At 63.6% G+C, this 114,896-nt stretch carries 99 protein-coding genes, 1 tRNA gene and 6 pseudogenes (1 of these 106 running past the window's edge); 66 read left to right on the top strand and 40 right to left on the bottom strand.

Annotated elements, in window-relative coordinates; translation table 11 throughout:
• Positions 1–382 precede the first annotated feature (382 nt).
• Positions 383–1,045, top strand: a pseudogene (locus P5W99_RS19575) (sigma 54-interacting transcriptional regulator); the annotation flags it as partial.
• A 44-nt stretch (positions 1,046–1,089) separates the two neighbouring features.
• Here the strand turns inward: P5W99_RS19575 and P5W99_RS19580 are convergent.
• Together P5W99_RS19580 and garL are read right to left on the bottom strand one after the other, a co-directional pair.
• Positions 1,090–2,001, bottom strand: a complete 912-nt coding sequence (locus P5W99_RS19580; protein WP_421026788.1) for a 2-hydroxy-3-oxopropionate reductase — start codon at positions 1,999–2,001, stop codon at positions 1,090–1,092.
• Positions 2,002–2,012: 11 nt separating this feature from the next.
• Positions 2,013–2,813: a 2-dehydro-3-deoxyglucarate aldolase gene (garL, locus tag P5W99_RS19585; RefSeq protein WP_421026789.1), complete on the bottom strand. Its 801-nt coding sequence runs from the start codon at positions 2,811–2,813 to the stop codon at positions 2,013–2,015.
• 251 nt (positions 2,814–3,064) lie between these two features.
• Here garL and P5W99_RS19590 point away from each other — a divergent pair, with 251 nt between their 5' ends.
• The 9 genes and pseudogenes from P5W99_RS19590 to P5W99_RS19630 all read left to right on the top strand — a co-directional run bounded on the left by P5W99_RS19590 (position 3,065) and on the right by P5W99_RS19630 (position 14,068).
• Positions 3,065–4,648: an aldehyde dehydrogenase (NADP(+)) gene (locus P5W99_RS19590; protein ID WP_434664353.1), complete on the top strand. Its 1,584-nt coding sequence runs from the start codon at positions 3,065–3,067 to the stop codon at positions 4,646–4,648.
• A gap of 361 nt (positions 4,649–5,009) precedes the next feature.
• Positions 5,010–7,268 carry a T6SS effector phospholipase Tle3 domain-containing protein gene (locus P5W99_RS19595; protein ID WP_434664355.1) on the top strand — a complete coding sequence of 753 codons (2,259 nt, stop codon included), beginning with the start codon at positions 5,010–5,012 and terminating at the stop codon, positions 7,266–7,268.
• Between the two features lie 8 nt (positions 7,269–7,276).
• A pseudogene (locus tag P5W99_RS19600) lies at positions 7,277–8,368 on the top strand (virulence factor); the annotation flags it as partial.
• Positions 8,369–8,435: 67 nt separating this feature from the next.
• Positions 8,436–10,003 (top strand): IS3 family transposase gene (locus P5W99_RS19605; RefSeq protein ID WP_434664357.1). Its coding sequence is split into 2 segments (ribosomal slippage): positions 8,436–8,865 and positions 8,865–10,003, totalling 1,569 coding nucleotides; the frame shifts between segments, so codons are not numbered across the junction.
• Positions 10,004–10,035: 32 nt separating this feature from the next.
• Positions 10,036–10,404: pseudogene (locus tag P5W99_RS19610) on the top strand (hypothetical protein); the annotation flags it as partial.
• A 12-nt stretch (positions 10,405–10,416) separates the two neighbouring features.
• Entirely contained in the window at positions 10,417–11,757 is a 1,341-nt protein-coding gene (locus P5W99_RS19615; RefSeq protein WP_434664359.1) for a virulence factor, read from the top strand.
• Positions 11,758–11,769: 12 nt separating this feature from the next.
• Positions 11,770–13,110, top strand: coding sequence for a virulence factor (locus P5W99_RS19620; protein WP_434664361.1), 1,341 nt, complete (start codon positions 11,770–11,772; stop codon positions 13,108–13,110).
• Between the two features lie 10 nt (positions 13,111–13,120).
• Positions 13,121–13,378: a PAAR domain-containing protein gene (locus tag P5W99_RS19625; protein ID WP_421026792.1), complete on the top strand. Its 258-nt coding sequence runs from the start codon at positions 13,121–13,123 to the stop codon at positions 13,376–13,378.
• Positions 13,379–14,068: a hypothetical protein gene (locus P5W99_RS19630; RefSeq protein WP_421026793.1), complete on the top strand. Its 690-nt coding sequence runs from the start codon at positions 13,379–13,381 to the stop codon at positions 14,066–14,068.
• 53 nt (positions 14,069–14,121) lie between these two features.
• Here the strand turns inward: P5W99_RS19630 and P5W99_RS19635 are convergent, their stop codons facing one another.
• The 3 genes from P5W99_RS19635 to kdgD form a co-directional block, all read right to left on the bottom strand.
• Complete coding sequence (locus P5W99_RS19635) at positions 14,122–14,859, bottom strand: FadR/GntR family transcriptional regulator (protein WP_421026794.1); 738 nt, start codon at positions 14,857–14,859, stop codon at positions 14,122–14,124.
• 69 nt (positions 14,860–14,928) lie between these two features.
• Positions 14,929–16,278 (bottom strand): MFS transporter, encoded by a 1,350-nt coding sequence (locus tag P5W99_RS19640; RefSeq protein ID WP_421026795.1) that lies wholly within the window; start codon positions 16,276–16,278, stop codon positions 14,929–14,931.
• A 149-nt stretch (positions 16,279–16,427) separates the two neighbouring features.
• Entirely contained in the window at positions 16,428–17,345 is a 918-nt protein-coding gene (gene kdgD, locus P5W99_RS19645) for a 5-dehydro-4-deoxyglucarate dehydratase (protein ID WP_421026796.1), read from the bottom strand.
• Positions 17,346–17,615: 270 nt separating this feature from the next.
• Here kdgD and garD point away from each other — a divergent pair, with 270 nt between their 5' ends.
• The 7 genes from garD (at position 17,616) to P5W99_RS19680 (ending at position 26,050) form a co-directional block, all read left to right on the top strand.
• Entirely contained in the window at positions 17,616–19,205 is a 1,590-nt protein-coding gene (gene garD, locus P5W99_RS19650) for a galactarate dehydratase (protein ID WP_434664365.1), read from the top strand.
• 81 nt (positions 19,206–19,286) lie between these two features.
• On the top strand, positions 19,287–20,162 hold the full coding sequence (locus tag P5W99_RS19655; RefSeq protein ID WP_421026798.1) for an NAD-dependent epimerase/dehydratase family protein: 876 nt from the start codon (positions 19,287–19,289) through the stop codon (positions 20,160–20,162).
• Entirely contained in the window at positions 20,159–21,106 is a 948-nt protein-coding gene (locus tag P5W99_RS19660; protein WP_434664367.1) for an SMP-30/gluconolactonase/LRE family protein, read from the top strand. The genes P5W99_RS19655 and P5W99_RS19660 overlap by 4 nt, the downstream gene beginning before the upstream one ends.
• A 607-nt stretch (positions 21,107–21,713) precedes the next feature.
• On the top strand, positions 21,714–22,706 hold the full coding sequence (locus tag P5W99_RS19665) for a TRAP transporter substrate-binding protein (protein ID WP_421026800.1): 993 nt from the start codon (positions 21,714–21,716) through the stop codon (positions 22,704–22,706).
• 217 nt (positions 22,707–22,923) lie between these two features.
• The gene (locus P5W99_RS19670; protein ID WP_434664370.1) at positions 22,924–23,403 is read left to right on the top strand and encodes a TRAP transporter small permease; all 480 of its coding nucleotides are present in this window, start codon (positions 22,924–22,926) and stop codon (positions 23,401–23,403) included.
• 7 nt (positions 23,404–23,410) lie between these two features.
• On the top strand, positions 23,411–24,763 hold the full coding sequence (locus tag P5W99_RS19675; RefSeq protein WP_421026802.1) for a TRAP transporter large permease: 1,353 nt from the start codon (positions 23,411–23,413) through the stop codon (positions 24,761–24,763).
• An 87-nt stretch (positions 24,764–24,850) separates the two neighbouring features.
• On the top strand, positions 24,851–26,050 hold the full coding sequence (locus P5W99_RS19680; RefSeq protein ID WP_434664372.1) for a porin: 1,200 nt from the start codon (positions 24,851–24,853) through the stop codon (positions 26,048–26,050).
• 171 nt (positions 26,051–26,221) lie between these two features.
• On the opposite strand, the gene P5W99_RS19685 is transcribed toward P5W99_RS19680, so the two are convergent.
• Positions 26,222–26,971, bottom strand: a complete 750-nt coding sequence (locus tag P5W99_RS19685; protein WP_421027089.1) for an SDR family oxidoreductase — start codon at positions 26,969–26,971, stop codon at positions 26,222–26,224.
• A 124-nt stretch (positions 26,972–27,095) separates the two neighbouring features.
• Here P5W99_RS19685 and P5W99_RS19690 point away from each other — a divergent pair, with 124 nt between their 5' ends.
• The gene (locus P5W99_RS19690) at positions 27,096–28,013 is read left to right on the top strand and encodes a LysR family transcriptional regulator (RefSeq protein WP_434664375.1); all 918 of its coding nucleotides are present in this window, start codon (positions 27,096–27,098) and stop codon (positions 28,011–28,013) included.
• Here the strand turns inward: P5W99_RS19690 and P5W99_RS19695 are convergent.
• The 6 genes from P5W99_RS19695 to P5W99_RS19720 form a co-directional block, all read right to left on the bottom strand.
• Positions 28,010–29,005: a 2-hydroxyacid dehydrogenase gene (locus tag P5W99_RS19695; protein ID WP_434664377.1), complete on the bottom strand. Its 996-nt coding sequence runs from the start codon at positions 29,003–29,005 to the stop codon at positions 28,010–28,012. The genes P5W99_RS19690 and P5W99_RS19695 overlap by 4 nt on opposite strands.
• A gap of 172 nt (positions 29,006–29,177) precedes the next feature.
• Positions 29,178–29,681 (bottom strand): DoxX family protein, encoded by a 504-nt coding sequence (locus P5W99_RS19700; RefSeq protein ID WP_421027090.1) that lies wholly within the window; start codon positions 29,679–29,681, stop codon positions 29,178–29,180.
• Complete coding sequence (gene bufB / locus P5W99_RS19705) at positions 29,681–30,607, bottom strand: MNIO family bufferin maturase (protein ID WP_421026806.1); 927 nt, start codon at positions 30,605–30,607, stop codon at positions 29,681–29,683. Before bufB ends, P5W99_RS19700 begins: the two co-directional genes overlap by 1 nt.
• Before the next feature lie 29 nt (positions 30,608–30,636).
• Entirely contained in the window at positions 30,637–30,948 is a 312-nt protein-coding gene (locus P5W99_RS19710) for a BufA1 family periplasmic bufferin-type metallophore (protein ID WP_035529754.1), read from the bottom strand.
• A gap of 107 nt (positions 30,949–31,055) precedes the next feature.
• Positions 31,056–31,697: a DUF1109 domain-containing protein gene (locus tag P5W99_RS19715; protein ID WP_421026807.1), complete on the bottom strand. Its 642-nt coding sequence runs from the start codon at positions 31,695–31,697 to the stop codon at positions 31,056–31,058.
• Positions 31,698–31,732: 35 nt separating this feature from the next.
• Entirely contained in the window at positions 31,733–32,521 is a 789-nt protein-coding gene (locus P5W99_RS19720; protein WP_421026808.1) for an HvfC/BufC family peptide modification chaperone, read from the bottom strand.
• Between the two features lie 102 nt (positions 32,522–32,623).
• Here P5W99_RS19720 and P5W99_RS19725 point away from each other — a divergent pair.
• A pseudogene (locus P5W99_RS19725) lies at positions 32,624–32,801 on the top strand (amidase family protein); the annotation flags it as partial.
• A gap of 125 nt (positions 32,802–32,926) precedes the next feature.
• On the opposite strand, the gene P5W99_RS19730 reads toward P5W99_RS19725, so the two are convergent.
• Genes P5W99_RS19730 through P5W99_RS19740 form a run of 3 tightly spaced genes read right to left on the bottom strand, consistent with a single transcriptional unit; the run spans position 32,927 to position 37,107 of the window.
• A complete protein-coding gene (locus tag P5W99_RS19730; protein ID WP_421026809.1) occupies positions 32,927–34,303 on the bottom strand; it encodes a nucleobase:cation symporter-2 family protein in 1,377 nt (458 codons plus the stop codon).
• Positions 34,304–34,351: 48 nt separating this feature from the next.
• Positions 34,352–36,637: a molybdopterin cofactor-binding domain-containing protein gene (locus P5W99_RS19735; RefSeq protein WP_434664381.1), complete on the bottom strand. Its 2,286-nt coding sequence runs from the start codon at positions 36,635–36,637 to the stop codon at positions 34,352–34,354.
• A complete protein-coding gene (locus tag P5W99_RS19740; protein WP_421026811.1) occupies positions 36,634–37,107 on the bottom strand; it encodes a (2Fe-2S)-binding protein in 474 nt (157 codons plus the stop codon). The genes P5W99_RS19735 and P5W99_RS19740 overlap by 4 nt, the downstream gene beginning before the upstream one ends.
• 159 nt (positions 37,108–37,266) lie before the next feature.
• Here P5W99_RS19740 and P5W99_RS19745 point away from each other — a divergent pair, with 159 nt between their 5' ends.
• The 7 genes from P5W99_RS19745 to P5W99_RS19775 all read left to right on the top strand — a co-directional run bounded on the left by P5W99_RS19745 (position 37,267) and on the right by P5W99_RS19775 (position 44,476).
• Positions 37,267–38,184, top strand: coding sequence for a LysR substrate-binding domain-containing protein (locus P5W99_RS19745; protein WP_434664384.1), 918 nt, complete (start codon positions 37,267–37,269; stop codon positions 38,182–38,184).
• 340 nt (positions 38,185–38,524) lie between these two features.
• Positions 38,525–39,427, top strand: a complete 903-nt coding sequence (locus P5W99_RS19750) for an amidohydrolase family protein (RefSeq protein WP_421026813.1) — start codon at positions 38,525–38,527, stop codon at positions 39,425–39,427.
• 31 nt (positions 39,428–39,458) lie between these two features.
• On the top strand, positions 39,459–40,385 hold the full coding sequence (locus P5W99_RS19755) for an amidohydrolase family protein (protein ID WP_413188868.1): 927 nt from the start codon (positions 39,459–39,461) through the stop codon (positions 40,383–40,385).
• A gap of 141 nt (positions 40,386–40,526) precedes the next feature.
• Positions 40,527–41,951, top strand: a complete 1,425-nt coding sequence (locus tag P5W99_RS19760) for a UbiD family decarboxylase (protein WP_421026814.1) — start codon at positions 40,527–40,529, stop codon at positions 41,949–41,951.
• The gene (locus tag P5W99_RS19765; RefSeq protein WP_421026815.1) at positions 41,948–42,535 is read left to right on the top strand and encodes a UbiX family flavin prenyltransferase; all 588 of its coding nucleotides are present in this window, start codon (positions 41,948–41,950) and stop codon (positions 42,533–42,535) included. The genes P5W99_RS19760 and P5W99_RS19765 overlap by 4 nt, the downstream gene beginning before the upstream one ends.
• Before the next feature lie 31 nt (positions 42,536–42,566).
• Positions 42,567–43,673 carry a CobW family GTP-binding protein gene (locus P5W99_RS19770; protein ID WP_421026816.1) on the top strand — a complete coding sequence of 369 codons (1,107 nt, stop codon included), beginning with the start codon at positions 42,567–42,569 and terminating at the stop codon, positions 43,671–43,673.
• A 74-nt stretch (positions 43,674–43,747) separates the two neighbouring features.
• Positions 43,748–44,476, top strand: coding sequence for a maleate cis-trans isomerase family protein (locus P5W99_RS19775; RefSeq protein ID WP_421026817.1), 729 nt, complete (start codon positions 43,748–43,750; stop codon positions 44,474–44,476).
• A 49-nt stretch (positions 44,477–44,525) separates the two neighbouring features.
• On the opposite strand, the gene P5W99_RS19780 is transcribed toward P5W99_RS19775, so the two are convergent.
• Positions 44,526–45,755: an MFS transporter gene (locus P5W99_RS19780; RefSeq protein WP_421026818.1), complete on the bottom strand. Its 1,230-nt coding sequence runs from the start codon at positions 45,753–45,755 to the stop codon at positions 44,526–44,528.
• 229 nt (positions 45,756–45,984) lie between these two features.
• Here P5W99_RS19780 and P5W99_RS19785 point away from each other — a divergent pair, with 229 nt between their 5' ends.
• The 7 genes from P5W99_RS19785 (at position 45,985) to P5W99_RS19815 (ending at position 54,341) form a co-directional block, all read left to right on the top strand.
• Entirely contained in the window at positions 45,985–47,001 is a 1,017-nt protein-coding gene (locus tag P5W99_RS19785) for an SH3 domain-containing protein (RefSeq protein ID WP_434664388.1), read from the top strand.
• Between the two features lie 709 nt (positions 47,002–47,710).
• Complete coding sequence (locus tag P5W99_RS19790; protein WP_421026820.1) at positions 47,711–48,139, top strand: hypothetical protein; 429 nt, start codon at positions 47,711–47,713, stop codon at positions 48,137–48,139.
• A 291-nt stretch (positions 48,140–48,430) separates the two neighbouring features.
• Positions 48,431–49,129 carry a response regulator transcription factor gene (locus tag P5W99_RS19795; protein WP_175197993.1) on the top strand — a complete coding sequence of 233 codons (699 nt, stop codon included), beginning with the start codon at positions 48,431–48,433 and terminating at the stop codon, positions 49,127–49,129.
• Positions 49,130–49,179: 50 nt separating this feature from the next.
• The gene (locus tag P5W99_RS19800) at positions 49,180–50,649 is read left to right on the top strand and encodes a FecR domain-containing protein (protein ID WP_434664442.1); all 1,470 of its coding nucleotides are present in this window, start codon (positions 49,180–49,182) and stop codon (positions 50,647–50,649) included.
• 11 nt (positions 50,650–50,660) lie between these two features.
• The gene (locus tag P5W99_RS19805) at positions 50,661–53,093 is read left to right on the top strand and encodes a CHASE2 domain-containing protein (protein ID WP_421026821.1); all 2,433 of its coding nucleotides are present in this window, start codon (positions 50,661–50,663) and stop codon (positions 53,091–53,093) included.
• 96 nt (positions 53,094–53,189) lie between these two features.
• Positions 53,190–53,828 (top strand): DUF4136 domain-containing protein, encoded by a 639-nt coding sequence (locus P5W99_RS19810; protein WP_421026822.1) that lies wholly within the window; start codon positions 53,190–53,192, stop codon positions 53,826–53,828.
• 138 nt (positions 53,829–53,966) lie between these two features.
• Positions 53,967–54,341, top strand: a complete 375-nt coding sequence (locus P5W99_RS19815) for a VOC family protein (protein WP_421045825.1) — start codon at positions 53,967–53,969, stop codon at positions 54,339–54,341.
• 26 nt (positions 54,342–54,367) lie between these two features.
• Here the strand turns inward: P5W99_RS19815 and bluB are convergent, their stop codons facing one another.
• The 4 genes from bluB to P5W99_RS19835 all read right to left on the bottom strand — a co-directional run bounded on the left by bluB (position 54,368) and on the right by P5W99_RS19835 (position 57,994).
• Entirely contained in the window at positions 54,368–55,060 is a 693-nt protein-coding gene (bluB, locus tag P5W99_RS19820; protein ID WP_421026824.1) for a 5,6-dimethylbenzimidazole synthase, read from the bottom strand.
• A 160-nt stretch (positions 55,061–55,220) separates the two neighbouring features.
• Positions 55,221–56,117, bottom strand: coding sequence for a flagellar brake protein (locus P5W99_RS19825; protein ID WP_421026825.1), 897 nt, complete (start codon positions 56,115–56,117; stop codon positions 55,221–55,223).
• A gap of 189 nt (positions 56,118–56,306) precedes the next feature.
• On the bottom strand, positions 56,307–57,782 hold the full coding sequence (locus tag P5W99_RS19830; RefSeq protein WP_421026826.1) for a sodium:solute symporter family protein: 1,476 nt from the start codon (positions 57,780–57,782) through the stop codon (positions 56,307–56,309).
• Complete coding sequence (locus P5W99_RS19835) at positions 57,779–57,994, bottom strand: DUF3311 domain-containing protein (protein WP_035529726.1); 216 nt, start codon at positions 57,992–57,994, stop codon at positions 57,779–57,781. Before P5W99_RS19835 ends, P5W99_RS19830 begins: the two co-directional genes overlap by 4 nt.
• 285 nt (positions 57,995–58,279) lie before the next feature.
• On the opposite strand from P5W99_RS19835, the gene P5W99_RS19840 reads away from it, so the two are divergent.
• From P5W99_RS19840 to P5W99_RS19850, 3 genes are all read left to right on the top strand, one after another.
• Positions 58,280–58,957 (top strand): MarC family protein, encoded by a 678-nt coding sequence (locus tag P5W99_RS19840; RefSeq protein WP_421026827.1) that lies wholly within the window; start codon positions 58,280–58,282, stop codon positions 58,955–58,957.
• Between the two features lie 71 nt (positions 58,958–59,028).
• The gene (locus P5W99_RS19845) at positions 59,029–59,862 is read left to right on the top strand and encodes a class II glutamine amidotransferase (RefSeq protein ID WP_421026828.1); all 834 of its coding nucleotides are present in this window, start codon (positions 59,029–59,031) and stop codon (positions 59,860–59,862) included.
• Between the two features lie 124 nt (positions 59,863–59,986).
• Positions 59,987–60,238, top strand: a complete 252-nt coding sequence (locus tag P5W99_RS19850) for a hypothetical protein (RefSeq protein ID WP_434664395.1) — start codon at positions 59,987–59,989, stop codon at positions 60,236–60,238.
• 9 nt (positions 60,239–60,247) lie between these two features.
• Here P5W99_RS19850 and P5W99_RS19855 read toward each other — a convergent pair whose 3' ends face one another.
• Positions 60,248–61,261 carry a glycosyltransferase family 2 protein gene (locus P5W99_RS19855; protein WP_434664397.1) on the bottom strand — a complete coding sequence of 338 codons (1,014 nt, stop codon included), beginning with the start codon at positions 61,259–61,261 and terminating at the stop codon, positions 60,248–60,250.
• A gap of 262 nt (positions 61,262–61,523) precedes the next feature.
• Between P5W99_RS19855 and P5W99_RS19860 the strand changes: the two genes are divergently transcribed.
• A complete protein-coding gene (locus tag P5W99_RS19860) occupies positions 61,524–62,744 on the top strand; it encodes a 4-hydroxybenzoate 3-monooxygenase (protein WP_421026831.1) in 1,221 nt (406 codons plus the stop codon).
• Between the two features lie 9 nt (positions 62,745–62,753).
• Here the strand turns inward: P5W99_RS19860 and P5W99_RS19865 are convergent, their stop codons facing one another.
• The 3 genes from P5W99_RS19865 to P5W99_RS19875 form a co-directional block, all read right to left on the bottom strand.
• A complete protein-coding gene (locus P5W99_RS19865; protein ID WP_421026832.1) occupies positions 62,754–64,250 on the bottom strand; it encodes a DASS family sodium-coupled anion symporter in 1,497 nt (498 codons plus the stop codon).
• 186 nt (positions 64,251–64,436) lie between these two features.
• On the bottom strand, positions 64,437–64,778 hold the full coding sequence (locus tag P5W99_RS19870; RefSeq protein WP_421026833.1) for a DUF4148 domain-containing protein: 342 nt from the start codon (positions 64,776–64,778) through the stop codon (positions 64,437–64,439).
• 212 nt (positions 64,779–64,990) lie between these two features.
• Entirely contained in the window at positions 64,991–65,683 is a 693-nt protein-coding gene (locus P5W99_RS19875; RefSeq protein ID WP_434664399.1) for a DJ-1/PfpI family protein, read from the bottom strand.
• Positions 65,684–66,144: 461 nt separating this feature from the next.
• Here P5W99_RS19875 and P5W99_RS19880 point away from each other — a divergent pair, with 461 nt between their 5' ends.
• Together P5W99_RS19880 and P5W99_RS19885 are read left to right on the top strand one after the other, a co-directional pair.
• A complete protein-coding gene (locus tag P5W99_RS19880) occupies positions 66,145–66,591 on the top strand; it encodes an HU family DNA-binding protein (protein WP_035529715.1) in 447 nt (148 codons plus the stop codon).
• A 261-nt stretch (positions 66,592–66,852) separates the two neighbouring features.
• Positions 66,853–67,752 (top strand): LysR substrate-binding domain-containing protein, encoded by a 900-nt coding sequence (locus P5W99_RS19885; RefSeq protein WP_421026835.1) that lies wholly within the window; start codon positions 66,853–66,855, stop codon positions 67,750–67,752.
• A 254-nt stretch (positions 67,753–68,006) separates the two neighbouring features.
• Here the strand turns inward: P5W99_RS19885 and P5W99_RS19890 are convergent, their stop codons facing one another.
• Together P5W99_RS19890 and P5W99_RS19895 are read right to left on the bottom strand one after the other, a co-directional pair.
• Entirely contained in the window at positions 68,007–69,200 is a 1,194-nt protein-coding gene (locus P5W99_RS19890; protein ID WP_421026836.1) for a porin, read from the bottom strand.
• A gap of 366 nt (positions 69,201–69,566) precedes the next feature.
• Positions 69,567–70,943, bottom strand: coding sequence for a YihY/virulence factor BrkB family protein (locus P5W99_RS19895; protein ID WP_421026837.1), 1,377 nt, complete (start codon positions 70,941–70,943; stop codon positions 69,567–69,569).
• Positions 70,944–71,164: 221 nt separating this feature from the next.
• Between P5W99_RS19895 and fdnG the strand changes: the two genes are divergently transcribed.
• The 7 genes from fdnG to P5W99_RS19930 all read left to right on the top strand — a co-directional run bounded on the left by fdnG (position 71,165) and on the right by P5W99_RS19930 (position 80,329).
• Positions 71,165–74,236, top strand: a complete 3,072-nt coding sequence (gene fdnG, locus P5W99_RS19900) for a formate dehydrogenase-N subunit alpha (RefSeq protein WP_421026838.1) — start codon at positions 71,165–71,167, stop codon at positions 74,234–74,236.
• A 9-nt stretch (positions 74,237–74,245) separates the two neighbouring features.
• Positions 74,246–75,175, top strand: a complete 930-nt coding sequence (fdxH, locus tag P5W99_RS19905; RefSeq protein WP_421026839.1) for a formate dehydrogenase subunit beta — start codon at positions 74,246–74,248, stop codon at positions 75,173–75,175.
• Positions 75,168–75,794, top strand: a complete 627-nt coding sequence (locus P5W99_RS19910) for a formate dehydrogenase subunit gamma (RefSeq protein WP_421026840.1) — start codon at positions 75,168–75,170, stop codon at positions 75,792–75,794. Before fdxH ends, P5W99_RS19910 begins: the two co-directional genes overlap by 8 nt.
• Positions 75,795–75,875: 81 nt before the next feature.
• Positions 75,876–76,817, top strand: a complete 942-nt coding sequence (gene fdhE, locus P5W99_RS19915; RefSeq protein ID WP_434664403.1) for a formate dehydrogenase accessory protein FdhE — start codon at positions 75,876–75,878, stop codon at positions 76,815–76,817.
• Complete coding sequence (selA, locus tag P5W99_RS19920) at positions 76,814–78,271, top strand: L-seryl-tRNA(Sec) selenium transferase (protein WP_421026842.1); 1,458 nt, start codon at positions 76,814–76,816, stop codon at positions 78,269–78,271. Before fdhE ends, selA begins: the two co-directional genes overlap by 4 nt.
• Positions 78,268–80,190, top strand: a complete 1,923-nt coding sequence (gene selB / locus P5W99_RS19925; protein ID WP_434664406.1) for a selenocysteine-specific translation elongation factor — start codon at positions 78,268–78,270, stop codon at positions 80,188–80,190. The genes selA and selB overlap by 4 nt, the downstream gene beginning before the upstream one ends.
• Before the next feature lie 43 nt (positions 80,191–80,233).
• Positions 80,234–80,329: transfer RNA gene (locus tag P5W99_RS19930), tRNA-Sec, on the top strand.
• Between the two features lie 204 nt (positions 80,330–80,533).
• Here the strand turns inward: P5W99_RS19930 and P5W99_RS19935 are convergent.
• From P5W99_RS19935 to P5W99_RS19950, 4 genes are all read right to left on the bottom strand, one after another.
• A complete protein-coding gene (locus P5W99_RS19935; protein WP_434664407.1) occupies positions 80,534–81,883 on the bottom strand; it encodes an MFS transporter in 1,350 nt (449 codons plus the stop codon).
• Positions 81,884–81,953: 70 nt separating this feature from the next.
• Positions 81,954–82,904, bottom strand: coding sequence for a PDR/VanB family oxidoreductase (locus P5W99_RS19940; RefSeq protein ID WP_434664409.1), 951 nt, complete (start codon positions 82,902–82,904; stop codon positions 81,954–81,956).
• Between the two features lie 43 nt (positions 82,905–82,947).
• On the bottom strand, positions 82,948–84,057 hold the full coding sequence (locus P5W99_RS19945; RefSeq protein WP_421026846.1) for a porin: 1,110 nt from the start codon (positions 84,055–84,057) through the stop codon (positions 82,948–82,950).
• Positions 84,058–84,202: 145 nt separating this feature from the next.
• The gene (locus P5W99_RS19950) at positions 84,203–85,255 is read right to left on the bottom strand and encodes a Rieske 2Fe-2S domain-containing protein (protein ID WP_421026847.1); all 1,053 of its coding nucleotides are present in this window, start codon (positions 85,253–85,255) and stop codon (positions 84,203–84,205) included.
• Between the two features lie 289 nt (positions 85,256–85,544).
• On the opposite strand from P5W99_RS19950, the gene P5W99_RS19955 reads away from it, so the two are divergent.
• The 7 genes from P5W99_RS19955 to P5W99_RS19985 all read left to right on the top strand — a co-directional run bounded on the left by P5W99_RS19955 (position 85,545) and on the right by P5W99_RS19985 (position 92,724).
• Entirely contained in the window at positions 85,545–86,267 is a 723-nt protein-coding gene (locus P5W99_RS19955) for a TetR/AcrR family transcriptional regulator (RefSeq protein WP_421026848.1), read from the top strand.
• Positions 86,268–86,393: 126 nt separating this feature from the next.
• Positions 86,394–87,662 carry an alpha/beta hydrolase gene (locus tag P5W99_RS19960; RefSeq protein ID WP_434664410.1) on the top strand — a complete coding sequence of 423 codons (1,269 nt, stop codon included), beginning with the start codon at positions 86,394–86,396 and terminating at the stop codon, positions 87,660–87,662.
• A gap of 33 nt (positions 87,663–87,695) precedes the next feature.
• Positions 87,696–88,586 carry a VOC family protein gene (locus P5W99_RS19965; RefSeq protein WP_421026850.1) on the top strand — a complete coding sequence of 297 codons (891 nt, stop codon included), beginning with the start codon at positions 87,696–87,698 and terminating at the stop codon, positions 88,584–88,586.
• Positions 88,587–88,615: 29 nt separating this feature from the next.
• Positions 88,616–90,286 (top strand): AMP-binding protein, encoded by a 1,671-nt coding sequence (locus P5W99_RS19970; RefSeq protein WP_434664412.1) that lies wholly within the window; start codon positions 88,616–88,618, stop codon positions 90,284–90,286.
• Positions 90,283–90,747, top strand: coding sequence for an acyl-CoA thioesterase (locus P5W99_RS19975; protein ID WP_421026852.1), 465 nt, complete (start codon positions 90,283–90,285; stop codon positions 90,745–90,747). Before P5W99_RS19970 ends, P5W99_RS19975 begins: the two co-directional genes overlap by 4 nt.
• 21 nt (positions 90,748–90,768) lie before the next feature.
• Positions 90,769–91,923 carry an FAD-dependent monooxygenase gene (locus tag P5W99_RS19980; protein WP_434664414.1) on the top strand — a complete coding sequence of 385 codons (1,155 nt, stop codon included), beginning with the start codon at positions 90,769–90,771 and terminating at the stop codon, positions 91,921–91,923.
• Between the two features lie 45 nt (positions 91,924–91,968).
• Entirely contained in the window at positions 91,969–92,724 is a 756-nt protein-coding gene (locus P5W99_RS19985; RefSeq protein ID WP_421026854.1) for a maleate cis-trans isomerase family protein, read from the top strand.
• Between the two features lie 447 nt (positions 92,725–93,171).
• On the opposite strand, the gene P5W99_RS19990 is transcribed toward P5W99_RS19985, so the two are convergent.
• The 3 genes from P5W99_RS19990 to P5W99_RS20000 form a co-directional block, all read right to left on the bottom strand.
• Positions 93,172–93,957, bottom strand: a complete 786-nt coding sequence (locus P5W99_RS19990) for an alpha/beta fold hydrolase (protein ID WP_434664416.1) — start codon at positions 93,955–93,957, stop codon at positions 93,172–93,174.
• Positions 93,958–94,004: 47 nt separating this feature from the next.
• A complete protein-coding gene (locus tag P5W99_RS19995; RefSeq protein ID WP_421027092.1) occupies positions 94,005–95,087 on the bottom strand; it encodes a porin in 1,083 nt (360 codons plus the stop codon).
• A gap of 116 nt (positions 95,088–95,203) precedes the next feature.
• On the bottom strand, positions 95,204–96,187 hold the full coding sequence (locus P5W99_RS20000; RefSeq protein WP_421027093.1) for an MFS transporter: 984 nt from the start codon (positions 96,185–96,187) through the stop codon (positions 95,204–95,206).
• A 146-nt stretch (positions 96,188–96,333) separates the two neighbouring features.
• Between P5W99_RS20000 and P5W99_RS20005 the strand changes: the two genes are divergently transcribed.
• A complete protein-coding gene (locus P5W99_RS20005) occupies positions 96,334–96,705 on the top strand; it encodes a LysR substrate-binding domain-containing protein (protein ID WP_421026856.1) in 372 nt (123 codons plus the stop codon).
• The gene (locus P5W99_RS20010) at positions 96,603–97,049 is read left to right on the top strand and encodes a hypothetical protein (RefSeq protein ID WP_421026857.1); all 447 of its coding nucleotides are present in this window, start codon (positions 96,603–96,605) and stop codon (positions 97,047–97,049) included. Before P5W99_RS20005 ends, P5W99_RS20010 begins: the two co-directional genes overlap by 103 nt.
• A 486-nt stretch (positions 97,050–97,535) precedes the next feature.
• Here the strand turns inward: P5W99_RS20010 and P5W99_RS20015 are convergent, their stop codons facing one another.
• On the bottom strand, positions 97,536–97,700 hold the full coding sequence (locus P5W99_RS20015; protein WP_421026858.1) for a hypothetical protein: 165 nt from the start codon (positions 97,698–97,700) through the stop codon (positions 97,536–97,538).
• Between the two features lie 937 nt (positions 97,701–98,637).
• Positions 98,638–98,745 (bottom strand): LrgB family protein, encoded by a 108-nt coding sequence (locus P5W99_RS20020; protein ID WP_421027094.1) that lies wholly within the window; start codon positions 98,743–98,745, stop codon positions 98,638–98,640.
• A 107-nt stretch (positions 98,746–98,852) separates the two neighbouring features.
• On the opposite strand from P5W99_RS20020, the gene P5W99_RS20025 reads away from it, so the two are divergent.
• On the top strand, positions 98,853–99,602 hold the full coding sequence (locus P5W99_RS20025) for an H-NS family nucleoid-associated regulatory protein (RefSeq protein WP_434664419.1): 750 nt from the start codon (positions 98,853–98,855) through the stop codon (positions 99,600–99,602).
• Between the two features lie 389 nt (positions 99,603–99,991).
• Here P5W99_RS20025 and P5W99_RS20030 read toward each other — a convergent pair whose 3' ends face one another.
• Positions 99,992–100,522 carry an isochorismatase family protein gene (locus P5W99_RS20030; protein ID WP_421026860.1) on the bottom strand — a complete coding sequence of 177 codons (531 nt, stop codon included), beginning with the start codon at positions 100,520–100,522 and terminating at the stop codon, positions 99,992–99,994.
• A gap of 221 nt (positions 100,523–100,743) precedes the next feature.
• Here P5W99_RS20030 and ligD point away from each other — a divergent pair, with 221 nt between their 5' ends.
• From ligD to P5W99_RS20045, 3 genes are all read left to right on the top strand, one after another.
• Positions 100,744–103,254 (top strand): DNA ligase D, encoded by a 2,511-nt coding sequence (gene ligD, locus P5W99_RS20035; protein WP_421026861.1) that lies wholly within the window; start codon positions 100,744–100,746, stop codon positions 103,252–103,254.
• A 76-nt stretch (positions 103,255–103,330) separates the two neighbouring features.
• Complete coding sequence (locus tag P5W99_RS20040; protein ID WP_421027095.1) at positions 103,331–104,254, top strand: Ku protein; 924 nt, start codon at positions 103,331–103,333, stop codon at positions 104,252–104,254.
• Between the two features lie 29 nt (positions 104,255–104,283).
• Positions 104,284–105,099, top strand: coding sequence for a tetratricopeptide repeat protein (locus tag P5W99_RS20045; RefSeq protein ID WP_421026862.1), 816 nt, complete (start codon positions 104,284–104,286; stop codon positions 105,097–105,099).
• Between the two features lie 94 nt (positions 105,100–105,193).
• On the opposite strand, the gene P5W99_RS20050 is transcribed toward P5W99_RS20045, so the two are convergent.
• From P5W99_RS20050 to P5W99_RS20065, 4 genes are all read right to left on the bottom strand, one after another.
• On the bottom strand, positions 105,194–105,535 hold the full coding sequence (locus tag P5W99_RS20050) for an H-NS family nucleoid-associated regulatory protein (protein ID WP_421026863.1): 342 nt from the start codon (positions 105,533–105,535) through the stop codon (positions 105,194–105,196).
• A 106-nt stretch (positions 105,536–105,641) separates the two neighbouring features.
• Entirely contained in the window at positions 105,642–105,860 is a 219-nt protein-coding gene (locus P5W99_RS20055) for a hypothetical protein (protein ID WP_434664421.1), read from the bottom strand.
• A 135-nt stretch (positions 105,861–105,995) separates the two neighbouring features.
• Positions 105,996–106,247 (bottom strand): hypothetical protein, encoded by a 252-nt coding sequence (locus P5W99_RS20060; RefSeq protein WP_421026865.1) that lies wholly within the window; start codon positions 106,245–106,247, stop codon positions 105,996–105,998.
• A gap of 36 nt (positions 106,248–106,283) precedes the next feature.
• Complete coding sequence (locus tag P5W99_RS20065; protein WP_421026866.1) at positions 106,284–106,589, bottom strand: hypothetical protein; 306 nt, start codon at positions 106,587–106,589, stop codon at positions 106,284–106,286.
• A 323-nt stretch (positions 106,590–106,912) separates the two neighbouring features.
• On the opposite strand from P5W99_RS20065, the gene P5W99_RS20070 reads away from it, so the two are divergent.
• From P5W99_RS20070 to P5W99_RS20100, 7 genes and pseudogenes are all read left to right on the top strand, one after another.
• Entirely contained in the window at positions 106,913–108,652 is a 1,740-nt protein-coding gene (locus P5W99_RS20070; protein ID WP_434664422.1) for a LuxR C-terminal-related transcriptional regulator, read from the top strand.
• A gap of 414 nt (positions 108,653–109,066) precedes the next feature.
• A pseudogene (locus P5W99_RS20075) lies at positions 109,067–109,171 on the top strand (ESPR domain-containing protein); the annotation flags it as partial.
• A gap of 519 nt (positions 109,172–109,690) precedes the next feature.
• Positions 109,691–111,742, top strand: a pseudogene (locus P5W99_RS20080) (YadA family autotransporter adhesin); the annotation flags it as partial.
• Between the two features lie 127 nt (positions 111,743–111,869).
• Positions 111,870–112,169, top strand: a complete 300-nt coding sequence (locus P5W99_RS20085; RefSeq protein ID WP_421026868.1) for a hypothetical protein — start codon at positions 111,870–111,872, stop codon at positions 112,167–112,169.
• Positions 112,170–112,245: 76 nt separating this feature from the next.
• Positions 112,246–112,545 carry a hypothetical protein gene (locus P5W99_RS20090; protein ID WP_421026869.1) on the top strand — a complete coding sequence of 100 codons (300 nt, stop codon included), beginning with the start codon at positions 112,246–112,248 and terminating at the stop codon, positions 112,543–112,545.
• A 108-nt stretch (positions 112,546–112,653) separates the two neighbouring features.
• Positions 112,654–112,818: a hypothetical protein gene (locus tag P5W99_RS20095; RefSeq protein WP_421042694.1), complete on the top strand. Its 165-nt coding sequence runs from the start codon at positions 112,654–112,656 to the stop codon at positions 112,816–112,818.
• A gap of 1,099 nt (positions 112,819–113,917) precedes the next feature.
• A protein-coding gene (locus P5W99_RS20100) for a porin (RefSeq protein ID WP_421026870.1) crosses the window boundary here: on the top strand, positions 113,918–114,896 show its 5' portion. The gene runs 164 nt beyond the window's last position; 979 of the gene's 1,143 nt are visible here — the first part of the coding sequence; the start codon lies at positions 113,918–113,920; the stop codon falls past the right edge of the window.

The raw sequence follows: 114,896 nt of genomic DNA on the forward strand, positions 1-114,896 counted from the left end.
CGAGAAGACGCTCAGGCTTGATGGGGCCGCGGCATCATCGGAGCCTGGGGCTGTTCACATTCATAGCGGGCTTGCGAACGTGCCTTGCCGGCCGCAGTGCAAGGAGCGCGGCGCGCCGTTTGGCCGAGCCAAACAAGCGACGCGCGACGCCGCAATGCGGCCGGCAAGGCACGTTCCCCAAACTCTACAATTTAATCTCGGGGCTGGCCGCCAGAAGGGCCGTTATGAATCTGAACAGCCCCCTGGAACAAGCGGGTTGCCGATTCCAGCAAAGATTTCATGCGGGTTTCACTGCGCGATCCATCCGCCGTCGACCTTGATCTCCGCGCCGCGTATTTCGTTCGCGGACTCGGAGCAGAGAAAGGCCGCCACGCCGCCAATCCAGGAATTCGAGCCGCTCGGCTCGAACCGCATCGTGCGCACCGATGTGCGCACCGATGTGCGCATCATCGCGGCGACCTCGGCGGATCTGCCCGCACTGGTGGCGCAGGGCGGATTTCGCGCGGATCTCCACTATCGCATCAACGTGCTGACGATCCGCGTGCCGCCGCTGCGCGAGCGACTGGCCGACATCGAGGCGATGGCGTATGCGATCCTCGACAAGCTGTCGGTGGAAAGCGGCGCCGTGCGCCTCGAACTCGACCGCGATGCGCTCGCGGTGCTGTGCGCGTATCGCTGGCCGGGCAACGTGCGCGAGTTGCGCAATATGCTCGAACGCGCGGTGCTGCTGTCGGAGAACGAGCGGATCGATGCGCGTTCGCTGGCGCGCTTCATCGGTGACGGGCGCGGCCAGATCGAGGCCGAAGACGACGCGCGCGGCGCAGCGGGCGATCAGCGCGACGAGCCGAAGGGCGCACCGATTGCCGCCGTGCCCGATCGCGCCGGCGCGCAGCAGTACGACGAAGCGATGCAGGATTTCGAGCGCCGCTTCCTGACCAATGCGCTGCGCGCGGCGCACGGCCATGTGGCGAATGCCGCCGCGCGCATCGGCATGGCGCGCGCGACGCCATACCGGCGCATCGTCGCGCTGGGTATCGAGGTTTGAATCGCGGTTTGAATCGAGGTTTGAACCATGCCTGCGCGGCGAAATCACGCCACCTGTTGCCCGATTTCGTGATTCGCGAGCAGTTCTAGCGCGCGCACCATCGCCGAGTGGTCCCACGCCTTGCCGCCGTGCGCGACGCACGCGTTAAAGAGCGCCTGGCAGGTGGCGGTATTCGGCAGCGATACGCCGAGCGCCTGCGCCGTCGAGAGCGCGAGGTTCAAATCCTTCTGGTGCAGCTCGATGCGGAAGCCCGGATCGAAGGCGCGTTTCGTCATGCGCTCGCCGTGCACTTCGAGAATGCGCGACGACGCGAAGCCGCCCATCAGCGCCTCGCGCACGCGCGCCGGATCGACGCCGGCCTTCGAGGCGAGCAGCAGCGCTTCGCCCACCGCCTCGATGGTCGCCGCGACGATCACCTGGTTCGCGACCTTGCACACCTGGCCCGCGCCCACCGCGCCGATCAGCGTGACGTTCTTGCCCATCATGTCGAACAGCGGCTTCACGGTGTCGAAGGTCGCTTGCTCGCCGCCCACCATGATGGTCAGCGAGCCGGCTTTCGCGCCTACCTCGCCGCCCGAGACCGGGGCGTCGAGATAGTCGGCGCCGCGCTCGCGCACCCGCGCCGCGAAATCGCGCGTCGCCATCGGCGAAATCGAGCTCATGTCGACGACGATCTGGCCCGCGTGCAGTCCGCTCGCGAGCCCCTGTTCGCCGAATAGCACGCGCTCGACGTCCGGCGTGTCCGGCACCATCACGAAGATCACGTCGGCGTGGGCGGCCACCGCGGCCGGGCTGTCGCACGCCACGGCGCCGGCCCGGGTCAACTCGTCGGGCACGCCGCTGCGCGTGAACGCGGCAAGCGCAACGCCGTGCTTCAGAAGATTGGCGGCCATGGGCTTGCCCATGATGCCGAGTCCAATAAAACCTGCTTTTTTCATCGAATGCTCCTGAGTCATGCGGGCGGCGCTCAAGCTTCGCCCGCCCGCTTCTGCATGAAATGTTTCTGAACCGCTTGCGCGGCGCCCTTGAGCAGCCCGAGATCCGCGCACACCGCGACCACGCGCGCGCCCATCGACAGATAATGCTCCGCGTCCGCCTGCACGGTCGCGAGCGTGCCGCTCGCTTTGCCCGCTGCCTGCGCGCGATCGAATACGTGCGCGATGGCCTGCTGCACGTCGGGGTGATTCGCGTTGCCGAGATGGCCGTACGACGCCGCGAGATCGGAGGGGCCGACGAAGACCGCGTCGATGCCTTCCACCGCGAGAATCCTGTCGATCGCCTCGACCGCCTTGCGGCTTTCGATCTGCGCAATCACGCAGACGTTGTCGTTTGCGAGTGCGAAGTAATCGGCGAGCGTGCCGTAGCGGTTGCCGCGATGGCCGACCGACACGCCGCGGATGCCCTGCGGCGGATAGCGCGTCGAGGCGACGGCGCGGGCGGCGTCGTCGGCGCTGTCGACGAACGGCACGAGGAAGTTCGAGAAGCCGCTGTCGAGAAAGCGCTTGATGACGACGCTGTCGTTGGCCGGCGGCCGCACGACCGGCGCGCTGCCGCTGTCCTTGAGCGCCATCAGCTGGGGGATCAGCGTGAGCACGTCGTTGGGCGCGTGCTCGGCGTCCAGCAGGATCCAGTCGAAGCCGACCGTGCCCAGCAGCTCGGTGACGATCGGGCTGCCCAGCGACGCCCAGCAGCCGATCTGGGTTGCACCGCCGCGCACCGCCTGGCGGAAGCGGTTGGGCAGGGACTGGTAAGGCGTGACGGTGGACATCGGATGTCTCCTGAATGGCGATGGATCTGAAAACCGGCAACGATGACGGCAAACCCGCTGCAAAAAAACGCAGTCTATTGTGATGTTATAGGTCATCGTATGTCTAGTGGCAGGGTAACACGATGGCTTCGCTTGTAATGGGTACGTAAACCCGGAATCCCCAGCCAGATAGGCGTGCTCCCGGTTGCGTGCAAGTTCCTACATGTTGTAGGATGACATATATCTAAAGACGCCATTCGAGGAAAGCCCAAATGCCTGTTACCGGAGAGATGCTGGTCGGCCGCCAAGCCGTGCGCGGCGAAGAACAAGCGCTGCGCGCCTTCAATCCCGCGACGGGTGCCGAGATTGCCGAGCCGGTGTTCGGCAGCGGCACCGTCGCCAATGTCGATGAGGCGTGCGAGCTGGCGCGCGCAGCTTTCGACACTTATCGCCAACTGCCGCTCGCGGTGCGCGCGGAGTTCCTCGAGCGCATCGCCGACGGCATCACCGCGCTAGGCGACGAACTGATCGAGCGCGCCCAGGCCGAATCGGGCCTGCCGAAGGCGCGCCTGGAAGGCGAGCGTGGCCGCACCACCGGTCAGCTCAAGCTGTTCGCGCAGGTCGTGCGCGCGGGCCAGTGGCTCGGCGCCACGCTCGACTCGCCGCTGCCCGAGCGCAAGCCGCTGCCGCGTTCGGACCTGCGCATGCAGAAGATCGCGCTCGGCCCGGTTGCCGTGTTTGGCGCGAGCAATTTTCCGCTCGCGTTTTCGGTGGCGGGCGGCGATACCGCCGCGGCGCTCGCGGCGGGCTGCCCGGTTGTCGTGAAGGCGCATCGTGCGCACCTTGGCACTTCGGAACTGGTCGGTCGGGTGATCCAGCGCGTCGCGCAGGAGATGGATCTGCCCGAAGGCGTGTTCTCGATGATTGTCGGCGCGGGCAACTCGGTCGGCGAGGCGCTTGTTGCGCACCCGGCTATCAAGGCGGTTGGCTTCACGGGCTCGCGTGCGGGCGGCACCTCACTCATGCGTGTGGCGGCGGCGCGTCCCGAGCCGATTCCGGTCTATGCGGAAATGAGCAGCATCAATCCCGTGTTCCTGATGTCCAATGCGCTTGCAGCGCGCGGCGAGAGCATCGCGCGTGGTTTCGTCGACTCGCTCGTGCTGGGAGCGGGGCAGTTCTGCACGAACCCGGGGCTTGCGATTGCGATTGAAGGCGATGCGTTGGAGCGCTTTGTCGCTGCGGCTTCCGAGGCGCTGGTTGTGAAGCCGGCGCAGACGATGCTGACTTCGGGCATTCATGCCGCGTATGAGGATGGCGAGGGCAAGCTCGCTGCGACGAAGGGCGTCGAGGCTGTGGCGCGTGGCGTGGCCGCGACTGGTCCGACCCAGGCGCGCGCGGCGCTGTTCGTGACCGACGCGCAGACGTTCTTGTCGACCCCGGCGCTGGAAGACGAAGTGTTCGGCCCGGTGTCGACGGTTATTCGCTGCAAGGACGAGCAGGAGTTGCTGAAGGTGGCCGAGCACTTTGCCGGTCAACTGACCGCGACGCTGCAGATGGATAGCGCCGATGTGGCGAGCGCGAAAAAGCTGGTGACGATACTCGAACGCAAGGCGGGGCGGATTCTGGTCAACGGTTTCCCGACTGGCGTCGAGGTGTGTCACGCGATGGTCCACGGCGGTCCGTTCCCGGCGACTTCGGATGCACGCGCGACTTCGGTTGGGACGACGTCGATCGATCGCTTCCTGCGTCCGGTGTGCTATCAGGATTTCCCGGCTGAACTGCTGCCGCAAGCGCTGGCTGATGAGAATCCGCTTGATTTGTGGCGTCGCCGCGATGGGGAGATCGTGCGGGGTTAAATTGAAGGTATGACAGCGAAAAAATGGCCGGATGGTTCACAGACCTCCGGCAATTTTTTTGCCCGCGATACGAATCAGTGCAGGTTCAGGCATTCTGATGTTTCATGACCAACCTCTCATTCATATTGGGAAGATTGTGCCGGGACGCTAATACTGATTGCCGCCCGGAATAGCTACAGTAGATCCAAAACATCCGCCGATTTTGATTGCAGGCACAACATATTCGCGGCCCTCGTCTTGTTTCGACATGGGCAAACGACGCGGAAAATTGTTGCCTGTCAACAGCAAGTCGTTTGAATCATTCGTGAATTAGTTCGTCGAGCAGAATACCTGGTTTCCATTCTGAAGAGTTTGCTCGAGCATGACCGACTCTTTCCCGAATCCAGATACGGCGTCATCCATTCCACCCGCAGCACCTGCCACCGAGCCGCCGCGCATCGTGATCGGACAGGGGCAGGGGCCTTTGGTCTTCGATTTAACTAGCGAACTGATCTGCGTAAAACAGCAGCCGCTGCCCGGTGTCGTTATCTTTGTGCATGGCGTGAACTCCGAAGGCGAGTGGTTCGAACCCGCCGAGGCAGGGCTGTGCAAGGGGCTGAACCGGCGGCTCGCGCGTCTGGATGACCAGATGGCGTACAGGGGCGTGGTCGGCGGGCAGATGTGTCCGGCACACTACACCGAGAGCTTGACGCCCGATGGGTTTCTCAATCCTGACCTGTGGGCCGGCAACTACATCAAACCCGATGCGTCGTTCTCGCCCGTGATTCATTTCCGCTGGGGCTACAAGGCGAACAAGGACGAACTGAAGGAGTACGGCGACAAGATCTTCCTGAACGAACAGGGTTACTGGGGCGGCGGTCCATTCGCCAACGGCTGCTCGAGTCTGCCGGACCTGTGGCAGGAGGGCATCGACGACCGCATCTTCGGCTTCATCACCGTCCAGGGCCTCAACCCGACGCAGCGCCCGCTGTACCGGACGCCACCACGCGCCTACGGCGTGCTGGCCGCACTGCGGCTAGCGAAGCTGATCCAGTCGATCCGGCAGACGCAGGCCAATGTCCCAATCACGATCGTTTGCCACAGCCAGGGAAACATGGTGGGCCTCACGGCCGCATTTTTCGGCGATCAGTTGCCGGAAGTCACCGACCCATGGGGCAACGTCGGCCGCTGCGTGGCCGATGCCTACGTGCTCGCGAATCCGCCGTACAGCGTCTCGAACACGGGCACGGTGATGGAGAACTGGTCGCAGCGCAAGATTCGCGATGCGGGCGACAACCGGGGGCGTGAAACTTACGAGGCGCGCACGAAGACGCTGCGGGAGTTCTTCAATATCATCCGTGCCCGACGGGCATTCGAAATGCCCGTCGACAAGGTCGATGAAGACATGGCTAACGAGCGCATATCGCCGACCAGCGGGAAGCGCTACAAGGCAGCGGAAGATCGTGGGGCGCACGGCGTCAACAACAGCACGTACGGTCGCGTCACGCTGTACTGCTGCCCGCACGACCAGGTGATCTCGGCCACGACGGTGCAGGGCATCGGCTGGCGCGGACTTGCGGGCCGGGAGCTTGCCGATACGGGGGCGCAGGGTGTGCTGACGCAGCGCGTGTTCGCGACGCACTTCCCGGTGGGGCTGTATAGCCTGAAGAACACGCCGCTGGAATATCGCTATTGGGAAGACGACTGGCGGCACGGAAAAGGAAAGACCAGCGGCTTCTGGTATCCGCCGTCGCCGCCCGCGAAATATGGATTGACAGATGCGTGGAGCGGCAATGAGAACCCTGTCGGATGGTTTGCCACGACCATGACGGCTCCGCTGCTGTCCATCGTGACGCTGGTGACGTCGTCGCTCGACGCGATGCGCGTGAACGCGGACCCGCCGACCGGCTGGAAAGTCGTGGCCGATGCGCCCAGGCTGGACGAGCCGTTCACGCCGAAAGCGTTGCGATACGGTAAGGAATGCGAAATCGAAGACGGTCCGAATGCGCACAGCGACTTCAACGAAAGCCATGACCCGCCCGCTGCGGCGCGTGACGCGGCGAAGACCGATGCGAAACCCGACGATCCGTACGACAACTACGAGAAAGGGGCGAAGGCCATCGGCGACAAAGGCAGCGAAGCGGCACAGCGTTATGAGGATCACGCCATTCTGCGCATGCGCGCGCTGCGCCAACGTAATCCGGATTGGATCGACGGGAACGGCAACGTGATTGGCGAGGACGGCAAGAGCACGGCCCCGGAGGGATACACGCAATGGCGCAATGCGCAGGTCGTCAGCATTCTGAACAAGGGCGCGAACAACAATCCGACCAATCACTCGACCATCATGACGAATCCGATGCATGCGGAGAAGGCGCTTGCGTATGACGTTGCGATCGGGTTGTGTTACCTGTCGCCGGAGCAGATGAAGGCCCTTCGTCTTGAAGCTGATTGGCGGCTTGGCATAGGAATGGGCGACGACAATCCGAACAAGAAATACTCGAAGTACTTCGAAAATGGCCTTCTCGGAGGCGTGTCACTGGATATATGGGCGAAAACGGATGACGAAGCAAAAATGCCTGCAAAGATTGCGGATGAACGAGAAGGCAGCTTCTATCTGAATATCGGGGGAGTTGCGTGAGCGCCCTGATTGCAACCTGGCCGCGCCGCGTGGCGCTTGCATTCTGCGCGTTGTTCCTGTCAGCGGTTGTCATGCTGGTTTGGATGGCGCATGACAACCTGGAACCGCTCGATACTGGAGAATTCATGAAACGACTGCTCCTGCTGCCGGGTCTTGTCGCCTGGGCAACGTTCGTGCTGAGCACGGTGCTGATGCCAGTGACGGCGCAGACCGCCACGCCATCGGCAGAAGCCGCGGCCGCGACCAGCGAGTCTTCCCGGCCTTTCCGTGCACAGGTCGTTGGAGTCCAATGGCTCAATCCCTTGCAACGGCGCGACTATCCGACCGAATGGCAATTGTTGTGGATGTTGGGTCTGGTGAAGCCGAACAAGAACGACGACATGGTACGGACGAACCCGCAAAAATACTCGACGCTCCAGTACGTTGCTGGAATTGCCTATGGAAACGATGGCACAGAGACTTTCAAGGGCTTTTATCACAAGTATGTTGACTCATTGTTACCTCTGTTCGGAACCCGTTACGTAATGAATTCTGGATACTTCTATACGGTCAAGCCTGAAAACAAAAAAGACTGGCGAGAACTGGCCGGCATCCATGTCGAGTTCGCTATTCCCACGCGGCTCGATCCGGTTGAAGCCCAAACCTATCTGCAAAAGCAGATCATCAGCGAATTCAACATCGGAAACAAATATTTCCCCAAACTCTGGAGCGACAGCACGCCGCCTGAGGTTCGGGTAACCCCCGGCGGCCCAAACGCAGGCTTCACCTCGCTGAACGCCGCACTCGATTACCTCCAGACCAACCCGGACAAAAGCGTATGGGTCATGAACTGGGACGCACCGAGCTTCCCGCCGAAGGACGGCCAGCTTAACGAAAACATGGTGCTGCTGATTCTGACTGGCCCCGACTTCAAAACGGAGCGCGAACCGCTCGCCTGGATCGGACGCGCTGCAACCGGCAACGCGAGCGATTTCGACTCGAAGGCCGGAACGACTCGCACGGTGCAGGCGTGGAAGGCAACGATTGAAGCCGCCGCGCACAACACAGGCGTCACCGTTCCCGACATTCACTACGTCATACACGATGCCGGCCGGGCCAGCCCCCGGAGTCAGAATGGTTGTCGCCTCGTTAGAATCTGAAACCGTGGGGCGATAACGGAAAGATGAAGTGGCAAGATACGGACAGGTATTCAAGGACAAGGCTGTAGCGCGGCTGTTGCCGCCCGAGAGCGCGTCGGTGGAAGAGGTGGCGCACGAGTTGAGCATCTCGACTTCGACGCTTGAGCGGTGGCGTGCGGATGCGCTGTCCAGGCCCGCTCGCGAGCGGGCCTGGACAGCGGCGGCCCGGTTCGAGGCGGTGCTGGCGACCGCCTCGATGGATGAGACCAGCAAGAGCGCCTGGTGTCGCGAGAACGGCGTGTATCCCCATGAATTGGAGCAGTGGCGCGCTGCGGCCACGCAGGCGTTGGCCGAGCCTGAGGATGCGCGCGCTACCCATCGCGAGACGAAGGCTGACCGGCGGCGCATCAAGGAGCTCGAGCGCGAGCTGCGCCGCAAGGAGAAGGCTCTCGCCGAGGCTGCTGCGCTGCTGGTGCTCTCAAAAAAGCTCGAAGCGATCTTCCCGAAGGACAAGGACGAGGACGCATGATCGGCCTGGAAGATCGCCATACGATGGTCCGCCATGTCGAGTCCGCTCATGCAGCCGGGGCGCGCCTGCGTCTGGCCTGCGAGGTGGCGGGCATTACTGTTCGTACGCTGCAACGCTGGAAAGCGCGCGAAGGCCTGGTCATCGGTGACCGCCGGCCGTGTGCTGAACGGCCGACTCCTTCGCACGCGCTGAGCGAGCAGGAGCGTGAACGTATTCTGGCCGTTGCCAACGAGCCGCGTTTCGCCGCGCTGCCACCAGCGCGGATCGTGCCGATGCTGGCCGACGAGAATGTCTATATCGCGAGCGAATCGAGTTTCCAGCGAGTTCTGCGCGCCCATGGCCAGAACCGGCATCGCGGTCGCAGTCGTGCGCCTGCGCCATCGCGGGCACCGACCACACACGTCGCCACGGCGCCAGGCCAGGTCTGGTGCTGGGATATGACCTATTTACCGGCCCAGGTGCAGGGTCGCTGGTTCTACCTCTACCTGATCCTCGATCTGTACAGCCGCAAGATCGTCGGCTGGGAGATCCATGACAGGGACGATGCCGAACACGCCGTCCATCTCGTGAAGCGCACCGCGCTCGCCGAGGGTATTCATGCGCGCTTCAGCAAGCCGGTCCTGCACGGCGATAACGGCAGTACACTCAAGGCCACCACCGTGCTGGCCATGCTGCACTGGCTGGGCGTGAAACCGTCGTACTCGCGCCCGCGCGTCTCGGACGACAACGCCTTCGTGGAATCGTTGTTCAAGACGGCCAAGTACCGCCCAGAATTCCCGGCGAGCGGCTTTGCCGACCTTGATGACGCCCGCGCCTGGGGCCACGACTTCGTACACTGGTACAACTTCGAGCATCGCCACAGCGGCATTCGCTATATCACACCCGCGCAGCGTCATGCTGGTGAGGATCTGGCAATCCTGCAAGCGCGTCATCAGACATACCTCCAGGCGCGTGAACGCCATCCGGCACGTTGGTCAGGTCGCACTCGAGACTGGTCGCCGATCGCCGCCGTCACACTCAATCCAGAGCGCGAAGCTGTCATTGGCGACCACCTTCGTGCCCGAGATAAAACGCAGTTGGTTGCATGAATCAGGCGACAACCACCTTGACTCGCTCCGCCAGCGACGAGGCATCGGCGCGCGTGGGTCCGTTGGCGCGCACGCTTACCGAGACGTTGCCCGATTTCGACTACGGCAAACAAATGTTCAATACGCCCGCGTTGCTCGGCGAAATGGGCGCGGGCACCGCATTGACGGACGTTGCGCTCGCCATTGGCCGAGCGAATCATCTGGGCGGCAATGTGCTGGTCGCGGGCACCACGGACGCGAACCGTCCCGTTGCGGTCGTGATCGTGCCGCCGTCGAAACTCAACCCCATCGACGCCGATTCCGACTGGTTCCGCGCACGCGGCGGGAACAATGCCTATCTGCCGTGGTGGGGGCACCGCTTCGATGAGGACAAGGGGTTAAAGCAGGGCTATTCAGAGTAGGCCGGGGAATTCATGAAACGACTGCTTCTGCTGCCGGGTCTTGTCGCCTGGGCAACGTTCGTGCTGAGCACGGTGCTGATGCCAGCGACGGCGCAGACCGCCACGCCATCGGCAGAAGCCGCGGCCGCGACCAGCGAGTCTTCCCGGCCTTTCCTTGCACAGGTCGTTGGAGTCCAATGGCTCAATCCCTTGCAACGGCGCGACTATCCGACCGAATGGCAATTGCTGTGGGCATTGAGTCTGGTGAAGCCCAACAAGAACGACGACATGGTGCGGACGCAACCGCAAAAATTCTCGACGCTCCAGTACGTTGCCGGAATCGCTTATGGAAACGATGGTACGGAAACATTTGATGGATTCTATAAAAAATACATTAGAAAATTACTGAATTTATTCGGAACCCGTTACGTAATGAATTCCAGATACTTTTATACGGTCAAACCGGAAAACAAAAAGGACTGGCGAGAACTCGCCGGCATCCATGTCGAGTTCGCTATTCCCACGCGGCTCGATCCGGTTGAAGCCCAAACCTATCTGCAAAAGCAGATCATCAGCGAATTCAACATCGGAAACAAATATTTCCCCAAACTCTGGAGCGACAGCACCCCGCCTGAGGTTCGCGTAACGCCCGGCGGCCCAAACGCAGGCTTCACCTCGCTGAACGCCGCACTCGATTACCTCCAGACCAACCCGGACAAAAGCGTATGGGTCATGAACTGGGACGCACCGAGCTTCCCGCCGAAGGACGGCCAGCTTAACGAAAACATGGTGCTGCTGATACTGACTGGCCCCGACTTCAAAACGGAGCGCGAACCGCTCGCCTGGATCGGACGCGCGGCAACCGGCAACGCGAGCGATTTCGACTCGAAGGCCGGAACGACTCGCACGGTGCAGGCGTGGAAGGCAACGATTGAAGCCGCCGCGCACAACACAGGCGTCACCGTTCCCGACATTCACTACGTCATACACGATGCCGGTCGGGCCAGCGACGAGGCATCGGCGCGCGTGGGTCCGTTGTCGCGCACGCTTACCGAGACGTTGCCCGATTTCGACTACGGCAAACAAATGTTCAATACGCCCGCGTTGCTCGGCGAAATGGGCGCGGGCACCGCATTGACGGACGTTGCGCTCGCCATTGGCCGAGCGAATCATCTGGGCGGCAATGTGCTGGTCGCGGGCACCACGGACGCGAACCGTCCCGTTGCGGTCGTGATCGTGCCGCCGTCGAAACTCAACCCCATCGACGCCGATTCCGACTGGTTCCGCGCACGCGGCGGGAACAATGCCTATCTGCCGTGGTGGGGGCACCGCTTCGATGAGGACAAGGGGTTAAAGCAGGGCTATTCAGAGTAGGCCGGGGAATTCATGAAACGACTGCTTCTGCTGCCGGGTCTTGTCGCCTGGGCAACGTTCGTGCTGAGCACGGTGCTGATGCCAGCGACGGCGCAGACCGCCACGCCATCGGCAGAAGCCGCGGCCGCGACCAGCGAGTCTTCCCGGCCTTTCCTTGCACAGGTCGTTGGAGTCCAATGGCTCAATCCCTTGCAACGGCGCGACTATCCGACCGAATGGCAATTGCTGTGGGCATTGAGTCTGGTGAAGCCCAACAAGAACGACGACATGGTGCGGACGCAACCGCAAAAATTCTCGACGCTCCAGTACGTTGCCGGAATCGCTTATGGAAACGATGGCACAGAATCATTTGATGGATTCTATGAACAATACGTTAGAACATTACTAAATCTGTTCGGAACCCGTTACGTAATGAATTCCGGATATTTCTACACGGTCAAACCAGCAAACAAGAGAGACTGGCGAGAACTGGCCGGCATCCATGTCGAGTTCGCCATTCCCACGCGGCTCGATCCGGTTGAAGCCCAAACCTATCTGCAAAAGCAGATCATCAGCGAATTCAACATCGGAAACAAATATTTCCCCAAACTCTGGAGCGACAGCACCCCGCCTGAGGTTCGGGTAACCCCCGGCGGCCCAAACGCAGGCTTCACCTCGCTGAACGCCGCACTCGATTACCTCCAGACCAACCCGGACAAAAGCGTATGGGTCATGAACTGGGACGCACCGAGCTTCCCGCCGAAGGACGGCCAGCTTAACGAAAACATGGTGCTGCTGATTCTGACTGGCCCCGACTTCAAAACGGAGCGCGAACCGCTCGCCTGGATCGGACGCGCGGCAACCGGCAACGCGAGCGATTTCGACTCGAAGGCCGGAACGACTCGCACGGTGCAGGCGTGGAAGGCAACGATTGAAGCCGCCGCGCACAACACAGGCGTCACCGTTCCCGACATTCACTACGTCATACACGATGCCGGTCGGGCCAGCGACGAGGCATCGGCGCGCGTGGGTCCGTTGTCGCGCACGCTTACCGAGACGTTGCCCGATTTCGACTACGGCAAACAAATGTTCAATACGCCCGCGTTGCTCGGCGAAATGGGCGCGGGCACCGCATTGACGGACGTTGCGCTCGCCATTGGCCGAGCGAATCATCTGGGCGGCAATGTGCTGGTCGCGGGCACCACGGACGCGAACCGTCCCGTTGCGGTCGTGATCGTGCCGCCGTCGAAACTCAACCCCATCGACGCCGATTCCGACTGGTTCCGCGCACGCGGCGGGAACAATGCCTATCTGCCGTGGTGGGGGCACCGCTTCGATGAGGACAAGGGGTTAAAGCAGGGTTATTCAGAGTAAAGGAGAGGTTATGCGAGGCATCATCCGGGTCGGCGACCTTCTCAGTCACGGCGGACATGTGGAGGCTGGGGCGCCCAATTACACGGTCATGGGGCGCTCGGTTGCGCGCAAGGGCGATGCTTGCCTCTGCGCGTTGCATGGCGAGGTCGTAATTGCCGACGGCGATGACAGCTTCGAAGTCGATGGCGCCGCCGCGGCATTCGAAGGTCACAAGGCCTCGTGCGGGGCTGAATTGATTTCGAGTATGCCGTCATCGGGGCGCAACTAGATGTTCGGCTGGAATCGCATGCGTCGTCGCGCCTCGGACGAAAACATCAAGGCCGGCGAAATAATCGACCCTTATATGTTGATCCGCCTGGCAGCGGATGGCGTTGCGGTGCAGGTGCAAGGGAGTCGTCTTCCGGAAGGCGAGGCCCCGAACTTCTATCTGTCGATGTTCAATGCGCTGATTTCAGGCGAGTACCAGGCGAGGCGCAATGGCGGGAGCTTCCAGTTAGCGCGCGTTTCCGGGGTTAAACCGAACATCTTTTGCCCGGATGCGAAGCAGATGCAGGTTTCCCTTCACATCGCCTGGGCGGCGCATGACGGACGCGTGCTCGAGCGCCCCGATGGTTCGCTATGGACGGTGGTCTGCGTGCAAGGTTCGCGAACGCGCTCCACGTCGTCTGGCATCGAAGTGGACGCGGATGCGCTTGTGCATATCGACTACCTGCACGAACAGGGGGGCCTGTTTGCCTGGCGGGAAACTGCGGAACTGGTCAGGCTCTGGGAGCGGCCGCGCACGCAGCGGGTACTAGATCGGGCGCTCGACACGATGCCGCTCGTGACCACCTCGACACCCGAAGCAGGCAACCAGTATGCGGTGTACGACCCGGAGTTCGGGCAATGGCATTTCGTTGCGCGGGAATTCGCCTTTCAGCCGTTGCAGCCGGGCGCTGGTGGGTTTCGATTGTTCTGACGATGCCCGGGCGCGCCGCGGCTCCGAACTCCGCGATATCAGCAGAAACCCGCTCAGCTATTCGCGTCGCTCACCTCATTCGCCCGCCGCAACCGCTCCCGGCTATTGGAAAGATGCATCCGCATCGCCGCCCGTGCGCCTTCGGCATCATGCCGCGAAATCGCTTCAAAAATGCTCTCATGTTCGAGATTAACGAGCGACAGATACGCATCCGGATCGGCGCGCGCAATGCCGGCTGAGTCGAGCCGCTTGCGCGGAATCAGCGCGCTGCCCATCTGCGAGAGGATGTCGACGAAATAGCGATTGCCCGTGGCGCGCGCCACCGAAACGTGAAACTGCAAATCGGCGTCCACACTGTCTTGCCCGTTGTGGCGCGAGGTTTCAATCGCGTCGAGCGCCGCACGAATGCGCGCGAGGTCGTCCGGTTTTGCGCGTTGCGCCGCGAGGCCCGCGCATTCCGTTTCCAGGCTGATGCGCAGTTCGAGAATCGACAGCACGTCGCGCAACGTAGTGGCGGGCACGACGGCGATGCCGAGTTTTTCGCGCGGCGGTTCGAGCACGAAGCTGCCGATACCGTGCCGCGTCTCGATGATCTTGCCCGCTTGCAGGCGCGAAATGGCTTCGCGAATCACGGTGCGGCTCACGCTGAGCGTGTGCATCAACTGCGATTCGGTCGGGAGTTTGTCGCCGGGGTTCAGTGCCTTGGCGGCAATTTGCTCGGTGACATAGTTGACGACGAGTTCGGCAAGATTGCGTGCGCGTCGTGGCGGAGGCGCGACTGGTGTGGCCATCGAAAACGCCCCTTGATCGGAAATTGGCAGAGGTCTCTGCATGGGATTATATCGTTGTCCGATCGCCGTTCAGGCCGCGCGCAGTTCGACTCGCCGGATGTCCTTCACGATCACGAGGTAGCTGAACACGGTCAGCAGCGCGTTCGCGCCGACGAACACGAGCGCGCCATTGAACGAGCCCGTGCGTGCGACCAGATAGCCAATCACGATAGGCGTGACGATGCCGGCCACGTTGCCGAACATGTTGAAAATCGCGCCCGACAGGCCCAGGGCTTCCTTCGGCGAGGTATCGGCCACCACGGCCCAGCCGAGCGCGCCGATCCCCTTGCCGAAGAACGCGAGCGACATCAGCGCGACGACGATCCAGTCGGTCGAGACATAGTTGCAGCCGATGATGCACGTCGACAGCAGCATGCCGCCCACGATCGGCACCTTGCGCGCGAGCGTGAGCGATGCGCCGCGCCGGATCAGTCCGTCCGAGATCAGGCCGCCGAGCACGCCGCCGGAAAAGCCGCAGATCGCCGGCAGCGAAGCGACGAGGCCGGCCTGCAGGATCGTCATGCCGCGCGCCTGCACGAGGTAGATCGGAAACCAGGTGAGGAAGAAGTAGGTCAGCACGTTGATGCAGTACTGCGCGAGATAGACGCCGAGCAGCATGCGGTTGCTGAGCAGCTGGCGCATGAGCGCCCAGCCGCCGGATTTTTCGGCGTCGTCAGAGCGAATCTTGCGCGCGCCGCTCACGAGGCCGCCGCCTTGCTCGATGTAGTCGAGTTCGGCGCGCGAAACGCGCGGGTGGTCGGTGGGATTTTTCATGAACATCAGCCACGTGAGCGCGAGCAGCAGCCCGAGCACGCCCATCACCACGTAGACCGTCTGCCAGCCGAATGCGTGGGTGAGCCATGCCATCAGCGGCGTGAACACGACGGCGGCGAAGTACTGCGCGGCGTTGAAAATGGCCGATGCGGTGCCGCGCTCGTTGGTCGGGAACCAGCTCGCGACGACCTTCGCGTTGGCCGGGAACGCGGGCGATTCCGCCGCGCCCATCGCGAAGCGCAGCACGAACAACGCGGCCACCGCGGCGCCCGCGCTGCCCAGCAGGCCGATCGAGCTTTGCAGCAGCGTGAACAGCGACCACGAAAAAATGCTGGCCGCATACACGCGCCGCGCGCCGAAGCGGTCGAGCAGCCAGCCGGCCGGCAGCTGCGAGAGCACGTAGGCCCAGCTGAAGGCGGAGAAGATGTAGCCCATGCGGATCGCGTCGAGGCTGAACGCGGCGCGCATCGCGGAGCCCGTGACCGAGAGGGTCGCGCGGTCAGCGTAGTTGAGGGTGGTGATCAGAAAGATCAGCGCCAGGATCGCGTAGCGAACCCGGGTGCGCGCGACCGCGCTGGCGGAACTGGCCGTGCGGCTCATGTTCATGGTTGTCTCCTGAGTTATCCGGCAGGGGCCGTTATGAGCGCCCGGCGGCGTGGCCGCGCCGGGCGTTCGTGACGGGACCGTCTGCGCGGTCCTCGTCGATCTGGCTGGTGGCGTGCGCGCGGGTGTGCACGTGGCGCGCCGCCGCGGCTTTACTGCGCACCGAGCTTGCGGATCAGCGCGTCGAGCTGTTCCATTTCTTCGCCGGTCAGGTCGGTGAGCGGCGCGCGCACCGGACCCGCGCTGTGGCCCGCGAGCTTCGCGCCCGCCTTGACGATGCTGACCGCGTAGCCCGCGCGGCGGTTGCGGATCTTCAGGTACGGCAGGAAGAATTCGTCGATCAGCTTGCCGGTGGTGGCGTGGTCGTCGGCTGCGATGGCGCGGTAGAAGTCCATCGCGGTCTTCGGAATGAAGTTGAAAACCGCCGACGAGTACACCGGCACGCCAAGCGCCTTGTACGCGGCGGCATAGACTTCGGCGGTCGGCAGGCCGCCAAGGTACGAGAAGCGCTCGCCCAGGCGGCGGCGGATCGTCACCATGTTTTCGATCTCGCCCACGCCGTCCTTGAAGCCGATCAGGTTCGGGCAGCGCTCGGCCAGGATCTCCAGCATGTCGGCGTTGAGCTTCGAATTGGCGCGGTTGTAGATGATGACGCCCAGGTTCGGCACTGCCTTGCAGACCTGTTCCGCGTGCGCGGCGATGCCTTCCTGGCTGGCTTCGGTCAGGTAGTGCGGCATCAGCAGAATGCCTTGCGCGCCCTGGCGCTCCGCTTCCTTCGCGTAGGCAATCGCGGTGCGGGTCGGGCCGCCCGCGCCGGCGAGAATCGGCACCTTGCCCTTGCAGACTTCGGTGGCGGTGCGCACGACCTTCGAGTAGTCGTCGTGCGTGAGCGAGAAGAATTCGCCCGTGCCGCCGGCCACGAACAGGGCGGAAGCGCCGTACGGCGCCAGCCATTCGAGGCGCTCGGCGTAGGTGTCGGCGCGGAAATCGCCTTGTGCGTCGAAGTCGGTGACGGGGAAGGACAGGAGGCCTTCCGAAACGATCTGCTTGAGTTCCTGCGGTGTCGTCATGTGAATATCCAGAAGCGGTATGTTTCGGTGGGTCGGCTGGGCCCGGTTTGATCGACTCGCAGGGCCGAAGGTCCGACAAGTAGGGATTCGCTAAATAAATCTCGAACACTTATACGTCATCGTACAACAAGGAATCCGGGAATTCAACGGGGATTCGCGGCGTATCGCGCACGGTAGGGTAAATACGGAACGTTGCGGTTAACGCCTATGTTGTATGATGACGTATAAATAATGGCGCGGCAAGCCGGCCGCGCCGTGAGGATCGATGCAATGGAACACACTCCGCTCTACATACGCGTTCACCCCAACGACAACGTCGCAATCGTCGTCAACGACGGCGGCTTGGGCGAGGGCGCGGTATTTGCCGACGGCCTCAGGCTGCGCGAGCGCGTGCCGCAGGGGCACAAGGTTGCGCTCGCCGACCTGGCCGAGGGCGACGAGATCATCCGCTACAACGTGGTGATCGGCTACGCGTTGAAGGCGCTGCCGAGAGGCAGCTGGATCAACGAGCACGTGATCCGCATGCCCAGCCCGCCCGGGCTCGAAGATCTGCCCATCGCCACCATCAAGGCGCCGGAGATGGCGCCGCTCGACGGCTACACGTTCGAGGGTTATCGCAACGCGGACGGCTCGGTCGGCACGCGCAACATCCTCGCGATCACGACCACCGTGCAGTGCGTGGCCGACGTGGTTCAGCACGCGGTCACGCGCATCAAGGCGGAGCTGCTGCCGAAGTACCCGAACGTCGACGACGTCGTGAGTCTCGGCCACACCTACGGCTGCGGCGTCGCCATCGACGCGCCCGACGCGATGGTGCCGATCCGCACCGTGCGCAACATCGCGCTGAATCCCAACTTCGGCGGCGAGGTGATGATGGTGAGCCTCGGCTGCGAGAAGCTGCAGCCCGAGCGCCTGATGCCGCCGGGCACGATCCCGATCGCGGCGGCCGCGAACGCGGACGACATCGCCGATATCGGCGATGTCGCGGCGGACCATAACGGCGACGTCGTGGTGTTGCAGGACGAAGCGCACGTGGGCTTCCAGTCGATGATCGAGTCGATCATGCGCATGGCCGAGGGTCATCTCAAGCGTCTGAACAACCGCCGCCGCGAAACCTGTCCGGCCTCCGATCTCGTGGTCGGGGTGCAGTGCGGCGGCAGCGATGCGTTCTCCGGGCTGACCGCGAACCCGGCCGTCGGCTTCGCCACCGACCTGCTCGTGCGCGCGGGGGCGACCGTGATGTTCTCGGAAGTCACCGAAGTGCGCGACGGCGTCGACCAGCTCACGGCGCGCGCGGCCAATGCGGAGGTGGCCGCGGCGATCATCCGCGAAATGCAGTGGTACGACGATTATCTGAAGCGCGGCGGCGCCGACCGCAGCGCGAACACGACGCCCGGCAACAAGAAGGGCGGCCTGTCGAACATCGTCGAAAAGGCGATGGGCTCGATCATCAAGTCGGGCAACTCGGCGATCTCGGGCGTGCTGTCGCCGGGCGACAAGGTGCGGCAGAAGGGCCTGATTTATGCGGCGACACCGGCCAGCGACTTCATCTGCGGCACGCTGCAACTGGCTTCGGGCATCACGCTGCACGTGTTCACGACGGGCCGCGGCACGCCGTACAGCCTCGCCGAAGTGCCCGTCATCAAGGTCGCGACGCGCTCGGATCTCGCGCGCCGCTGGCGCGATCTGATGGACATCGACGCCGGCACCATCGCGACCGGCGAGTCCTGCATCGAGGACGTGGGCTGGGAACTGTTCCGGCTGATGCTCGACGTCGCGAGTGGGCGCAAGGAGACCTGCGCCGAGAAGCTCAAGCTCCATAACGCGCTGGTGCTGTTCAACCCGGCGCCGGTGACCTGAGCGCCGTTTCGCTTTCTCGCGCGTCGATCCGGCGAACCGATCCAACCTCACCCACAGAAGCACTCACAGAAGCATAAGGACATGACCGATTCGAACGATTCGAACGTTAACCGCTCCGCGGCAAGCAAGCCGTTCCGCCGCCTGCTTCTCACCGGCGCGGCGGGCAATCTCGGCAAGCAGTTGCGCGGCGCGCTCGCCGACTGGGCCGACATCGTGCGCGTGTCCGATATCGCGCCGCTCGGCGAAGTGGCCGCGCACGAAGAGGCCGCTATCGTCGATCTCGCCGATGCGGCGGCTGTGCACGCGTTGCTCGAAGGCGTGGACGCCGTGGTGCATCTCGGCGGCATTTCCGTCGAGGCGCCGTTCGAGGATCTGCTCGAAGCGAATATCCGCGGCCTCTACAACCTGTACTCGTCCGCATACAAGCAGGGCGTGAAGCGCATCGTCTACGCGAGCTCGAATCATGCGGTGGGCTTTCATCCGGTGACCTCGGTGCTCGATGCCGACGCGCCGCTGCGCCCCGATGGCCTGTATGGCGTCACGAAGTGCTTCGGCGAATCGCTGTCGCGCTACTACTTCGACCGCTTCGGGCTCGAGACCGTGTGTCTGCGGATCGGCTCGTCGTTCGAGCAGCCGAAGTCGGCGCGCATGCTCGTCACGTATCTGAGCTATCGCGACTTCATCGAACTCGTGCGCTGCTCGCTGTTCACCAATCGCGTCGGCCATGCAATCGTCTACGGCGTCTCGAACAATCGCATTTCGTGGGTGGACAACACCAAGGCCGCGTTCCTCGGCTTCCGTCCGAAGGACAGCTCCGAGCCGTTCGAGCATCTGTTTCCGGCGGGCGCGCCCGACCCGCGTTTCGACGATCCGACCCAGCTGTACCAGGGCGGCCCGTTCGTGCTCGCCGGACCGATGGAGCCGAAGCACGGCAACGCGACGGGTGAATCCAGATGACGGGCGCAACGGCTAACCCGAAGGTGGAGCGGCTCGAAGCCGCCGGGCCGCTGCCCGCGGCGACGGGCGAAAGCCCGGTCTGGCGTGCGGCGGAGCAGGCGCTGTACTGGGTGGACATTCCGGCGCAGAAGATCGTGCGCGCCCAGATCGAAACGGGCCGGCGCACCGAATGGCGGCTGCCGGAGCAGGTTGCCTGCATCGCCTTCAATCGTGACGGCACGGTGCTCGCGGGCTGCGAAACGGGGCTGTTCGCGGTCACGCTCGATGAGGCGTCGGATGCGTCGGGTGCTGACGGAGGCGAGCCGCTGACGGCTGCCGTCCGCAAGCTCGGGGCGCCTGTGTTCCCGCGCGCCGGCATGCGCTTCAACGACGGCCGCTGCGACCGGCAAGGACGCTTCTGGGCCGGCACGATGGTCATGGACATGGCCGCGGCCATTCCGGACGGCGCACTGTACCGCTACGACGCAAGCGGCGTGCTGTCCGCGCCGGTCGTCGATGCGCTCATTACGCAGAACGGCCTCGGCTGGTCGCCGGACGGCGCGACGATGTATCTGACCGACTCGCATCCGCTGCGCCGCCTGATCTGGGCCTTCGACTACGACATCGAATCGGGCGCGCCGCGCAACCGGCGCGTGTTCGCCGATCTGCATCACTACGCGGGCCGCCCCGACGGCGCGGCGGTGGACGCCGATGGCTGCTACTGGATCTGCGCGAACGACGCGGGACGGCTACTGCGCTTCACGCCGCAAGGCAAGCTCGACCGCGAGATCGCCGTGCCGGCCGTGAAGCCGGCCATGTGCGCGTTCGGCGGCCGCGATCTCGATACGCTGTTTGTCACGTCGATCCGTCCGGGAACGGGCGCGAGCGAGCACGACGGCCACGTGTTCGCGCTGCGGCCCGGCGTGAGCGGACTTCCCGAGCCCGAATTTGCAGGGCAACTGTAATCAGGCTTGCGCGAAGCGTGCGCCGGGAGGACGTCTTTCTCCCGGCGTTTTTCGTTTACGGCGCCTTTTCTGCAGCCGATTATCATCACTCGTCGTACAACAAGATGCGCAGAAGCTACCGTGTTCTGAGTTCATGCTTCAAAACAACAACATCTTGCGAGGCGCTTCGAACACTGTTGCAGGATCCTTCAAAACAAGCGTCAGCCGTGGCAGCGTGCCGCTTCGCTCATGGCTGCCGGGAGGGTTTTTCTGCGGGTAAATACTGTCTGTACAAGCGAAAAGTGCTTTTATAGACTTCGTCTGTCGTCGTACAACATAAGCAGGTCCAACAAATCGCTTTCACCTGAAAGTCGAGTCGCAGTACAAAGCTGGCGGCTTTCAAATGGGCATCGCGTTTCTCCATGCGTACCCGAAAGTTTGTCGGCCTGGTCCAAGCAGGGCAGTCGAATAATCGACAGGAGTGCTGGATAACCTGTGCCGGGGTTGTTGCACAACCAGCACGGCGAGCGCCGCGTCCTGCGAAGGGACGATGCGCGCAGCCGCAGACGCATCAAAACCATGTCGCATCCGCAATCGATGGGATGGTCAATTTCCAAGGAATGTCACGATGAACAAGAGGTTTGCATCTTCCCGTGTTTCGATGATCGTTGCCGCCGCAGCGCTGGCGTTCGGCACGACGTCGGCTCAAGCGCGCGTGTTCCGCGTTTCGGATGTGCATGGCGACAACTATCCGACCAACATGGCCGTGAAGTACATGGGCGAGGAAATCAGCAAGGCGACCGACGGCAAGGACAAGGTGAAGGTGTTCGGCAACAGCGCGCTCGGCTCCGAGAACGACACCATCGATCAGGTGCGCATCGGCGCGCTCGACATGGCGCGCGCGAACGGCGCGGCGTTCAACGAGATCGTGCCCGAATCGATGATCCCGTCGCTGCCGTTCCTGTTTCGCGACATCGACCATTTCCGCAAGGTGATGTACGGCCCCGAAGGCCAGAAGATTCTCGACGCCTTTACCGCGAAGGGCATGATTGCGCTGACTTTCTATGAGAGCGGCGCGCGCTCGATGTACGCGAAGAAGCCGATCAAGTCGCCGGCCGACATGAAGGGCCTGAAAGTGCGCGTGCAGCCGTCCGACCTGATGGTCGACGAAATCAAGGCCATGGGCGGCACGCCGACCCCGATGCCGTTCGCGGAGGTCTACACGGGCCTGAAAACCGGTCTCGTCGACGGCGCGGAAAACAATCTGCCATCCTACGAAGAAACCAAGCACTTCGAAGTGGCCAAGGTGTACTCGGAAACCCAGCATTCGATGACGCCGGAAGTGCTGGTGTTCTCGAAGAAGGTGTGGGACACGCTGACGCCGCAGGAGCAGCAGATCATCAAGAAGGCGGCGGCCGACTCGGTGCCGTACTACCAGAAGCTGTGGACCGCGCGCGAAGCCGAGGCGCAGAACACGGTCACGAAGGGCGGCGCCACCATCGTCACCGCTTCGCAGATCGACCGTCCCGCTTTCGTGAAAGCCATGCAGCCGATTTGGGCAAAGTACGAAAAGACGCCTGAAATGAAGCAGATCGTCGACGAGATCCAGGCAATCAAGTAAGTCCCGCGTCCCGTACGCCAACCGCATCAACACCGTTTGTGGCAGGAGCGGCGCGACTTGCCCGACAGGCGATCCTGCGGCAGGCGATCCTGCGGCAGGCGATCCTGCGGGCTTCGCGCCGTACCGTGCCGCGCCGCGCGCAACGGGTGTGTCAGGAGACGACATGCTGAACGCTCAAGATGTTCAAGACCGGTCTGTCGCAAGAAGGGCAGCGTCAATGAATTTCCTTAAACGCCCCAACGATTTTCTTTTTCGCGTGCTGGTGGTCGTCGCGGCGGTGAGCCTCGCGGCGCTGTGCGCGCTCGTGATTTATAGCGTGGTGATGCGCTACGTCTTTGCCGACGCGCCCGATTTCGTCGAGTCCGTTGCACTGCTGCTCGTCATCGTGATCGCGATGTTCGGCGCGGCGCTGCGGGTGCGCGAAGGCGGCCACATCGGGCTCGACTCGTTCGTGAAGAGACTGCCGCCGAAGGGCCAGACGGTCGTGACGGCCATTCAGCATATCTGCCTGATCGTTTTCGCGGTGGCGACTTTCGTCGGTTGCCTGGAGATGGCGGAAACCACGCGGCACGACCGGATTCCGATTCTCGGCCTGCCGGAAGGACTGCGCTACTGCATTCCCATTGTCGCCAGCGTCTGCATCGCGATGTTCTCGGCCGAGCATCTGCTCGGGCTCTTTGCCCGGAAACACAAGTAGAACCATCATGGAACTCGCCCTTCTCACCGCCAGTTTTCTCGTTTTCCTTTTTCTCGGGGTGCCGGTCTCGTTCGCGCTCGGGCTGTCCTGCGTCCTGACGTATCTTTACGAAGGACTTCCGACGGCCACCGCGATGCAGTCAATGATCTCGGGTATGAACGCGTTCTCGTTTCTCGCGGTGCCGTTCTTCATCTTCTCGGGCGAACTGATGCTCCACGGCGGCATTGCCGACCGCATCCTGCGCTTCGCGCAGGCGACCGTCGGTCATTTCCGCGGCGGCCTCGGCATGGCCAACGTCGTTGCCTGCACCATGTTCGGCGGCGTGTCGGGTTCGCCGACCGCCGATACCTCGGCGATGGGCGGCGTGGTGATCCCGCTGATGAAGCGCGAAGGCTACAGCGCGGCGTACGCGGTCAACGTGACGACGCACTCGTCGCTCGCCGGCGCGCTGATGCCGACTTCGACGAACATGATCATCTACGCGTTCGCGGCCCAGGGCGTGAGCGGCTCGCTCAACGGCGTGCAGATGAGCGGCGTGTCGATCGGCGATCTGCTGTTCTCGGGGCTCTTGCCGGTGCTGTGGGTGATGGGCCTCGTGCTGATCGCCGCTTACTGGCAGGCCGTCAAGTTTGGCTATCCGCGCCGTGCCGACGGCTCCACCGAGCTGCAGCGTTTTCCCGGCTGGATGGCGGTGCTGCGCACTTTCATCGGCGCGTTGCCGGGCCTGATGGTCATCGCGATCATTCTGTTCTGCGTGGCGCGCGGCATCGCCACCGCGACGGAAGCAGCCGCGATTGCCGTGGCGTATTCGCTGATTCTCACCATCGTGGTGTACCGCTCGATGTCGCTGGCGAAGCTCGGCCACGCGCTCGGCAAGGCGGCGAAGACGACCGGCGTGGTGCTGCTGCTGATCGGCGTGTCGAACATGCTGCGCTTCCAGATGGCCTACCTGGAGATTCCCGATTCGATCGAGCGCATGCTCGACGGTGCGACCTCGATGCCGTGGCTGATGCTCCTGTACATCAACATCATTCAGGTGTTTCTCGGCACCTTCGTCGACATGGCGGCGCACATCCTGATCACGACGCCGCTGTTTCTGCCGATGGCCATGCACAACGGCGTGGGTCCGGTGCAGTTCGGCATCATGATTTTGCTGAACTGCGCGCTCGGTCTCGTGCATCCGCCGATCGGCTCGGTGCAGTTCATCGGCTGCGCGATCGGCAATGTGTCGATTGGTGAAACCACCAAGGTCGCGTGGCCGTACTACCTCGCTATCTTTTCGGCTATCAATATCGTCACCTATGTCCCGTGGTTTTCGACCTGGTTGCCGAGCCTCATCAACGGCCACCCGGTGTATTGATTCTGGATGTTTCAACCACGTTGGCTTTCACACTCGGCGGCCTTCATTCAAGGCCGCATAAATAGCGTTTCTAGCAGAGGAGAGAAAATGAAAAAGGCGCTTTTGGCTTCGGCTCTGGGGCTGGTCGCCCTCGGCGCCCATGCGCAAAGCAGTGTGACCTTGTACGGTATTGTCGATACGGGGATCGGCTATCAAAGCAGCTCGGCGGCGCTCGGCTCGAACTCGGGCGGCCGCTCGGTGGTCAAGATGAATAACGGCATCTGGGCCGGCAGCCGTTTCGGTTTGAAGGGTTCGGAAGATCTGGGCGGCGGCACGAAGGCGATCTTCCAGCTGGAAGAGGGCTTCAACAGCGCGAACGGCGCGCAAGCCGTGTCGGGTCTGATGTTCAATCGTCAGGCGTGGGTGGGCATGACGGACAAGCGCTTCGGCACGTTGACGGCGGGCCGCCAGTACACCTCGTACTACACGCTGCTTTCACCGTACAGCCCGACTACCTGGCTGACCGGCGCATATGGCGCGCACCCGGGCGATATTGACTCGCTGGATACGCTGTACCGCGTGAACAACTCGCTCGTCTATACGTCGCCGACCATCGCCGGCCTCACCGTCAGCGGCTCGTACGCGCTGGGCGGCACGCCGGGCAGCACGGGCGCCGGCCAGACCTGGAGCGTGGCGGCGCAGTACCTGAACGGCCCGGTCGGCATCGCGGCGGGTATCCAGCGCATCGACAACGGCAACACGAGCGGCGGCGCATGGGGTGCGAACTCCACCGCGTCGAACAACGGCTCGCAGCCGGGTGTTTCGGGCATCAACAATGGTTTCCAGTCGGCAGCCAAGCAGCAGCGCGTGGCGGTGACGGGCGGCTATGCGTTCAATTCGCAGTGGGACGTGTCGCTCTCGTATTCGAACGTGCAATACGCGGCGGGCACGGCTTCGCTGTTCCACGGCACGCAGATCTGGAACACGGCCGGCGCCGTGCTGCACTGGAAGCCGACCACGGCGCTGGACCTGGCCGCTGGCTATAGCTACACCGCCGCGACGCAATCGAACGGCATCACCAGCGCGGCGAGCTACAACCAGTTCAACCTCTCGCAGTACTACTCGCTGTCCAAGCGCACGGGCCTGTATGCGCTGGAAGCGTATCAGCGCGCGAACGGCCAGACGCTGGGCACGAACGGCAAGACCATCATCAACGCCACGGCGGACATCGGCGACGGCCAGAACGGCTCGCCTTCGTCGTCGCGCAGCATGGTTGCGGTGGGCGTGGGCATCATCCACCGCTTCTGATGGCTTGAGCGGATGTGGCGGCGAAGTTTGCCGCCACCCCCGCATCGCTGCCAACCCGCGATGGCTTTGCGCCTCGCGGGTTTTTCTTTGGCAGGCGCGAAGCAGGGCGACTCCCGTCGCGCCTGCCGCTGCGAGCGCTCCCAGCAACAACTCAGGCCCTCCCCTGAAGGCTCAAAGCTGGCTCATGCCGCCATCGGCGATGATTTCGGTGCCGACGATAAAAGCCGATTCCGGCGCGCAAAGATGCAGCACGGTCGAGGCGATCTCCGCCGGCAGGCCGAAGCGGCCCAGCGGAACCTGGTTCTGGATTTGCGCAACGGTGGCCGACAGCGTGTCGGCATCCATGCCTAGCTTGCCGTGCAGCGGCGTCGTCACCGGTCCGGGGCTGACCACGTTCACGCGAATGCCCGAACCGATCAGCTCGCCCGACAGCGTCTTGGCCAGCGAGATCAGCGCGGCCTTGCTGGCGGCGTACACGGAAGACATCGGCATGCCGATACGTGCGTTGATCGAGCCGTTCAGCACGATCGAGGTGCCCGGGTTCAGCAGCGGCAGCAGCGCCTGAATCTGGAAGTACGCGCCTTTTACGTTGGCGTTGAAGGTGGCATCCCAGAGCGCCTCGTTCACATCGGGCAGCGCCGCAAATTTGGCGACGCCGGCGTTGATGAAAACGGCGTCCAGACGGATGCCGTGTTCGGACAATTGGCGGGCCAGGTCGCGCGCGTCATGCACTGTGCCGGTTTCGTTGCGGATGGCGAGAGCCTTGCTGCCCAGCGTGGCGCGGGCGGTTTCCAGCGTTGCCGCGTCGCGGCCGGTGATGACCACGCGTGCGCCTTCCCTCGCGAATGCCTGTGCGGCCGCCAGACCAATGCCGCTGTTGCCGCCAGTGACCAGAACGGTTTTGCCTTCGAAGCGATTCATGATGTTCTCCAGTGGAAAAAGTGGAACTTGGGTGGAACTTCGTCGATTGCGTGAGTGCAGTATGGACGCGGCATAGCGGTTTGCCATACGATCGTATCGATGAACACGTTCGAAGGAATTGCACATGTTGTCGGAAGACGAATTGGCCCTGCTGGAGGCCATCCGCGACGCAGGCAGCTTGTCGCGCGCGGCGGCGCGGCTGGGCAAGGCGCCCTCGACCGTGTCGCACGCCGCGCGGCAACTCGAGCAGCGCTTCGACGCGCTGCTGTTCGACCGTCGCCGCTACCGCTTGCAGTTGACGCGCGCGGGCGAGGTGCTCACCGAAGAAGCCGCGCGGCTCGCGCAGGACGTCTCGCGCGTCACGCAGCGCGTGCGGCAAGTGGCAAACGGCTGGGAGGACCAGCTGTGGATCGTGACCGACGAGTTGATGGAGTTCGAAACGCTCATGCCGGTCATGCATGCATTCGACAAGCTCGAATCCGGGGTGGCCCTGCGCGTCACCCATGAAGTCCTCGCCGGCACCTGGGAAGCGCTGCGCGACGGCAGGGCCGATCTGGTCGTCGGCGCGACCAACGAGCCGCCGGCGATTCCCAATCTCGGGTGGTTCGAGCTGGGCGTGGTCGAGTGGGTGTTCGCGATCTCGCCCCGGCATCCGCTCGCGGCGGCCCGCGAACCGCTGACGCGTGAGGACATCGCCCGCCACCGCGCGGTGGTGGTGGCCGACTCGTCGCGTTCCACGGCGGGCCGCGCGTACGGCACGGTGGGCGGGCAGCGTTCGCTGGCCGCGCCTTCCATGCGCGCCAAGACGCAGGCACAGCGCGCTGGGCTCGGGATCGGCTGGCTGCCCCGGCATCGCGTGGCGTCGCTGCTCAAGCGCGGCGAACTGGTGGAAAAGCGCACCGCGATTCCGCGCGAGCCAAACGTGCTGTATGTCGGCTGGCGCAACGAGCATGAGGGCCGCGCGCTGCAATGGTGGCTGGAGCAGTTGAGGGAGCCGCGGCTGGCCCGGCGGCTCGTGCGCGGAGTCGACGCGTATGCCTAGCGGGCTTTCACCTCGTTCTTCAATTCCAGCTGTTTCTCAAACTTCGTAATGCTTTCAACCGTGGTTTCGCAGATGGTCGTCAATGCCTCGCGTGTGAGGTAGGCCTGATGCCCGGTGACGATCACATTGGGAAACGACACGAGGCGCTGAAAGACGTCGTCGGTGATGATCTCGCTGGAGAGATCGCGGAAGAACAGATCCGCCTCCTGCTCATAAACGTCGATCCCCAGGCCGCCTAGCTGGCTGCTCTTCAACGCCTCGATGGCGGCTTCCGTGTCGATCAGGCCGCCCCGGCTCGTATTGATCAGGATGGCGCCGGGCTTCGCGCACTCGAGCGTCTGCGAATTGATGATGTGATACGTCTCGGGCGTCAGCGGACAGTGCAGCGAAATCACGTCGGCTTGTTCGGCAAATTTGCCTGCTGTTGCGTAGCCAAGGCCAAGCGCTTCGAATTGAGGCGATGGATAGGGATCGAAACCGATCACCTTGCAGCCGAAGCCGACCATGATTTTCGCAAACACGCAGCCGATCTGACCCGTTCCCACCACCACAACCGTCTTGCCGTGCAGGTCGAAGCCGGTCAGGCCATCGAGCGAGAAATTCGAATCGCGCGTGCGGTTATAGGCGCGGTGCACTTTGCGGTTGATCGCGAGCAGCAGCGCCACCGCGTGCTCGGCCACCGAGTACGGCGAGTATGTGACTACACGCACGACTTTCATGCCGAGCCGCGCGGCAGCTTCCAGATCGACGTTATTGAAGCCCGTGCAGCGCAACGCGAGCAGGCGGGTGCCGCCCTCGTGCAGCGCTTCGAGTACCTGTGCGTCGGCACGGTCGTTGACGAAGATGCACACCGCGCCGTAGCCGGCCGCAAGACCGACGCTGTCCATATCGAGCAGGACGTCGAAGTAGTGCAGATCGTGTTGCGCGGCCCGGTTGGCCTCGTCGAGAAACCGGCGCTCGTAGCGCGTCGAACTGAAAACCGCTACATCCATGGTGTGCTCCGCTGAATCGGCAACTCGAGACCTTTCATGCATGACGCGCTTGCGTCTGGCTGGCGGCAATCTCCTTGACTGCCTCCATGCCGCCCCCTCTAGATGAATAAAGCAACATGCAGGGCTTGAATATTACTCGCTTGCCGGTAAGTCAGCGGGCAACGTGGCACGCTCATGTCCGGTGGTTGCGGTCGCCCAGCAGATAATCGATCGAGATCAAGCCGGGGCCCCAGGCGGCAACGCCGAGCGCCATGGCGGCCCACGTAATGTGGACCGGCCAGCCATCCGGCACCGTCAATTCGATCATGCAGGTCATTAGCAACAGACCCAGCGCAGCGAAACGCGTGCCGATGCCGAGCACGAGCAGCACCGGGAATGCGATCTCGCCGCATGCCGAAAGAAACGCGAAGACAGCCGGCGCAGGAAACGGATAAGGCCCGCCTGGCAGGTGCAGCCGAAATTCTTCGGTGAACAGATCGATGGCCGTGTCGTTGAGCTGGAGGAAGCCGTGCCATTTGAGTATCCCCGACCGCCAGAAAGGCACGGCAAGCGCAATGCGCAGCAGCAATTGCACGAACCACGGTTGCGCGAGCTTTTCGACCAGGCGCCGCGCACGAACGATTGCTATCGTGACGATGCCGAAAAGGGATGGCTTGAGAACTTGCTGGATCGACATCATGATTGCTCTCCATTCAAAACGGAAGTGAGCGTAGCGGCAGCGATCCGCCGTGCCGTATTTGCATGCGCACGCAATTCGGCCCACGCCGGCAGATTGCTGTCCCATTCGATCAGTGTCGGCACGGGGCCGAGGTGTTCGATGACGAGCCCGTAGAGTTCCCAGACGGGTTCTGCAATGGCACGGTCGTGACTGTCGATGAGCAGCGGCGCATTCTCGTCGTCGCGCTGCTCGCTGTGTCCCGCGAGATGAATCTCGCCAACGTATTCGGACGGAAATTCCGCAAGATACGCTCGAGCCGGATAGCCGTGATTGACTGCCGAAACAAAAACGTTATTCACATCGAGCAGCAATCCGCAGCCCGTGCGTTGCGCGACGGCGCGGATAAACTCGGGCTCGCTCATGGTCGAAGACGCGAACGCAACATAGGTGGAAGGATTTTCGAGCAGAATAGGGCGCTTGATGGCTTCCTGAACCTGATCGATGTGCGCGCAAACCCTGTCGAGCGTGGCCTTCGTATAAGGCAGCGGCAACAGGTCGTTAAGGAAGGTTCCGGCATGCGAGGACCACGCCAGATGCTCGGAGACGAGCAGCGGTTCGTAGCGCTGCACCAGTGCGCGAAAGCGGGCGAGGTGCTGGGCGTCGAGCGCATCCGGGCCGCCGATCGACATGCACACGCCATGCAGCGAGAGCGGCCAGGATTCGCGGATCGTGCCGAGCATGCGATGCGGCGGGCCGCCCGCGCCCATGTAGTTCTCGGCGTGGACTTCGAAGAAACCGTTTTCCAGCCCATCGTCGAGAATGGCGGCGAAGTGCTCATGTTTGAAGCTGGTGCCGGTCAGCACGGGCTTCGCGCGTGCGGCTTCGACTGCGCGAAGAGGACGGCCGGGCGCATGTGCCGTCACGCTGCCAGTGGAAGGGTACATGGCCGTCCGTCTCCTCTCATCATGCGCGATCAGGACTTCATGGGAGTGAGCGAGCCGTGGCCGCCGCCCGGCACGACGATGCTCGCACATGTACCGCCCTGAACGAACTTCCACGAGTTGCCCTGGAAATCCATCGTCGACGTGCCCTGGCAGGTCGTTCCCGGACCAGCGGCGCAATCGTTTTGCCCCTTCAGCGCGACGCCATAGCACTTTTCCTTATGCGCGGCCATTGCCGCGCTGACTTCCGCCTTGGTGAGCGGCGCGGCATGGGCCGTGGCCGCTAGAAGGCTGGCAACGGCGCCGGCAAGCAGCGCGGAACTGACATTGATCTTGGTGGACATGAGCGATCTCCAGTAGAAGGAAAGAGTGGTATCCGCAGCGGATACACCAGCTAATTCGGGAATGGCAATGTGCCGGTTACAGCGGCCGAATATTTAATTCGATAAACTCACCAGCGCAAAAAACGCGGTGCGATCGCCGCGCCGATGGCCGTCGTGATGACGATCGCGAGCACGTACCAGACGCCCCAGAACGGCACAGCCATCTCCGGGCAATACAGCGAGTAGACGAGCAGGCCCTGCGCGCCCGCGAGCAGGCCCGCGCCGGTTCCGGCCAGTGCGAGACGGGTTGGCGCAAGCTGCTTCATCGCATGCAGCATCGCGGCGAGCGAAGGCAGCGACAGCAGCACGATGTTCGCAGTCGTCGTGCGCCACGTCATGCCGAGCATTAACTGGAGCCGGTAACCCGGCGGCGTCGCCAGCACGATGCCGCCGGCGGCGAGCAGCATTGCGGCGATGGGCAGCGCCGCCGCGCACCACGCGAGCTTCAACGGCGCGCCGGGACGGCCGAGCCGCTCCGCGAGCTTCATGGCGGTGGCAATGATCGCGAGCGGGAACGCAAGGCGCACCCAGAACATGGCGGTGAGGATCAACTCGGGCATGTCGCTGCGCACGCCGTATAGCGCGGCCAGCAGCACGGCGCTGCCGCCGAGGCCAGTCATGAGCGCGCGATTGAGCAACCGCGCAACGGCGTTGTGCTCGACGGGCGACACGCCGCTTGCGAGGCGATCGACGAGATCTCGCGTTTTCATGGCCGGCCTCCGGGCTTGTCGAATCGACAGGCCAACTACTGCGCCGTTTGAACCGCGGCGAATACACCGGCTGAAATCATCGCGGCGAGATTGGCTGGCAGATCGAAATCGGCGGATTCCTCGAAGGCCGTCTCCGCAGCCGCACCGAGCGTGGCGCCTTCGACGAGTGCAACGAGAAAGGCCGCGCCGCCCACAGGCAGGCGCGAGACCATCACGTCGGCGTCGGGCCGCGTGACGAGCGCATCCTCCGCATCGCCCGAATGCAGCGGCGTGACAGGCGTGCTCGCGCGATTCATCGCGAAGATCGCGACAGCCGGGTAGCGCGAGCGCACGATGCGTGCGGCGGGGTGCGGAACGAAGCGCACCTGCGCGAGCGCGGACGGATCGATGCAGGCGAGCGCATCGGCGGTGAGCGGCGACGCATCGGCGGCGTGATAGGCATCGAGCCAGGCGCGTTCGATGCGTGCAGTATCCGCGAGCCAGGGCATCTCGCGTGCGTACTCGAAGGTTTCGATGAAGGATGGAAATTCGCGCCCGTACTCGAACAGCAGAGGAGAAACCGGCGGCTTGGCGCGCACGTGAAAGCGGGCCATCGCGCGGAAAAACTCGACGCCGGTGATGCGCTGCACGGCGGGATAGATCGCCGCGAGCGCATCGATCAGACTGACCGTGACGTTGTTCCGATAGATGTTGTAGCGCTTGACGACACCCTTGCCGAGCGCGACCGGACCGGCCACGACCCCCTCGGGCGTGGCCGCATCGGGGTTCGTCAGGCCGGGCACGAAAGCTGCCGCGAAGTCGGCGGGGCGATGTTCAGGCTGCATGGCGGGCTCTTGCTGCGCGTGGAGCGCTATGGGCGGATACGCTGGTTAATTCGGTGAGTTTCGATGTCCGGTTACAGGCGCTGAATTTTTCTGGAGGGGGGCATCATCGGCCGCACCAATGCGCCCGCGTTTTAGTACCGCCGGCTCACCGACAACGATCTGTACGCCAGGACGCTGAATCCGTGGGCCGCCGGCCTCATGCCGGGCGGTTCCAGCGGCGGCGCGTCGGCTGCGGTGGCGGCCGGCATCGGGGCGATCGCGCATGGCAGCGGTCTCGGCAGCCGCAAGCGCCCGAATAAAAAACGGCCCTCGCGAAACGAGAGCCGAACAGTGCGTTCACAGGAGGCGTGGGCACTGGAGACGACCGTCCGTAGGGCCGCTTTGAGGCAGCCGCGCGGGGTTAGCTTAGTGCTTGGCCAGACACAGCGAAGGATCCTGCTCGGCGTGGCCATGCGGGTCGCCCGTCGGGATGCCGTTGAACAGCAGGTTCAGCCCGACCGAGGTCACGCAGGCGAGCAGGATGCTGCTGTGCAGGATCGGCTGGATCGCGCCGGGCAGCCTGGCGAACAAAGCGGGTGCAAAGGTCGGCAGCAGCGAAACCGCGAGCGTGGCCGAGACGATATAGACGTTGCGCCGGCTGGTTTCGAAGTCGACGCGCGACAGCGTCTTCACGCCGGTCGAGGTCACCACGCCGAACATGAACAGCGCCGCGCCGCCGAGCGCGGGCAACGGCACTGAAGCAACGATGGTCGCGAGTTTCGGCAGCAGTCCGAGCAGGCACAGGATCGCGCCTGCGGCCACCGCCACCCAGCGGCTCTTTACGCCGGTCACGACGAGCAGGCCGATGTTCTGACTGTAGATCGTGTACGGGAAGCCATTGAAGATCCCGCCGATGATGCTCGCGAGGCCGTTCGCGCGCAGCCCGCTCGTCATGTCGGCCGAGGTGAGCTTCTTGTCGACCACGTCGCCGGTCGCGATGAAGAGCCCCATCGACTCGATCATGACGATCACCATCACCACGACGATGGTGCTCACCGCAATCGGATCGAAAATTGGCATGCCGAAGTAAAACGGCTGGATCATGTCGACCAGCGGCGCTTCGGCCACGCCGTGGAAGTTGACCATGCCGAATGGGATTGCGACGATCATGCCGATCGCAAGCGCCAGCAGCACCGAAACGTTCGACCAGAAGCCCTTGAGCCAGCGATTGATGGCGAGGATCATCACGAACACGAAAGCCGCGAGTGCGAGATTTTGCGGTGCGCCGAACTCGGGCGAGCCCTTGCCGCCGCCGATCCAGTTCACCCCCACCGGGAACAGCGACAAGCCGACCACCATCACGATCGAGCCGCCCACGATGGGCGGAAAGAACTTCACGAGTCGGCCGAACACCGGCGAGAGCAGCATCGTGATCACGCCGCCCGCCATCACCGCGCCGATCACGGCGGTCAGCCCGAGCCCCGGCGCGGTCGCGATTACGAGAATCGGCGGCACCGCGCTGAACGCAACGCCTTGCATGACCGGCATGCGCACGCCGAAACGCCAGATGCCGCCCGACTGCAGGATGGTCGCGATTCCGCAGGTGAACAGGTCCGCATTGATGAGCACAGCGATCGATTCCTTCGGCAGCTTGAGCGCGCTCGCGATGATCATCGGCACCGCCACCGCGCCGATATACATCACGAGCACGTGCTGCAGGCCGAGCATTACGAGCAGCGGCGCTTTGGGCACGCTGTCGACGGGAGCGATTTCGCGTCGTACCGAATCGAGTTCTGCGGACATCGGGTTGTCTCCTTGCGGTGTAATAGGTTCTGGCGGATTCAGGCAAATTCACGCGAGCGCGAACGGTGTCGCGCGCAACCGTCGCCCGGTCGCGGCGAAGATCGCGTTGCCGATGGCCGGCACGACGGGCGGATTCGAGAGCTCGCCGATGCCGCCTGGCTTGCGGTCTGTCGGCGGCATCAGCTCGATCTGCACGACCGGGGCTTCGTGGATGCGCAGCACCGGATAGTCGTGGAAATTGCTTTCGCGGACCTGGCCGTTCTCGATGTGCACCGCATTCATGAGCGCGGTGCTCACACCCCAGTGAATGCCGCCCGCGAGTTGCTGATGCACCGAGCCCGGGTCCACGGCGATGCCGCAATCGACCACGCAGGTGACCTTGCGCACCGCGATCGTGTTGTCCTTTACCGCGACTTCCGCGACGATGGCGATGAAGCTCTCGTAGCCGTTGTAGATCGCGACGCCCATGCCGCGCCGCGTGCCGTCCGCGTCGTGAATCGTGTGGGGCGTCCATTGCGCGAGCGTCGCCGCGCGCCCGAGCACCGTGCGCAATTCGGGCCGGCTCGCAAGCATCGTGCTGCGATACGCGATGGGGTCCTGGCCGACCGCATGCGCGGTTTCGTCGACCGCGCTTTCGATCGCGAACACGTTGGGCACGAAGCTGACCGCGCGCCACCACCAGACCGGAAACCCGGGCTCGTGGCGTACCCACGCGAGATCGAGCGCCGGCATGTCGTAATGGAAGTCCGCGCGCATGCTTTCGGTGCAGCTCGGATCGACCGGGAATTTCGTCAGGAAGCCGGGGTCGTCCGGCTCCTTGATCGACGGCACGACCGCGCGCAGGCTGAAGCCCGTGACGTGGCCGTTCGCGTCGAGCGCGACGCGCGCCTTGTGCACGCTCGCGCTTTGATAGAACGTGCCGCGAATATCGTCCTCGCGGCTGTACAGCAACTTGACCGGCTTGCCGACGCGCTTTGACATTGCAGTGACTTCGAGCACCTGATGCAGGCCTTCGCGCGCGCCGAAGCTGCCGCCGGCTTCGGTCAGATGGAGGCGAACCTTGTCGCGCGGCACGCCTGCAATCGTCTCTGCTGCCTGCGCGCAGCGCGACGGCACTTGCAGGCCGCCCCAGTACTCGACCGAATCGGGCTTCACCCACGCAACGATGCTGAGCGGCTCCATCTGCGCGTGCGCCTTGTACGGCATCGTGTACACCGCCTCGACCACGCGCGCCGCTTGCGCGAACGCGGTCTTTGCGTCGCCTTTGCCGTTCGATTGCTTGCCGGGATCGTCGACGTGCTCGGTCATCTCGCGGATCGCGCCCTCCGAGCTGAAGTTCGCGAGATCGCTGGGTTCCCATTCGATCTTCAGCGCCTTGCGTGCGCGCTGCGCGCTCCAGAACTGATCGGCCACGATCGCGACGCCCGGCTGGCACGCGCCGTTCGCGACGCGCGAGGGCGCGTGGTCGGGCCGGAAATGCGCGATCACTTCGGGAACGTCGAGCGCGAACACGTCGTGCACGCCGGGCAGCGCTTTTACTTCAGCGGCGTTGAACGATTTCACTTTCGCGTTGACGACGGGCGGGTGAACGACGATTGCCGTGAGCATGCCCGGCAGTTGCAGATCGATCGCGTATTGCGCGCGGCCCGTGAGCTTTTCGACGACGCGATAGCTGCGGCGCGGCTTGCCGATCAACACGAACTGATCGGGGCGCTTGAGCGTGACCTGTTGCGGCACCGGGCGTGCAGCAGCGGCGGTGGCGAGCTCGCCGTAATTGAAGCGGCGCCCGCTCGCCGGGTGGATCACTTCGCTGTTCGCGGTCTGGCACGTCGACGGATCGACAGACCAGCGCTGCGCGGCTTCGGCGACCAGCATCGCGCGCGCCGTTGCGCCAGCGCGCCTGAGCGGCTCCCATTGCCACGACACGCTGGTGCTGCCGCCGGTGGCATGCATGCCCCACAGCTTCTGGATATAGACCGCCGCGAGCGGATCGTCGGGCTGGATGATCCGTACTTGCGACCAGTCGGCGTCGAGTTCATCGGCGAGCAGCATGCCGAGCGCGTTCTTCACGCCGGTGCCGCTGTCGAATTTATGGCAGACCAGAAAGATCTGGTTATCCGGCGCAATACGCACCCATGCGTTGGGCGCGAAGTTTGATGCGACTCGGCCCGCGGTGCTGTCGCCGACCGGCGTTGCCTGCACGACCTGGATGCCCGCGCCGCCGATTTCGAGCAGCAGGCCGCCGGCAAGCGCGGCGCTCGTTTGAAGAAAACGGCGGCGGCTGCCCGAAGTGGGCGCGGCCTCGCGCTCGTGTTGATGATCGTTGCGCTTCATGCGGCCGCCTTGTCGCGCAGCGCGACAGCCGCGCGGTGGATCGCGCTGCGGATGCGGTCGTAGGTGCCGCAGCGGCAGATATTGCCTGCCATCGCGGCGTCGATGTCACTGTCGCTCGGATCGTGATTCGTCGCGAGCAGCGCAGCCGCCGACATGATTTGCCCGGACTGGCAGTAGCCGCATTGCGGCACGTCCTCGTCGCGCCACGCTGCCTGCACGGCGTGTAGCGCGTCCGGCTTGCCGAGTCCTTCGATGGTTTTGATCCGCTTGCCGGCGACTGCGCCGAGCGGTAATTGGCACGAGCGCACCGCTGCGCCTTCGAGATGCACGGTGCACGCGCCGCACAGCCCCATGCCACAGCCGAATTTCGTGCCGGTCAGGTGCAGCGTATCGCGCAGCACCCACAGCAGCGGCGTATCGGGCGGGGCATCGACCGCATGGTCGGCGCCGTTCACGTTCAACTTCGTCATGTCGTCTCCTGTCGGCCGCACCTGGAGCAAAGCTCTTAGTGCGGTCCATGCATCGCTGAGCGCTGCATGGACGTGTTTCTTTTTCGTGTGGGTAAAGCCTATGTGCACAAAATCGATATGTGAAATACGATTTTGGAATCCATTCGATACGAGGTTCATATGGATTTGAGGCAGTTGCGTTATTTCATTGCGGTCGCCGAGGAGGGAAATTTCAGCCGTGCGGCCGAGCGCCTGCATATTTCGCAGCCGCCGCTGAGCCAGCAGATCATGACGCTGGAGGATTCGCTGCACGTGACCTTGTTCGTGCGGGGCCGCCACGGCGCGCGGCTTACGCGCGCGGGCGAGGCGCTGCTCGTGCGCGCGCGCAGCATCGTGAGCGATTGCGATTCGGTCGAGAAACTCGTGCGCCGCGTGGCGGACGGGCTCGAAGGCTATATCCGCATCGGCATCATCAATTCGGTGATGTACGGGCCGCTGCCGCGCACGATGCACCTGTTCCAGAAGCACAATCCCGAAGTCGAGTGGACGCTGCACGAATTGCTGCCCGAGCAGCAGCAGGAGGCACTGGTCGCCGGCAAGATCGATGTGGGCTTCGCGTGCAGCGCGGCGACGCGCGCCGAGCTGCGCTCGATCCGCGTATACCCGCAGCCGTTGCGCGTCGCGCTGCCAAGCGAGCATCCGCTCGCAAAGCGCCGCCGCATTGCGCTCAAGGCGCTCGCCGGCGACGCGTTCGTGCTGCTCAACTCGCAAAGCCCGACCATTCGCGACGTGCTCGCCGCCTGCGTGCGCGACGGCTTCCAGCCGCGCGTGCTGCACGAGTCGATCGATCCCGAGACGGTGCTAAGCCTCGTCGGCGCGGGCGTTGGCGTGAGCATCCTGCCGGAATCGCTGTCGACCACGCCGCGCGAGAACGTCGTGTTCGTGCGGCTGGACGAGCGCGGCGTCAACGCCGATCTATACGCCTCCGTGCGCCGCGACGACACGCTGCCGGCGCTGGAGCGTTTTCTGGCACTGCTGGAAGAGGTGACGCTTGCATGGCGGCGCGAAATCGGCGCAAAAAATTCGGATACCGAATGAAATAATGGTAGAGATGAAGGCGCGGCCGGAGCATCTTGATCCAGTCCGGACTAGGGTTTCGCAGTCGAAATACCGGAAATTTGATCGCACGCTTGACAAAGCCCATTCGCGGACGGCATGATCTGGCCGTGGGTAGAAGCGGTCGATTGAACAAGCAGCGGTGCAATACCGCGATCGTTCAACTGGAGATTGCTCACTGACGGAGTTTCTGTCGGTGGCGCCAATTTTCCAACCATTGCCGCTCTCACAGTGCTCCCGAAATCGAGGCAGTTCACCCGGCGCCGCACACGCGCGCCGTGAGCTGCTGCGTTCCACCTCAAGCACTGCGAGGAGAGCCCGCATGATTATCGACACTAGCTGCTATCCGACGAATCTCGTCGATCTCGCCTGGCGGCACGACGGCGACCCGTTCACCGGCGAACGCCTGATCGAAATGATGGACGGTCCGTTCCTGATCAACGGCAAGCCGCGCCGCATCGACAAGGCGTTCATCCAGCCGCCGCAAGGCAACACCATCTACACGTACACCGATGGCGTGAAGACCGGCACCGAATCGATCGACGCCTATATGGCCTACACGGTCGAAATGGTGAAGAAGTATCCGGAGCGCTTTATCGGCTGCTTCGTCTACAACCCGCGCTGCGGCGTCGAGAACGGCGTGAACGCCATCGACTACTACGTGCGCAAGCTCGGCTTCAAGATGGTGCAGTTTCAGGCCAACATGCATGCGTACCGTCCGGACCGCGCGCTCGACTGGCTGCGCCCGGCGCTCGCCAAATGCGCGGAGCTCGGCGTGCTCGTGAAGCTGCACACCGGCGACGGCCCGTACAGTATCCCCACCGAATGGGTGCCGATGATCAAGGAGTTCCCGACGGTGAACTTCATCATGGCGCATTTCGGCGTGCAGACGGGCGGCGTCTACTGCTTCGAGCCGTTCCAGCTCGCCATGGATCTGCCCAACGTGTATTGCGAATCGGGCTGGTGCCTGCAGTCGCGCATCGTCGAATTCGCAAAGGTGCTGCCCAAGCACAAGATCCTGTTCGGCTCCGACACGCCGCCGAATGAACCCGGCATGTGGCTGCGTCTGCTCGAAGTGCTTTGCTTCGATCCGCCGCAAGGCCTCAATCTCGACGAAGACACGCTCGAAGACTATCTCGGCAACAACACCGCGCGCATGATCGGCCTCGAGCCGACGCCGGTGCCGAAGTCCGTCGAAGAAGCCAGGGCGCTGCTCGCGGCATGAGCGCACCACGTCACACGAACCGGAGACAAGCATGATTATCGATACCCATCTGCACCCGACCAATCTCGTCGACGAAGCGTGGCGCCACACCGGCACGCCGTTCACGGGCGAGCGGCTGCTCGAGATGATGGACGGCCCGTACATCATCAACGGCAAGCCGCGCCGCATCGACATGGGCTTCATTCAGCCGCCGCCGGGCAACACCGGCTATCGCGACGGCAACCGCCGCGGCCGCGAAGGCATTCGTGACTACATGTCGTATATTGCCGAGCTGTGCCAGAAGTACCCGGACCGCTTCATCGGCAACTTCACGTTCAACCCGCGCTGGGGCCCGGAAGAGGGTGCGCAGGAGCTCGAATTCCACATCAAGGAATACGGCTTCAAGATGGTGAAGCTGCACGCCAACATGCACGGCTACCGTCCCGACCGGGCGCTCGACTGGCTGCGCCCCGCGATGAAGGTGTGCGCGAAGTACAACACCGTCGTGCTGATCCACACGGGCGATGGCCCGTACACGATTCCGACGATGTTCTACCCGATCATCCGCGAGTTTCCGATGGTGAACTTCATCATCGGCCACTTCGGCATCCAGACCGGCGGCAACTACTCGTTCGAAGCGTTCTGGATGGCGATGGACACGCCGAACGTGGTGTGCGAATCGGGCTGGTGCTTCCAGTCGCGCATCGTCGAGTTCGCACGCGAACTGCCGCGCAACAAGATCGTGTTCGGCACCGACTCGCCGCCGAACGAGCCGGGCATGTGGCTGCGCGAGCTCGAAATGCTGTGCGGACCCGCGCCGCAAGGCATGGATCTCGACGAGGACGGTCTCGAGGACTACATGGGCAACAACATCGCGCGCCTGTGCGGCATCAAGACCTCGCCGCCGCCGCGCAACCTGGAGGAAGCGAAGCTGCGCTTGACCGACAGCTACGCGTCGCTCGACAACGTCCCCGCCTGATCGGGGACCATGCGGTGGGCCGCTCGTGCATCGATGCATGCATCGTGCGCGGCGGCCCGCGATAGCAGCTGAGCGCAATGGCGCGGCGCCGTGCAGGACGTGCGGCCCGCGCCGTTGAAAGGCTGATGACAAGGAACCACCATGACATCGACCCGTTCGTCCGCTCTCGATCGCGCAGACGCTGATCCGCAGGACTTTCGCCATTTTCTCGCCGGCTATCGCGCCGCGCATCCCGACGACGTGCTGACGATCAGCGACCGTGTGTGCGCCGACCAGGACGCTACCGCGCTCGTCTGGCAGCTCGCCGCGCAGAACCGCCATCCGCTGCTCGCGTTCGAGCAGGTCGACGGCTTGCAGACGCCGCTCGTCACCAACGTGTTCGCGTCGAGAAGGCGCATTGCGTGGATGCTCGATACGAACCTCCAGAATCTGCACAACGAATTTCAGGCACGCAGCCGGCGCATGGTGGCGCCGCGCGTCGTGTCCGATGGCCCGGTGCTCGAATCGGTCGAGACCGAGCGCATCGATCTCACCACGATCCCGACGCTGCGCCATTTCGAAACCGACCGCGGCCCGTACATCACGAACGCGATCCTGATCGCCAACGATCCCGAGACCGGCATCGGCAACGCGAGCTATCACCGCTCGATGCTGCACTCGCGCAACGAAATTGCCACCAGCCTGCATTCGCGCGGCCATCTGTGGCGCATGCTGCAGCGCGTTCAGGCGCGCGGCTTGCCGCTGCCGGTCGCGATGGTGATCGGCGCGCATCCGCTTTTCATGCTCTCCGGTGCCGCGCGGCTGCCATATGGCGTGGATGAGCGCCACGTCGCGGGCGGGCTGCTCGGCGCGCCGCTCGACGTCGTGAAGACGCCGCGTTACGGCATCGAAGTGCCGGCCTACGCGGAGTTCGTGCTCGAAGGCGTGATCGACCCGCACGCGCGCGCCGACGAAGGACCGTTCGGCGAATTCACCGGTTATTCGTCGGATCGGTCTACTAACAATTTGTTCAAGGTGGAAAGCGTGCTGCACCGGCGCGATCCGATCCTGATCGACGTGGTGGGCGGCAACTCGGCCGAGCATCTGAATCTCGGCCGCATTCCGCGCGAGTCCGAGATGGTCGAGAAGCTCAAGGACCGCTTCCCCAGCGTGACGGCGGTTCACTATCCATCCTCGGGCACGCACTTTCACGCCTATGTCGCGCTGAAGCAGTCGCGGCCCGGCGAGGCGCGCCAGGTGATGCTGGGGCTGCTCGGGTGGGACCCGTATCTGAAGAACGTGGTGGCGGTCGATGCGGACGTCGACATCACGCGCGACGAAGAAGTGTTGTGGGCGATCGCGACGCATCTGCAGCCGCATCTCGACGTGGTGATCGTCGACGGGCTGCCAGGCAGCGCGCTCGATCCGTCCGCATCGGGCGTGGGCACGACTTCGCGCATGGGGCTCGACGCCACGCGCGGCCCGCACTTCGACGGCGTGCGCGCGCAGATCGGGGCCGACGCGATGACGCGCGCCGCGCAACTGCTCGTCGGGCTCACGCCGCGGAACCTGCGGAGTGCATCATGAAACGCCTGATCGTTGCGATCACGGGTGCGAGCGGCGCGGTGTACGGCGTGCGGCTGCTTCAGCAACTCGCGCGCTTCGAGCACTGCGAAACGCATCTCGTGATGTCGCCTTCGGGACTGCTGACCGCAGGCCACGAACTCGGCATGGTGCGGCGCGACGTTGAGGCGCTCGCCGATGTCGTGCACAACCCGCGGGACATCGGCGCGACGCTCGCGAGCGGGTCGTTCCGCTGCAACGGCATGGCGGTCGCGCCGTGCTCGATGCGCACGCTCGCGGCCATTGCCACCGGCCTCGCGGATAACCTGATCACGCGGGCCGCCGACGTCATGCTCAAGGAGCGCCGCAAGCTCGTGCTGCTCGCGCGTGAAACGCCGCTCAATCTCGTGCATCTGCGCAACATGACGACCGTGACGGAAGCAGGCGCGATCGTGCTGCCGCCGGTGCCCGCGTTTTACAACCATCCGCGCACGGTCGACGACATCGTCGACCACACGGTCGGGCGCGTGCTCGACCTGTTCGACATCGACCACGAAGGCCTCGTCGGCCGTTGGCAAGGGCTGCGCGCCGACGCAGCCGCAAGCTGATTTTTCCGGACCCGCAGAAGGAGACAACACAATGAGCCAGCTCAACACGCAAACCCAGTCGCAGCCGGTGCCGGTCACGATCCTCACGGGCTTTCTCGGCTCGGGCAAGACCACGTTGCTGAACTACATCCTGACCGAGCGCCACGGCTACCGGATCGCCGTGATCGAGAACGAGTTCGGCGAAGTGGACGTCGATTCGGAACTCGTGATGACCTCCGACGAGGAAATCTTCCAGGTCACGAATGGCTGCATCTGTTGCACGGTCGACGTGCGCACGGACCTCGTGAAGATCCTGCAGAAGCTGCTCGAGCGTCCGGAGAAGTTCGATCACATTCTGGTCGAGACGAGCGGCCTCGCGGACCCCACGCCGGTGGCCGCGACCTTCTTCATGGATCATGATGTGGCGCGCCAGGTCGCGCTCGATGGCGTCGTCACGCTGGTCGACGCGCTGCATATCGAGGGCCATCTCGACGATCCGAAGCTGACCGGGTTCGACAATCAGGCGGTCGACCAGATCGTTGCGGCGGACCGGATCATCATGAACAAGACCGATCTGGTGAGCAACGACGTGCTCACCCGGCTCGAAGCGCGGCTGCATCATTTGAACGAAGGTGCGCAGATCCTGCGCTCGAACCACGCGCAAGTCGATTTGACGAAGATTCTCGGCATTGGCGGCTTCACGCCCGGGTGCACGAGCCTCGACGATCACGACCATGATCATGACGATCATGCGCACGCTCACGATCATGACCACGTCTGCGACGCGAGCTGCGATCACGCGCACGATCATCACGACGCAGACCACGGCCATCGGCACGATCCCTCGGTGAACTCGGTGTCGCTCGTGTTCGACCGTCGGTTCGACCGCGAGCGCCTCGAATCGGGCTTGCGCGCGCTGCTTGCCGTGCAGGGCGACGACATGTTCCGCATGAAGGGCATCTTCGAGATCGCGGGCGATTCGCGCCGCCACATCGTGCAGGCGGTGCACCGCCAACTCGACTTGCATGCGGCCGAGGCGTGGGCCAACGAGGCGCGCGAAAGCAAGATCGTGTTCATCGGACGCAACCTCGATCGTAACCGGCTACGCGTGATGCTCGATCTATGCACGTGGCGCGAGCCCATCTGCGCGACCGCCTGATCGATTCCACAACCTTCATTTGCCTGGCATCGGGCGCCTTGCATGGCCGCCCGATGCATCGGAGTCCTCATTCAATGGCAAAACGTATCCTTCTCGGCATGTTGACACCGTCGTCGAACACGGTGCTCGAACCGCTCACCGGTGCAATGGTTGCCGGCCTGCCCGGCGTCAGCGCGCATTTTTCGCGTTTCCCGGTGACGGAGATTTCGCTCGGCGCGCGCGCAACCGGCCAGTTCGAGTTCGACAAGATCGTCGACGCGGCGCGTCTGCTCGCCGATGCGCGCGTCGACGTGATCGCGTGGAGCGGCACCTCGGCGGGCTGGCTCGGCTTCGACGGCGACCGCGAATTGTGCCGGCGCATCACCGAGGCTACCGGCGTGCCGGCGACCACATCGGTGCTCGCGCTAAACGAGATTCTCGAGCGTACCGGCGCGCGCCGCTTCGGCCTCGCGACGCCCTATCTCGAGGACGTGCAGCGCAAGATCGTCGACAACTATGCGCGGCACGACCTCGAATGCGTGGCCGAGCAGCATCTGGGGCTCCAGGTGAACTACAGTTTCGCCGAAGTGACCGACGAGCAGATCCGCACGGCAGTGCGCGAGGTTGCTCGCGCGAAGCCGCAGGCCATCACGACGTTCTGCACGAACCTGCGCGCCGCGCCGCTGGTCGAGGCGCTGGAGGCCGAGACCGGCATCCCCATCTACGACACAGTGGCGACGGCGGTATGGAAGTCGTTGCGGATGGTGGGCGTGGACACGCACGAAGTGCGCGGCTGGGGCCGGCTGTTTCAGGAGGTGGCTTGAGTTTTCGCGCAACGCCCGGCATGCCGGGCGTTGCTGCGTTGACAGCGGTTCATTCCCGCGCGGACGTCGATGGCCCGGCAAGTCGCGATTTGCCCACGCTTTGCGCGCCGATCCACACGAGCAGGGCCGTTGCTGCAAGCGCCCCGCCCGCCGCGCACAGGCCGAGCCAGCCCTCGGCCGCATAGGCGGCGCCCGCCACGCTCGAACCCACGGCGCCGCCCAGGAAGTAGCTCGCCAGATACGCGGTCATGATGCGGCTGCGCGCGTTGGCGTCGATTTCGAAAATCACGCTCTGGTTCGCGATGTGCAGGCCCTGCACGCCCACGTCGAGCAGCAGCGTGCCGACAATCAGCGAGAGCAGCGAGGAACCGCCGCCCGCGAGCAGCGCGAACGAGAGCAGCAGCGTCGCAGCGAACGCGCCGGTTGCCTTGTTCTCGTGGCCGTGGTCGACGAGCCGGCCGGCCGGGTGCGCGGCGAGCGCGCCGATCACACCGACGATGCCGAACAGCCCGATTTGCGCATCGTCGTATCCATAGGGCGCACGGCTTAGCACGAAGGTGAGCCCGGTCCACACCACGCTGAAGCACGCGAAAGCGAGCGCACCGTAAATCGAGCGCAGCACGAGCAGCGGCTCGCGGCGCATCAGATGCGCGAGCGACGCGAGCAGGCGCGCGTAGCGCACAGGCGTTACGGGCGTTACGGGAGTAACGGGCTGCGTGCTCTTGGGCAGCATCATGGCGAGCACCACGGCGATGGCAACGCTGGCCACCACCGCAATCGCGAAGATCGCGCGCCATCCCGCCCAGAAAGCGACATAGCCTGCCACGATGCGCGCGAGCAGCACGCCGAGCAGCAGCCCGCTCATCACGACGCCGACTGCGCGCCCGCGCGAGGTCGGGTCGGCGAGCGACGCCGCCATTGGGATCAGGATCTGCGTCGAGCACGACGTGAAGCCGACCAGCACGCAGCCAGCGGCGAATGTCATAAAGTTCGGGCTGCAAACGATAAGGCCGAGCGCGGCGATATTCACGACGAGCAGCCGCAACACCAGCGCGCGACGGTCGACCACGTCGCCGAGCGGGACGATCAGCACGAAGCCGGCGGCGTAGCCGAGCTGCGTGAGCGTGACCAGATAGCCGAGATCGGCGACCGGATGGCCGAACGCGGCTGCGATCGTCGCGAGCAGCGGCTGCGCGTAATAAACGTTGGCGACGATCACGCCACAGGCGATGGCGAACAGCGCCGCCATTCCGCGCGTGAGGCCGGAATGATTAGTCATCGAGATCACCCTGCGAAGCACAGCCGCCTCGGCGCGTTGCCGGGGCGGCGCGCGCATCGGGCGGCTCACCGCATAGTAGGGAATCGGTTTCGATATGTTAAATATGGATTTAATAGATTATTTATATGTAAAACATATGGATTGCCGGCGGCATTGTGTCGGCGCGCCCGCCAGCGAGGAACGGAATATGCTGATGCTTCCGCATAGTTACAGAAGACAAGAGGGGAGCATGACAAGCCGATACACGAAACTGCCGCGCGGGCTGGCCCTGCCGCTCGCGACGGTCTGCGTGGCTGCGGGGATGGTGTTCGCAGCGTCGGGCGTTCGCGCGCAGACCCAGGCCTATACGAACGAGCCCGTCGATCTGTTTGCCGGACCCTCCGACGCATACCCCGTAGTGAGCGAGCTCGGCCCCAACGTGCCGGTCACCGTGATGGGCTGCGTGAGCGATTACTCGTGGTGCGACGTCGCGTTGCCCGGCCTGCGTGGCTGGGTCTACGGGGGCTATCTCAGTTATCCGTATCAAGGCGCTTACGTGCCGCTGACCGGCTATGGCGCGGTCATCGGCTTGCCGATCGTCACGTTTTCCGTGGGGGCGTACTGGGGCAGCTTTTATCGCGACCGGCCCTGGTATGGCGACCGCGATCGCTGGGAGCATGCGCCGCCGCCGGGGCGCGGGCGTCCGCCGGAGCCGCAGCGGTTTCACGGCGGGCCGCCCGACGGCGGAGGGCGGCCACCGCCGCCTCCACCCGGAGGCGCGCGTGCGCCGGTCAACGGCGGTCCGCCGCCGGGCGCGGGGCGTCCTCCCGAACCGGCGCGTATGCGCCCAGGCAACGAAGCGCCACCCGTTCATGGCCGGCCGCCCGAGAGCGGCGGCCCGCCCGTTGCAGCGCCGCGTCCGCCTGCGGAAATGCAGCGCCCGCCTGGCGAGGGTGCGCGCTCGCCTGGTGAAATGCAGCGTCCACCGGTCGGGGTGGCACGGCCGCCTGTCGAGCCGCCGCGCCCTCCTGCGCAGGTGGTCAATCCATCGCGCCCGCCCATGCCGCAGCCGAGTATGGGCCGTCCGCCCGCCCCTGCGCAGGGGCCAGGACCCGCGCCCGCATTCAATCACGCGCCAGGCCAGCCGCCCGGCGGTGCGCGCCCGCCAGAGCCGCCGGCCGAGCGCGGCCGTCCCGAGGCGCCGCCGCAAGGCGGCCACCCGTCCGGGCAGGGCGGCGGCCGGGGCGACCAGCGGCAGCAGTACTGATCGCTTCCGTATGCGCAAGCAAGGACGCCTGCAATGGGCGTCCCTGTCGGCCAGCGATTTGATTTGGATTCCATATCAATGACCGCCGGCATGCCAGTTGTTGACACTGTGCAACGATAAATCGCGGGGCGAAATAGCGCCTTCGAGCGGGCAGATAGCCGTTTTTCCGTCGATTTAACAATCCCTGACAGTAGCTTTGCGCGCTTGCCGCCACAATAGCTCGTAGCGGCGTGTTCCGGTATGGATCGCGCAGGAAAGGGCGTGCGGCTCACGCACGCGAGGCCTGGAAATTCGGCTACGGGGGCCGGTGCGGTCGGGACACGGCGACGCGCCGGCAGCGAGGAAAGCAGAGCGGACCCGAGTTCGCCGGATAACGCTGGAAAACAGCGCCTGGAAGTACCGGGAGTGGCGATGGCAGCGGGAAACGCCATGGTGTGATCGGCTGCGGTCGTGGGCGGGTGTCGGGCGGTGATGCCCGCTCGTGCGTGACGCGCCGGTCCGGCGGCGCTTGCGCCGGCGGTCCGAGTCCGGGGGGGAAGGACGCCGGAGACCACGCAGTGCGCAGTTCGAGGCCGTCGCCACTCGTTTTTCATTTACGAAGTCCCGCGTTCACGCATGCGCCGTTCGCGCCGCGCGCGGGGCCGTGCTGTCGGGCGCGCGCGGAGCCCATCCGGCGGGTCTGAAGCTTGTCTGCTACTCGAGGGGTTTCATGGTTTTTCGTTCCGGCAGCATGCGGTTCCCGCCGGGTTCGCGGGTCAACGGTTCGGGCCGCAACCGCGACCTCGATCGCATCGAACTCGATCTCGCCCGCGACCGGCACGCGCGCGCGGCCATGGAAGCGTATGCGGATTCGTGCGAAGTCGATCTGCCCTGGCTGAGCGAGGCGTTGCGCCAGTCGCGCTTCGGCCGTTCAGATAAATTGACGCAGTGCTCGTCAACCGTTTTGCGCACCTTCGTGCTCGCGCAGGCGCGCGCCGCCGCGCAGTCCGATTATGCGCACGCCGCGTGGGAGCATGTGCGCGGGCAACTGGCGGCGCTGCTGTCCGAGTCGCCAATGATCGTGCCGCTGGCGCAAGACGCGCAGCAGGCCGCACGCCCAGGGAGCGCGGGAAGCCAGGCGGGCGGGGTGAACCGATGAACCCAGCCGGCGAGGTCGGCTGCCATGGACGAGCCGCGAGACGTGCCGGGCGGGTGCACACGCCGCGCGGCGTTCAATAGGGGGCGTTTTCGTCTACCATGAGCGAAAACTGGTTCCCGATCTCTTTCAGCACATGGCTGCGTGACGTGCGCCCTTTTGTTTCGAGACGCGGCGAGAGTGGCGCCCGGGCTGTGCGGCGCAAGCCGCGCGGCAGGGGGAGGGATGATGGCCGTGCCTCGCCGGGCCGGCACATCCCGGGACGATGAATAACGACACTGGGTGCAGGACATTATGAGAATCGCAGTACTTGACGACGATCCGGCACAGACCGATTTCGTCTGCCAGACGCTGAGCGCGGCTGGCCACGTCTGCCACGCGTTCGCCAAGGGAGGCGAGCTCGTCAAGCAGCTCCGGCGGCAGACATTCGACTTGCTCGTGCTCGACTGGAACGTCCCCGACATGGCCGGCGACGAGGTCCTGCACTGGGTCCGTCAAAGCCTGTCCACGCGCTTGCCCGTGCTGTTCATGACGAGCCGCAGCCGCGAAGTCGATATCGCGCTGATGCTCAACAGCGGCGCCGACGACTACGTGGTCAAGCCGGTCTCCGCGCCGGTCCTGCTGGCGCGCGTGGCGTCGCTGCTGCGCCGCGCGTATCAACTGCACGCGCCGACGCAGAAAGAAGTTTTCGGCGAATACGAATTCGATCTGAAGTCGCGCCAGGCGTCGGTCGGCGGCAAGCAGGTGGCGCTCACGCAAAAGGAATTCGAGCTTGCGCTGCTGCTGTTCCAGCATCTGAGCCGGCCGCTGTCGCGCGCACACATTCTCGACGTGATCTGGAAGCAGTCCGACGACATCCCGTCCCGCACCATGGACACGCACGTCTCCATGCTGCGCTCGAAGCTCGGCTTGCGGCCTGAGAACGGCTATCGCCTCACGCCAATTTACGGCTACGGCTACCGGCTCGAACGCATTGAGGGGGATGCGGCGTGAGGGGCGCTTATTCGGCGTTTCCCACCCTCTATTCCGCCGCGCCCAGGCGCGTGACGCTGGCCGTCGCCCTGTCCTGGCCGGATCCTGCCGGTCCGGCAGCCGCGCCGCACAGCGCAGCCCGCGCACTCGCGCGTTCGCCGCTTGCCCGCGCGGTGGCCTGTGCGCTGGCGTTGGGACTGCTGCCCGCCGCCGGCCGCGCCGAAGCCCGCAAGCCGAACCCGCAGGCGCCGGAAATGGCCGTCTACGTCACGCGGCCCGGCGATTCGCTATACGACATCGCCACGCGCTATCTGCGCAATCCCGCCGACTGGACCAAGGTCGCGCGCCTCAACCGCGTGAGCGCGCCGCGCCGCCTGCAGCCGGGCACCTCGCTGCGCGTGCCGGTCGCGCTGCTGCGCCAGGATCATCTGACGGCGCGCGTGATCGCCACTTCGGGGCCGGCGAGCCATGCATTCGGCAAGGGGCCGTTGCTGCCGCTCGTCGTCGGCGGCACGCTCGTCGAAGGCGACCGCGTCCAGACCGGCGAGAACGGTTTCGCCACGCTCGAACTCGCCGACGGTTCGCATATCGTCATTCCGCCGGGCGCCTCGCTCGATCTCGCCACGCTGCGCCAGACCGCGCTTACCGGCTCGACCGACCGCGTGGTCAACCTCCATCGCGGCCAGCTGAACACCGAGGTCACCAAGGCCACCCGCAAGGACGATCGCTTCCAGATCCGCTCGCCTTCGGTGGTGGCGGGCGTGCGCGGCACGAGCTTTCGCGTGAATTACGATGGCGATAAAGGCTCGACAGCGGTCGAAGTGATCGAGGGCGCGGTGGGCGTGGACGCGGCGTCGCGCGCCCCGGCTGCCTCGGTCGCGCCCGCGCCGGGCATGCCGCTGGCCGCGTCCACGCAGCTCGTCGCGGCGCGCCACGGCAGCCTCACGCTTGCGGGCGGCGCCGTGGGCGCGCCCGTCGCGCTGCTCGACGCGCCCGATCTGCGCAACCCCGGGAAGGTCCAGGACGACGAAACCGTCGCGTTCGATCTCGCGCCCGTTACAGCGGCGCGCAGCTATCACGTGCAGATCGGCCGCGATGCGGGCCTGCTGGACCTGATTCGCGACACGCGTTCTGACGGGCCGCACGTCGCCGTCGGCGCGCTCGAGGACGGCACCTACTTCGCGCGTTTTTCCGCCATCGACGAGCACGGCCTCGAAGGCATGCCGTCGACCTACGCGGTCCAGCGCCGGCGCCTCGCGCTGGGCGCGTCGGCGGGGCGCGTCGAAGGCACGCGCGACTACGCGTTCCGCTGGTTCGTCGACCAGCGCAGCGCCGGAAGCACGCACTTTCGCTTCGTGCTCGCTACCTCGGAGGACCTGCGCGCGCCGCTCGTGGACCGCACCGGCATCACGAACGGCGAGGCCGTCGTCAGCGACCTGCCCAAGGGCGTCTATTACTGGACCGTGATTGCCGAGCAGTTCGAAGGGGGCCGGTACTTCCAGAAGGCCAGCCCGGTACAGTCATTCCGTCTCGAGTGGTGAGGCGCTCGCGCATGAGCGTGAGCGCACCCGGTCTTTCCCGTTCCGGCCGTCCGGTCGGGCGGCGCTTTCTGTTCGAGTGGCTGGGCGTGGCGTGCGCGGGCATCGCCGTCGTGCTGCTGAGCGTGGTGGGGCACTGGACCCTCAGCGCCGATCACCTCGTGTACGACCGCTTTCTCGCGGCGCGGGAGCGGCCCGTTTCTCCGGACATCGTGATCGTCGAGATCGACAATGAGAGCGTTGCCGCGCTGGGGCGCTGGCCCTGGCCGCGCAGCCTGCATGCGCAGCTCGTCGATCGTCTTGCGAAGGCGGGCGTGGCCGCCGTGGTCTACGACGTGCTCTTCACCGAACCCTCGCCCGACGACGCGCGCCTGGGCGAGGCGCTGCGCGAGCGCCCCTCGTATCTGCCGGTGCTGCTGTCTCCCGCCAACGAGGCCGACAACGGCCGCCGCGAGGTCGTGAAGCCGGTCGAGCCGCTCGCGCAGGCCGCCGCGGGTCTCGGCCACATCAACCTCGAAGTCGACAACGACGGCATCGTGCGCAGCGTCGCGATGTTCGAGGGCGATGCACGGCAGCGCTGGCCCCAGTTGATGGTGCCGGTCTGGCGCGCCGTGCGCGACGGCACGCTCGCGCTTGCCGATCGCGCGAGCAGTGCCGCGACCGCGGCTGCGGACGCGAGGCTCACGCGCACGGGCGCGGCGGATAGCGAAGCGCGCTTTTTGCTGCCGTTCGGCGCCAATACGCACACTTACCGCAAGGTGTCGTTCTCGCAAGTGCTCGAAGGCCGCGTGCCGCCCGACGTGCTGCGCGGCCGCGTGGCGCTGGTGGGCGTGACCGCATCGGGCTTGTTCGACCGCTTTGCCACGCCGCTCTCGGGCACGCTCGGGCCGCTGCCCGGCGTCTATATCCACGCGCTCACGCTCGACACGCTGCTGTCGGGCACCGCGATCGAACCAGCCTCGCCGATTGCCGTGGTGCTCGCCTCGCTGATACCGCTTGCGCTCCTGCTGCATGCGTTTCTCGTCCATTCGCCGCTGCGCACGTTGCTCTTGCTGCCCTTGCTGGCGCTGCTTTCGCTGGCCGGCAGCGCCGCGCTGCTCTACTACGCGCGCATCTGGCTCGCGCCGGTGCCGGCGATCGTTGCGCTCGCACTCGTTTATCCGCTCTGGAGCTGGCGGCGCCTCGAAATGACGATGGCGTATCTGCGCAAGGAGCTGCGCCAGCTTGCCGACGAACCCTATCTGCTGCCCGAAGCGCCCACGCCGCCGCGCGAATTCGGCGGCGACGTGCTGGCCCAGCAGATGGCGCTGATGGCGCAGGCCGCGCAGCGGCTGCAGGACATGCGCCGCTTCGTCTGGGACAGTCTCGACTCGGTGCCGGAGCCGCTCGTCGTGGCCGACCTGCGCGGCGTGGTGCTGATCGCCAACCACGCGGCGCGCGCCTATTTCACCGACCTGAACGTGAGCGCGGCCGAGGGGCGCGGCATGCCCGAGGTATTCGGCGATCTCGCGCTCGTGAAGCCCATCGACCCGAACCCCGAGACGCTCGCGTTCGCGCATGCGCACTGGCCCGCGCCGCTCGATCCCGCGCGCGGCGAGTTCGCGCAGCTCATGGAGCGGGGCGTGGAAGTGCGCGCGCGCGACGGCAGCGACTACCTGCTGCGCTACGCGCGCTGCACCAATGCGCAGGGGCAGGCGGTGGGCTGGATCGCGGGCCTCGTCGACGTGACCGCGCTGCACGACGCCGAGCGCCAGCGCGAGCACGCGCTGCGTCTCCTGTCGCACGACATGCGCTCGCCGCAGGCGTCGATCGTGGCGCTCGTGGAGACCGAGCGCGAGCGCGGCACGCTGGCCGCCGGGCCGGTGCGCGAGGTGATGGACCGCATCGAGCGCTACGCGCGCCGCTCGCTCACGCTCGCCGACGATTTCGTGCAGCTCGCTCGCGCGGAGTCGCAGCAATACGCTCTGGAGCCCACCAGCCTGACCGAGCTCGCCATCGACGCGAGCGACGAGGTCTGGCCGCAGGCGAGCGCCAAGCACATTCAGATCGAGACGGCGTTTGACGGCGAGCAGATGGGCTGGATCAACGCCGACCGCTCGCTCATGACCCGGGCCCTGGTCAACATTCTGAACAACGCGGTGAAATACAGCCCACCCGAAACGAGGATTGTCTGTAGTATCGCTGTCGCGGACGACCGGGCCCCGCGCGTGATCTGTTCGATTCGCGACGAGGGCTACGGCATTCCGCTCGAAGATCAGGCGAAGCTGTTCCAGCCATTCCGGCGCTTTCATGCGGGCCAGCGGCCCGAGGTGAGCGGCGCCGGGCTCGGCATGGCGTTCGTGAAGACGGTGGTGACGCGTCACGGCGGCGAGATCCATGTGGACAGCGCGCCGGACCAGGGCACGACGGTGACGATGTCGTTGCCGGCGCTCGATACCGCGGCTTGACGGCGTTGTCGTGTTATTGGCCTGATCGCGCCGAATGCACACCATGGCACACCCCGGCGCCATAACCGGCTGCCAACGATTCCGATGGAGTTCTCCGTGAAAGTCCTGATGACGATCTGCACCTTGTCGATGCTGGGCGCGCTCGCCGGCTGCGCAGGCGCGAGCGCCGATGTGCGAGCAAGTGGCGACCTGAACGCAACCGACCTGGCCGCCGCCACGTATCGGCTCGCGCGCACGCCCGTGCAGGCGCAAGCCAACGAGCCGCAGCCGTACGAGGCGCTGCTGCGCGCCGGCCTCGCGCAACGCGGCTTCAAGGAAGGCACGCCCGAGGCGGCGCGCTATATCGTTTCGGCTGCATGGGCCTCGCGGCCGAGCGACGTCGGTGTGGAAACCGGCGGCTCGGGTAATGGGGGCAATTGCATTGGCGGCTGCGTGCCGTCCGAAGGGCCGTCGTTCCCGTGGTTCGGCAAGCGCTACACGCATACGCTCACGTTGCGTTTCCTCGCGCTGCCGGACGGCCGCGAAGCCTACAAGGTGAGTGCGGAGAAGCGCGACCGCAATGCCGATGCGCAACAGGCGCTGCCGTACCTGGTCGCCGGCGCGCTCGCGCGGCTGCCGTACGCGGGCGCGCCGCAATGGCGCGTGAAGCTGAAGGAGGTTGATCACGCCGCCGCTGGTCAGGCGGGCGCGCCGGCCATGCCCGACGTGATCTCCATTAAGCCGCTCGCGCAGTGAGGCATCGCCGGGCCGCGGCTCGCACACGAGAGTGTGCAATTTTCCCCAGGCCACGCGCGGGGGGAGCGCACTAAACTGGTCCTCACGTACCGCGGCACGGGCTGCCGTTGGGCAACGGGCTTTGACCAGGAGACAGACATGTTCGATCACGTGGGTCTGCGCGTGCGCGATCTCGCACGCAGCATGCGGTTTTATGAGGCGGCTTTGTCGCCGCTGGGGTGTGGCGTCAGCGTGCTGTACGGCGATCTTGCCGGCATCGGCAAACCTGGCATGCCTAAGTTATGGCTCCACGCCGTGCCGCCCAGCGACGCCGGCACGCCGCGCGGCGTGCATGTGGCGTTCGCCGCCGCGAGTCGCGCCGAGGTCGACCGCTTTTACGCCGCCGGCATCGCGGCTGGCGGAACGGACAACGGCGCGCCGGGTCTGCGGCCCGATTACAGTCCCGACTACTACGGCGCTTTCCTCATCGACCCCGATGGCAATAACGTCGAGGCCGTCACGTTCGGCGCTTGATCGGTGCCTGAGCCGCGGATGCGCGGCTACGCGCAACCCGTGCTCGCGCTTTCGGCTTTCGCCACGGCCTCGGTCTGCTCGTCCGGCCAGCGGTTTTCGTACATGCATTCGCCGAGCACCCGACGCTCGGCCCAATGCTCGATCTCCAGCATCGGCTTCGGGTAGAACTCGGCTACGTGGCCGACGCAGAGAATCGCCACCGGCTTGGCGCCGGTGGGCATCTGCAGCAGCGCGCGCACTTCGTCCACGTCGAAGATCGACACCCAGCCCATGCCGAGCCCTTCGGCGCGCGCTGCGAGCCACATGTTCTGGATCGCGCAGGCCACCGAGGCAAGGTCCATCTCCGGCAAGGTGCGGCGGCCGAAGATGTGCGCTTCGCGGCGATCCATCAGCGCGACGACGAGCAGCTCGCCGCATTCGCGCATGCCTTCCACCTTGAGCTTCATGAACTCGTCGCGGCGCTTGCCGAGCGCGTCGGCGGTGGCGAGGCGTTCGCGCTCGACGGTCTCGTGCAACTGCTCGCGCAAGGCTGCGCTGGTGATGCGCACGATGCGCCACGGCTGCATATAGCCCACGCTCGGTGCGTGATGCGCGGCGTCGAAGAGACGCGCGAGCACCGCGGGGTCGACGGGGCCGGGCGTGAAGTGCCGCATGTCGCGCCGCTCATGGATCGCGCGGTAGACCGCCGCGCGTTCGGCTTCGTCAAAGGGCTGTGCCATGGAAGAGTGCGGCCGTGGAGGCCGGTTTGGAGGATGCGCAGGTACCATAGCATACGCATTTCGGCCTTCGCGCAAGGGGCGCGCCGCACCAGGGGTAAAACCGGAGCGCCCGATTCAGCGCGTGCCTTTGCCAGGGCCTGTTATGAGCCGGAACAGGTCACTAGTAGATCACGTCGCCGTGACGGTCGAACACATAGACTTTCATCGCTATCTGCTCGGCGCTCGTGAGGCTGTCGAGTTCGAGGCCGAGCGAGCATTGCGCGCCGTCTTCCTGCTGCACGTTGCGAATGATCGCGCTGGTTTCGATGGGCGTGTCGAGATTGCCGGAGCGCAGGCTGAAGGCAATGCGCAGCCGCTCGCCCACCTGGCCGAGCGCCCATGGCGCGACGAGCGAGAGCCCCAGCGCGCTGATGCCGCGCGCGAGCGCGACGCCCTGATAGCCCTCGGCGCCGATGCCGAAGCGCACCGGAAAGCGCGCGTGCACGCGGATCGACTTGCGCTCGCGCAGCAGGCGGATATGGGCTGGTGCGGAGAGCACGAGATAGCCCAATGGCGCGTGATGGATCGCGTGCAGCGTGCAGACGAAGCGATAGACGGCCTGGCTCGCAATCGCCACGATTTCGACATTTTCGCCGGGTGTGACGGCAGTCGGGCGGCCATCGGCGTAGGGCAGCGTCGCGAAGATCGATTCGTTCGGCGCAATCCCGATCAGCTTGCACGGCTGCATCGGCGCGCCGCTGGCGCCCTGTTGCGGGCGCAGGCCCATCGACGCGCCAATGGAAAGATGCAGGTCGCGCACGGTCAGCGCGGCTTCGTGCTCTCGCGGTTTCGCGGGTGCAAATGCGTCCTCGGCCTCGAGCGCTGCGCGGTCGCCGCGCTGCGGTGCGAAGTGGCGGAACAGAAAATCGCGCTCCATCTCGCCCACGAGCGTGGCGCCGCGTTCGAGCAGCAGCGTGCCGTCGTGGTCCACGAGCGGCCATTCGAGCGGCTGCCCGGGCGGGAGGTCGGCCGGCGTGAGCGAGGCGGTGCCGGGGGCGGTTTCGAGTGTGTCGGTCATCGGCGCGCTTGACGAGTGTGCAGTGACGGGATCACTGTGTTTACGGCACGCGCGGCAAAGAATTGAATTTCGTCGGTCCAGTGCCGGCGAACTAAAAAAAAGCGGCGCAACGAATGCGCCGCCCATCATCGAAACAACCATCGCAACTGAAGCTCGCAATCGAAATCAGTGCGGATCTCGGTGCAGATCTCAGTGCGCGCCCGCGTGCTTGTGATCCGCATGCGTGCGCGGCTGCGTGAGCGCGCTCACGGCAGCGAGCACGATGATATTCACGCCGAGCGCGAGAAAGCCGATGTTGATGTCCTTGAACGTATCGGACGCGAACGGGATCAGTTGCGCGACGCTCACGTGCAGCAGCGTAGTGAGCACGACCACCAGCACGCCCGCGAAAATCCCGCAGAACGCGCCCTGCTTCGTCACGCGGTTGCGCGCCGCGAGGCTGCACACCAGCGCCGGGAACAACTGCGTGACGAAGTTGTAGCCCATCAGCAGCAGCGCCACGATGGTCTCCCCGCCCTTGAGCGTGAAGCCCACCGCGACCAGCGCGACCACCGGCACGAAGAAGCGGGCGATGCGCGCGACGCTTTCGTCGTTGGCGTTTTTACTCAGCGCGCCGCGATAGACATCGTTGGCGAGCAGCGTGGATGCCGTGGTGAGGATCATCGAACCCGGCACGAGCGCGGTGAGTACCCCCGCTGCGCCAATCACGCCCACGAACCACGGATCGAAGGTTTGCAGCGACAGGCGGAACAGCGAGAGGTCGATGTCGGTGCCCTTGAGGCCCGGCACCTTGAGCACGGCCGCGAAGCCGCAGAAGAACACGAACAGCAGGATCAGCTGATAAAGCGGCAGGATCGCGGCATTGCGGCGGAAAATGCGCTCGTTCTTCGCGGTGTAGACCGACATGAACGTATGCGGCCACATGAAGAAGCCGAGGCATGCGAGCAGCGTGGTGGACTGGAACCACGTCACGCCCTGGCCTTTCGCTGCGAAACTGAGGAAGCCGGGCTTGGCTGCGTCTATGGCGCGGAACATCTCGGCGTGCGAGCCATAGTAATGGACCGGCAGGTAGATGCCGAGGAACACGGCGATGGCGAGAATCATCGTGTCCTTGACGACCGAGTTCCACGCGCAGCCGCGCACGCCCGAGAAGATCACGTAGGCGGTGACCACCACCGCGCCGATCCAGATCGCCGCCGTGGAAGGAATCGCGCCGTACGAGGCCGTCGACACGATGATGCCGAGCCCCTTCAGTTGCAGCACGAGATACGGCACGAGCGCGGCCACACCCACGCATGCGACCAGCACGCCGAGCGCGGGGCTCTGGTACTTGGTCGCGAAGAAGTGCGGCTGCGAGACCAGCCCGTGTTCTTTCGCGTAGCGCCACACGGGCGGCAGCATCCAGTACGAGAGAATGTACGCAAGCGTCCCGTAAGTCAGGATGTAATAGACGGGTGCGCCCTTGCCATAGGCAAAGCCGCTGCCGCCGAGAAACGTGAAGGTGGTGTAGATCTCGCCCGCCATCAGCAGGAACACGAACGCGGTGCCGAAGCTGCGTCCGCCCACCGACCACTGCTCGAGACTCATGTCGTGGCCGCGGCGCGCGCGGATGCCCAGATAAAGCGCGATCACGGTGATCGCCGCGATGATGATCAGCGCGCTCATGATCGCACCCCGCCTTGTGCGTCCTGCACGTCGCGGTTGGCCGGATCGAGCTTGTAGACGAGCCCCATGATGGCCGCGGTCAGCACGACCCACATGACGATCCATGCCAGCACGAGCGGCATGCCGAGCACGAGGGGCTCGGTGCGGTTGACGAACGGCACGCCTAGCAGAATGCCGATGAAGGGTAGCGCAGCGAGCAACCTCAGTGACATGGCAACTCCTTTGGGTAAAAGGGAAACCTTGTTTCGGGTTCGGTTGGGGTTCGTTTGGGTTCGGTCGGTCCACTCTATGCCCGCGAATGCGCCCCGTAAAGCTGCCAATATTCCTGATGCGCGCGGCGAGTGCGGATGGCTCGGCTTGGTGCGCTGCGTCATGAAGCGGGTTGTTTTGCGTTGGCGGGCCGGCAGGCGGCCGGCACGGTGCGCGCCGCTCCGGTTACACTGCTCGCTGCCGGCGGCGGCGCCATTTGGGCCTGCTGCGTTCACCGGATCGCTTACATGATCGAGAGCCTGATTTCAGACATTCTGTTCGGTTTCACCGGACTGATCAGCATCATCAACCCCTTCGGCATTGCCTTTGTTTTTCTAGACCGCACGGCCTCGCTCAGCGACGAAGAACGGCGCCTGCTCGCCAAGCGCGTCGCCACCAATGCAGGCTTCGTGCTGCTGGCGGCGTTCTTCGTGGGCACGCCCATCCTGCATTTCTTCGGCATTTCGATGGAGGCGCTGCGTATCGGCGGCGGTCTCGCGGTGGCCGTGAGCGGCTGGCAGATGCTCAATGCGCCTGAACCCGAGCCGTCGGTGGCCGATCATCCGGTCAAGCCGCTCAGCGCCGCGTCGGCAACCGGCAAGGCTTTTTTCCCGCTCACGATTCCGCTGACCACGGGCCCCGGCTCGATTGCCACGGCCATCGCGCTCAACGCGAACCGCACGCACAAGCTGTCGGCATTTCTGCTCTCGGGCATTGCCTCGATAGTGATCTCGGTGCTCGTGGTGTTGGTGATCTATTACGTTTACAGCCGCGCCGCGCGCCTGGCATTTTATCTGGGCGCGGAAGGCACGCGCGTGGCCATGCGCATTTCGTCGTTCCTGCTATTGTGCATCGGCGTGCAGATTATTCTTACTGGCTTGAGCGGCTTTCTCGTGCCGCTGCTGGGCGGGCACGCGGCTATTTAAAACCGGGCGCACGGGGTCTTGCCGGCCGCCACGTCGGGTCGTTCATCGAGTCGTTGAAAGTGGAGGTCACCATGTGCCGCTGGCTTGCCTATACCGGTAACGCCGTGCCGCTCGAAACAGTGCTGTTTCATGCGCGCCATTCGCTGATCGACCAGAGCCTGCATTCGAAGCTTGGCGCGACCACCACCAATGGCGACGGCTTCGGGGTCGGCTGGTATCAGCATCCGCACGACATTCCGTATCGCTATCGCAGCGTGCAGCCCGCCTGGAACGACCGCAACTTGCGCGAAATCGCGCGAGCGGTGCACGCGCCGATGTTCATCGCGCATGTGCGTGCCGCCACCCATACACCCGTGCAGGAGACCAACTGCCACCCGTTCCGGCACCGGCGCTGGATGTTCGTGCACAACGGGCTGATCCAGAGCTTTCCGCTCGTGCGCCGCGAATTGCTGGTGGCGGTCGAGCCGGGGCGCTTCAGCGCGATCGAAGGCTCGACCGACTCCGAAGCGATGTTTTATCTGGCGATGACCTTCGGGCTCGAAGTCGATCCCGTGCCGGCGCTCGAGCGCATGGTGGGGTTTGTGGAGGCCACCGCGAAAAAGCACGGTATCGAGCCGGCGCTCAACATGACGGTTTGCGCGAGCGACGGCGAACAGCTCGTGGCCGTGCGCTATTCGAGCGAGCGCAACTCGCGCTCGCTCTTTCACACCACGTCGTTCAGGCACCTGCGCGAACTCTATCCCGACGACCCGCGCATCGCTGCCGCTGGCGAGGACGCGTACCTGCTCGTGTCCGAGCCGCTCGGCGATTTACCGGAAGTGTGGGCTGAAGTGCCCGAGTCCACCGCGATCGTGGTGCGCGGCGCGCAGGTCGAATATCGCGACTTCGTTCCGGTCATGCCTTGATCAAGAATATCGAGCGCGGCGCAAATCGGATCAGTCGCGTGCTGCAAATCGTCGGCTCCCGGATGGGCTTCGTCAACTATGGAAGAAGGAGCAACTGACGGCCCAATACACGTCTATCAAGGCGGTGGCGCGTGCGCTGACCATCGATGGCAAATTGTCGTCGGCGCAAATTCAGCGCATGGGTCTCGGCGATAAATATGGCGCGCAGAACGGCATTCAGCTGAAGGAAGACGGGGGCATCGCGACGCGGCAGTTCGACACCGCGAGCGTGGCAAAAGACCTGCAAGGCTATCGCTACCACGGCTTGACCGGCAGGGAAAACGTCCGGATCATCGCGGGCCAGGTCGTGCCGATCATCGAGGACTATCGCGGCTAGCGCAGCGATTTACCAGGCCCGCTGGCCAGACTGATCGTATTTCTCCGCCATGGCCGGAATGCCGGCGCGCACGTGGCGCTCGGCGCGCCGCACCTGGCGCGTGAGCAGCACGACGTGCGCGGGCGCAACGCGGCGCCGCCGCAATGCCCAGAACGCGCCGCGCAGCAGCGCGAAGCCGGCCGGGCCGAGCGAGTGCTGGCGCGCGAACACGATGAGCGCGCGCCCGGTGGCGGCCAGCGCGTCGCGCAGCGGCAGACGCATCCATGCCACCCACGCCGAATTGCGCGCGAGCGTGCAGTGCTGCGCGCGCGTGAACCAGCGGCATAGCGGTTCGCGATGCGCGAGCGCCGCCTCGCAGTACACGATCGCGTGACCCGCGCTCAGCACGTCGAGCGCGGCCAGTTCTTCAGCGCCGCCATGCGAGAGCCGCTCTTCGTAGCCGCCGAGCGCGCGCATCACGCTCGTGCGGAAGATGCACGCCCCTGCCATGAAGCCCGCGAGCGCCGGGCCGGGCAGACCCTCGCCGCCAGGCGAGGTGGCGTTGAGCATGAGGCACGCCGGATGGATTTCGCGCTCATCCTCGCCGACCACCCGCGCATTGAGCACCGCCACGTTCGGATGGTCGTCGAGCCGCTGCACCGCCTGCGCGAGCGCGCCGGGCGCGAACCAGGTGCTGTCGTCGCAGCACGCCACATAGTCGGTGTGCGCGAGCGCGAAGGCGCGGTTGAAGCCCGCCATGCCATGATCGCCCAGCGTCTGGACGATGCGCACCTGCGGAAACAGCGAGGCGAGCAGGCTCACGGTGGAATCGCTGGAGCCGTTGTCGGCCACGATCACATGCGGGTGCTCGGGCAAGGCGGTGAGTCGCGCCACGGTGTCGACGATCTGGCGCACGTGATTGCGCGTGAGCACGATCACGGTGACGCGCGGGCCGGGGTGGGCAACGGCTCCGGCGCCTGTATCGGCTGCGGAGACGGGCTTGGGACCGGGTTCGGAACCAGCGGGTGGGGGGGAAGCATTCATCGCGTTTCGGGCGGCGGCGAGCCGGCGGCCAGAGTGCAGATTGCTCTGCGGGCATGTGTTTGAGCATACGCCGATGCCGCCACGCGTGCACACGCACGGCTAACCCTGAATGCCCTTACGCTGCGCTGCGGCACGTCTGCATGGCCGCCTGACCAATCGATACGCTATCCGTAATCGAGATAATTCATATTCACGATATCGCGTTGCGTGATATCGCTTGCAGCCGCCAAACTTGCGCAAAATCAACACACAGGAGACTTTCATGCGCACCCAGGTTGGCATCATCGGCGCGGGGCCCGCGGGCCTGCTGCTTTCCCAACTGCTTCATCTGCGTGGCATCGACTCGGTCGTGCTCGAAAGGCGCGGCCGCGATCAGATCGAATCGACGATCCGCGCCGGCGTGCTCGAACAAGGCACCATGGATACGCTCGTCGAGGCCGGCGTGGGCGCGCGCATGCAAGCCGAAGGCGCGCTGCATCACGGCTTCGAACTGGCGTTCGAAGGCAAGCGCCGCCGCATCGATCTCACGGCGCTCACCGGCAAGTCGATCACGGTCTACGCCCAGCACGAAGTGCTCAAGGACCTCGTCGGGGCGCGCATGGCCGCTGGCGGCAAGCTGTTCTTCAACGTCTCGAACACGTCGATTCACGGCATCGAAACGGCGTCGCCCTCGATCCGCTTCGAGCACGAAGGCGCGCAGCACACGCTGCATTGCGATTACGTGATCGGCTGCGACGGCTCGCAGGGCGTCTCGCGCGCGGCCATTCCAGCGGCATTGCGCAACGATTACGAGCGTGTGTTTCCGTTCGGCTGGTTCGGCATTCTCGTGGAGGCGCCGCCTTCGTCCGGCGAGCTGATCTACGCGCGCCACGAACGCGGCTTCGCGCTGGTCAGCACGCGTTCGCCGAACGTGCAGCGCATGTATTTCCAGTGCGATCCCAACGACGCTGTCGAAAACTGGTCCGACGATCGCATCTGGGCCGAGCTGCACGCGCGCGTCGATTCGGACGAAGGCCATCACGTGGTCGAGGGCAAGATTTTTCAGAAGAATATCGTCGGCATGCGTAGCTTCGTGTCGACCACGATGCAGCACGGACGCCTCTTTCTCGCGGGCGACGCGGCGCACATCGTGCCGCCCACTGGCGCGAAGGGCCTCAACCTGGCCGTCGCCGACGTGCGCGTGCTGACTGCCGCGCTCGTGGCGTTCTACAAGGAAGGCTGCACCGATCCGCTCGATGCGTATAGCGAGACCGCGCTGCGCCGCATCTGGCGCGCCGAGCACTTCTCGTACTGGATGACGCGCATGATGCACCGTCTCGACGATGCGTCGCCGTTCGAGCAGCGCCTCCAGGTGGCGGAGCTCGAGCACGTCACCACGTCGCGCGCCGCGGCGACCGCGATGGCGGAAAACTACGTGGGCGCGGTGGCGGTCCAGGGCCCGTTATTCGTGGAAGCAGGCCCCGGCGGTTTCAGCGCGACGTGATCGGCGCTATCAGATCCAGCCGAGCCAGCGCCACCACGTGGCGGCAAACAGCAGCAACAGCAGATAGCCCACCACGGTCAGCACGATGCCAACGCGGGCGAACTGCTTCGCGGTGAAAGTCTCGGTGGCGAGGCACACCATGTTTTGCGGCGCGTTGATCGGCAGGATGAAGCCGAAGCTCACGGTGTAGCCGAGCAGCATGGTCACGCCGAGCCGGTTGAAGTCGCCCGACATCGATTGCAGCACTGCGATGAGGATCGGCAGCATGGCCGAGGTGAGCGCGGTCGCGCTCGCAAAGCCGAGGTGAATCACCACGAGGAAGGCGGCGAGCACCGCGAAGGCCATGAACGGCCCGGCGCTGTCGAGGCCCGTGTGATGCGCGACGACGTCGCCGAGCCACTGGCCCGCCCTGGTGGCCAGCAGCGCCGTGCCGAGGCTGATGCCCACGCCGAACACGATCACCGTGCCCCAGGGAATGCGGCTTTGCACCGTCTTCCAGTCCATCACGCCAAAGCGCGGCAGCAACAGCAGCACGAGGCCCACATAGGTGACCGAGGTGGTGTCGAAGGGGTGCAGCTTGCCTTCGGTGGCCCAGAAGCACAGCAGGCCGATGGAGACGCCCAGCAGGCGTTTTTGCGGGCCGGTCATGGGGCCGAGCTCGCGCAGCGACTGTTCCACGGCCTCTTTGCCGCCCGCGATGGCGTCGGTCTCGGGCGGCAGCATCTTCAGCACGAGCACGAACAGGATGGCCGACATGACGATCGCCCAAGGCGCGCCCGCGATCAGCCAGTCGAGCCAGGTCACGCGCGCGCCGAGCATCTTGTCCATGAAGCCCACGGTGAGCAGGTTTTGCGCGGCGGCCGTCTGGATGCCGACGTTCCAGATGCTGGTGGCGTGTGCGACCACGATCATGACGCCCGCTGCGATGTTCGAGCGCTTGTCCACGCCGAACGCCGAGATCACGCCGACCATGATCGGCACCACACAGGCGCTGCGCGCCGTGGCGCTCGGCACGACGAGCGAGAGCACGATGGTCACCGCAATCGCGCCGATCAGGATGCGCCGCGTGGTGGTGCCGATAAGCGAGAGCGTGACGAGCGCGATGCGCTTGTCGAGCCCGGTGACGGTCATGGCCGCCGAAATGAAGAGCGCGCCCGCGACGAGCGCGAGTGCGGAATTCGAGAAACCCGCGAGCGCCATGCTGATGGCTTTCGAGGTGCCGAAGAGCTGCGAGGGGTCGTCGAGGGTGGGCGCGGTGCCGACGAGAAACGCCATCAGCGAGGTGATGATAATGGCGCTCGCTTCGTAGGAGACGGCTTCGGTGAGCCACACGACCACGGCGAAGGCGAGAATGGCGAGCATGCGCTGACCCGCTGCGGGCAGGCTCGCGGGCAACGGCAGCAGCAACACGGCGACGAGCGCGACGGCGCCCGCGATCAAGCCGATGGGCAAGCCTGGTTTCTTGGGTGCGAATGTCGTGCCCGCTTCCGGTTTCGGTACGTTCATGACGTGGATTCCATCTCGACCAGTGACGGGCGGGATCGTCCCATATCGGGTTATGGCGTGCGCCGAAGGTGCGCTGGAACGTGTGTTGGGAGCGAGGGACGAGAAGCGAGGGGAGCGGCGGACGATGGGAGGACCAGCTGCGCGCCGGTCCCCGCATGCGAGAAAAAAGACTGGAGAGGAAGCGGTTTACTGGCTCGCGCCTGCCGCCTTGGATGCCGCGGCTTTCTTCTGCGCGTTCTGGAGATTCGTCGGATAGTTCGGGTCGTTGTTGGCGGGCTTGTAGCCTGCGTCTTCGAGTTGCTTCAGTTCGGCGTTGTTCTTCTCGCGCGCTGCTTTGCGTTCGGCCTTGTGTTGCGCGCGTGCCTGTTTGCGTTTTTCGGCTTTGGTGAGCGGCTGCGAAGCCGGCGCGGCGCTTTGCGCGGTGGCTGCGGGTGCGCTGGCGTCCTGGGCGAAAGCGGGCGCCGTGACGCCCAGCAGGAATGCGGCGGCGGCCGCGGCGAGAGTCAGCTTGCTGGTGATGGACTGCATGAACACCCCTCCTGGTTGATTTTTACCGCTGGATTCAGGGTTTGTAATGCATGGATCGCGCGACGCAGCGCGGCGGATGCCGCGCCTTCATGGGCGGGCCGGTTTGAACGGCGGCCCCGGATTGAATGTATACGATCCTTGCAAACGAGGGTAGTAAATGCGCCCCTGGCTCACGCATCGCGCAACAGATCAGCGCGCCGACGCGGGTGTGCTCACGCGCTGGCGTCCCGAAGTTTTGCCGCCACGCGCTCGACGATGCGCGCGCGCTGCTCGAGCGTTGCCGCGCTTTGCGCGCGCACGCGTTCCACCACGACGCGCGGCGCGCTTTCCGGGCGGCCCGCATCGAATGGCGGCGCTGGCGCATATTCGAGTTCAAGCTGGAGCGCCTGCGCGGCTTCCTCGCCGACCAGTTCCGCCGCGAGCGTGAGCGCGAAATCGATGCCTGCCGTGATGCCGCCGCCGGTGATGAGGTTGCCGTCGCGCACCACGCGCTCTTTCACCGCGATCGCGCCGAACGGTTCGAGCAGCGAGTGAAAAGCCCAGTGCGTGGTGGCGCGGCGCTTGTGCAAGAGACCTGCGGCGCCGAGCACGAGCGAGCCGGTGCAGACCGATGTGACGTAGCGCGCCGTGCGCGCCTGGTGGCGCAGGAATGCGAGCGTGGCATCGTCTTCGAGCAGCGCGGCTACGCCGCTGCCGCCCGGTACGCAGATTACGTCGAGCGGCGGGCAGTCGTCGAAGACGGTGTCGGGCGTGAGCAGCATGCCGGTCGCCGACATCACCGGCTCGCGCGTTTTCCAGATGAGCCGAACCTGCGTGTCCGGCATCGATGCAAGTACGTCGTAGGGTCCGCAGAGGTCGAGTGGCTGTACCTTGGGGAATAGCAGAAAGCCGATCTTGAGCGCCATGGAGAATGCCTCGAAATGAAGGAGGAGTGAGACGCGCGCCGTGCCGGCGACGGTGCGTTCATCGTTACTCTACGCGCGCATACCTGTGCAGGAGCGCCAAAAAGCACGTAAAAGCTGCCAGCGGTGACGCTCGAATGCACGCGCTTGTCCGCTGCCATACTTTGTTTTGACGTGGCGCGAAGGGGGCGTTGTTGCCCAAAACCGCCATACGTGTGGCGTTTTCGCCGCATCGCGCACGTGTCGCGATGGCGCGGGCCGCGCGTGAGCGGGTCGAGCCGGTGCACGTTCACCCCTGTAAACAAGTATCGAAATGCATTCGGCAGTCAGCGTCGCGCAACAAATTTGCATCTACGATGCAAAAGAGTCACGCAAAACGCTTGCACGCTTGTAGAATCCGCCGTTGAAGCATCTGCATTCCGCTGTGCTTCGTCGATTCACTGACCAACACTGGTAGGAGAAACATGCCGACTTCCGCAAAGAAAGTGGCCAAAAAGGCAGCTGCCCCGGCCAAGAAGGTTGCCGCAAAGAAAGCGCCCGCCACCAAGACGGCCGCAGCAAAGAAGGTCGCCGTGAAGGCGTCCGGCGCACCGTCGCCGATCAAGGACACCTTCACGAAGGCCTCGCTGGCTGCTCACGTTGCTGAGCGTGCCGGCGTCGAGCCGAAGGCCACGAAGGCCGTGCTCGCTGCGCTGGAAGACACGATCCTGGGTTCGGTCCACAAGAAGGGCGCCGGCGAGTTCACGCTGTCGGGTCTTCTGAAGATCGTCGTTCAGGCCGTTCCGGCGAAGAAGAAGCGCTTTGGCAAGGACCCGTTCACGGGTGAAGAGCGCTGGTTCCCGGCCAAGCCGGCAACCGTGCGCATCAAGGCGCGCGCGCTGAAGAAGCTGAAGGACGCAGCAGCGGCCTAAACGCTTCATGCCGTGGCCTCGCTTTGGCGTTGGCTGCGGCACGCGTGAGTACCCAGAGAATCCCCGTTGGCATTTTGTGCCCACGGGGATTTTTATTTGCGTGCGGAAACGGCATCGCAGCACGCTGTGCACAAGGCATGTCCAGATGTTATATATGAGCGTCGAGCATGATGCTGCATAAAAAACGGGATTTGCAGCAGGCCAGATTCCGGTGAGTTATGCTTGAACGACCTTTCGAAGAAGATAGCATGCCTTGATGTTATGCCAGTTTCCGAACTCAGTATTCGCCAGGTTGAAGCGTTTCGCGCCTTGATGCAGTGGCGCACAGTCACGCGCGCGGCGCGCGCGCTGGGCGTTTCGCAGCCCGCGGTAAGCCGTCTTGTCGCCGACTTTGAGGCGAGCGTAGGCTTCGCGTTGTTCGAGCGTGCACGCGGGCGGCTTTTGCCGACGGGCGAGGCGCATGCGCTGCATGCGGAAGTCGAACGTGCGTTTAGCGGACTCGAGCGCGTCGTGCAGGCCGCCGCGCAAATCCGCGAGCAGCGTCGCGGCGTGTTGTGCGTGGCCGGCGCGCCTGAACTCGGCCCCGACTTTCTGCCGCGCGTGAGCGCGGCGTTCGCGCAGGAGCATGCGGGCGTGGAGGTGACGCTGCTCACGCTCGAACCCGCGCTCGCGCTCGAACGTGTGGCGGCGGAGCGCTGCGACCTGGCGCTCGTCGGCGAGGAAGCGGCGCCGCGCGCGGTGCGGCTGGAGCGTCTTGGGCAATGGCCGATGCGCTGCATCGTGCCGCGCGGCCATCGCCTCGCACGCAAGCGCGCGGTTGGCGCCGCCGATTGCGAAGGCGAGCGCTTCGTTTCTTATGCGGCGGGAACGCATGCGCGCCTGCGCATCGACCGCCTGTTCTCGGAGCACGGCGTGATGCGTCTGACTGGCGTGGAGGCGGATCTCGCGCAGGCGCTCGTGACGCTGGTGGAGGCGGGAATGGGCATCGCGCTCGTCGATCCGCTCACGGCGGCGGGGGCGAGCGCGCGCGTGGTGGTGAAGCGCTTCGTGCCGGAACTGGAGGCGCCGCTCAATGTGGCGCGATGCGCGCACCGGGACGCGGCGCCGCTGGCGCAGGCGTTCTTGCGTCACGCGCGGGCGGCGCTTGCAAGGTTGCGCTGAGGGTGCTCCAAGGGAGCACTAACGTGCAATGAGGCTGCGCTGGCGGTGTGTTGATGGTGGTGTTGGTGGCGCGCCGCGAGAACCGCGCGTTGCGCGCGGCCGGATTTTCGGGCGCGTCGATCTTTCGTAGCAAAACGCGCCGCCAATGAAAAAGCCAGCCTTGGCTTGCGCCGAAGGCTGGCTTGTGTAGCGTGCAGCTTTTAGCTGCTGCATGGTCTCTTCGCCTGGCCGGGCCGAAGCCCGGCTCATGCCGATCAGAACTTGTGGCGGATGCCCAGGCTGACGATTTCTTGCGAGCTCGAAGCCGAATTGTAGCCGTACGAGCCGATCGAAGCGCCGGCCGTCTGGGTCGTCGTCGCGTTGACGCGCTGCGTGCCGTTGGCGTGCTGGTAAGCCGCCACTGCGTACAGGTCGGTGCGCTTCGACAGGTTGTAGTCTGCGCCGAGCGAAACCTGGTTGTACGAAGCCGACGTGTCGCCTGCACCGTGCGTGTAGACGTAGCCCAGGCCGAGCAGCAGAGCCGGGTTCACCTGGTAGCCAAGGTAGCCGCCAGCAACGTTGAAGCGCTCGGTCGACTGGAACGCCGAGTAGCCGTCCGGCTTGATCTGGACGTTGGCGTAACGTGCGCCGAACGTGAACGGACCTGCGACGTATTGGGCAGCGACCGAAGCATTGCCAACCGACTTCGCCGAAGCGTAAGCCTGCTGGATCTGGGTGCCGTCCTGGAAGAAGTTGTCCGACGTTGCGTTCGCTGCCCAGCCGCCGTTTGCGAGGCGGGCGGCCGGCGACGACGAGTTGTCCTGACGGAAGTAGCCGCCGGCAATGTTGAAGCCACCGATGCCGTACGTAGCAGCTGCGCCCCAGCTCTGGCCCGAGCCGGTCGAACCTGCAACGCCGCCCAGTGCGTACATGCCTTCGAACTGGAAGCCAGCGAACACCGGCGACACGTACTTGATGGCGCTATTCGTGCGCGAGCTGTTGTCGTTGTTGTCGACGTCACCCGGCGTAGCGAACGTGCTGCCGAAGTAGTTGTCGGCGGTCAGCGGCTGAACCATGTCAACCAGCGGGTCGTACTGGCGACCCAGCGTGACCGTACCGAATTGCTCGCTCGTCAGACCAACGTATGCCTGGCGACCGAACAGCAGGTTGTTGCCGTTGTAGTTACCCATCTTGCCGTTGTTGACGTTGAAGCCGTTTTCCAATTGGAAAATCGCCTTCAGGCCGCCACCGAGGTCTTCCGCGCCCTTCAGGCCGAAGCGGTCGCCCGACAGGTTGCCAGCGTACAGACCGACCAGGTTCTTGTTCTGGCCTTCAGCATTCTTCGTGTTGCCAACCCACTGGATCGATTCGTCGATCACGCCGTACAGGGTCACGCTGCTCTGCGCATGTGCTGCGCCCGAGACGGCCAGGACGGCCAGCGAGAGGGTCGAGAGGGCGATTCGTTTCATCCGGTTTTCTCCACGCAGATATTTAGTTGTTGCTTGAATTGATTCATGCCATTGCGGAACGGAGAATAACGCAGGGGCCTAATTCTCCAGAACTGAAAAAAAATGACTGTCGCAAAAAGCTGACACATCCGGAGAACGCGTTGTAATACCGGCTCTAACGGATTCTTCCGGATGCGGAACGAAGCGAATGCCGGTGCGGCGCTATTACCGGTTCCGAAACGGGTCGCAAATCGTGCAACCGCGGGCGAGGCATATAAGGGTAAATACCGAGCAACTGGAAGCGGGGACGGGTTGCTCCGTATTTCGAATCTGGCTGTACCGGCGCGAGCCGCCGGTTGCCGGGCCGGGGGCCGACGAGAGGCGGCGTTAATCGCCCGGGTGGGGCGAGTCCTGCCCGACGGTCGAGCGGCGGCGGCCCGCTGCCGCCGTCACGGCAAGCGCGGCGCTCGCGACGAGCGCCACCGAACGCCAGGGGTGGCGCTGGACATAGCGGTTGGTGGCGGCCACCGTGCGGCCCGCGCGCACGAGGGTGCGGGCGGCGGCCTCGGTGGCGCTTTTTTCCATGTTGACTACTGAACGGCGGATCTGCAGGCTGCCGGCGCTGTGCCGGGCGAACGCGCCGCCTTCGGCGCGCACCTGGCCGATCACTTGCAGCGGTGCATCGGCGGCCCTCGCGCCATGGACGTCCCCCCCGGCGGCATCCCGGCCGGCATGCGAGCCGGCTACGGGAGCCGTGTTTCCGATCGGAACCGCATGGACCGGCCGGCTGGCCGCGACGGTTTCGCGCATGGGGGCGATCGTGGAAGCAGCGAGCACGGAGGCGAGCTTGGCGCGGCTGCCGGGCGGCGTTTGCGCAAGGAAACCCCACGCGCCGCGTGGATCGTGCAGGCGTGCGCGGGCCGCCGAGAATTCGGCGCCGAGCAGCAAAACGGCAGCCGAGAAGTACAGCCACATCAGCAGCACGGCCAGCGAGCCCGCCGCGCCGAACGCCGTGGCCATGCCCGCATGCGCCAGATAGAGCGCGAAAAGTTTCTTGCCTACCGAAAACAGCGCTGCCGCCACCATGCCGCCCACCAGGGCATCGCGCCAGCGCACCACGGCGTCGGGCAGGAAGCGCAGCAGCGCGGCGAATGCAAAGGCGAGCACGAGCAGCCCGACTGTCAGCTGCAGCAGGTTTCCGATGATCACAAAAGGGGTTTCGCCCCAGAGCCAGCGGCCGACGAAGGTGATGACCGTATCCAGCACGACGGAGACGAACAGCAGGATGGCGACGCCGAGCACGAGGCCGAACGAGATCAGCCGCAGGCGCACGAGTGCGAGCACTGAGGAGGTGCGCGGGCCGATTGGCGGCCAGACTATATTGAGTGCCGAGTTGAGCGACGCAAAGGTTGCGGACGCCCCGACCGCGAGCATCGCGAGCGAAATCATGGCGGCGATGCTGCCGGTGCCGCCCGCACGGTGCGCGTTCTCGACGATGGTGGTGACGCCCGCGGCGGCATCGTTGCCGAGCACGTTGTGGACCTGGCGGTACAGCTCGCCGCGTGCGGCGTCGGCGCCGAAGAACCAGCCTGCCACCGCGATCACCATGACGAGCGTGGGCGCGAGCGAGAACGCCGAATAGAAGGCGATGCTCGCGGCCAGCGATGGGCAGCGGTCGGCGATGAATTGCCGGCACGCGCTCGCGACCCAGGAGGCTTCCTTGCGCGCGGCGGAGCCGAGTCGCTCCGATGGGAGAGTTGCCATATTGAACGTCCTGGATTCCGGCAAGGGTGGATTCATGTTGCCGGCATTGTGCCCGGCGCGGGGGGGAATGGCCGCGCCGGGCCTCATACGAATACGTCGGGCCTTGCGGAAATATAGCAAGCCTGGTTCCTGGATAGCGCGCCCGGACACGGCACAGGATCTATCTTTCGAAACGTCTTATACTGAAAAAACCCACAATCCCAAAGCCGAGGACGCACACCATGCTGCAAATGTCCCGGCGCCAGTTCCTCAAGGTCACGGCAACGTCGCTGGCGGGTTCCAGCCTCGCATTGATGGGTTTCGCGCCCGACAATGCGCTTGCCGAAGTTCGACAATACAAACTGGCGCGCACCACTGAAACCCGCAACACCTGCCCGTATTGCTCGGTGGGCTGCGGGATCCTCATGTACGGTCTCGGCGATGGTGCGAAGAATGCCACCGCGAGCATCATCCATATCGAGGGCGATCCCGATCACCCGGTCAATCGCGGCACGCTGTGCCCGAAGGGCGCGAGCCTGATCGACTTCATTCACAGCCCGAACCGGCTCCAGTACCCCGAGTATCGGGCGGCGGGCTCGAACGAGTGGAAGCGCATTTCGTGGGACGAGGCGCTCGACCGCATCGCGAAGCTGCTCAAGGAAGACCGCGACGCGAACTTCGTCGAGAAAACCGCGGACGGCAAGACCGTCAACCGCTGGCTGACCACCGGCATGCTGGCCGCCTCGGCGGGCAGCAACGAAGTCGGCTATCTCACGCATAAAGTGGCCCGCTCGATGGGCCTGCTCGCATTTGACAACCAGGCGCGTGTCTGACACGGCCCGACGGTGGCAGGTCTTGCCCCGACGTTTGGCCGTGGTGCGATGACGAACCATTGGGTCGACATTCGCAATGCGGACGTGATTCTGGTGATGGGCGGCAATGCGGCCGAGGCGCATCCGTGCGGCTTCAAGTGGGTCACGGAGGCCAAGGCGCATCGCAAGGCGCGGCTCATCGTGGTGGACCCGCGCTTCACGCGCACGGCTTCGGTCGCCGATTATTACGCGCCGATTCGCACCGGCACGGACATCGCGTTCCTTGGCGGCGTGATCAACTGGCTGCTCGCGAACGACAAGATCCAGCACGAGTACGTGAAGAACTACACGGACTTCACCTTCCTCGTGCGTGAGGATTTCGCGTTCAACGACGGCATTTACTCGGGTTACGATGCGCAAAAGCACGCGTACCCCGACAAGTCGTCGTGGAACTACGAGATCGGCGAAGATGGCTTCGTGAATACCGACGCCACGCTGCAGAATCCGCGCTGCGTCTATCAGTTGCTCAAGCAGCATTACTCGCGCTACACGCCCGAGATGGTGGAGAAGGTCTGCGGCACGCCGAAGGAGAAATTCCTCAAGGTATGCGAAATGTTGGCGACCACGGCCGAGCCGGGGCGTGCGGGCACCATCATGTATGCGCTCGGCTGGACGCATCACTCGATCGGCTCGCAGATGATCCGCACGGGCGCGATGGTTCAGTTGCTGCTCGGCAACATCGGCATCGCGGGCGGCGGCATGAACGCGCTGCGTGGCCACTCGAACATCCAGGGGCTCACCGACCTCGGGCTGATGTCGAATCTGCTCACGGGCTACATGACCCTGCCCAACGAGGCCGAACAGAGCTACGACGACTACATCAAGAAGCGCGCGCTGCAACCGCTGCGGCCGAACCAGCTTAGCTACTGGCAGCGCTATAACGCCTTTTTCGTGAGCTTCATGAAGTCGTGGTGGGGCGACGCGGCCACGAAGGAAAACAACTGGGGCTACGATTGGCTGCCGAAGCTCGACAAGCCCTATGACCTGATGCAGACCATCGAGCTGATGAACCAGGGCAAGGTCAACGGCTATATCTGCCAGGGATTCAACGTGATCGCGTCCGCGCCGAACAAGGCGAAAACGCTGGCCGCGCTCGGCAAGCTGAAGTGGCTCGTGATCATGGACCCGCTCGCCACCGAGACTTCGGAGTTCTGGAAGAAAGTAGGCGATTACAACAATGTCGATAGCGGCTCGATCCAGACCGAGGTGTTCCGCCTGCCCACGACCTGTTTCGCTGAAGAAAACGGCTCGCTCGTGAGTTCGAGCCGGGTGCTGCAATGGCACTGGAAGGGTGCGGAGCCGCCGGCCGAGGCGAAGAGCGATCTCGAGATCATGTCGGGACTGTTTCTGCGCATTCGCGCGGCGTACCAGAAGGACGGCGGCAAGCTGCCCGACCCGATCGTGAAGCTCGACTGGCCATATGCGGATCCGGCGAGCCCCACGCCCGAGGAGCTCGCGAAGGAATACAACGGCCGCGCGCTCGCCGACCAGACCGACCCGAAGGATGCTACCAAGGTGCTCGTGAAGAAGGGCGAGCAGCTTTCGGGCTTCGCGCAGCTCAAGGACGACGGTACCACGGCAAGCGGCTGCTGGATCTTCTGCGGGGCGTGGACCCAGGCGGGGAACCAGATGGGCCGGCGCGACAACGCCGATCCCACCGGCATCGGCCAGACGCTCAACTGGGCCTGGGCGTGGCCGGCGAACCGCCGCGTGCTGTACAACCGGGCCTCGTGCGATACGTCCGGCAAGCCGTTCGATCCCACCCGCAAGCTGATCGGCTGGAACGGCAGCGCATGGACCGGCGCGGACGTGCCCGACTACAAAATCGATGAGTCGCCCGATCTCGGCATGGGGCCGTTCATCATGAACCCCGAAGGCGTCGCGCGTTTCTTCGCGCGCGACGGCCTGAACGAAGGGCCATTTCCCGAGCACTACGAACCCTTCGAGAACCCGCTCGGCTATAACCCGTTCCACCCGAACAACGCGCAGGCTACGAGCAACCCGGCAGCGCGCGTGTTCCCGGACGACCGCAAGACGTTCTCGACGGCGCAATCGTTCCCGCACGTTGCCACCACGTACCGGCTCACCGAGCATTTCCACTTCTGGACCAAGCATGCGCGGCTGAACGCCATCATTCAGCCGCAGCAGTTCGTCGAGATCGGCGAGGAACTGGCGAAGGAGGTGGGCGTAGTCGACGGCGCTCGCGTGAAGGTGTCGAGCAATCGCGGCTACCTGATTGCCGTGGCGGTGGTCACCAAGCGCATCAAGGCACTCACCATCGACGGCAGGAAGGTGCATCACGTAGGCGTGCCGCTGCACTGGGGCTTCACGGGGCTGACCAAACCCGGCTATCTGACGAATACGCTCACGCCGCCCGTCGGCGACGGCAATTCGCAGACGCCCGAGTTCAAGTCGTTCCTCGTGAAAGTGGAAAAGGCATAGGGGGACGACATGGCATTGCAATCGCTCGATATCAAGCGCCAGTCGGCCACCACCACGCCGCCGCCCGGCGTGCGCGAGCCGTCCACGGGCGCGGTCGCGAAACTCATCGACGTCACCAAGTGCATTGGCTGCAAGGCGTGTCAGACCGCGTGCATGGAATGGAACGATCTGCGCGACGAGGTGGGCATCAACGCGGGCGTCTACGACAACCCGCGCGATCTCACCGAGCACTCGTGGACCGTGATGCGCTATACGGAATACGAGAACCCGAACGGCAACCTCGAATGGCTGATCCGCAAGGACGGCTGCATGCATTGCGAGGATCCGGGCTGCCTCAAGGCATGCCCATCGCCGGGCGCGATCGTGCAGTATACGAACGGCATCGTGGATTTTCACGAGGAAAACTGCATCGGCTGCGGCTATTGCATCACGGGCTGCCCGTTCAATATTCCGCGCCTGTCGAAGCAGGATCATCGCGTCTATAAATGCACGCTGTGCTCCGATCGCGTGGCCGTGGGGCAGGAACCCGCCTGCGTGAAGACCTGCCCGACCGGTGCGATCGTGTTCGGCACCAAGGAAGACATGAAGCAGCACGCGGCGGAGCGCATCGTCGACCTCAAGGAGCGCGGCTTCGACAAGGCCGGGCTCTACGATCCGCCGGGCGTGGGCGGCACGCACGTAATGTACGTGCTGCATCACGCGGACCAGCCCTCGCTGTATCACGGCTTGCCCGACAACCCGCGCATCAGCCCGCTCGTGCGGCTGTGGAAGGGTGTGGCCAAGCCGCTCGCGCTCGCGGGCATCGCGCTCGCGGCGGTGGCGGGCTTCTTCCACTACACGCGGGTGGGGCCGAACGATGTGAATGCCGAGGACGAGCAGGCCGCGCGCGACGAGGCGCGGCGCATGCGTGGCGAACCCGAGGAGCGCGGCGATGAATAACGATGAACCGCAACTGATTCAGCGCTATACGGCCAACGAGCGCACCAACCACTGGATCACCGCGATCACTTTCGTGCTGCTCGCACTTTCGGGTCTCGCGATGTTTCATCCGGCGATGTTCTGGCTTTCCGCGTTGTTCGGCGGCGGGCAATGGACGCGCATTTTGCATCCGTTCATCGGCGTGGTGATGTTCATCTCGTTCATGCTGCTTGCGTTGCGCTTCTGGCATCACAACTATCTGGATGCGAATGACCGGCAATGGCTCAGGCAGATGGGCGATGTGCTGAACAACCGCGAAGACAAGCTGCCCGAAGTCGGCCGCTACAATGCGGGACAGAAGCTGCTATTCTTCGTGATGGTGGTTTGTCTCGTGCTGCTGCTCGTGAGCGGCATCGTGATCTGGCGGCGCTACTTCTCGCTGTACTTTCCCGTCACGCTGATCCGCTGGGCCGCGGTCGTTCATGCGGGCGCGGCGTTCGCGCTGATCGTGGGCATCGTCGTGCACATTTATGCGGCGCTGTGGGTTAAAGGTTCGATTCGCGCCATGACGCGCGGGTACGTGACCTGGGGCTGGGCGAGAAAGCATCATCCGCGCTGGTTCCGCGAGAACATCAAGTAGCAGGCGCGCGGTCCTGCACAAGCCGCCCGCCCGCGAGGGCGCGGCGGCTTTTTGTTATGGAGAGAAGGGAGACGATTCGTCGTGACGCAACCCACGCAGCGCATTCTCGATCCCGAGCAGATTCAGGCGCAGGATCCCTCCGCGATTCCGCGCATCCGCCTGCCCGAGCGCGCAACGCATTTCAGCGAGCGCGCCGCGCGGCTGCGCAAGCTGGCAGAGCGCAATCCCATCGGCGGCTATGTGCGTCTCATGGCGGTGCTCGTCGATGCGCAGCAGCAGGCGCTCGCGCGTCTCGAAGCGCAAATGCCGCCGCACGAAGCGCTCGCCCATGCGCAGCGCCATTCGATGCCGATCCTGCCCGCGCTCGGTACTGAACGCGACCCGCAATGGCGCGCGGTGCTGCGCCGCCTGGCGGATCGCGTGGAAGCGGCAGGCGTGGTTACACCCGCGCTCGCGAAGGTGCTGGACACGCTGCGTGCGATGAGCGACGCCGAACTCGACGCGCAAGCCGACGCCTTGCTCGGGCAGCGCCATGCGGAAGTGGCACCGGCCACGGCGCCGTTCGTCATGGCCGCGCTGCAAGTGGTTTGGACCGACCTCGCTAGCCGCCTGCGCGTGCAAGAGGTGCCTTACGTGGATGCGCCAGGCGTGTGCCCCGTATGCGGCGTGCAACCGGTTGCGAGCATCGTGCGCGTGGGCGGCGCATTCCAGGGCTATCGCTACGTGCAATGCAGCTTGTGCGGCACCGAGAATCACGTCGTGCGCGTGAAGTGCACGAACTGCGATTCGACGAAAGGCATTGCGTATCACGGCATCGAAGGGGGCAATCCGGCCTTGAAAGCGGAGTCGTGCGACGAATGCCATACCTATCGCAAGATCGGCTATCAGGAGAAGGACCTCGAGTTCGAGCCGCTCGCCGACGATCTCGCGAGTCTCACGCTCGATTTGCTGATGAGCGAAGCGGGCTACCGGCGGGCGAGTGCGAACCCGCTGCTCTATCCCGAAGCGCCGGCCGAGCAATGATGGGGGCGAGCGAGAAGGTCGATAAAAGCGCGCTGAATGCATTGCTTGCGCAAATGCCGGCGGTGGAGCGCGTGATTGCCGCGCCGCACGCGCAGGCGCTGATCACGCAGCATGGACGCACCCAGGTGCTCGCGGCCATCCGCGCGACGCTGGACGGCTGGCGGCGCGAGGCGCAGGCCGGCACGCTCGTGATCGAGGCGGACTCGCAGGCGCCGTTTTCCATCGAGCGCCTGCTTGCCGATGCGCAGCGCACGCTCGCGGCGCGAGCCCAAAACAACCTGCGCACGGTATTCAATCTGACCGGCACGGTGTTGCACACGAATCTGGGCCGCGCGCTGCTGCCCGACGTTGCCGTGCGCGCCGTCGTGCAAGCGCTCACGCAGCCCGCGAACCTCGAATTCGATCTGGCCACCGGCAAGCGCGGCGACCGCGACGACCTGATCGACGAACTCATCTGCGAATTGACTGGCGCCGAAGCGGCGACCGTCGTGAACAACAACGCGGCGGCGGTGCTGCTCGCGCTTTCCGCGCTGGCCGCACGCAAGGAAGTGATCGTCTCGCGCGGCGAACTCGTGGAGATTGGCGGCGCGTTTCGCATTCCCGACATCATGAGCCGCGCGGGCGCGCGGCTGCGCGAGGTGGGCACGACCAATCGCACGCACCTGAAGGATTACGAGGCCGCTATCGGCGCGCGCACTGCGCTGCTGATGAAGGTCCATTGCAGCAACTATGCGATCAGCGGCTTTACGAAGAGCGTCGAGCTGGACGAACTCGCGCCGCTCGCTCAGCGCCATGGTTTGCCCGTTGCCGTGGATCTCGGCAGCGGCACGCTCGCCGATCTCACGCAATGGGGCCTGCCGGCCGAGCCGACTGTGCGCGCCACCGTCGAAGCGGGCGCCGACCTCGTCACCTTCAGCGGCGACAAGCTGCTGGGCGGCCCGCAGGCCGGGTTGATCGTCGGGCGCAGGGAGTTGATCGCAAAGATCAAGAAGCATCCGCTCAAGCGCGCGCTGCGCGTGGGCAAGCTCACGCTCGCGGCGCTCGAGCCCGTGCTGAAGCTTTACCAGGCGCCCGAATTCCTGCGCGAGCGCCTGACGACGCTGCGGCTGCTCACGCGTCCCGCGAGCGAGATGCACGAAGCGGCCACGCGTGCGCTGCCGGCACTGCAGCGGGCGCTCGGCGATGGCTATGCGGTGAGCGTCGAGCCGATGCTGAGCCAGATCGGCAGCGGCGCGTTGCCGGTCGATGTGCTGCCGGGCTACGGTCTGGTCGCGCGCCACAGCGGCAAGGGCGGCGGCGGCCGTGCCTTGCTCAAACTGGAGCGCGCGCTGCGCGGCTTGCCGCGTCCCGTGATTGGCCGCATTGCCGACGACGCGCTGCGGCTCGATCTGCGCTGCCTCGAACACGCAGACGAAGCCGCTTTCGTCGCGCAACTCGCGGAGCTGCGCCTGTGATCGTCGGCACGGCAGGGCATATCGATCACGGCAAGACCACGCTCGTGCGCGCGCTCACCGGCGTGGACACCGACCGGCTCAAGGAAGAAAAAGCGCGCGGTATTTCGATCGAGCTCGGCTATGCCTATACGCCGCTCGCGAACGGCGAGGTGCTCGGTTTCATCGACGTGCCGGGGCACGAAAAACTCGTGCACACCATGGCGGCCGGCGCATGCGGCATCGACTTCGCGCTGCTGGTGATTGCCGCCGACGACGGCGTGATGCCGCAAACGCGCGAGCATCTCGCGATCCTGCAATTGCTTGGCGTCAGGCACGGTGCGATCGCGCTGACCAAAACGGATCGCGTGGACCCGGCGCGCCTTGCCGAGGTGCGCGCGGACATTGCCGCGTGGCTCGCGCCAACCGCGCTGGCGGGCGCGCCGTGCTTCGAAACGCAGGCGACCCGGGCGGGCGACCCGGGCGTCGCGCAACTCGACGCCTGGTTGCGCGAGCGCGCCACGCACTGGCGCGCTCGCCGCGACGACGGTCTGTTCCGTCTTGCCGTGGATCGCGTCTTTACCTTGACGGGGCAGGGCACGGTCGTGACCGGCACGGTGTTCGCGGGGCGCGTGCGCACGGGCGAGCATGTGCTGCTTGCGCCAGCGGGCGCACCGGTGCGGGTGCGCAGCATCCATGCGCAAAATCGCGCGGCGCAGGCGGGGCAAGCGGGAGAACGGTGTGCGCTCAACCTTCATGGCGTGGAGCGGGAGCAGATCGCGCGCGGGGACTGGATCGTCGATGCACGGCTCACGCAGCCCGCGACGCGCCTCGACGTCGACCTGCAATTGCTCGACGACGCGGACATCAGGCTTGAACATTGGTCGCCGCTGCATGTGCATCTGGGCACGATGCACCGCGTGGCGAATATTGCCTTGCTCGAAGGCGATGTGCTCGCGGCGGGGGAGCAAGCCCGCGTGCAACTGGTTTTCGATGCGCCGCTGCACGCGATGCCCGGCGACCGCTTCATCGTGCGCAACGCGCAGGCGAGCCGCACCGTGGGCGGCGGGCGCGTGCTCGACCCATTCGGGCCTGCGCGGCGCAGGCGCACGCCGGAGCGCCGTGCGTGGCTCGACGCGCTATGCGCATGGCTGGATGAAGGCCGCATTGACGCGCTGATCGAACAGGCGCCATACGGGCTCGCACGTGCGACGCTCACGCAATTGACCGGATTCGACGCGGACACGCTTGCACTGCCCGACGACGCGGTCGTGATCGCTTCGCAAGGGCGGACCGCAGAATCCGTCGTGCTCGCGCGCGCGCACTGGACACGCCTCGCTGCGCGCATTGTCGAGGTGCTGGGCGAATTCCATGCGCGCATACCCGATGAGCAGGGACCGGACGCTGCGCGGCTGCGGCGCATGGTGGCGCCGCTTGCAAGCGAGGAGATCTGGCGCGCGGCCGTGGACGCGCTCATCGATGCGGGACGTATCGCGCGCAGCGGGCCGTGGCTGCATCTGCCTTCGCATGCGGTTTCGCTCGATGCCGGTGAGGAAGCGCTCGCCGCGCGACTCATGCCGTTGCTCGCACAAGGAGAATACGACCCGCCATGGGTGCGCGACCTCGCACGCGAAGTACGGGAATCCGAGGAAAAAGTGCGCGCGCTGCTGCGCAAACTGGCGCGGCTTGGCAAGCTGTATCAGGTCATGCGCGATCTGTTCTACGATCGCGACGTGATTCACGAGCTTGCGCGTCTGGTGGCGCAATTGGCCGAAACGCCGCAATCGCAAGGCGTGAGCGCGGCGGCGTTTCGCGATGCTACGGGACTCGGCCGCAAGCGCGCGATCCAGATTCTGGAGTTCTTCGATCGCGTTGGATATACTCGGTTTCAACGCGATTTACATGTGTTGAGGCCCGATAGCCGCATGCGTGATTGGGTTTGATGCGCGGTTCGCGTTTGTTGCGTGTTCATCGTCGTTTTGCAACGGAAGGCAATCGTATCGGGTGGTGCGGCTGGGCTTCAAACCCAGTTGGGGACGTCAGCCGTTCCCGGGACAGTTCGACTCTGTCTGCCTTCCGCCAAGGATTAGAGGTTCACGGCTGGTGGCGATACTACTCGTACGGACAGGGAACGCCGAGGTAGTTAGCGCCGATCGAACTTGCTCCTTACTAGCCCCTCTAGTTTCGTGATTTGCGAGGCTGGAACCATCAAGGCGCGATAAACCAGGGAGCCAGAACGTTTACCGCTTACGCCGCTGCAGGCAGCTAATGGTCCCGATGCTCGCGCTACGATTGCGTCCCGACGGAAGGGGCCGATACGGCGCAGGGGTCGTCCGAACGGGAAATGGATGAAAGCAGGGCTATCGACAGGGCAGTCACGAGCGTCGGCCCAGCCGAGGCAAGGATGATCTGGTCCGCGGTCCACGAGCGCGAGAGCAAATACCCTCCCAGAACCGGACCGAGCACCGCCCCGACACGTCCGACTCCGGATGCAAGTCCGGCACCCGTCGAGCGCCCTTTGGTCGGGTAAAAGACCACTGCGATGCCGTAGAGCCCAGACTGGCCGCCGAAGACACTAAAGCCAGCGAACATGATGCACAGGACGGCGATTTCCGGTTGATGGGTGAAGAATGCAAGTCCCGCGATAGACAGTCCGCCAAGCACGAAGTTGGCGAACATGACCCAGCCATATCCGAAGCGGTCGATCAGATAGCCCAGCAGATAGTTGCCAATGAGGCCGCCACCCCAGAACGCCATGCCGGTAAGCAGCGAGGCACCGGCCGAAAATCCGATTGCGCTCATCAGAAGCGGGATCCACGCAGCCAGAAAGTACGCGCTGAGCATGTTGCAGAAGCTCGCGAGCCAGAGCAGAACAGTGGGGCGCGTGCGTCCATGTCCGAACACCACCTTCAGCGCGCTTTCCTTGCGTGCCGACTGCTCAGTCTGGTTGAACTCGTCGTCGAGCCGGTACTTCCGGATCAGGTCGACCGTCTTGTCGTCGTTCGGACGCCGCAACAGCCGGAACTGCAACGATTCCGGAAGAAGGATCAGCATCAGCAGTGCGAGGAAGCCGGTGAGAATCGCACCGGAGTAGAAGACGCCGGTCCAGCCAAATGGTTTGATCACAAACGTAGCGATCGCTCCGCCTACGACTCCGCCGATCACATAGCCGGAAGAGACCACCATCACGAGCGTCGTGCGCAGGCGCTTCGGACTGTATTCCCCTCCCAACGCGAGCGCATTGGGAACGACGACCCCCATCCCGAGCCCCGCGATGAAGCGGATTGCCACCAGTTGTCCGAGCGTGTGAACGATGGATGTCAAAGCCATAAGGACTGCTACCCACATCAGAGAAGCTATCAATGCTGGCCGGCGGCCGATGCGGTCGGCGATACCTGCGAGCAGGACCGAGCCCACGAGCATGCCGAACAGGCCGGCGCTCAGAACCGGGCCGAGCATGGCCTTGCCGATTCCCCAGTCTTTGATCAGGGCGGGCGCCGCGTACGACATGGCCTGAACATCGAAGCCGTCAACGACCATGCACAGTGCACACAGCATCACCACCATGTACTGCGCGCCATGGATCGATTTCGCGTCCGGGAACCGGCTACGCGCTTTTGACAGTTCCATTTTCATCTTCTCCGGGTGCGCCGTTCCGAGCGTTTGGCACTCTTGCGCTTGTTGTAAAAAGGTTGTGTGGATCGAGTTAGAGATCGAGAACCAGCAGCCCCGATCTGGACCGCGAGCAGCAAGGCGTGAACTGATCGTTCGCCGCGTGCTCCACATCGGTCAAATAGACGTCGCGATGGTCCGGCTCGCCACCGAGTACCCGTGTCAGGCAGGTGCCGCATACACTCTGCTCGCAGGACACGGGAATCTCGACGCCGCACTTCGCAAGCGCCTGAACAACCGATTCATCGGGCGATACCGGGATGACCTGGCCAGAACTCGCCAGCTTCACGCTGAAGCGCTGATCCGATGAGGTGTCGGCAGCGGTGCCCGCGAAATACTCGCGATGTATCGTGGCTTCACCCCATCCCTGCGCGCGCGCGGTCTGAATGACCATGTCCATGAAGCCCTTCGGGCCGCAGACATAAAGATGGGTGCCAGGCGTTGGGCTGGCGAGCGCCGTCGATGCATCGAACTGCTGCGCCTCGTCGTCGTCGCTCAGGTGGAAGGCGACCTGAGATGAAAACGGAGATTGCTCGATCGTCGAGCGGAATGCCATGCGATCCGCCGAGCGCACGCAGTAATGCATGTCGAACGGCGCACCGATATGCGAGAGCCGGTGAGCCATGCAAAGAATCGGCGTGATACCAATGCCGCCGGCAATGAGGAGGGTTCGTTCGGCATCGCGTGCCAGGGGGAAGTGATTCTTGGGCTCCGATATGGTCAGGGCGTCGCCTTCATTCACGTCCCGATGCATGGACTCCGAGCCACCTCTGGAAGCGGACTCACGCAACACAGCGATGACGTACCGGTGCGTCTCGTGAGAGGGATTGCACAATGAATATTGCCGCACAGTGTCTGCATTGACATGGACATCAATGTGAGCGCCGGCCGAGAAAGCCGGCAAAGAGGCTCCGTCCATTCTCGCCAGCTCGTAGCGGCAGATGTCGGTCGCTTCTTGCACTTTTCGCACTACAGTAACTTTCAAGACAATCTCCTGCTGTTTGTTGCGAGATTCCGGCTGTGCACGACTAGAAGCTGTGCGTCATGCCGACGCCGAGGTACACGGAGGAACGCGCTCCCTGGGCGAGCGGAGTGCCCGTGTCGAGGGCTGCGCCGTTCGCATTGAGACGTTCGTACACGCCCACGAGCTGCATCGTCGTGCGCTTGCTCAGGAAGTAGCTGGGGACGACATAGAATTTGTTGGCGACCTCATCGGGTGCGCCGTCCTGAGTTCGCTTGCCACGGTAGTAAGCGACGTAGAGGTCGAATGCCGGTGTGATGAGCCAGTCTCCGCCGCCGGAAAGGACCTGGGTCTGCATATTCCGGTAGGGTCTGGCGGGCGTGTTCAAGCCGCTGTCGATCCGGTTCTGGGTGAACGTCGCCCGCAGCGTCAAGCCTCCCCATTTGTAGGAAGCGCCTCCTGCATAGGCGAAGAAGAGCGTTCCGATGTTGTCCTTGTATTGCATATAGGACGCCCTGAGCGTTGCCGCTCCGCCGTCGTAGCCCACCATCGCGCCAGCAGCACTGTTATTCGAAAACTGGCCCGCGATCCCGCCGAAGGCGTACATCGCCATGCCGGTGAAACCGTACTTGCGGATCTGGTACTTCACGGCGTTATCGACACGGTCAAGACTGGCGCCGGCAACCCCGGGATTGGGGCCGAAATTGCTCTGGATCGTGGTGCCCGGTCCGCCCAGGTAGCCGAGCCGAACGTTCATGTTCGTTGCCGAGTTGTTGGCGTTGAGCGGGTCCGTCACGTAAAAAAGTTCGGCGAGCGTATTGACCTGCCGTCCGAACGTAAGCGTCCCCCAGTCATTCGAGGTCAGCCCGACATAAGCGTTGCGGTCGAAAAGCTTCTGGGTGCTCGCAGCCGCCCCGGTGTTGACGATGATGGTGGACGCGAAACTGAATACCGTGCTCAGACCGCCGCCGAGATCTTCCTGTCCCCGCAGACCCCACAACGAAGGAAGCCACATATTGGCTGCCATGCCTACCGACGAACCCCCGGTCTTGCCGGTCTGGTAAACGATCCCGTCGTCCAGTCTCCCAACGAGCGATATGCTCGAAGTTGAAACCTGCGCGTATGCCGCGGATGATCCGAAAGCTAGCGTTGCGATGACTGCATGAAGCTTCTTCATTGTCGATGTCTCCAGACTTCATTTAAGTTCGTTTTGCTAATTATTATTTTGGCATTTATTTTTTTTCGCGCCCGCTCCATGGAGATTGAGTAAGGTTCTACAAGCGCATGCGGGAGGAGGCCTGCATGCGCCGAGCCAGCCTGTGTCAGGTCGTTGTGGCGACCGGCCTGTTCCGCGCCGCGACTTCGGCATCAAGCAGCTTCGCCAAAGTGCGTCGGACGCGGATCGCGCCACTGTCGGTGCCGAGCAAGACAGGGTGCAAATCCATGATGTCGACCGATCCAATGGACCGCTGCTGGGCTTCCAGCATCGGTTTGTCCTGCTCGACGAATCCAATGCGCTGCCAGTCACGCACCTTCTGATCCGCTTCTGGATCTCCGACCGCGTAATCCCGGCTGTTGCAGAAGAAGTAGTGACACGTGAACTCGGACTCGGCCGTCACGATATGCGCGCTCTGAATCTCGAAGAGCATCTTTTCGCGGTCGTCGACTTCATAGCCGCGGACCGTGAGCTTCGCGTTCGACGGCGGATCCCAACGCACCTCGTAGACGAGGTCGATCAGCTTGTCCGGGTCCGAGACGGCATTGGCGTAGAACATCGGGACCTTGCCGTTCGGGAAGGTCAGGTAGGTGTAGATCGTGTTGCCGTCCTGCTTGACCTCGTTCTTGATGCGTGGAAACGCTTCGGACCCCTGATACTCGCCGTGCACGAACTGGATGTGCGTGAGGTCGGTCAGGTTGTCGATGGCCAGTTGGTAGTTGGCCTGGGTCACCATGTAGCCCTGCACCGCGGCGCGCGCGGGATCCGTGAGGAACGCGTAGTCGGGCAGGGCGCTCTCGTCGGCCGCCTCGGGGTCGCCGAGCCACACCCAGAATCCGCCGAATCGTTCGAGTACCGGATACGCCTTCACTTTTGCCGCTTTGGGAATCGGCGCGCCGTCGACGGGGTTTTTTGCACAGTTGCCGGCCTTGTCAAAACAGAGGCCGTGATAGCCGCACTGGATCAGGTCGCCAACCTGCGTGCCCATGTGCAATGGCACAAAACGGTGTGCGCAGCGGTCCGCGATCGCTGCCGGCGTGCCATTTTGCAGACGGTAAACGAGGATCGGCTCGTTAGCGATCGTGCGATGGAGAAAGCCCTTTTCGTTAAGCTCGCTGGTCCAGCCGATCATGTGCCATGCGTTCTGGAGAAATACCATGTCTCACCCATGTATAAGTGCTCGCCCGGCGGTTCGACATCGACATTGGCGTCGCCGCTGCCCAGGCGACCGAACCAGCTCTTGACGAAGGAAGGAAGTGTGGACGCATTCTGGCTGTATTCGACACTATAGTCAAATTTATAGACGTTAGTGTCAATACCACTATCGTTTTCCCTGAAATGCCAGACGAAATTGGTGCGCTGAGCATTTCGCGCCCGGGCGCCTTACAGCGCGCGGGTAGACTTACGCGTTGTAGCGCCTTGATGCGGCACGACCAATGGACATTTACATGAGCGACAACACGACCACGACACGGGAACGAATCACCCGGAATGCCGCGCAGCGGCAGGCAATCCTCGAGGAGGCGTGCCTGCTCTTCATTTCGAAAGGTTTTGGCGGGACCAACATTCAGGACGTCGCCGATGCGGCGGGCCTGACACGAACAGCGGTGTATCACTACTTCCGCAGCAAGGAAGCCATGCTGGAGGCCCTGACGGAAGACGTCACGCAGAAGGCAAGCGAGCTGTCGGCATCGATCTCGATGCGCGACGACGTTCCGGCCGAAGAGGCGCTACAGCAACTGATCATCCAGCACGCCGGACTCATCCTTTCGCTGCCCCTGCAGTTTCGCGTAGTCGAGCGCAGCGAAAGTAGCCTTCCGGAGGCGCACCGCAAGGCGGCAGAGGATGCGCGGCGCGGGGTGCTTGCCCATTTCGTCCATGTGATCCAGCGCGGTATTCGCGAAGGGGTATTTCGTCCGATCGATGCACATGTCGCCGCGTTTTCCATCATCGGCATGTGCAACTGGTGTGCGTGGTGGTTCGATGCGGGCGGCGAAGTGCCGGCACGCGAGGTGGCGGCCACCATTGCCGAACTGGGGCTTCGTGGCCTGCTCAAGGTCAAGGCGCCGCGGGCGCGACCGGTCACGATCGCGGAGACCATGAGCCAGATGCGGGACGCAATGGCCGTCCTGGAGCGGCAGATCGGCCATCTGCCATCCGGATCGAAATAGGACGCGTTGACAGTAGCGTCAACCGGGAAGGGTTAACGATATCGTCGAAAATTTGACGGTAGTGTCTAATTCTCGTATGATCGACTCACGATCAAACGAGGGTGCCGCTTCGCCGCGGCAAGACAGATGACCACGACCCGCAACCCGGCAGCCGGCGCGACCGCCGGCTTTCTGAATACCGACTGGAACCCGCGAGACGTGCCGCAAGGCACGCGGACGACCAACGTCGTGCTGCGCACGGCAGACGGCGCCGCGACGGGCGGCTCGCTCTACGAGCCGTCGACGCCGACCGACACGGTGGTGTGTGTCATGCACCCGCGCGAGTTCATGGCCTGCCACTATCTGATCCCGGACATCGTGGGCGCGGGCTATGCGGCCTGGTCGCAGTCGCCTCGCTCGGTCGGGAACGATCTGCGTCTGGAGCATGAATTCGCGTTGCACGATGTCGCCGCGGGACTGACGTACCTGAAGTCGCGCGGGTACCGCCGCATCGTGCTGCTGGGCAATTCCGGCGGTGCGGGGCTCTACGCGTACTACGTGCAGCAGTCGGGATGTCAGCCCGAGCAGCGCACGAGCCGCACCCCAGCCGGCAAGCCGACGCGCCTGGCTGATCTGCAGATGCCCCAGGTCGATGGTGTCGTGTTCGCCGGTCCGCACCCTGGTCAGGGCGCACTGCTGATGAACTGCATCGATCCGTCCGTCGTCAGCGAATACGACCCGCTGGCAGTCGATCCCGCGCTCGATCCACTCAATCCCGGGAACGGGTTTGCCGGCGCCGGCGCAACGACTTATGACGCGAGCTTCGTCGAGCGCTATCGCGCTGCACAGCGCGAGCGCGTTGCCCGCATCGACGAACACGCGCGGCGTCTTATCGCGCTGCGCATGTCGGCCCGGAAAAGGATGGCCGAGGCGGGCAGCGCCGCTTCGGTCGAAGACCGCCGGATCGCGTCGCATACGCCGATCATCAACGTATGGCGTACCGATGCAGATCTGCGTTGCTTCGATCTGTCCATCGACCCCTCCGACCGCAAGTTCGGCTCGCTGTGGGGTAGCGATCCCTACGTATCCAATTACGGCGCAGTCGGGTTTGCGCGCCAATGCACGCCGGAAAGCTGGCTGTCGACGTGGTCGGGCCTGTCGTCCAATGCGACGCTGGAAAAGACGGCTGCGTCGATTGTTCAGCCCGTGCTTGTCGTCGAGTACACCGGGGACCAGGCCTGCTTCCCGGGCGACGTGAAGAAGATCTACGCCTCCATTGCCTCTTCGAACAAGCGCCACCTGCGCGTACGAGGCGACCATCACGGACGCGCCCTGTCGCCCGAAGAAGAACCGGGGCGGCTCGAGGCCGGCCGGCAACTGGCTTCGTGGCTCAAGGACACTTTTCCCGCTCTCTGAGCCTGCCGAGAATACTGAATCTGGAGATCCCGCATGACTGCCCACGCAAACCCGCGTCAACTCAAACTGAACGGTGTCGACCATACTGCGCGGCCGACCTGGAAACTCCGGGAAACCGTTGAGTTTTATCGTGACAAATTAGGACTACAACTGATTCACGTGATCTCCGCGCGGGGTTGGGGACCGTCGAATCATCCGGACTTTCTGCATTTTTTTTTCGATAGTGGCAAGGGGAGCACCATCGCCTTTTTCTACTATCTGGGCTCCGATCAGCCGGCCGAACTCGAAGGCCGGTCCCAGCGCGCACCGGCTCCTGAAGACCACGTGTTCGACGCGACGCACACGGCGTGGCAGGTCGAAAGCGAAGAGGAGCTTCATGCGTGGAAGGCGAAGCTGGAAGCACAGGGACTCAACGTTTCCGTCGAAACGCGTCACGAAGTCATCGAATCGATCTACGTGCGGGATCCGAACGGCTATTTCATCGAGTTCACGCGAAAGCTCCGTCCACTCGGCGAACTCGATGCCGACGATGCTGCGCTGACGCTACAGGCTGCAATGGAGGCCGAGGACATGGCTGCGGCGGAAGGCCGCCGGGTTCTGAACATCGATGAATTCTGGGCGCGAAAAGCCGCGTTGCTCAACGAGCGTGAGCACGTCAACGGCGACGGTAACGGTGTGCGGATTTACGTTCCGCAGCTCGACGAGTTTGCCGCGATCGTCAAGGACGCTGAAAAGCGGGAAGGGTGCCGTGTGGTTCGTCGAGGGGCCTACGATTGCATTGAAACGGACCAGCCGATCGCGTTCCTGAGAAAGGAACTGGCCCTGAAGCCAGCTGTCTGGTACGGCCTCTTCACCGGCGGTGTGCAAGGCCACATCAGTGAGTTTGGTCGCGATCGCGTCGTGATCGCACCGTGCGGCAAGTAATCGGCGCTTGCTGAAAAAGTGAGGAGACAATGGCTGGCATATTGAGCCCTATCGAGGGCGTTACTTATCCCACCGCTGCAAGAGCGGCCCGATCTTTTGCGAGTGGAGCCTGGGTTGATTCGACCGTAGGCGATGCATTGCGCGCAACGGCGCAACGTTTTCCCGACCGTCCGGCGTTCATCAGCGACGAGCGAACGATCACTTTTCGCGAGCTCGACGAAAAAACCGAGCGCCTGGCCGCCGCGCTCCTGGATTTGGGCCTCGAAACCGGCGACCGGGCAATCCTGCAAATCGGCACGAACGTCGAATCGATCATCGTGCTCGTGGCCTGCTTCAAGGCGGGGATCGTCCCGGTGTGTTCGCTGCCGCAGCATCGTGAAGTGGAAATTGGACAGCTTGCCGGGCAGGCGGGCGCGAGAGGCTATTTCGTTCAGGCCGACTTCAGTGCCTTCGACCTCGCGGGTTTCGCGGCGAAGATGGTCGATCGCACGCCGAGCCTGGCGTATCTGATCGTCTCGCGCGGAGCTGTGCCGGGTACGAGCGATATCGAGACGCTGGTGGCGTCCACGCCGCTCGAAGCCGCCAGGCAGCGTCTCGCGCTCGTCAAGCTCGGTAGCGAGGACGTGCTGAGCTTCCAGCTATCGGGGGGGACTACAGGTGTCCCGAAGATCATTCCGCGTTTCCATGCCGAATATATCGGGCACTCGAGCGCATGTATGAACCGCTACCGCATGACGAGCGAAGGCCGGTTCATCTATCCGTTACCGATCGTTCACAACGCGGGCCAGCTCTATGCACTGCTGCCGCCGCTGGTGCTCGGATCGACGACCGTGCTGATGCCGAAGGCCGACGTCGTGCGGATGCTCGAACTGATCGAGGCGCATCGTGTCACGCATGCCTTGTCCATTGGACCGATCGCGCCACAACTGCTTGCGTACCAGGACGTCGGGAAGCACGACTTGTCGTCGCTGCAGCTGTTCGCAACGATGAGCCGCGCGGACGCGCTCGAAGCTCACCTGGGCGTGCCGTGCTCGAACCTGTATGGCATTACCGAGGGGCTGCTGCTGGGGTCTCCTGCCGACGAACCGGTTTTCGTCAGGCATCACACCCAGGGTGCCTCCGGGTGTCCGGATGACGAGATCAGGCTTCTGGACCCCGACAGCGAGACCGAGGTCGAATCCGGAAAGATGGGTGAACTCTGCTTTCGCGGACCATCCACGCTCGGCGGTTTTTTCGACAACCCGGAGGCGAATGCCACGGCTTTCACGTCGGACGGCTTCTATCGCACGGGCGATATGGTCACCCGCCATGTCATTGACGGGAAAACTTACGTGACGTTCGAAGGCCGTCTGCGCGACAACGTGAACAGGGGTGGCGAAAAGATCGGATGTGAGGAGGTCGAAGCTTTCGTCTGCCAGCATCCCTCCGTCGTCGACGCCAAGCTCGTTGCTATGCCCGACGAAACCTACGGGGAAAAGGGTTGCATTTTCATCGTCACGCGCCCGGGCGCCGAACCGCTCGATGTCGCGACGCTCGGTGCGTTCCTTGTTGGCAAGGGCCTTGCGAAGTTCAAGTGTCCTGAGCGTGTCGAGGCGATTGAGGAATTCCCCGTGACCCGGGTGGGCAAGCTCGACAAGCCGGCATTGAAGAAGCGAATTTCCGACATCCTGACGCTCGAGAAGCCGGAGGTCAAATCGTGAGCGCGTTGCCGATCGCTACGGAGCAACTGGTGAGCCGCGTGCCGGTCGTTATTCGCCGCCGTGTCAAGTGGGGCGAATGTGACCCGGCTGGCGTGGTCTACACCGCGACCTTCTCCGACTATGTCATCTCCGCGGCAGAACTGTTTTACGGTTCGCTGTTCGATACGACACCCCAGCGGGCGAAGCGCGAACAAGGTTTCGGTACGCCGACGCGCGCACTGACTTTCGATTTCAGCCGCTCGCTTTATCCGGATGACGAATTCGACATGACGGTTTCGGTAAAGGACATCCGTAGCAGGACGTATGTGCTCGATGTCACGGCCCGCACGCCTGAAGGCGACATCGTTTTCGAGGCGAATCTCACGCCCGTATGCGTGGCCCGGGACGAACGCAGATCGATCGAGATACCGGCATCGTTTCGTGCGGCGCTGGAGCAATACCGGCAAGCCTGCGCGGACTGAATCTTGTAGGAGAGACAAAGCATGAAAATCGTTGTCATCGGTGCCGGCCCGGCGGGCCTCTATTTTTCCCTTCTGGCCAGGAAGAGCAATCCGGAACACGACATTCAGGTGTTCGAGCAGAACCCGAAGGGCGCCACCTACGGTTGGGGCGTTGTGTTCTCGGATATTGGCCTGAGTTTTCTGCAGGAGGCCGACCCCGAGTTCTTCCGAGAGTTCACGGCGAATCATGAGCGCTGCGACTACATGGAGGTCGTGCATCGGGGAACCCATGTGCAGATCCATGGCAACCACTTCTCGCGCACGTCGCGCGTCGGCATGCTGAAGACGCTTCAGGATGCGTGCGAGCGGGAAGGCATTCGTATCGAATATGGCCGACGCATCGAGGACGTCGAAAGCCTCGCTGCCCAGGTAGATTTGGTCGTTGCGGCCGATGGGGGCAATAGTGCCGTGCGCACACAGTTTGCCGATCACTTCCGGCCCAGCTTTGAAAGGCGCCGCAACAAGTTCGCGTGGTATGGAACGCACCAGCGGTTCCACCCGGTTTCGCTGATCTTCCGTCCCAACGAGCACGGTACGTTCATAGCTCATGCCTATCAATACAGCCCGCAGTTGAGCACGTTTCTGGTCGAAGTCGATCCCGACACATGGAAGCGGGCGGGGCTCGATGCGGTGAGCGAAGAAGCAAGCCGCCGCTATTGCGCCGAGGTATTCCGGCAGGATCTCGGCTCCAACGGGCTGCTGACCAACCGTTCCCTCTGGTTCGAGGCGAACATCGTGAAGAACGAACAGTGGACGTATCGCAACATCGTTCTGCTTGGGGATGCATTGCGCACGGTGCACTTCTCGCTGGGCTCGGGCACGCGTATGGCCATGCAGGATGCCATCGCGCTGCATAAAGCCATCTGCAGCCATCCGCGCGACATCCAGGCGGCGTTCGCCACGTTCGAGGCGTCACGGCGTCCCGCGTCGAACAGTTTTCAGGGCGCGGCCAGCAAGAGTCTGGACTGGTACGAGAACGTCGACACGAAGCTGCATCTCGATCCGGTGTCCTTCGCATACGACTACATGCGGCGCACGGGGCAGGTGTCGCACGACGACCTGAAAGCGCGGGATCCGCTGTTTGCTGCTGCCTATGAGGCAGTGCAGGGTGAGCTTGCCCAGACAACGAGCGCCTGAAAGGGCGCGATCCTTCACGCGCGCAACGGTTCAAGAGAGATCAAGATGCAGAAATACTATCGGATTGGACAGATCGTCCCGAGTTCGAATACCACCATGGAAACCGAGATCCCCGCGATGCTTCACGCGCGGGAAACGGTCCGTCCCGAGCGGTTCACCTTCCATTCGAGCAGAATGCGCATGCACAAGGTGACCAGGGAAGAACTGGAGGCGATGAACCGGGAAGGCTTGCGCTGTGCGGCGGAACTGGCCGATGCACGCGTCGACGTGATGAGCACCGCGTGCCTCGTTGCGATCATGGCGATGGGGCCGGGGTACCACCGCGAAACGGAGGCACAACTGGCCGAGGTGGCTCGCAACAATCAGTGCCTCGCTCCGGTGATGACGTCCGCCGGCGCGCTGATCGATGGCCTCAAGACCCTGAAGGCCCGTCGCATTTCGCTTATGGCGCCCTACATGCGTCCGCTTACCGATCTCGTGGTGAAGTACATCGAGAGCGAGGGCATCGAGGTAATCGATTCGCTCTGCTTCGAGATTCCGGATAACCTGGAAGTGGGCAGGCGCGACCCGCTTCGGCTCGTGGAGGATGTACGGGCGCTGAACACCGAAGGCGCGGATGTCGTGGTGGCTTCGGCGTGCGTCCAGATGCCTTCGCTGCCGGCCATTGAGCGCATCCAGGACATGCTGGGTATCCGGACCGTGTCCACGGCGGTGTGCACCGTCAGGCGCATGCTGGACCATCTGGAGCTGGAGCCGATCGCGCCGGGAGCGGGCGCGCTGCTCTCCGGTGCCCAGGCCTGAACTGAATGGGTGTCGTGTCGTTGCGATGTTGCCAACGGCACGATCGCTGGCGGCGCTCATTGTGGTGCTCAAGCGCGGCAGCCAGACGCGAGAGCACCGTTGGTGTGTCGGGCTTGCCAATTCAGGCAACCTAATTGTGCTTCATGATCTTCACGATTTCCACGTGCCTGTAGACCAGGCCGAGGGGCGCCGCGCCGGTGTCATAGCCCGCACCCAGTCTATCGTTCACTTGTTTGCCGCGGCGAAGCCATAGCCGTCCGAGGTGACCGCGCCCTCTGCAGTTGCGCCGGGTTGGATAGACCCTCAATCACGGTGCTGGCGGAGAAGTTCGCATGACTGTACAACGATCGAACTGGCGCCCGGACGTGAGCATGCCGAGCGGATCCGGTTGCCGCCCGGCGTAACACTGCTAGTCGACCAGGCGGTCACCGTACCTGGCGATGCGCGTCATCTCGCATACTGCTTCAGAAACTGATCGGCAACCCGATTGAACTCGTCCGGCGTCTCGAAGTACGGCGAATGGCCCGCTTGCTCGAACGTATACGTTTGTGCACCCGGGATGAGCGTTTGCACGTGCAGATGGCTGGTCGGCGTCAGGAAGTCGTCGTGCGTGCCTCCGCCGATGAACGTCGGCACCTTGTAGCCCGCGAAGTCTTCCGGATGCAGTTTCATGCAATCGTCCTGCATCGTGCGCGCATCGAAGGGACCATTGAGCTGCTTGATCTGGCTGTACAGGAAGAACAGTTCCGGACGCTCCGTCAGCGTCCTGCGGTTCCAGCCGACGCCGTCGCCGCGACCCGCGCCGCCGAGGCGGCCGCTATTGAAGGTGTCGCCGGCCGTTTTCAGAACGTGCCAGTTTTCCTCCGACCACGCGGGCGTCGGCGAGCCGGTGATGAAGAGGCACGACGCGCGATCCGGATGACGCACCGCGAGCGGGAGTCCGGCCCATGCGCCGAGCGATTGGCACACGAATGCCGCCCGGTCGATGCCCTCGGCGTCCATGATCGCCAGCATGTCATCTGGGAAATAACGGGGATGAACGAGTTCCGGCGCGCAGTGAGACTGCTTGAAGCCGCGCATATCGACGGTAATGACTTTGTAGCGGCGCTGGAAAAACGGTACTTGCTGAAACCAGCACATCGTGTTGCCGCCGCCGTGCACGAAGAAAACGGGATTCCCTTCGCCATGAACTTCGTAATACAGATTGACATCGGGGGTTTTGATAATTGGCATGACTCTCTCCTTGGTATTGTGCGGCCCGAGCTGCGGGCCGCAATTCATCAGAACTTGTGGCGCATACCCGCGGTGACGACGATTTGATGATCGTTGCTCGACGGCGCGCCGATGCCCTCGATCCATGCGTGGGCACCGGATGCCTGCTGAATTGCCGTACTCAGATAGACGTCGGTGCGTTTCGACAGGAAATAGTTGGTCCCCAGCGTGAGCTGGTGATAGTGAGCATTCGAATAGCTTGACGACGAGGCGCTCTGGTTCGTATAGATGTAGCCTGCTGCCACAAGCCAGCTGGGGGTGACTAGCCAGCGGCCGTTGATCTCGTAATTGGCGAAATGCAGACTGCCACCGGTCAGGATATCGAACTGAACGTTGGTGTAGAGCAGGGCGACCGTGGCGGGGCCGAACGTATAGGCGCCGCCGCCGCCGAATACACGATTGTTCTTCACGTTCGCGATGATCGACGTAGCGGTAGAAAAGTAGTTATCCGAAGCAATTGCCCCGGCAGGCGTGCTGCCGGGCGAATCGAGCCGCGCATACGCCGCGTCGAGCCGTAACGGTCCGTTGCTATAGTTTGCCCCGACGCTCCATGTCCGATTGGTTGCGAACCCGCCTGGCTGATTCGATAGACCGTAAAGCCCACTGACTGTCAAACCGTGGACGACGGGGCTCGTGTACTTGACCGAATTCTGGCTCCGATACGTGTTATTGAGGCCATCCGTATCGTAGACAGCGTTCGCATATAGGCCCAATGCGCCGTTCGAGCCTGCTTGCAGGTAGGTCAGAAAATCCTGAACGCTGTTGTATTGCCGCCCGAATGTCAGTGATCCGTACGCTTCATTGGTAACGCCAACCCATGATGAGCGACCGAACATTCTGCCGCTCTGCAATGCAGCGCCATTCAACGGATTGAAGCCGTTCTCGAGCGTGAAGATCACGCGCGTACCCGCACCGATGTCCTCCGAGCCCTTGAGTCCCCAACGCGAGCCGGAATAGCTCCCCTGCGTGAGTTGCAACGCATGGCTGCCCTTTTGATTGCTCGTATAGGTCAGGCCTTCGTCGACGATGCCATACAGCGTGACGGAACTCTGCGCATATGCGCGGCCGCGTAAGCGAGCGGGAGAATGCAGACAAGTTTTCGAATGTTGTTCATGAGGTAGCGTTTCTGGTCATGGAAGTACGGCAGAGGATGAACCGGACCGGATCCACGGATCGGACCGGGTTATCCGGGGAAATCGGGAGACGATCAGTTCATGCGCCGTTCGCGAACGAAAAGTACGGTAACCAGAGCGATCAGGTCGCAGGCGACCACGTACCACGCCGCGGAGAACGGTTGCCCCGTCCTCGCGATCATCGCGGTGACAATGAACTGCGCTGTGCCGCCGAACAGCGTATTGGCGAGCGCGTAGGTGGTCGAGAATGCGGTCACTCTCACGTTCGCCGGGAACAACTCCATCATCAGCAGAAGCGTGGCGACGACGCCGAAGCCGAGCAGCGCGGTAACGACCATCACGGTCGTCACCACAACGATGGAGTTGGAGTTTCGTGTCACGATCCACAGCGCCGGCAGGCACGCGGCGGCGCTCAGGATGAACGTTGGCCGCACGAGTGCCTTGCGGCTCGCGCATCGGTCAGCGACAAGACCGCCGATGAACGCGAAGATCGTGAATGCGATCGACGCACCGAGCGCTGTCGCAAAACCGGTGGATGCGGGCAGATGAACGATCCGGGTCAGATAGCTGGGCATGTAGAACACCATCACGTACATGGTCACCGTCTGTCCCGTCGTCAGCCCGATCGCGGCCAGCATGTTGCTGCGGTGGCGGGCCCAAAGCTCGCCCAGCGGGTGCCGATGTTCACCGCGTGCGCCGTCATGAGGCGAGTCGGGCAGATGCCGGCGAATATAGAAACCGATTGGCGCGATCAGCGTGCCGATCGCGAACGGTACGCGCCAGCCCCACGCTGCGAGGGCGTCGGGGGCGAGCGCATGGCTGAGCAGATAGCCGCATAGCGCCCCGACTATGGAGGAGATGCCCTGACTGACCATTTGCCACCCGACCATGAAGCCCCGTCGTTGCTGACCGCCTGACTCCATCAGATAGGTCGTAGCGGTGCCGACCTCTCCACCCGCGGCGAAACCCTGCAGGATGCGTCCGCCGACGATCAGGACCGTTGCGGCCCAGCCGATTTGCGCATACGTCGGGCACAGCGAGATAAGGCAGGTGCCGATTGCCCATCAGCAGAATGCTCAACGTCATGGCGTCGCGTCTGCCGACCCGGTCGGTGTAGCTGCCGAGCAGCAACGCGTCCGATTGGCCGCGCAAAAAAGCCGACGCCGAACGTGCCGACAGCGAGCAGCAGCGAGGAAATCGGATCGTGAGTCGGGAAAAACGCACTCGCGGCGTATTCAATGGATCCCTCACAATCGCGATTACGCCGCCCGCAGCGACGGCGGATTTCGCCGAAACCATTTCGGCTTTCTCGGACGCGCATCCAGACGTGCAGTTGCGCGTGCTCGAACTGCGTCCGCATCTGATTGCGAACGACCTGCGTGACGGCACGCTTGACGGCACGCTTGACGTCGCGCTCTTTGCTCAATACACCAGCCTGAACGCTCGGCGCAATTCGACATTACGCCGCTCTATGTGCTCGGGATCACGCTTGCGGTCAGCTCACGCTATCGAGGCCCCAGCGAAGTCGGCATCCGCGAGTTGCGGGAGATGTCATGGCTGGTACTGGATCCCGTGATCGATACCCATAGCATTGTTTCGACGTTGTTCGAGCAGCACGGGCTGGCACCCCCGGCACGGATCATTCAATGTTCGTCGCTCGCGATGTACATCGAGCTGGCCGGGCGTCTCGATGTCGTCTCTGCATGGGCGGACGCCGGAATGAACGCGCTGTGCAGGCGCGAGGAAGAGGGGGCAATGAAGCGCCTCCGGGTCACCGAGTCGATGCCGACGGCAAGAATGTGCATCGCGTATCCTGCGATTGACATGATGACCGCGACGACGCGCGAATTTGTTGTGTGGTTTCAGTCGACGTTGCGCAAGTCCGGCTCGGGGGTGCGTTTTTCGGTTGGTAGTACGTGACGGTATCCTGCGTGAAGTGATTACCGAGCGCTGACCGACGACTACGACGTACCGGAAAGCTCACGTTTGGTCGCTCGCCTACGGGGGGAATGACTTGAGCCACTGCGCCCACTGGTCTTTATCTTTCGCACATCATTCAATATAAATAATGATCAAACGTTCTTCATTGTAATAAGGGTAATAAACGTAGGTGTCAGATCGGTTGGCACACATGGTGTTTTGCGTCCGCGTTACGCGGTAAGCTCATCGGCATCGATTACTTGCGTGTAGGTAATATTCGTCACATGCGCTGAAGACCGCCTCCAGCGCACGTGGTGCAGGCGGCAATCTGTGTCGCCGGTTTGCGCGCAAAATCATCTTCGACGATCAGGGGGGAACTCGTTGCCGCCTGGACGTCCGGCCCACGCGTGCCCTCGATCTTTCGCCGGTGCGATCTCGGCAAGAATCGCGTCCCAAAGAAATCCGGGCGCGCGGGACCGTTGGCGTTCAGTGACGTGACGGGCGTTCACCAAAGCGTGCTACCTCTGATTTCGGCTCGTTCTCCGGCTGATCAGGCTGGCGCCGCGCGGCAGCCTCCCTATCGAGGCGGCTGCTATCCATCGTCGTTCGCCGCTCTTTGGTCAGCGCTCGGCGTAGCTTGGACTTGAACATACAGTTTCTCCTTGTGACTAATCTGGACGAGCTCAAGGTACAGTGGAAGAGCACCGCCGCGCAACACCTTTGATGCATGAGGCGCGCCGTGCGAGGCCAGCGGTCGAAAAGGACGACGGGCCCAGCAACCTTCCGCCCTGCTCGCTGGGGCCTGGCGGGGCGACTGGCGCTTAGTGACGAGAGTGGAAGTGGTTGGGCTTAAGGACTTTCGGGATCGCTATGGCGGGTTCATGCCCTCGACGCCTGGGGACGATCAGGGAGAACGGAAGAATCCGGTCGCACTCGAGACGATAGGCGGCGAGCGTATGCTTCGACAGCCCGCCGATCGCGCCTGCAGGAACTGGGACGAAGTCGACGTCGTTGGCGTCCTCGGCGAGACCGCGCGATTGCGGTTCGCCTGCGGCGAAGGCGGCGATGGGAGGGCGAGATCCTCGTTTGTGAAGGGTCTCAGCAGTTCGTCTCATGGGCGTCGCGCCAGCGCGCCGGCGTCATGGCGGGGCGTGCGGCGGCTCGCGGGTGCCGGTCGCCAGGATTGATCGACGCGGTGGCGGTGCGCGAACGCGTGGGCTGTGCGCAGGAAACGCCCTGCTGAGCGGGCGCGGACGCCCCGTGAAAACGCGGGTGGGCCGGGACCAGTTCTGTGATATCGGTGTCGACGGCAAAGCGCCTTGAGTCGCGGTGCCGCCGCTGCAGAACCACTGCCGTGCATGTGCTACACGCGTCCGCACCGTCGTTGCTCCAGCGCGGCCTCATCAAGCGCACGCGCCAGGGTGCGTGACGGAGTCCACTGTCCCCCTTGTTTGAGTCATCGATACGGTGGCCTTCAGGCTTGAAATCGACAAGAATTGGTTGTCTTGCCGCGACATTAATTGATGAACCCCACGGATACACAATAGCCGCGTCAATTCCTCTGAGTACGAAGGTTCAGCCGTCTGAACTAAGATTGCGGAGCCGAAGGAATACCACCGACCTCCTGCGCTACCGCCATTGCGATTGGTGTCGTTACCGCTTTCGATGCCAAATGGCGCGACGTCTCTGCCGCTATCTAGCAGCCAGACAATAGCGACACCGCTAATTCAACACATTCTGTTGCCTTCGTCGCGCGATGTGGCATAGTGCGACACAGTAACTTAACAAGGGAAAAGTAAAAGAATGGCGACGCTCGATTCCATCCAGGCAAAGATAGCAAAGCTCCAGGCCCAAGCAACCGCGCTGGCAACCACGAAGTCCACTGCTGTGCTCGAAAAGATTCGCGGTCTGATGGAAAAGCATTCGGTGACGCTCGCCGACATCGAAGCATTCGTCGGAAAACGACGTGGTCGCAAGTCTGGCGTGAGCACCGCAACGAAGCAGAACTCGTCGGTAGCAAAGTATCAGGACCCGAGGAGTGGGGCCACCTGGACAGGCCACGGTCGAGCACCGAGTTGGATTGCCAAAGCCAAAGACCGAAGCAAGTTCCTGCTTGCGGGCGCACCGACGAAGTCTGCTGCGGCTGCGAATCCCCCGAAGGCTGGCAACTACGTCCGCGGTCCGCAGCCGGCCCTTTATCGGGACGCCAAAACTGGAGCGACGTGGAGTGGCCGGGGTCGTGCACCGGCATGGCTCGCTGACGTCAAAGACCGCTCCAAATTTCTGATTGAGAAGGCTGCCGAACCTGCGGCAAAGAAGAAGGCGAAAACGGACAAGCCGGTGGCCGCGAAAAAGGTCACATCGACGAAGAAGGCTGCCGTCAATAAGGCTGCTCCGGCATCGCGAAAATCTTCAACGAAGAGTGGCGCGGTCAAACCAGTCGTCGCCCGAAAGGCGCGTGTCAGGAAGGGAACTGTGCCGTCAGTCGCGCCGGTCGAAGCTGGAGTCTCGCCGGCAGCTACCGAAGTCACGGGTGCCCCGGCCGCAGTCTAAGCCACAATCTGATATCCGCGTGTGAGCGTATTGTGAGCAGCATGCCGGTGGCGGGGATTGATGTTGGCGGACAAAAGAAAGGCTGCCATCTGGTCATCCTGCAGGGCGCGGGCATCTTGCTCAAAGTGCAGAGCCGTGCGCCTCGCGACTTGCTCGATGCGTGTCTTGAGGACAATGTGCAGGCCGCATAGACGCCCCTTGCTTGTGGTCCGAAGCGGGCGAGGGGCGACTTGCTGAAGTCGATTGACGACGTCGATGCCGCGCTGCGTGCATTGACCGCTGGATACTTGCTTGCGGCACGAACAAACGTGTACGGGGATGCGAAGAGTGGAGACATTCGATTTCTCGCACTGCCGGGCACGAATGCCTGATACGGTAAGCATCGCCTGCTATTTGATGAGGCGCAGCACGTCGCGGAATTGCGGATGCTGACTGGAGCGTAACCACTCGAATGCAACCATTTCCACGGTCGACACATCGGCCCCCGCCCGGGCGAGCCGGTCTATCGCGGTATCACGGTCTGAAGTTTTACGCGAACCAATTGCGTCTTTGACGAGCGTGACCTGCAAGCCGTGGCTCAGCAAGCCAATCACCGTTTGCAGTACGCAGACGTGCGCCTCGCAGCCAGCAACAATGATCCTCGTTCGCCCTGCAGGCAACGCGTCGACGAGTCCTTCAGCGGTCGCATCGAAATGGTCCTTGACGACCGTGTTCGAGCAGAGGTCCTTGATAGTCTCCGCATTCTCACCGAGCCTCTGGGGACTCTGTTCGGTGCCGATGATGGGCACGTCGAGCAACTGCGCGATTCTTCCCAGCCGGGCAGCCTGAGCTACCACCATCGCTCCTTCATGTATTGCGGGTATCAGTCGCCTTTGCAGGTCCACCAGAACGACCACTGATGCCTCTAGCGTATGCAGCATTGCCTATCCTTTGAAGGACGATCCTCCAGAATAGCTTCGTTTTCGCGTGTCGTGCCGAAGTTGGCCGGCGAGCGTGGGCATTGTGCTGCGGGCGGGATAGAAAGCACGCAGAAAATTAGAGCTTGATAGTCAGGCGGCCGAACATCGGATTGAGGCCACGACCAAGGTCAGGTGTCTTATTTGCGTCCCGAAAAGACGAAAGTTATTCCTGGACTAGTGTTATGGCCTCCGCACGCGACCCGACATCTCCGCCGCTGTCCCGCTATCAAAAGAAGCGGGATTTTCAGGTCACGCCCGAACCGGCCCCGGCGGCTGCCAGCCCATCTGGCGGCGGACAGCTCGGCTTCGTCGTGCAAAAGCATTGGGCTGGCAGGCTGCATTACGACTTTCGTCTCGAGCTGGATGGGGTGCTGCTGTCCTGGGCGGTTCCGAAAGGTCCCTGCTATGACCCGAAGGAAAAGCGGATGGCGATACACGTGGAGGACCATCCAGTCGAGTATGCGCACTTTGAGGGGACGATTCCTGCGAGGCAATATGGCGCCGGCAAGGTAATGGTGTGGGACCGCGGGACATGGGAGCCCGTTGGCGACCCGCAGGAAGGGATGAAGTCGGGCAAGCTCGTCTTTCGCCTTCATGGCGAGAAGCTCGCGGGACTGTGGGAACTGGTGCGAATATCGAAGCCCGACGACAAGCAAGACCCGTGGATGCTCTTCAAGAAGCGCGACGAGTGGGCGCAGCCATTGGCGGAATACGATGTCATCAAGGCGCTTCCCGACAGCGTCACCGCAAAGCCGCTCGGGCTCATCGAAGAACGGGAGCCGAGGGTGGCGCGACCCGCGCGCCGTGAGGAGTCACCGATGATTGACCTGTCGGCGGCCGTCTTGGCGCCGCTTCCCGCGAAGCTCGAACCGCAGCGCGCGACCTTCGCCCCCTCGTTGCCGACGCGGGGAGACTGGATAACCGAGGCCAAACTGGATGGATACCGCTTGCTCGCGCGTGTCGATAAGGGCCGCGCGAGGCTTTTCACGAGCGGCGGGCACGACTGGACGAAGACGCTCGCCAGTCTTGCTGCAGAGGTCGAAAAACTCCCGGTTTCGAACGCTTGGCTGGATGGCGAAATCGTCGTGCTCAAGGACGGCATCCCCAATTTCGGTGCTCTTCAGGATGCGATGGACGATGCCAGGAACCAGGGCATTGTCTTTTTCCTTTTTGACCTTCCGTACGTCGACGGAAAGGACCTCAGGAACGTCCCGCTGTGGGCGAGGCGCGCGCTGCTTGCGCAGTTGCTCGAGAGTGGCGGCGAACGGATTCGCTTCAGCCAGGACTTTGAGGCGCCGCCGGCCCAGGTGTTTGAAGCTGCCGCCGGGTTGGGCCTCGAAGGCCTCATGCTCAAACGCCGCGACGCGCGGTATGAATCGGGCAGAACGCAGACCTGGTTGAAGGCGAAGTGCCGGTTGCGGCAAGAGCTTGTCATCTGCGGCTTCACTGCGCGAGGCGGCAAGCCCGGTGAAATCGGCAGCCTGATGCTCGGGTATTACGTCGGCGACCAGCTTCACGACGCGGGCAGCGTCGGCACCGGCTGGGACGCCAGGACCGCGCGGAATCTGTGGGCGCGCCTCACGCCGCTCGAGATGGATGCGGCACCTTTTGACGTGACTGCAGCCAAGCAGCGCCGATGGTCACGGCGTGCCGCGGGCAGTGAGCGCTGGGTTCGTCCCGAGCTGGTCGCGGAAGTGGAATTCGCAGACTGGACCACCGATGGCCTGGTGCGACAGGCGTCGTTTAAGGGACTGCGCGTCGACAAGCCCGCGCGCGGTGTCGTCCGGGAAGGAGGAAAGACCCAGGCACCGAGTGCTCTGCCGCAGCTGAAAATTACCCATCCGGAACGCGTCGTCGACCCCTCGACTGGCGTCACGAAGGCCGACCTCGTTCGCTACTACGCGAGCGTCGCGGAGTGGATGCTGCCCCATCTGAAGGCACGACCCCTTGCGATGGTTCGAGCGCCTGACGGCATCGCCGGCGAACTGTTCTTTCAGAAGCATGCGGAGAGCACGAACATGCCAGGGCTGATGGTTCACGACCGGGACTTGTGGCCAAAACATCCGCCGCTGCTGACGGTTGATACGGCGGATGCCTTGCTGTCGGCAGCGCAGATGAATACGGTCGAGTTCCACACGTGGAATTCGACGGTTCGCCGACTCGAGAAGCCCGACAGGGTCATCTTCGACCTGGACCCGGGCGAAGGTGTGAAATGGGGACACGTTCAGGAGGCGGCGCTTCTTGTTCACACGCTGTTGTCGGAGCTCGGCCTCGAGGCCTGGCTGAAGACGAGCGGCGGGAAGGGATTGCATGTCGTTGTGCCGCTTGCGCCGCGGCTTGGCTACGAGGCGGTTAAGGCATTCTCGCAGGCATTCGTTCGGCACCTCGCAAAAACGATTCCACAGCGTTTTTCTGCAACCGCTGGCGCTTCGAACCGAATTGGCAAGGTCTATGTCGACTACTTGCGAAACGGCATGGGGCAAACGACCGTGTCCGCATTCTCTGCACGGACGCGGCCGGGGATGGGTGTCTCCATGCCGGTTTCCTGGGAGCAACTGACCGACCTGAAGAGTGGGGCGCAGTGGACGGTGCAGACGGCACGCGAGTACCTGAGCTTCCAGTCTCGGGACCCGTGGGCAGCGTACTGGTCGGCGAGCCAGTCGTTGGCGTCGGCCATAAAGCGCCTAAAATGAAATTTTTCATCGCTGGCGGCGGCACGCGCCTTGCGTGAGCGACGTGCTGAACGCGCCTATCCGCGAGGAGAAGTCCATGCCAGCCCGCTCAATCGCTTCCTTGTCGCTCTCTTTCGGGCTTGTTTCGATACCGGTGAAGCTCTACACCGCGACTGAGAGTTCGTCCGACGTCAGGTTTCACATGCTCGCGCCCGACGGCTCGCGTGTGAAGCAGCAGTACGTTTCCGAGAAAACGGGGGAGGTCGTCGAGCGCTCGGCCATGAACAAGGGCTACGAATTCGACAAGGACAGATTCGTGGTTTTCACCAGCGATGAGTTGAAGGCGCTGGAGGATGGCGCCAGTCACGTCGTCGAGATACTCGCTTTCATTCCAGAGAAGGCGGTCAACCCCGTTTTCTACGACAAGGCGTATTACATCGCGCCCGACAAAAGAGGCGGCAAACCGTATAGTTTGCTGCAGCAGGCGCTCGCTCAAAGCGGCCGCTGTGCGTTGGCTAAATGGGCGTTCAAAGGCAAGACGCGGATCGTGCAGGTGCGCCCCGAAGAAGACGGGCTCGTCTTCCAGCAGTTGCTTTATGCGGATGAGGTTCGCTCACTGAGTGACCTGCACGTCGAACGCATCCAGGTGTCCGATGCCGAGCTGAAGCTCGCATTGCAGATTATCGAGCAGGGCGCTGAAGACAACTACGACCCGGCAGCCTACGAGGACGAAGAGAAGAAGCGCATCCTTGCCGCCATTGACGAAAAAATCGAGGGCAAGCAGGTCGTCACTCAGGAGGCCGTGGAATCCACGCGTGGCGGTGGGCAGGTCATTGACCTGATGGACGCCTTGCGCGCCAGTCTCAAGGGTGATGCAAAAACGAAAGCCGCTCCGGCATCGAGGCGCAAGAGCCCTGAACCCGTTGCTGAGATTCCTGTAGCGCCCAAAACGCGCAAGCCGGCGGCGCGCGCGAGCAAAGCTCCTGACGAAGCACCCGCAAAGGTCCGGGCACGCAAGTGACACCACAAGTCACAGCGCGCGAGATTTCGATGCGCGAGCTGCAAGCGATGCTCGGGGTCTCCCGCAGCGTGGTTTCCGGTCTGGTTGCGGCCGGATTCGTGAACCCATCGCGCGGGCCGAGGAACGCATATCGATTCACGTTCCAGGACGTCGTCCTGTTGCGCACCGCCTTGCAGTTGCGCGCCGCGCGCATACCGCCGCGCAAAATCATCATGGCCCTTTCACGGCTGAGAGAAGCATTGCCAGATGAGTTGCCATTGACGGGAATTCGAGTATCTGCGGTCGGCAACGATGTGGTCGTGAGGACGGGCCCCTCACAGTGGGATGCGATTACAGGGCAGCAATTGCTCGACTTCGAAGTAGCTGAAATCAAGGGCGATGTCGTGTTCCTTGATACTGCACCTGTGCAAAAGAACCTGGTGCACCAGGCAGAGGAATGGTACGACCTCGGCGAGCAGCTAAGAACAACCGACGTGCATGGTGCGGAACGCGCGTATAGAAAGGCGATAGAGCTTTCGCCGCAACCCTATTATGCCGCCTACGTTGACCTGGGCGCGCTTCTGTGTGAATTTGAGGGACGTTGCCAGGATGCGCTTCATGTATTCGAGGCAGCGCTATCCCACTTCCCCGAAGACGCTGTCCTGCATTTCAACCGCGCCGTTGCATTTGAAGAAGTGGGCAGACTCGAGGATGCCGAGCGAAGTTACGAGAAGTGTCTTGAATTCGATCCGTCTTATGCGGACGCACACCACAACCTGGCTATGTTGCTCGAGACGCGTGGCGACAGGCAGGGCCTGATACGGCATCTGAGTGCGTATCGCAGACTGACTGAATCACAGAGTTAGCGGCACGAGAATGAAGCGTGCAGTCGAAGGGCGCCGTGAACCGCTCGAAAATGCCAGCGTCGAGCGATGCCGCCCGGCGAGAGAAAATGGTCGGTCAGGCGGCTCTGAGGGGTTCTGCTTTTATTGTCGCTAGTCTGGTGCCAGCAAATGGGTCATCACGCCAATCCACATGGGGGCGTTTGCCTGAGTCCGGTTCCGGCGACCTGTTGATAGCAAAATGCTCGAGCGACTGCCCGGCGCTGGTCGCTTGCACAACCCATTGAGGTGCTGAGCCTTTGCCGTCCCATGTGTGGCCAAATGCATCGCGGTATCGCGCAGCTCGCTGCCGCTCCTGGTCTGCCGCAATGGAAGCGGCAACGTCGTCCGCTTTGATCCCAAATTCTGCCATCCGTCGCCGCAGGTAGGCGACAATGCTTTCACGTTTTCTTTCGTCCATCCAGATATGCTCCGCTCGGCATGCATACCGTAAGAAGATAAATGCAAGCCGGATGCAGTCAGAATAACACATCGTCTTCCTGCGCCTTAGCCATGGGTAACCCTCATTACAGATGGGCGTCGACCCACGCGCGGGCCCAGGCAAGGCCAACCTCCTGGGCTTCCTGCTCTGTATCGAACAAGCCGAGTACGCCTGACGCTTCAATCAGCTTGTTGTCCCGGGTGATGGTGCCGCTTGCGGCATACCGTTCCGGCTCCAGGAGTTCTTCCTGTTGCGCGATGGCGTGCCCCCACAACAGGCAACCCTTGTACTTCTCTTGTTCCATTGCAGAACGACCGCCTCACATGTTGCTCAGATGAGTTCATTCTATGCGAAGAGTTAATTTACACCGGGTCCCACGGTGACGCGCCGGATGATTCATGCAGGGTGGGCGAGGGCGGAAAAAGGGCGCGGCCAGTTATCACGTGGCCAGCTTCTGCTCACGGATTGCCTGACGTTGGGCTGCACGTTCCTCCGCGTTTTTCCTGGCGACGTGATGCCCGACAATGCAGCCACCGACGGCTCCAACGACCGCATGGTGGCCCGCGTAGTGACCGGCTACACCGCCGACGACTGCGCCCTTCAGGCAGCCGGCGGCTTTGGCGGTACCGGCAAGCGCCAGTCCCAAGGCGGCAGCCGCAACGAACGTACTAACCTGGTGATTCAGTTTCATGATTGACACCTGCGTGGCATGACATGTTGAGTCGATTTAATAGCCCCAGCGGACACGTTCGTGCCACTCGCGCCCGCGCCATTCGTGCTCGCGGCGTTCGTGTTCCCGCCATTCATGTTCCCGCCACTCGCGTGCGCGCCAGCCATCATCGTCGCGATACGCTATCGCAACCGGAGCGGGTGCATAAGCAACAGGCGGAGGCGCAACATATACCGGTTGAGCTGGAGCGTAGGCTATGCCGGGAACGCCAAGCCCCAATGCGACATCCACGTGCGCGCTTGCCGCCGTCGACGCCGCCAATGCGGCCGCGCCCAATACCATCCCGAGAATCGCCTTGTTCATTTCCGCTACTCCTGCTCAGTTGCGTGCCCTGTTGGTGAGCACGGTTCGGAGTGTAGGTGGCGGACCTGGACACAGGTGAAACGGCGATGCGAGATTCGTAACAGCGAGTTATCGGTTTTGCCCTTCAAAGCGACAAGAATCGATTGTCCTCGTTGCGTACAGAACTGCTTGACGTACTCAGGCGACCGAGGCCTTTCCTGGCCAGTGCGATTCGCCATTTCGAGGGTTCCGCTAAGATCTTTTCCGATGGTTTTCAGTGCGCCCGACCTGTACGCGGGCGCTCACGCTCCCCCGGTACGCGCAGGGTCCACGGAGGAAGGAAAATGGCAAGAATCATCGTCGCGAGTGGTCGGCCGGTCGAACTCAACGCGCTTGCTGACATCGTTCGGGCGACAGGTCACGAAGTCGTCGGAGAAGCCGATACCGCGCGCGAAGCACTCTCGCTCCAGCGGTACCTGAACCCTGCTCTGATCGTCGTTTCCGCCGATTTGCCCATGTTCAACGCGCCCGATTTCGTGCGTCGCCTGGAAGCGTCCGGCCCGAGAGCGAGGACGCTGCTCTACGGCGACGAGGAAGCACAGCTGTTGGTTCGGGGGGCCTTTGACGCCGGCGTTGACGGCTTTGTCGGTCGCCACGAGAACGTTGAGGAACTGCGCCGGGCTGTGGCCGCGATTCTGAGCGGTCATCGATATTTTCCGCGCCGCGACGGCCTGGCTGGTACGAGACGCAAACCGAACGATGCGGCTGACCCTCTTGCCGTGCTAACGGAGCGCGAGAAGACAGTCATGGCCTACCTCGCACGCGGCATGAGCAATGGAGAGATTGCCAACGAGCTTGCGCTGAGCCACAAGACGGTGAGCGCGCATCGCAGCCGCCTGATCGCAAAGCTTGGCGTGCGTTCTATAATCGATCTGGCTCAAATCGCTCAACGTTTTGGCCTGGTGGGCGAAAATGCGGCCGCTGCCGTAGGCGGCCCGCAACTCCATGGCGTTTCCGAACGGGATGACGCTGTCCTGCAAAATCTGCTGGATGGCACGCCGCTCCCGCTTCATGTTCGCGATACCGAAGGGCGGCTTGTGGCGTGTAACAAGACGTTCCTGGACTTGCATCACACCACGTTCGAAGCTGCGGCGGGAACACGTTTTGGAGACCTGTCGAGTTTCGACGAGTCGACCGCCCGGGAGATGGATGAGCGTTATCAAACCTATGTCGCAGCGGGTAAGCCCATGGCGGCCGACCGGCGGTGGGGGCGCAATGGCCAGCAAACATCGATGCATGTCTGGATGACCCCGTATCGAAACGAACGCGGTGAACTGCTGGGCATGATATGCGGATCGATCGACCTGACGGGACGGGAAGAGCTTGCAAGTCTCCTCGCGCTGGAACGGGATGGCGCCGAGGCGGTCGCCGAAGGGGCCACACGCATGCTCGAAGCGCTATGTGAAGAACTCGGCACGATCGGCGCGCTGCTGAGAACGCTGCATAAGGTGATTTTCGTGGAAGGTGGCGTTGGGAATTCGGCGCTCGAGCAACAAACGGCGTTTGCCGCTGGGCGGCTGGAACGCCTCGTTCCGTCCATCACCGACCTGCTTGCGCTCGAACACGGCGCGCATAGGCTCGTATTCGGCAAGATCTCGCCACAGACCGTCGTGCGCGACGTCGTGGATGCCTTGCAGCCTGGCGCGCGTGCTCGCGGCTGCACCCTGACACTCAACGCTTACGCGGATGCCGATGTACCCGTCATGCTCGACGGCGAGCGGTTTTTCAAGGCCCGTTATCTGCTTCTCGGGCGTCAGATCGTCACGTGTATGGGCGGTGCCGTGAGGGTAGACCTCGACGTGCGGAACTGGACGTCCAGTACCTACCGCATGACGCTTGAAATCACACAGTCACCGGTCGCTGCAGCCCCTCAACATGATGAGCCGATTCGCGAGGCCGGCAGCCATCTTGCCTGGCTCCTTTGCCGCAGGTTTGTCGAGCTCATGCGCGGCTCGCTGACAACGACAGAATTCAAACAGGGCACTTCGAGCGTCACGATGCGTTTTCTCGTATCCGCTGCATGAGGAAGCAGACGCGTCCTCCCGTTCTCCGGCGAAATAGCGAACGGGGCCGCTAGCGAAGGCGCACCGGCGTCAACCGCCCATCGCCGCTCACCACGAAAGCCCTTTGAGCCGGTTCATGCACCCGCGCCCGCGCGTCGCGCAGTTCACGCTTAAGCATTATCCCGGCGCCATCACAGCGTTTGCCCAATATAAGTCCGACTTGCCAGGTGCGATCCTTTTCGCAAGCAACCGATACGGACCATTCACTCAGTGAGCGTGACGTTCGGTTGCATCGACGGACGTCCCGTGTGAACTGGCTATTGCCGCATTGACGAGCAGCTCTCCTCACCAACGACGCGTTCCGTCATCAACGTGGCATTGAACCGGAAGAGCCGAAGTTCGTTGCCACTGGCAACTTTCATCGGAGCAAGCGTCGTGAACAAGATCTATCGACTGGTATGGAACAGGAAGCGCAATGCTTATGGGGTAGCGAGCGAGTCTTCGCGCGCAATGGGAAAAGGCAGCGGCAAGCACAGTGACGTGGTGGACACGATTCGCCGTGTATCGATCAGCGGCGCAATCGCCTCGATGCTGCTAATCGCTTCACCGTTTCTTGCACAGACCGCATTTGCGGGTACTGGAATCTTCATCAATGATGGCAGCGACAACGGCTGCACGCTAATTACGGACGAAGCCTATTCGTTGCCGAATGATGCTTCGATCACCGGGACAGGTAGCGGCCGCACAGTAAGCTTCGGCGCAAATAGCAGACTTCTCAACATAACCTCGAATTCAGCCTGCCTTTCGCGCGACAAAGCTTCACAAACTAACCGTGTACTTTTTTACAGCGACCCCAAAGGCGGGCAGGATGCTTCGAGTACGTCCCTCTCGCTGGGCGGCGAACTTTTCGTCAATGGTGGAAACCTGGGTCTCGGCGGCGGCCAGACGGGCACCCCGACTGGCAGCATGCGGATCGGCAGTGCGGCCACCTTGAGCGGCACGTCCGGCACGCGGTCGCTGGCCATTGGCGGCGGCGACAGCGACAGCACAGCGACTGTCGCATCCAGCACGGATTCGATAGCGGTGGGTACCGGTGCAAGCGCGAGCGCGACATCGGCGATGGCGCTCGGCGCAGGTGCAGTTGCGAGCAACGACCAGAGCGTGGCGCTAGGTTCGGGTTCGACTACGGCTGCTGCCGCCGCAACGCCAGGCGCAACCATCGCAGGCAATGCGTACACCTTCGCCGGCAGCAATCCCCAGAGCACGGTGAGTGTAGGCGGAGCGGGCAACGAACGCACGGTCACGAACGTTGCAGCAGGGCGCTTGAGCGAGACCAGCACCGACGCCGTGAACGGTTCGCAGCTCTATGTGACCAATCAGGCACTCGATTTACTCAACGATGCGGTCTCGAAGCCACTCGTGTTCGCCGGAAATGCTGGCGCGCCGGCGTCGCGCAAGCTCGGCGAAACCATGAGCATCGCCGGCACCGCGACGACCGCGGGCGCGTATTCAGGCGGCAATCTGAAAACCGTGACCGACGGGAACGGCGATATGCAGCTGCAGATGGCCGATTCGCCGAAGTTCGGCGATATCACAATCAACAGGAACGGCAGCGGCAGGATCTCCGGCGTTGCGGACGGCACGAACAGCGATGACGCCGTGAACAAGTCTCAGCTCGATGCTGTGAGCGACGTGGCGAACGCGGGCTGGAACATTAGCGCAAGTCACGGTTCGCCCGACAAGATTGGTCCGAACGAAACACTCAATGTGGTCGACGGAAGCAACACGACCGCTAGCTATGACCCAGACACGAAGAGCCTGAAGATCGACGTGTCCGCCAATCCGGATTTCGACTCCGTGACGACTGGGGATACGGTCATCGATAGCAATGGCGTCACCATCAGCGGCGGCCCGAGCATCACGAAGCGTGGCATCGACGCCGCCAGCAGGAAGATCACGAACGTGGCTGAGGGCGACGTGAGCGAGACCAGCACCGATGCGGTGAACGGCTCCCAGCTCTACGCGATCAACGGCACGATCAACAACATCAACAACGGTGGCGGCATCAAGTATTTCCATGCGAACTCATCGCAAGCGGATTCGCAGGCAATCGGTGTGAATTCCGTTGCCGCGGGCGGCGCGGCAATCGCGAGCGGCTCGGGTGCAGTGGCGTTGGGCTCGGACTCGGCGGCGAGTGCGAGCAACTCGGTTGCGCTTGGCACGGGTTCGGTCGCGGACCGCGAGAACACGGTATCGGTCGGTGCCGCAGGCAGCGAGCGGCAGATCACCAATGTCGCGGCCGGCACAGCCGATACGGACGCGGTGAACGTTTCGCAGCTGAAGAGCGCAGGCCTCGTCAACGGCGACGGCACGACGAAGACCGCCGTGACTTACGACACGAATCCCGATGGTTCGACGGACTACAGCAACGTGACGCTGGGCGGTGGAACGGGCGGTACCCAGATCCACAATGTGGCGGCCGGCAGCGAGGGCACGGATGCGGTGAACGTCGACCAGCTGAACAACGCACTTGGCGTGATCAACAATTCGTTGGCCGGCGCAACGAATCCCCTGTTCGTGGGCGATGGTGACCGGCAGACCGAAGCGGCAAGCGCAACGGGCACGCATTCCACGGCAATGGGCGCCAATGCGGCAGCGAACGCCGACAACTCGGTCGCGCTCGGGGCGAACTCGGTGGCGGACCGTTCGAACACGGTATCGGTCGGCAGCGCCGGGGGCGAGCGGCAGGTGGCCAATGTCGCTGCCGGCACGGAAGGTACCGATGCCGTGAACGTGAACCAGTTGAAGGCATCCTCTGCCCAGTCCCAGCGGTACACGGACCAGCAGGTCGGCGGACTGCGCACGGCGATCAACGACGTTGGACGTAACGCCTATTCAGGAGTTGCGGCGGCCACTGCGCTTTCCATGATCCCCGATGTCGATCTCGGCAAGATGATCGCGGTAGGTGTTGGCGCTGCAACCTATAGGGGCTACCAGGCAACGGCGCTAGGAGCGACTGCACGCGTCACGCAGAACATCAAGTTGCGGGTTGGCGCCGGGTTGAGTTCCGGAGGTACGACGGTGGGCATTGGCGCCTCGTATCAGTGGTAGGAAAACATACGTGGCCATGTGGCGCAGTTTGCACAGCGATGCCGGACTGCGCACAGCCAGGCCGTTAAAGAACACCAGGGATGCTACGCGCTTTGTCGTGGCATCGGAAAATTCTAGCGAGAGAATCATGAACATCCGAATCCTGCTCGTCGCCGCGTGCGTGGCTTTGGCCGCGGGTTGCTCGACAGCGTCGGGCCCGACACACAATACCGACATCCTCAAATCGCAGAACGGCACGCAGTTGTTTCGTGTGCAGTGCCATGGACTATTCGAAAGCAGCAAGACGTGTGTAAAGCAGGCTGAGAAAGTCTGCGGCGACAAGGCCGTGCACGAACTGGCGTCGATCCAGCCGGCCACCGGGGATTCGAAGCCCGAAGCAGACCGGCGCGAAATTACATTCACTTGCGAGACCCCTGCAGCGAACTAACGCGCGTGTTGGCCGGCCCACGCCGGGCTGACCCTTCGCCAGCGCTGAATCCAGTCCATTTATCAAGGAGTTCGAAATGAAAATTTCCACCATTGCCGCCGCATTGCTGCTTGGCGTGTCCGTTGCCGTATCGGCTTGCGCACAGGATGCGCTTGCCACAGCGACTCAGCAGGTCGTCGCCCAGTCTCCCGCTATTCCGATTCGCAGTCAGGTCGTCGCCGTGGATCACGCATCGAACACGATGACTGTTCGCGGACCGATGGGCAACCTGGTGCAGATGCCACTCCTGGCTTCGGCAAAGGCGGGTACAGCAGCCGTGACCCCGGGCGCCATGATCGACGTTCATTACAAGGACGCTGTGGCGGTCGACGTGTAAAAGCTCGACGAACCTGTCAACGGTATTCGTAAGCGTGTCGACACCGGCGTCTTCCTGCTTCAGGCATCGGGCTATGAGGTCGCCCATCAGATCGAGGCTGAGGCGACGGTGCAGGCGGTCAACCTCAAGGACCGGACGCTGCGGATTCGCGGCGCTTACCAACCGGTGACGGTTGAAGTCGCGAAGGACGTGGATCTTGGGCATGTGCGCCCCGGCGACACGGTGCGTCTGGTCTTCGTTTCGACTTACGCGGTCAGCCAGGCTAGGGGTTGACGCTTTATCCCGCCGATGACCTGCTCCCTCACGGCGGGATTCCGGCGGTCCGTGTAAAGCCGGGTCGCCGGATCTGTTTGACGCACAGACCATCACGCACGTATCAGGTTCACATCCAGCGCGTAATGCAGACATTCGAAAACGCGCATCACAGCAGGCTTCTCATCAACCGCGACAGAGCCGCATGAAGTAGTGCCAGATAAGCGACTCGGTCCACGCACCATGTTAGTTGCGCGAACAACGAATTGCTGTTAGCCGTGGCTTGCAACCTCGATCCTCGCGCCTTGCGGCCGTTAGCGCCTTGGCCCGCGGGCGCTCGCCCGCTCCGACTTGTCCCTGGCTCTAGCCGATGCATTGATCAGACAAGTTCTCCTGGTGAAAACGAGTATGCCTTCGACGCGAGATAGTCTTGCGCCTCGAAAATTTATGCTTCAGAATCCGTAAAAAAATCCCACAAACGATCTGTGGCATACAAAAAGCGAATCGTAAGATACCTGGAACCCGCCTCGGAGACACCACAAATGAAAGAGCTGACAGCGCAGAATCTCGCAGCCCGGTTCGTCGACCGGGTCGTCATTGCCGTCGCGGATCAAGCAACGAAGGTCAATCTGAAGCTCTATTGGCTACTCGGCCTTTACCGTCACGCGGATTTTCATCGCCGCGGTCACGCTGAACATGCTGGACAGTCGGACCTTCGCCGTGGTGCACGGCATCGTCGCGCCGGATATGCGAGCCACGGAATTCACCCGCGTGTTACCGCTCGTGAGTTTCGAGGACCGGGGCTTTGCTGGCCGCAGAAAGGCAGGATTCCAGATCGATCGACCTGCCTCGCGCTTCGGGACGGAGGGACAGTTCAAGTTGGTTTGCGCGGCACTCGCGCCGCTGGGAGCGTTCACAGCGGCGTGCCATGACGCCCCGGCATACGGAATTCGCTACGCGTTGCTGGCTGTAGGCGTGGTGCGGTGTGGCCGGCCGCGCATGACTTCCGTGCCTCGCGTCACCGCGCTTGCAGCAAGTCGTTCGTAGCTGTCGGCAGCCGAAGGAAATAGACCGGCAATAAAAGCGGGCGCCAAAGCCCGCAATACACGGAGATCGTCAAGTGAAGAAGAAGGTATTGGCGGGCGCGATAGCGGCCGCAGTGGCGGGAGGCGCGCACGCGCAGAGCAGTGTGACGCTATACGGGATCGTCAGCGATGGCCTCACCTATGTGAACAACGCGGGTGGCCATTCGTTCGTGAAGCTCGATGACGGCATCAACCAGGCGTCACGCTGGGGCCTGCACGGGGTTGAGGATCTCGGCGGTGGTCTGAAGACGATCTTCACCCTGGAGAACGGCTTTTCGCTGAACACGGGTACCGCGAGCCACGGCGGCGCGCTGTTCGGGCGACGCGCTTTCGTGGGGCTGCAGAGTTCGACGTTCGGCACGCTGATCGCCGGCTACGACTACGATTTCATCTACGACTACGCCTCTTACTACACCAACGTCGCCCAGTTTGCGCCGTCCTACGCGTTCCACGGTGCGTACGACATCGACCGTCTCGCGGGCGAGCCGGTGAGCAACATGGTGCGCTACGAAACGCCGACCTGGCACGGCGTCACCGCGGGCGTGATGTACGGCTTCAGTAACATTCCTGGCGCCTTCGGCGGTACGCCGACGGGCAACCCGCGCGTGATCAGCGCTGGCGTGAAGTACAGCCCGACCGGCAACTTCAACGCGCCTTACTCGGGGGCGCTCACCTTCACGAAGACGCAGGGTGGCAACGCGGCGCGCGGCGTGGGCACGATGGCGCAGGTCGCGCTCGACGCGCAATCGATCTATACGATCGCGGCGGGCGGCATGTATAGCCTGACCAATGCGTGGTCGATCAATGGCGTGTACACCTACACGAATGCTTCGCAAAGCCCGCGCGGCGTGGTGACCGTAGGCGCCTACGAACTGGGGACGACCTACAGGTTCGGGCCGGCGCTTACGGTGGGCGGTGGCTTCACCTACGTGGACCAGCACAAGCTCGGCAAGTACGACCTCTACACGGCAGGCGTGGACTATCGACTCTCGAAGCGCACCGACGTGTACGTGT

It is taken from the genome of Paraburkholderia sp. A3BS-1L (assembly GCF_051125215.1).
Classification (GTDB): Bacteria; Pseudomonadota; Gammaproteobacteria; order Burkholderiales; family Burkholderiaceae; genus Paraburkholderia.

Bases quoted from the DNA above. Each gene is read 5' to 3' on its own strand.
- P5W99_RS19580 (WP_421026788.1), bottom strand. From the start codon at position 2,001: ATGACTCAGGAGCATTCGATGAAAAAAGCAGGTTTTATTGGACTCGGC.
- garL (WP_421026789.1), bottom strand. From the start codon at position 2,813: ATGTCCACCGTCACGCCTTACCAGTCCCTGCCCAACCGCTTCCGCCAG.
- P5W99_RS19590 (WP_434664353.1), top strand. From the start codon at position 3,065: ATGCCTGTTACCGGAGAGATGCTGGTCGGCCGCCAAGCCGTGCGCGGC.
- P5W99_RS19595 (WP_434664355.1), top strand. From the start codon at position 5,010: ATGACCGACTCTTTCCCGAATCCAGATACGGCGTCATCCATTCCACCC.
- P5W99_RS19615 (WP_434664359.1), top strand. From the start codon at position 10,417: ATGAAACGACTGCTTCTGCTGCCGGGTCTTGTCGCCTGGGCAACGTTC.
- P5W99_RS19620 (WP_434664361.1), top strand. From the start codon at position 11,770: ATGAAACGACTGCTTCTGCTGCCGGGTCTTGTCGCCTGGGCAACGTTC.
- P5W99_RS19625 (WP_421026792.1), top strand. From the start codon at position 13,121: ATGCGAGGCATCATCCGGGTCGGCGACCTTCTCAGTCACGGCGGACAT.
- P5W99_RS19630 (WP_421026793.1), top strand. From the start codon at position 13,379: ATGTTCGGCTGGAATCGCATGCGTCGTCGCGCCTCGGACGAAAACATC.
- P5W99_RS19635 (WP_421026794.1), bottom strand. From the start codon at position 14,859: ATGGCCACACCAGTCGCGCCTCCGCCACGACGCGCACGCAATCTTGCC.
- P5W99_RS19640 (WP_421026795.1), bottom strand. From the start codon at position 16,278: ATGAACATGAGCCGCACGGCCAGTTCCGCCAGCGCGGTCGCGCGCACC.
- kdgD (WP_421026796.1), bottom strand. From the start codon at position 17,345: ATGACGACACCGCAGGAACTCAAGCAGATCGTTTCGGAAGGCCTCCTG.
- garD (WP_434664365.1), top strand. From the start codon at position 17,616: ATGGAACACACTCCGCTCTACATACGCGTTCACCCCAACGACAACGTC.
- P5W99_RS19655 (WP_421026798.1), top strand. From the start codon at position 19,287: ATGACCGATTCGAACGATTCGAACGTTAACCGCTCCGCGGCAAGCAAG.
- P5W99_RS19660 (WP_434664367.1), top strand. From the start codon at position 20,159: ATGACGGGCGCAACGGCTAACCCGAAGGTGGAGCGGCTCGAAGCCGCC.
- P5W99_RS19665 (WP_421026800.1), top strand. From the start codon at position 21,714: ATGAACAAGAGGTTTGCATCTTCCCGTGTTTCGATGATCGTTGCCGCC.
- P5W99_RS19670 (WP_434664370.1), top strand. From the start codon at position 22,924: ATGAATTTCCTTAAACGCCCCAACGATTTTCTTTTTCGCGTGCTGGTG.
- P5W99_RS19675 (WP_421026802.1), top strand. From the start codon at position 23,411: ATGGAACTCGCCCTTCTCACCGCCAGTTTTCTCGTTTTCCTTTTTCTC.
- P5W99_RS19680 (WP_434664372.1), top strand. From the start codon at position 24,851: ATGAAAAAGGCGCTTTTGGCTTCGGCTCTGGGGCTGGTCGCCCTCGGC.
- P5W99_RS19685 (WP_421027089.1), bottom strand. From the start codon at position 26,971: ATGAATCGCTTCGAAGGCAAAACCGTTCTGGTCACTGGCGGCAACAGC.
- P5W99_RS19690 (WP_434664375.1), top strand. From the start codon at position 27,096: ATGTTGTCGGAAGACGAATTGGCCCTGCTGGAGGCCATCCGCGACGCA.
- P5W99_RS19695 (WP_434664377.1), bottom strand. From the start codon at position 29,005: ATGGATGTAGCGGTTTTCAGTTCGACGCGCTACGAGCGCCGGTTTCTC.
- P5W99_RS19700 (WP_421027090.1), bottom strand. From the start codon at position 29,681: ATGTCGATCCAGCAAGTTCTCAAGCCATCCCTTTTCGGCATCGTCACG.
- bufB (WP_421026806.1), bottom strand. From the start codon at position 30,607: ATGTACCCTTCCACTGGCAGCGTGACGGCACATGCGCCCGGCCGTCCT.
- P5W99_RS19710 (WP_035529754.1), bottom strand. From the start codon at position 30,948: ATGTCCACCAAGATCAATGTCAGTTCCGCGCTGCTTGCCGGCGCCGTT.
- P5W99_RS19715 (WP_421026807.1), bottom strand. From the start codon at position 31,697: ATGAAAACGCGAGATCTCGTCGATCGCCTCGCAAGCGGCGTGTCGCCC.
- P5W99_RS19720 (WP_421026808.1), bottom strand. From the start codon at position 32,521: ATGCAGCCTGAACATCGCCCCGCCGACTTCGCGGCAGCTTTCGTGCCC.
- P5W99_RS19730 (WP_421026809.1), bottom strand. From the start codon at position 34,303: ATGTCCGCAGAACTCGATTCGGTACGACGCGAAATCGCTCCCGTCGAC.
- P5W99_RS19735 (WP_434664381.1), bottom strand. From the start codon at position 36,637: ATGAAGCGCAACGATCATCAACACGAGCGCGAGGCCGCGCCCACTTCG.
- P5W99_RS19740 (WP_421026811.1), bottom strand. From the start codon at position 37,107: ATGACGAAGTTGAACGTGAACGGCGCCGACCATGCGGTCGATGCCCCG.
- P5W99_RS19745 (WP_434664384.1), top strand. From the start codon at position 37,267: ATGGATTTGAGGCAGTTGCGTTATTTCATTGCGGTCGCCGAGGAGGGA.
- P5W99_RS19750 (WP_421026813.1), top strand. From the start codon at position 38,525: ATGATTATCGACACTAGCTGCTATCCGACGAATCTCGTCGATCTCGCC.
- P5W99_RS19755 (WP_413188868.1), top strand. From the start codon at position 39,459: ATGATTATCGATACCCATCTGCACCCGACCAATCTCGTCGACGAAGCG.
- P5W99_RS19760 (WP_421026814.1), top strand. From the start codon at position 40,527: ATGACATCGACCCGTTCGTCCGCTCTCGATCGCGCAGACGCTGATCCG.
- P5W99_RS19765 (WP_421026815.1), top strand. From the start codon at position 41,948: ATGAAACGCCTGATCGTTGCGATCACGGGTGCGAGCGGCGCGGTGTAC.
- P5W99_RS19770 (WP_421026816.1), top strand. From the start codon at position 42,567: ATGAGCCAGCTCAACACGCAAACCCAGTCGCAGCCGGTGCCGGTCACG.
- P5W99_RS19775 (WP_421026817.1), top strand. From the start codon at position 43,748: ATGGCAAAACGTATCCTTCTCGGCATGTTGACACCGTCGTCGAACACG.
- P5W99_RS19780 (WP_421026818.1), bottom strand. From the start codon at position 45,755: ATGACTAATCATTCCGGCCTCACGCGCGGAATGGCGGCGCTGTTCGCC.
- P5W99_RS19785 (WP_434664388.1), top strand. From the start codon at position 45,985: ATGACAAGCCGATACACGAAACTGCCGCGCGGGCTGGCCCTGCCGCTC.
- P5W99_RS19790 (WP_421026820.1), top strand. From the start codon at position 47,711: ATGGTTTTTCGTTCCGGCAGCATGCGGTTCCCGCCGGGTTCGCGGGTC.
- P5W99_RS19795 (WP_175197993.1), top strand. From the start codon at position 48,431: ATGAGAATCGCAGTACTTGACGACGATCCGGCACAGACCGATTTCGTC.
- P5W99_RS19805 (WP_421026821.1), top strand. From the start codon at position 50,661: ATGAGCGTGAGCGCACCCGGTCTTTCCCGTTCCGGCCGTCCGGTCGGG.
- P5W99_RS19815 (WP_421045825.1), top strand. From the start codon at position 53,967: ATGTTCGATCACGTGGGTCTGCGCGTGCGCGATCTCGCACGCAGCATG.
- bluB (WP_421026824.1), bottom strand. From the start codon at position 55,060: ATGGCACAGCCCTTTGACGAAGCCGAACGCGCGGCGGTCTACCGCGCG.
- P5W99_RS19825 (WP_421026825.1), bottom strand. From the start codon at position 56,117: ATGACCGACACACTCGAAACCGCCCCCGGCACCGCCTCGCTCACGCCG.
- P5W99_RS19830 (WP_421026826.1), bottom strand. From the start codon at position 57,782: ATGAGCGCGCTGATCATCATCGCGGCGATCACCGTGATCGCGCTTTAT.
- P5W99_RS19835 (WP_035529726.1), bottom strand. From the start codon at position 57,994: ATGTCACTGAGGTTGCTCGCTGCGCTACCCTTCATCGGCATTCTGCTA.
- P5W99_RS19840 (WP_421026827.1), top strand. From the start codon at position 58,280: ATGATCGAGAGCCTGATTTCAGACATTCTGTTCGGTTTCACCGGACTG.
- P5W99_RS19845 (WP_421026828.1), top strand. From the start codon at position 59,029: ATGTGCCGCTGGCTTGCCTATACCGGTAACGCCGTGCCGCTCGAAACA.
- P5W99_RS19855 (WP_434664397.1), bottom strand. From the start codon at position 61,261: ATGAATGCTTCCCCCCCACCCGCTGGTTCCGAACCCGGTCCCAAGCCC.
- P5W99_RS19860 (WP_421026831.1), top strand. From the start codon at position 61,524: ATGCGCACCCAGGTTGGCATCATCGGCGCGGGGCCCGCGGGCCTGCTG.
- P5W99_RS19865 (WP_421026832.1), bottom strand. From the start codon at position 64,250: ATGAACGTACCGAAACCGGAAGCGGGCACGACATTCGCACCCAAGAAA.
- P5W99_RS19870 (WP_421026833.1), bottom strand. From the start codon at position 64,778: ATGCAGTCCATCACCAGCAAGCTGACTCTCGCCGCGGCCGCCGCCGCA.
- P5W99_RS19875 (WP_434664399.1), bottom strand. From the start codon at position 65,683: ATGGCGCTCAAGATCGGCTTTCTGCTATTCCCCAAGGTACAGCCACTC.
- P5W99_RS19880 (WP_035529715.1), top strand. From the start codon at position 66,145: ATGCCGACTTCCGCAAAGAAAGTGGCCAAAAAGGCAGCTGCCCCGGCC.
- P5W99_RS19885 (WP_421026835.1), top strand. From the start codon at position 66,853: ATGCCAGTTTCCGAACTCAGTATTCGCCAGGTTGAAGCGTTTCGCGCC.
- P5W99_RS19890 (WP_421026836.1), bottom strand. From the start codon at position 69,200: ATGAAACGAATCGCCCTCTCGACCCTCTCGCTGGCCGTCCTGGCCGTC.
- P5W99_RS19895 (WP_421026837.1), bottom strand. From the start codon at position 70,943: ATGGCAACTCTCCCATCGGAGCGACTCGGCTCCGCCGCGCGCAAGGAA.
- fdxH (WP_421026839.1), top strand. From the start codon at position 74,246: ATGGCATTGCAATCGCTCGATATCAAGCGCCAGTCGGCCACCACCACG.
- P5W99_RS19910 (WP_421026840.1), top strand. From the start codon at position 75,168: ATGAATAACGATGAACCGCAACTGATTCAGCGCTATACGGCCAACGAG.
- selA (WP_421026842.1), top strand. From the start codon at position 76,814: ATGATGGGGGCGAGCGAGAAGGTCGATAAAAGCGCGCTGAATGCATTG.
- P5W99_RS19935 (WP_434664407.1), bottom strand. From the start codon at position 81,883: ATGAAAATGGAACTGTCAAAAGCGCGTAGCCGGTTCCCGGACGCGAAA.
- P5W99_RS19945 (WP_421026846.1), bottom strand. From the start codon at position 84,057: ATGAAGAAGCTTCATGCAGTCATCGCAACGCTAGCTTTCGGATCATCC.
- P5W99_RS19950 (WP_421026847.1), bottom strand. From the start codon at position 85,255: ATGGTATTTCTCCAGAACGCATGGCACATGATCGGCTGGACCAGCGAG.
- P5W99_RS19955 (WP_421026848.1), top strand. From the start codon at position 85,545: ATGAGCGACAACACGACCACGACACGGGAACGAATCACCCGGAATGCC.
- P5W99_RS19960 (WP_434664410.1), top strand. From the start codon at position 86,394: ATGACCACGACCCGCAACCCGGCAGCCGGCGCGACCGCCGGCTTTCTG.
- P5W99_RS19965 (WP_421026850.1), top strand. From the start codon at position 87,696: ATGACTGCCCACGCAAACCCGCGTCAACTCAAACTGAACGGTGTCGAC.
- P5W99_RS19970 (WP_434664412.1), top strand. From the start codon at position 88,616: ATGGCTGGCATATTGAGCCCTATCGAGGGCGTTACTTATCCCACCGCT.
- P5W99_RS19980 (WP_434664414.1), top strand. From the start codon at position 90,769: ATGAAAATCGTTGTCATCGGTGCCGGCCCGGCGGGCCTCTATTTTTCC.
- P5W99_RS19985 (WP_421026854.1), top strand. From the start codon at position 91,969: ATGCAGAAATACTATCGGATTGGACAGATCGTCCCGAGTTCGAATACC.
- P5W99_RS19990 (WP_434664416.1), bottom strand. From the start codon at position 93,957: ATGCCAATTATCAAAACCCCCGATGTCAATCTGTATTACGAAGTTCAT.
- P5W99_RS20015 (WP_421026858.1), bottom strand. From the start codon at position 97,700: ATGTTCAAGTCCAAGCTACGCCGAGCGCTGACCAAAGAGCGGCGAACG.
- P5W99_RS20025 (WP_434664419.1), top strand. From the start codon at position 98,853: ATGGCGACGCTCGATTCCATCCAGGCAAAGATAGCAAAGCTCCAGGCC.
- P5W99_RS20030 (WP_421026860.1), bottom strand. From the start codon at position 100,522: ATGCTGCATACGCTAGAGGCATCAGTGGTCGTTCTGGTGGACCTGCAA.
- ligD (WP_421026861.1), top strand. From the start codon at position 100,744: ATGGCCTCCGCACGCGACCCGACATCTCCGCCGCTGTCCCGCTATCAA.
- P5W99_RS20040 (WP_421027095.1), top strand. From the start codon at position 103,331: ATGCCAGCCCGCTCAATCGCTTCCTTGTCGCTCTCTTTCGGGCTTGTT.
- P5W99_RS20045 (WP_421026862.1), top strand. From the start codon at position 104,284: ATGCGCGAGCTGCAAGCGATGCTCGGGGTCTCCCGCAGCGTGGTTTCC.
- P5W99_RS20050 (WP_421026863.1), bottom strand. From the start codon at position 105,535: ATGGACGAAAGAAAACGTGAAAGCATTGTCGCCTACCTGCGGCGACGG.
- P5W99_RS20055 (WP_434664421.1), bottom strand. From the start codon at position 105,860: ATGGAACAAGAGAAGTACAAGGGTTGCCTGTTGTGGGGGCACGCCATC.
- P5W99_RS20060 (WP_421026865.1), bottom strand. From the start codon at position 106,247: ATGAAACTGAATCACCAGGTTAGTACGTTCGTTGCGGCTGCCGCCTTG.
- P5W99_RS20065 (WP_421026866.1), bottom strand. From the start codon at position 106,589: ATGAACAAGGCGATTCTCGGGATGGTATTGGGCGCGGCCGCATTGGCG.
- P5W99_RS20070 (WP_434664422.1), top strand. From the start codon at position 106,913: ATGGCAAGAATCATCGTCGCGAGTGGTCGGCCGGTCGAACTCAACGCG.
- P5W99_RS20085 (WP_421026868.1), top strand. From the start codon at position 111,870: ATGAACATCCGAATCCTGCTCGTCGCCGCGTGCGTGGCTTTGGCCGCG.
- P5W99_RS20090 (WP_421026869.1), top strand. From the start codon at position 112,246: ATGAAAATTTCCACCATTGCCGCCGCATTGCTGCTTGGCGTGTCCGTT.